Source organism: Leptothrix discophora (genome assembly GCF_030705305.1).
Taxonomy (GTDB): domain Bacteria; phylum Pseudomonadota; class Gammaproteobacteria; order Burkholderiales; family Burkholderiaceae_C; genus Sphaerotilus; species Sphaerotilus discophorus.
Genome location: NZ_JAUZEE010000004.1, coordinates 283,163 through 393,735, shown reverse-complemented (window position 1 = coordinate 393,735; position 110,573 = coordinate 283,163). Strand labels below are relative to the sequence as shown.

Annotated in this window: 54 protein-coding genes (1 of these 54 cut by a window edge); 34 read left to right on the top strand and 20 right to left on the bottom strand. The window is 68.8% G+C overall.

The window, feature by feature from the left end:
• Positions 1-297, bottom strand: a 297-nt coding sequence (locus Q8X39_RS10375) for a LysR family transcriptional regulator (protein WP_305749586.1), incomplete at its 3' end; no start/stop codon positions are given.
• Positions 298-418: 121 nt separating this feature from the next.
• Here Q8X39_RS10375 and Q8X39_RS10370 point away from each other — a divergent pair.
• Positions 419-1,729 (top strand): D-amino acid dehydrogenase, encoded by a 1,311-nt coding sequence (locus tag Q8X39_RS10370; RefSeq protein ID WP_305749585.1) that lies wholly within the window; start codon positions 419-421, stop codon positions 1,727-1,729.
• 320 nt (positions 1,730-2,049) lie between these two features.
• Here the strand turns inward: Q8X39_RS10370 and Q8X39_RS10365 are convergent, their stop codons facing one another.
• Positions 2,050-3,015, bottom strand: a complete 966-nt coding sequence (locus Q8X39_RS10365; protein ID WP_305749584.1) for a LysR family transcriptional regulator — start codon at positions 3,013-3,015, stop codon at positions 2,050-2,052.
• Between the two features lie 211 nt (positions 3,016-3,226).
• Here Q8X39_RS10365 and Q8X39_RS10360 point away from each other — a divergent pair, with 211 nt between their 5' ends.
• The gene (locus Q8X39_RS10360; RefSeq protein ID WP_305749583.1) at positions 3,227-4,747 is read left to right on the top strand and encodes a CoA-acylating methylmalonate-semialdehyde dehydrogenase; all 1,521 of its coding nucleotides are present in this window, start codon (positions 3,227-3,229) and stop codon (positions 4,745-4,747) included.
• Between the two features lie 176 nt (positions 4,748-4,923).
• On the opposite strand, the gene glk is transcribed toward Q8X39_RS10360, so the two are convergent.
• A complete protein-coding gene (gene glk / locus Q8X39_RS10355; protein WP_305749582.1) occupies positions 4,924-6,777 on the bottom strand; it encodes a glucokinase in 1,854 nt (617 codons plus the stop codon).
• A 243-nt stretch (positions 6,778-7,020) separates the two neighbouring features.
• Here glk and Q8X39_RS10350 point away from each other — a divergent pair, with 243 nt between their 5' ends.
• The 10 genes from Q8X39_RS10350 (at position 7,021) to Q8X39_RS10305 (ending at position 25,014) form a co-directional block, all read left to right on the top strand.
• A complete protein-coding gene (locus tag Q8X39_RS10350; protein ID WP_305749581.1) occupies positions 7,021-8,289 on the top strand; it encodes an ABC transporter substrate-binding protein in 1,269 nt (422 codons plus the stop codon).
• Positions 8,290-8,388: 99 nt separating this feature from the next.
• The gene (locus tag Q8X39_RS10345) at positions 8,389-9,303 is read left to right on the top strand and encodes a carbohydrate ABC transporter permease (protein WP_305749580.1); all 915 of its coding nucleotides are present in this window, start codon (positions 8,389-8,391) and stop codon (positions 9,301-9,303) included.
• The gene (locus Q8X39_RS10340) at positions 9,303-10,139 is read left to right on the top strand and encodes a carbohydrate ABC transporter permease (protein ID WP_305749579.1); all 837 of its coding nucleotides are present in this window, start codon (positions 9,303-9,305) and stop codon (positions 10,137-10,139) included. The genes Q8X39_RS10345 and Q8X39_RS10340 overlap by 1 nt, the downstream gene beginning before the upstream one ends.
• 81 nt (positions 10,140-10,220) lie before the next feature.
• The gene (locus Q8X39_RS10335) at positions 10,221-11,870 is read left to right on the top strand and encodes an alpha-glucosidase family protein (protein ID WP_305749578.1); all 1,650 of its coding nucleotides are present in this window, start codon (positions 10,221-10,223) and stop codon (positions 11,868-11,870) included.
• A 66-nt stretch (positions 11,871-11,936) separates the two neighbouring features.
• Complete coding sequence (locus Q8X39_RS10330) at positions 11,937-13,637, top strand: alpha-glucosidase family protein (RefSeq protein ID WP_305749577.1); 1,701 nt, start codon at positions 11,937-11,939, stop codon at positions 13,635-13,637.
• Between the two features lie 36 nt (positions 13,638-13,673).
• Positions 13,674-14,810: an ABC transporter ATP-binding protein gene (locus tag Q8X39_RS10325; RefSeq protein ID WP_305749576.1), complete on the top strand. Its 1,137-nt coding sequence runs from the start codon at positions 13,674-13,676 to the stop codon at positions 14,808-14,810.
• A 178-nt stretch (positions 14,811-14,988) separates the two neighbouring features.
• A complete protein-coding gene (locus tag Q8X39_RS10320; RefSeq protein ID WP_305749575.1) occupies positions 14,989-16,710 on the top strand; it encodes a glycoside hydrolase family 13 protein in 1,722 nt (573 codons plus the stop codon).
• Positions 16,711-16,779: 69 nt separating this feature from the next.
• Positions 16,780-18,786 carry an amylosucrase gene (locus Q8X39_RS10315; RefSeq protein ID WP_305749574.1) on the top strand — a complete coding sequence of 669 codons (2,007 nt, stop codon included), beginning with the start codon at positions 16,780-16,782 and terminating at the stop codon, positions 18,784-18,786.
• Positions 18,787-18,906: 120 nt separating this feature from the next.
• Entirely contained in the window at positions 18,907-21,105 is a 2,199-nt protein-coding gene (gene glgB, locus Q8X39_RS10310) for a 1,4-alpha-glucan branching protein GlgB (protein WP_305749573.1), read from the top strand.
• A 180-nt stretch (positions 21,106-21,285) separates the two neighbouring features.
• Positions 21,286-25,014, top strand: coding sequence for a glycoside hydrolase family 15 protein (locus tag Q8X39_RS10305; RefSeq protein WP_305749572.1), 3,729 nt, complete (start codon positions 21,286-21,288; stop codon positions 25,012-25,014).
• 36 nt (positions 25,015-25,050) lie between these two features.
• On the opposite strand, the gene Q8X39_RS10300 is transcribed toward Q8X39_RS10305, so the two are convergent.
• The 9 genes from Q8X39_RS10300 to Q8X39_RS10260 form a co-directional block, all read right to left on the bottom strand.
• Positions 25,051-25,365 carry a type II toxin-antitoxin system RelE/ParE family toxin gene (locus tag Q8X39_RS10300; RefSeq protein WP_305749571.1) on the bottom strand — a complete coding sequence of 105 codons (315 nt, stop codon included), beginning with the start codon at positions 25,363-25,365 and terminating at the stop codon, positions 25,051-25,053.
• Entirely contained in the window at positions 25,362-25,634 is a 273-nt protein-coding gene (locus Q8X39_RS10295; protein WP_305749570.1) for a YlcI/YnfO family protein, read from the bottom strand. Before Q8X39_RS10295 ends, Q8X39_RS10300 begins: the two co-directional genes overlap by 4 nt.
• Positions 25,635-25,669: 35 nt before the next feature.
• Positions 25,670-26,755 carry an oxidoreductase gene (locus Q8X39_RS10290; RefSeq protein WP_305749569.1) on the bottom strand — a complete coding sequence of 362 codons (1,086 nt, stop codon included), beginning with the start codon at positions 26,753-26,755 and terminating at the stop codon, positions 25,670-25,672.
• 138 nt (positions 26,756-26,893) lie between these two features.
• The gene (locus Q8X39_RS10285) at positions 26,894-27,652 is read right to left on the bottom strand and encodes a carbohydrate porin (protein WP_407067999.1); all 759 of its coding nucleotides are present in this window, start codon (positions 27,650-27,652) and stop codon (positions 26,894-26,896) included.
• Positions 27,652-28,050: a hypothetical protein gene (locus tag Q8X39_RS10280; protein WP_305749567.1), complete on the bottom strand. Its 399-nt coding sequence runs from the start codon at positions 28,048-28,050 to the stop codon at positions 27,652-27,654. Before Q8X39_RS10280 ends, Q8X39_RS10285 begins: the two co-directional genes overlap by 1 nt.
• A 236-nt stretch (positions 28,051-28,286) precedes the next feature.
• On the bottom strand, positions 28,287-29,090 hold the full coding sequence (gene iolB / locus Q8X39_RS10275) for a 5-deoxy-glucuronate isomerase (RefSeq protein ID WP_305749566.1): 804 nt from the start codon (positions 29,088-29,090) through the stop codon (positions 28,287-28,289).
• Between the two features lie 29 nt (positions 29,091-29,119).
• Entirely contained in the window at positions 29,120-30,049 is a 930-nt protein-coding gene (gene iolE, locus Q8X39_RS10270; RefSeq protein WP_305749565.1) for a myo-inosose-2 dehydratase, read from the bottom strand.
• 54 nt (positions 30,050-30,103) lie between these two features.
• Positions 30,104-31,993, bottom strand: coding sequence for a 3D-(3,5/4)-trihydroxycyclohexane-1,2-dione acylhydrolase (decyclizing) (iolD, locus tag Q8X39_RS10265; RefSeq protein WP_305749564.1), 1,890 nt, complete (start codon positions 31,991-31,993; stop codon positions 30,104-30,106).
• A 57-nt stretch (positions 31,994-32,050) separates the two neighbouring features.
• A complete protein-coding gene (locus tag Q8X39_RS10260) occupies positions 32,051-34,003 on the bottom strand; it encodes a bifunctional 5-dehydro-2-deoxygluconokinase/5-dehydro-2-deoxyphosphogluconate aldolase (RefSeq protein ID WP_305749563.1) in 1,953 nt (650 codons plus the stop codon).
• 351 nt (positions 34,004-34,354) lie between these two features.
• On the opposite strand from Q8X39_RS10260, the gene Q8X39_RS10255 reads away from it, so the two are divergent.
• The 3 genes from Q8X39_RS10255 (at position 34,355) to Q8X39_RS10245 (ending at position 38,021) form a co-directional block, all read left to right on the top strand.
• Entirely contained in the window at positions 34,355-35,281 is a 927-nt protein-coding gene (locus Q8X39_RS10255; RefSeq protein ID WP_305749562.1) for a sugar ABC transporter substrate-binding protein, read from the top strand.
• Positions 35,282-35,428: 147 nt separating this feature from the next.
• Entirely contained in the window at positions 35,429-36,943 is a 1,515-nt protein-coding gene (locus tag Q8X39_RS10250) for a sugar ABC transporter ATP-binding protein (RefSeq protein WP_305749561.1), read from the top strand.
• A gap of 52 nt (positions 36,944-36,995) precedes the next feature.
• Positions 36,996-38,021, top strand: coding sequence for an ABC transporter permease (locus Q8X39_RS10245; RefSeq protein ID WP_305749560.1), 1,026 nt, complete (start codon positions 36,996-36,998; stop codon positions 38,019-38,021).
• 142 nt (positions 38,022-38,163) lie between these two features.
• Here Q8X39_RS10245 and Q8X39_RS10240 read toward each other — a convergent pair whose 3' ends face one another.
• On the bottom strand, positions 38,164-39,240 hold the full coding sequence (locus tag Q8X39_RS10240) for a LacI family DNA-binding transcriptional regulator (protein ID WP_305749559.1): 1,077 nt from the start codon (positions 39,238-39,240) through the stop codon (positions 38,164-38,166).
• Between the two features lie 174 nt (positions 39,241-39,414).
• On the opposite strand from Q8X39_RS10240, the gene Q8X39_RS10235 reads away from it, so the two are divergent.
• From Q8X39_RS10235 to Q8X39_RS10225, 3 genes are all read left to right on the top strand, one after another.
• On the top strand, positions 39,415-40,506 hold the full coding sequence (locus tag Q8X39_RS10235) for a fatty acid desaturase family protein (RefSeq protein ID WP_305749558.1): 1,092 nt from the start codon (positions 39,415-39,417) through the stop codon (positions 40,504-40,506).
• Between the two features lie 42 nt (positions 40,507-40,548).
• A complete protein-coding gene (locus Q8X39_RS10230; protein ID WP_305749557.1) occupies positions 40,549-40,857 on the top strand; it encodes a MocE family 2Fe-2S type ferredoxin in 309 nt (102 codons plus the stop codon).
• 173 nt (positions 40,858-41,030) lie between these two features.
• Positions 41,031-41,780 carry a TerC family protein gene (locus Q8X39_RS10225; RefSeq protein WP_305749556.1) on the top strand — a complete coding sequence of 250 codons (750 nt, stop codon included), beginning with the start codon at positions 41,031-41,033 and terminating at the stop codon, positions 41,778-41,780.
• A gap of 9 nt (positions 41,781-41,789) precedes the next feature.
• Here Q8X39_RS10225 and Q8X39_RS10220 read toward each other — a convergent pair whose 3' ends face one another.
• The 4 genes from Q8X39_RS10220 to Q8X39_RS10205 form a co-directional block, all read right to left on the bottom strand.
• Positions 41,790-42,797, bottom strand: coding sequence for a xylose isomerase (locus tag Q8X39_RS10220; RefSeq protein WP_305749555.1), 1,008 nt, complete (start codon positions 42,795-42,797; stop codon positions 41,790-41,792).
• Between the two features lie 50 nt (positions 42,798-42,847).
• Entirely contained in the window at positions 42,848-43,696 is an 849-nt protein-coding gene (gene purU, locus Q8X39_RS10215) for a formyltetrahydrofolate deformylase (RefSeq protein WP_305749598.1), read from the bottom strand.
• Between the two features lie 139 nt (positions 43,697-43,835).
• Positions 43,836-44,636 (bottom strand): 3-methyl-2-oxobutanoate hydroxymethyltransferase, encoded by an 801-nt coding sequence (locus tag Q8X39_RS10210; protein WP_305749554.1) that lies wholly within the window; start codon positions 44,634-44,636, stop codon positions 43,836-43,838.
• 39 nt (positions 44,637-44,675) lie between these two features.
• Positions 44,676-45,920 carry an NAD(P)/FAD-dependent oxidoreductase gene (locus tag Q8X39_RS10205; protein WP_305749553.1) on the bottom strand — a complete coding sequence of 415 codons (1,245 nt, stop codon included), beginning with the start codon at positions 45,918-45,920 and terminating at the stop codon, positions 44,676-44,678.
• Positions 45,921-46,144: 224 nt separating this feature from the next.
• Between Q8X39_RS10205 and Q8X39_RS10200 the strand changes: the two genes are divergently transcribed.
• The gene (locus tag Q8X39_RS10200) at positions 46,145-47,035 is read left to right on the top strand and encodes a MurR/RpiR family transcriptional regulator (RefSeq protein WP_305749552.1); all 891 of its coding nucleotides are present in this window, start codon (positions 46,145-46,147) and stop codon (positions 47,033-47,035) included.
• A gap of 28 nt (positions 47,036-47,063) precedes the next feature.
• Here Q8X39_RS10200 and Q8X39_RS10195 read toward each other — a convergent pair whose 3' ends face one another.
• Both Q8X39_RS10195 and Q8X39_RS10190 read right to left on the bottom strand, forming a co-directional pair.
• Positions 47,064-48,209, bottom strand: a complete 1,146-nt coding sequence (locus tag Q8X39_RS10195; RefSeq protein ID WP_305749551.1) for a LacI family DNA-binding transcriptional regulator — start codon at positions 48,207-48,209, stop codon at positions 47,064-47,066.
• Between the two features lie 31 nt (positions 48,210-48,240).
• Positions 48,241-49,074, bottom strand: coding sequence for a TIM barrel protein (locus tag Q8X39_RS10190; protein WP_305749550.1), 834 nt, complete (start codon positions 49,072-49,074; stop codon positions 48,241-48,243).
• Positions 49,075-49,427: 353 nt separating this feature from the next.
• Between Q8X39_RS10190 and iolG the strand changes: the two genes are divergently transcribed.
• The 5 genes from iolG to Q8X39_RS10165 all read left to right on the top strand — a co-directional run bounded on the left by iolG (position 49,428) and on the right by Q8X39_RS10165 (position 56,623).
• Positions 49,428-50,423 (top strand): inositol 2-dehydrogenase, encoded by a 996-nt coding sequence (gene iolG, locus Q8X39_RS10185; protein ID WP_305749549.1) that lies wholly within the window; start codon positions 49,428-49,430, stop codon positions 50,421-50,423.
• Positions 50,424-50,450: 27 nt separating this feature from the next.
• Positions 50,451-51,494 carry a Gfo/Idh/MocA family oxidoreductase gene (locus Q8X39_RS10180; RefSeq protein WP_305749548.1) on the top strand — a complete coding sequence of 348 codons (1,044 nt, stop codon included), beginning with the start codon at positions 50,451-50,453 and terminating at the stop codon, positions 51,492-51,494.
• 268 nt (positions 51,495-51,762) lie between these two features.
• Positions 51,763-53,157: a hypothetical protein gene (locus Q8X39_RS10175; protein ID WP_305749547.1), complete on the top strand. Its 1,395-nt coding sequence runs from the start codon at positions 51,763-51,765 to the stop codon at positions 53,155-53,157.
• Between the two features lie 138 nt (positions 53,158-53,295).
• Positions 53,296-54,807: an EAL and HDOD domain-containing protein gene (locus Q8X39_RS10170; RefSeq protein ID WP_305749546.1), complete on the top strand. Its 1,512-nt coding sequence runs from the start codon at positions 53,296-53,298 to the stop codon at positions 54,805-54,807.
• A 229-nt stretch (positions 54,808-55,036) separates the two neighbouring features.
• Positions 55,037-56,623: a coiled-coil domain-containing protein gene (locus Q8X39_RS10165; RefSeq protein ID WP_305749545.1), complete on the top strand. Its 1,587-nt coding sequence runs from the start codon at positions 55,037-55,039 to the stop codon at positions 56,621-56,623.
• Between the two features lie 165 nt (positions 56,624-56,788).
• Here Q8X39_RS10165 and Q8X39_RS10160 read toward each other — a convergent pair whose 3' ends face one another.
• Positions 56,789-57,001, bottom strand: a complete 213-nt coding sequence (locus Q8X39_RS10160; RefSeq protein WP_305749544.1) for a hypothetical protein — start codon at positions 56,999-57,001, stop codon at positions 56,789-56,791.
• A gap of 51 nt (positions 57,002-57,052) precedes the next feature.
• Between Q8X39_RS10160 and Q8X39_RS10155 the strand changes: the two genes are divergently transcribed.
• From Q8X39_RS10155 to Q8X39_RS10110, 10 genes are all read left to right on the top strand, one after another.
• Positions 57,053-64,243, top strand: a complete 7,191-nt coding sequence (locus Q8X39_RS10155; RefSeq protein WP_305749543.1) for an Ig-like domain-containing protein — start codon at positions 57,053-57,055, stop codon at positions 64,241-64,243.
• A gap of 99 nt (positions 64,244-64,342) precedes the next feature.
• Positions 64,343-93,361 (top strand): Ig-like domain-containing protein, encoded by a 29,019-nt coding sequence (locus Q8X39_RS10150; RefSeq protein ID WP_305749542.1) that lies wholly within the window; start codon positions 64,343-64,345, stop codon positions 93,359-93,361.
• 258 nt (positions 93,362-93,619) lie between these two features.
• Entirely contained in the window at positions 93,620-101,413 is a 7,794-nt protein-coding gene (locus Q8X39_RS10145) for a putative Ig domain-containing protein (protein ID WP_305749541.1), read from the top strand.
• Positions 101,414-101,791: 378 nt separating this feature from the next.
• Positions 101,792-102,214 carry a hypothetical protein gene (locus tag Q8X39_RS10140; protein WP_305749540.1) on the top strand — a complete coding sequence of 141 codons (423 nt, stop codon included), beginning with the start codon at positions 101,792-101,794 and terminating at the stop codon, positions 102,212-102,214.
• A 10-nt stretch (positions 102,215-102,224) separates the two neighbouring features.
• Positions 102,225-102,860 carry a DUF2442 domain-containing protein gene (locus Q8X39_RS10135; protein WP_305749539.1) on the top strand — a complete coding sequence of 212 codons (636 nt, stop codon included), beginning with the start codon at positions 102,225-102,227 and terminating at the stop codon, positions 102,858-102,860.
• Positions 102,853-103,287, top strand: coding sequence for a hypothetical protein (locus tag Q8X39_RS10130; protein WP_305749538.1), 435 nt, complete (start codon positions 102,853-102,855; stop codon positions 103,285-103,287). The genes Q8X39_RS10135 and Q8X39_RS10130 overlap by 8 nt, the downstream gene beginning before the upstream one ends.
• A gap of 88 nt (positions 103,288-103,375) precedes the next feature.
• Positions 103,376-104,203 carry a vesicle formation protein gene (locus Q8X39_RS10125; protein WP_305749537.1) on the top strand — a complete coding sequence of 276 codons (828 nt, stop codon included), beginning with the start codon at positions 103,376-103,378 and terminating at the stop codon, positions 104,201-104,203.
• A gap of 226 nt (positions 104,204-104,429) precedes the next feature.
• The gene (locus tag Q8X39_RS10120) at positions 104,430-106,958 is read left to right on the top strand and encodes a hypothetical protein (RefSeq protein WP_305749536.1); all 2,529 of its coding nucleotides are present in this window, start codon (positions 104,430-104,432) and stop codon (positions 106,956-106,958) included.
• Positions 106,955-108,145: a hypothetical protein gene (locus Q8X39_RS10115; protein ID WP_305749535.1), complete on the top strand. Its 1,191-nt coding sequence runs from the start codon at positions 106,955-106,957 to the stop codon at positions 108,143-108,145. The genes Q8X39_RS10120 and Q8X39_RS10115 overlap by 4 nt, the downstream gene beginning before the upstream one ends.
• 179 nt (positions 108,146-108,324) lie before the next feature.
• Positions 108,325-110,573, top strand: partial view of a GspE/PulE family protein gene (locus Q8X39_RS10110; RefSeq protein ID WP_305749534.1) — the 5' portion only. The gene runs 718 nt beyond the window's last position; the window shows 2,249 of its 2,967 coding nt (coding positions 1-2,249); it begins with the start codon at positions 108,325-108,327; its stop codon lies beyond the right edge, outside the window.

The window sequence follows — 110,573 nt, the reverse complement described above, 5'->3', positions numbered from 1 at the left end:
TTGCCGCCTATCTCCAGACTTCTTGCTTCGCGCAAGAACCTGTTGACTCTTCACAGCTAGGTCAGCCTGCAGCGCCTGCACATGGCGGGCATGGCGCAGCAGCACCTGGCCGGAAGTGGTCAGCCGCAGCGGCCGCGAGCGCACCACCAGCGGCTGGCCGACGCGCGTTTCCAGCGCACGCAGGCGCTGAGAGACGGCACTCTGCGTGACCGCCAGCCGGCGCGCGGCGGCGTCGAAGCTGCCCTCATCGACCAGCGCGATCAGGGCATCCAGGGCGGCAGGGTCGAGGGGTTCCACGGCGCTTCTTTCATCAGGATGGCTAATGATTCGTGATGAATATTAATCGCGCTTCTCGAAACCGGGGGCCAGGTCCAAGATGCCGTCCATTCCGCAACACGCTTCCCGCAAGGAGTTCCTCATGCACGTGATCGTCCTGGGCGCCGGCATCATCGGCGTGAGCACCGCCTGGCACCTGATCGAGCGCGGCCACACCGTCACGATGGTGGACCGCCAGCCAGATGCCGCGCTCGAGACCTCCTTCGCCAACGGCGCGCAGATCTCGGTCAGCTTCTGCGAGCCCTGGGCCAGCGCCGATGCGCCGCTCAAGGTCGCGAAATGGCTGCTGCGCGACGACTCGCCGCTGCTGTTCCGTCCGCGCCTCGATCCGCACCAGTGGCGCTGGGGCCTGTCCTTCCTGACCCAGTGCAACGACGCCGCGTTCGAGCGCAACGTCGCCCAGCTGGTCGCGCTCGGGCGCTACAGCCACCAGGCGCTCAAGCAGGTCGTGGCCTCGACCGGCATCGAGTACCAGCGCCTGGAGCGCGGCATCCTGCACTTCTTCTCCTCGCAGGCCGACCTCGATGCCGGCGCGGCGGCGGCGGCCCTGATGCGTCGCCACGGCGTCGACCGCCAGGTGCTGGACCGGGCCGGCGTGCTGGCCGTCGAGCCGGCGCTGGCGGCCCACGGAGAGCGCATCTTCGGTGGCACCTACACCCGCAGCGACGAATCGGGCGACGCCCGCGTCTTCACCCAGGAACTGGCCCGCCGGGCCGTCGCCAAGGGCCTGCAGGCGCACTGGCGGCATGAGGTCCTGGGCCTGGAGCAGGGCCCCGGCGGCGCGGTGCAGGGCGTGCGGGTGCGTGACATGGACAGCGCCGAAGCCCGCACGCTGCGCGGCGACGCAGTGGTCGTCGCGATGGGTTCGTACAGCGCGCCGCTGCTGCGCCCGCTGGGCATCCACCTCAACATCTATCCGGCCAAGGGCTATTCGGCCACCTTCGCGCTGCGCGACCCGTCGCGGGCCAGCGTCGTCAGCCTGCTGGACGACAGCCGCAAGATCGCGATCTCGCGCCTGGGCGACCGGCTGCGCGTGGCCGGCACCGCCGAGCTGGCCGGCTACGACACCCGCCTGGACACGCCGACCGCCCGCACCCGCTGCGCGGCACTGAGCCGGCGCGTCGAGGAGCTGTTCCCCGGCGTCGTCGACACGAACGAGCCGTCCTACTGGACCGGCCTGCGCCCGAGCACGCCCGACAACATCCCGCTGATCGGCCGCACCCGCCTGCCGGGCCTGTGGGTCAACGCCGGCCACGGCACGCTGGGTTGGACCCATGGTGCCGGGTCCGGGCTGGCGCTGGCCGAGCTGATGAGCGGCCGCCAGCCTGAACTGGCCTTCCGCTTCCTGGGCCAGCCCGCAACCCAGCCGCGAGGCCGGATGGCCATGGCCTGAAGGCGATCGGTCAGGTGAACCGGTCCGTGACGCCTACGTGACGCACGCGCCACAACATGTGACAAATTCACCTTTTTGACTCCACCTTCGTGGGGATGCTGGTGGGGGGGTACCCCCCCTAAAGTGTGAAGCAGTTGCTGTCACACGGCCTTGGAGTTCCGGCGCCAGCGATCGAAGCGGTCACATCAAAACATCCACAGACTGCAGAGATCCGGACGTTCGGTACCGATTTCGTTCCCTTCAGAACGCTTGCAGGCCCACCCTCACCGGTGGGCCTGTTCTTTTTTGGGGCGCTCGAATCGACGGTGTCGCGGCCCGCGTCAGGGCTTGAAGCCGTCCTTCAGGCTCTGCCGCAGGAAGGCGACCAGCGCGTGCACCGCGCGGGGCACGTAGGGGCTGTAGGGCCGGATGGCGAACAGCGACTCGCCGAAGCTGCCGACCGGGCGCCAGTCCGGCAGCAGCGTCTGCAGCGTGCCGGCACGCAGGGCCGATTGCGCGCTGAAGTCCGGCAACAGGGCGATGCCCAGGCCGTCGATGGCGGCCTCGCGCAGCGCCTCGCTGTTGTTGGCGCTGAAGGGGCCGCGCACGGCCATGGTCAGGGGCGGGGTCGAGGCCGAGGCCTCGTCGGCGGATCCGGCCAGCGGCTGGAACTGCCAGGTCGGCGTCTCGCCCGGCCGGGCATAGGGCAGGCAGTCGTGCAGGCCGAGGTCGGCCGCCAGCTCGCGCGGATGTTCCGGCCGGCCACGCCGGGCCAGGTAGTCGGCGCTGGCGACCAGGCAGGAGCGGGTCTCGCACAGCGTCCAGGCGACATGGGTCTCGGGCGGCCGGGCGGTGTGGCGGATGGCGAGGTCGAAGCCCTCCTGCGCCAGCGAGACCAGCTGGTCGGTCAGCACCAGCTCGACGCGCACCTCCGGCACCTCGCGCAGGAAGCCCGCCAGGCGCGGCACGATCTGCTGGCGGCCCAGTGCCACCGGCGCGGTGACACGCAGCAGCCCGCGCGGTGCGGCGGCCAGGTCCTTCACATGCGCCAGCTCACGCTCGATCTGCGCATAGGCGTCGCGGGTGCTGTCGGCGAGCTGCTGGCCGGCCTCGGTCAGACGCACGCTGCGGGTGGTCCGGCGCACCAGCGGCACGCCCGCGGCGCGTTCCAGATCGGCGATGCGCTGGCTCATCGCGGCCTTGCTGACGCCCAGGCGCTGCGCCGCGGCCGTGTAGCTGCCCAGCGCGCCCAGCACGCCCAGCCAGTGGATGTGGGCCCAGAGCCCGTCGACGCGGCGTGCTTCCATGTTTCTTCCGATGGGCCTTCAGCTTGTGCATCACCCTGCATGGAAACCGGCTTTGTTCCTGATTTCCACGGGGGATTGTTTGCTCTCGTGAACAGTGTAGTCAGCCCGTGGACCTTTTTCCGGCCGCCTTGGCTGCCTAGACTGCGTCCATGCTCATCGCTTGAGCACCGCAGCCTGCGATGTCGCAGCCTGCCACCACCTGGAGACCGACATGGGCGCACCCGACGCATTCACTTCCACCACCGACGTGGGCCACTACATCAGCGGCAAGGTCGTGCCCGGCAGCAGCGGCCGTTCGCAGGGCGTTTACAACCCGGCCACCGGCCAGGTTGCCCGCCAGGTCGCGCTGGCCTCGGTCGATGAAGTGAACGCCGCCGTCGCGTCCGCCAAGGCGGCCTTCCCGGCCTGGTCGGCGATGCCCGCGATCCGCCGCGCCCGCATCATGGACAAGTTCCTCGCGCTGCTGAACCAGCACCGCGACACGCTCGCCGCGATCATCGTGGCCGAGCACGGCAAGGTCTTCACCGACGCCCAGGGCGAGGTCACCCGCGGCATCGAGATCGTCGAGTTCGCCTGCGGCATCCCGCAGCTGCTCAAGGGCGACTACACCGAGCAGGTCTCCACCGGCATCGACAACTGGACGATGCGCCAGGCGCTGGGCGTGGTCGCCGGCATCACGCCGTTCAACTTCCCCTGCATGGTGCCGTGCTGGATGTTCCCGGTGGCGATCGCCTGCGGCAACACCTTCGTGCTCAAGCCCAGCGAGCGCGATCCCTCGGCCGCGCTCTTCATGGCCGACCTGCTGACCCAGGCCGGCCTGCCCCACGGCGTGTTCAACGTCGTCCAGGGTGACAAGCTGGCGGTCGACACGCTGCTGACCCATGTCGACGTGAAGGCGCTGTCCTTCGTCGGCTCGACCCCGATCGCGCAGTACATCTACGAGACCGGCGCCCACCACGGCAAGCGCGTGCAGGCCCTGGGCGGCGCGAAGAACCACATGGTCGTGATGCCCGATGCCGACGTCGACCAGGTCGTCGACGCGCTGATCGGCGCGGCCTACGGCTCGGCCGGCGAGCGCTGCATGGCGATCTCGGTGGCGGTGCTGGTCGGCGACATCGCCGACCAGGTGGTCGAGCGCGTGGCCGAGCGTGCCCGCACGCTCAAGGTCAGGAACGGCATGGAGCTGGACGCCGAGATGGGCCCGATCGTCACGGCCCAGGCCAAGGAGCGGATCGAGAACTACATCGGCATCGGCGTCGAGGAAGGTGCCCAGCTGGTCGTCGACGGCCGCCACTTCAAGGTGCCCGGCTTCGAGGGTGGTTTCTTCACCGGCGGCACGCTGTTCGACCACGTCAAGCCGTCGATGCGCATCTACCAGGAAGAGATCTTCGGCCCGGTGCTGTCCTGCGTGCGCGTGGCCGACTTCGCCAGCGCGGTCGAGCTGGTCAATGCCCACGAGTACGGCAACGGCGTGGCCTGCTACACCAGCGACGGCAACGTGGCGCGCGAGTTCGCCCGCCACATCCAGGTGGGCATGGTGGGCATCAACGTGCCGATCCCGGTGCCGATGGCCTGGCACGGCTTCGGCGGCTGGAAGAAGAGCCTGTTCGGCGACATGCATGCCTACGGCGAAGAGGGCGTTCGCTTCTACACCAAGCAGAAGTCGATCATGCAGCGCTGGCCGGCGAGCATCGCCAAGGGCGCCGAATTCACGATGCCCACCGCCAAGTGATGTGAGCCCCTCGAACGGCGTATCCGCCGTTCGGTCCCCCGTGGGGACGCCGGCCGGCTTGGGGCGGCCCGGCGCTCGGCCGGCCGCTTCGTTCACGACCTGAAACCACGAAGGCCGCCGATGCGTCATGCATCGGCGGCCTTCGTTCTGGTTGGCTGGCCGATCGGCCCCGTGCGTCAGCGGCTGTGTGAACTGAGCGTCTCGTAGCGCTGGTCGTCCTGCTGCGCCAGCTGGCGGCCGATCAGCTCGCGGCGCTGCAGGGCGAGGTCCGACACCAGCACGTCGAGGATCACCGTCTGCATCAGCCGCGACACCATGGGCACCAGCGCCTGGCGGTCTTCCGGGTGGTCGACCGGCAGCACCACGTCGGCCAGCCGGGCCAGCTCGCTGCGCTGCGGGCACATCGCGATGACCCTGGCCGAGCCCCGCCGGGCCCGCGTCACGGCCTCGTTGATCGGCTCGATCGCACCCGAGTTGGAGATCACCAGCAAGACGTCATCGGCGCCCAGGAAGGCCGCCGTGATGCTCTGAAGCTGCGCATCCGTGCGGGCCACCGCCTGCAGGCCCAGGCGGCCGAACTTGTTCTGGGCCTCCTCGGCCACCAGCGCGGCGGTGCCCACGCCGTAGACCTCGATGCGGCGGGCCGTCGCCAGCAGCAGCACGGCCTGCTCGAAGGCCTGCGGGTGCAGACGGTCGCGCAGCGCGATCATGGCCGAGATGGAGTTGTTGAGGATGGTGGCCATGCGCTCGGCCGTCGGCGCCTCCGCGCTGACGCTGCGGTGCGTGACCTTGGTCGTGCCCGACAGGCCGGCACCCAGGCGCAGCTTGAAGTCGGACAGTCCCTTGAACCCCATCGAGCGGCAGAAGCGCAGCACGGTCGGCGTGCTGACACCGCAGCGATCGGCGATGCGCGCGATCGGGTCGCTCATCCAGGCGCGGGGTGCCGACAGCAGGTCGTTGGCGACCAGCCGCTCCGAGGTCGACAGCTTCTGCAGCGCCGCGCGCACGTCGTCGAGCAGCGGTTCGGCGCCGTGGTCGGCGGTCAGGTGGTCTTCCAGGAAGGCCGAAGCCCCACGCAATGCCGAGCGCGGCGCGACCACCACCCAGGTCGGGATGGCCTGCAGCCAGCGCGAGAAACGCCCCTTCTGCTCGAAGCGGGCCCGAAAGGCCGATTGTGCAAAGAAGGGCAGGATCTTCGGCACGATGCCGCCGCCGACGAAGATCCCGCCGGTGCTGCCCAGCGTCAGCGCAACGTTGCCGGCGACCGTGCCGAGCATGGCGCAGAACATCGCCAGCGCCTCGCGGGCGACCGGGCAGGGCGATTCGGCCAGTGCACGCGCCGACACCTCGGGCGCGCCGAGCTGCGCCGGCACGCTGCCGCCGGTGCGCGCGGCCAGCGTCTCGTAGATCAGTTCCAGGCCGCTGGCCGAGATCAGGCGCTCGCCCGAGGCATGGCCGTAACGCGCCTGTGCGGCGGCCACGACCAGCGCTTCCTGCGCGTCCTGCGGTGCATAGCTGGCATGGCCGCCTTCGCTGGCGAGCGTCACGTAGCGGTCCTGCACGGGAATCAGGGCCGACACGCCCAGGCCGCTGCCCGGGCCGATCACCCCCTGCACGCCACCGGGCGCCGGCTCCCCGCCACCGACCTGCACCTGCTCGGACGGCTCCAGCCGCGTCAGGCCCATGGCGAGCGCGCTGTAGTCGTTGATCGCCAGCAGCGTCTTCAGGCCCAGGGCGCGGCGCATCGCCTCGACCGAGAAGGACCACGGGTGGTTGGTGAGCTGCACATGGTCGCCCGCGATCGGGTTGGGCAGCGAGAAGGCCGCGTGGTGGACCGCCGGGTTGCCCTGGCGGGCGAGGAAGACGCGCACCGCGTCCTCCAGCGTCTCGTGCTCGGCGCAGGGCAGCACGTCGCTGGCGCTGTAGTCGTCCGGCGCGCGCTCCAGCGCGAAGCGCACGTTCGAGGCGCCAACGTCGGCCAGCAGGCGCAGACCGTCGGGGTAAACGACGGAAAGCTCATGGGGATTCATGCGGTCAGTGTAATGAAATTACGTTGTAACTCTCAAGCGGTGGAACGCGACTGGAAATCCAGGTTTGCCTGGATTCTGGAATCGCAATCGATTGCGGCTTGATGTTGTCTTGGACAATGAGAGGTGAACTGACGCCTGGATGACCTTCGAACTTCAGTGTTTACCCTGATTGGGGCAACGATGTAAGGAAATTACATTGGCGGCGTGGCGGCTTTTGCCACCCTTCCTTCGGAGACAACACCCATGTCGATCACCTACAAGCACATCGTTGCCGGGCTCTCCCTGGCCTTTGGCGGCCTGGCTGGCGCGCAAGCGGCCACCCTCACCATCTCTTGCGGCAACAACGCTGCCGACGTCGAGTTCTGCGGCAAGTTCGCGGAAGAGTGGGGCCAGAAGAACGGCCACACGGTCAAGATGTACACGCCGCCGGCCAGCACGACCGACAACCTGGCGCTGCTGCGCCAGCAGTTCGCGGCCAAGTCGTCCGACCTCGACGTCATCATGATCGACGTGGTCTGGCCGGGCGTCATCAAGGACCACCTGGTCGACCTGAAGAAGTACAGCAAGGGCGTCGAGAAGGATCACTTCCCGGCGATCGTGGCCAACAACACCGTGGACGGCAAGCTGCTGGGCATGCCCTGGTTCACCGACGCTGGCCTGCTGTTCTATCGCAAGGACCTGCTGGCCAAGCACGGCGTGAAGGTTCCCCAGACCTGGGAAGAACTGGCAGCCGGCGCCAAGAAGATCCAGGACGCCGAGCGCGCGGCCTCGCCGGACTTCCAGGGCTTCGTCTTCCAGGCCAAGGCCTATGAAGGCCTGACCTGCGATGCGCTCGAGTGGGTCGTCAGCTACGGCGGCGGCACCGTCATCGACGCCAAGGGCAACATCACCATCAACAACCCGCAGGCTGCCAAGGCGCTCGACGCCGCTGCCTCGTGGATCGGCACCATCGCCCCGAGCGGCGTGCTGAACTACGGCGAGGAAGACGCTCGCGGCGTGTGGCAGAACGGCAAGGCCGCCTTCATGCGCAACTGGCCGTACGCCTGGTCGCTGGGTCAGGCCGCCGACAGCCCGATCAAGGACAAGATCGGCGTCGCCGCGCTGCCCGCCGGCACCGGCCCGGGTGCCAAGAAGGCCGCCACGCTGGGTGGCTGGCAGCTGGCCGTCAACAAGTACTCGAAGAACGTCGACGCGGCTGCCGCGCTGGCCCTGTACATGTCCAGCGCCGAGATCCAGAAGAAGCGCGCGGTCGGTGGTTCCTACAACCCGACGATCCCGGCCCTGTACAAGGATGCCGACGTCGCCAAGGCCAACCCGTTCATGGTCGAGCTGCTGGACGTCTTCACCAACGCGGCTGCCCGTCCGGCCACCGCGACCGGCCTGAAGTACCCGGAAGTCTCGAACGCCTTCTGGGACGCGACCCACGACGTGCTGTCGAAGAAGACGACCGGTGCCGAGTCGGTCAAGAAGCTCGAAGCCAAGCTCAAGCAGATCAAGAAGGCCAAGTGGTGATCTGTTGAGTGACGCCGCGCCCCTCGGGGCGCAGCTCCGACGGGGCGCCTTCCTTCACCGGCAGCGCCCCGTTCCTGTCTTTGCAGTCGGGACATTCCCATGAAAAACCGCTCGCGCATCGCCTGGACCTTCCTGACCCCGATGCTGATCCTGATGGTGCTGGTGGCCGGCTGGCCGCTCGCGCGTTCGATCTGGTTCAGCTTCACGGACACGAACATCAACAACATCTCCGAGTTCAGCTACGTCGGCTTCGACAACTATTTCTCGGAGTACGGGCTGTTCGGTCTGTCGATCTTCTCGGCCGAGTTCTGGGAGACCGACTGGGGCATCTCGATCAAGAACACGTTCCAGTTCTCGATCGTCTCGGTGGTTCTGGAAACGCTGGCGGGCCTGGGCGTGGCCATGCTGCTGAACCAGGAGTTCAAGGGTCGCGCGCTGGTGCGCACCGCCGTGCTGGTGCCGTGGGCGATACCGACCATCGTGTCGGCCAAGATGTGGGGCTGGATCCTTCATGACCAGTTCGGGCTGATCAACCAGCTGCTGGTCGATTTCGGCTTCATCACGACCAAGATCGCGTTCACCGCCGATCCGGCCTACGCGCTGTGGACGGTCGTGGCGGTCGACGTCTGGAAGACCACGCCCTTCATGGCCCTGCTGTGCCTGGCGGCGCTGCAGACCCTGCCCAAGGACTGCTACGAGGCCGCCCGCGTCGACGGCGTGCATCCGTTGCGCCTGTTCTGGAAGGTGACGCTGCCGCTGATCAAGCATCCGCTGATGGTCGCGGTGATCTTCCGCCTGCTCGACGCGCTGCGCGTGTTCGACCTCATCTTCGTGCTGACGTCCAACAGCGGCAGCACCATCAGCATGTCGGGCTTCGTGCGCCGCGACATGGTCGACAACGGCAACCTGGGTTCCGGCTCGGCCGCGTCGACGTCGCTGACGCTGATCATCTTCCTGTCGGCGCTGCTGTTCATGCGTGCGGCCCGGGTGAAGCTCAACGAGGAGTCCAACTGATGAACAAGCGTCCTCTCTGGGGCTCGGTCGCGATCTACTTCTTCGCGTTCCTCGTGGTCGTGATCTCTGTCTACCCCTTCCTCTACACCGTCACGACGTCGTTGAAGACCGGCACGGCGCTGTTCAGCACCAGCCTGCTGCCGACCGAGCCGACGCTCTACAACTACATCGCGCTGTTCCAGGGCAAGCAGCCCTTCGGCACGCAGCTGGGCAACTCGATCATGGTGGCCACCATCACGGTGGTGATCTCCATGTTCATGGCCATCACGGCGGCCTATGCGCTGGGGCGCATCAACTTCAAGGGCAAGAGCGCGCTGCTGCTGGCGATCCTGGCGGTGTCGATGTTCCCGCAGGTGGCGGTGCTCTCGGGCATGTTCGAGCTGATGCAGTCGCTGGGCCTGTACAACCGCTCGATCGGCCTGGTCGTGCCCTACACGGTCTTCACGCTGCCCTTCACGGTCTGGATGCTGACCACCTTCATGCGGGGCCTGCCCAAGGAGCTGGAAGAGGCCGCGATCATGGACGGCTGCGGACCGATGCGGATCATCTTCGAGGTCTTCATGCCGCTGCTCGCGCCGGCGCTGGTCTCGACCGGCCTGCTCGCCTTCATCGGCGCGTGGAACGAGTTCCTGTTCGCGCTGACCTTCGTCACCGACGACTTCCGCCGCACGGTGCCGGTGGGCATCTCGATGATCTCGGGCGCGACCGCCTACGAGATCCCCTGGGGCTCGATCATGGCCGCCTCGGTCATCGTGACCGTGCCGCTGGTGATCCTGGTGCTGGTGTTCCAGCAGAAGATCGTGTCGGGCCTGACGGCTGGCGCGGTCAAGGGCTGAACGAAGGTCCATGCCCCGCCACGCAGCCCGGTCCCCGGGCCAGGCTGCGCGGGCGACGGCAAGTTTGAGGAAGTACCCGGCATGACCAAGGCGAGCAACAGTGGCTGGTGGCGCGGCGGCGTGATCTACCAGATCTACCCGCGCAGTTTCCAGGACAGCAACGGCGACGGCATCGGCGACCTGCCTGGCATCACGCGCCGGCTGGACCACATCGCCGCGCTCGGGGCGGACGGCATCTGGCTGTCGCCCTTCTTCAAGAGCCCGATGAAGGACTTCGGCTACGACATCAGCGACTACTGCGATGTCGACCCGATGTTCGGCACGCTGTCCGACTTCAAGGCGCTGGTGATGCGGGCCCACGCGCTGGGCCTGAAGGTGATGATCGACCAGGTGTATTCGCACACCAGCGACCAGCACCCGTGGTTCAAGGAAAGCCGCGCCAGCCGCGACAACGCCAAGGCCGACTGGTACGTCTGGGCCGATGCCCGCGACGACGGCAACCCGCCCAACAACTGGCTGAGCATCTTCGGCGGCAGCGCCTGGCAGTGGGACACCCGGCGTCGCCAGTACTTCCTGCACAACTTCCTCACCAGCCAGCCGGACCTGAACTTCCACAACCCGGAGGTCCAGCAGGCCGTGCTGGACTCGGTGAAGTTCTGGCTCGACTTCGGCGTCGACGGCTACCGGCTCGACGTCGTCAACTTCTACTTCCACGACCGCCAGCTGCGCAGCAACCCCGGCCGTGGCATGCCCGACGGCAGCGACCCGGCGGTCAGCCCGGTCAACCCGTATGCCTGGCAGTGGCACCACTTCGACAAGAGCCAGCCGGAGAACCTGGTCTTCCTGCAGCGCCTGCGCGCGCTGGTCGACCAGTACCCGGACACGACCATGGTCGGCGAGATCGGCGATGACGACGGCCTGGCCCGCGTCGCCGAATACACGGGCGGCGGCGACAAGCTGCACATGGCCTACTGCTTCGACCTGCTCGGCGAACCCCACGGCGCGACCTACCTGCACGGCGTCTTCACGCGCTTCAACCAGGTCGTGGGCAGCGGCTGGCCGTGCTGGGCCATCACCAACCACGACATCCCTCGCGTGGCCACGCGCTGGGGCGGCGCACACCCGCCGGCCGGCCTGCTGAAGGCCGCCGCCGCGCTGCAGCTGAGCCTGCGCGGCACGGCCTGCCTGTACCAGGGTGACGAACTCGGCCTGCCCGAGGCCGAGATCGCCTTCGAGGACCTGCAGGACCCCTACGGCATCGCGATGTGGCCCGACTACAAGGGCCGCGACGGCTGCCGCACGCCGATGGCCTGGGAGTCGGCCGCGCCCGACCTCGGCTTTGGTGCGGCGGGCAGCACGACCGCGCCGTGGTTGCCGGTGGCCGAGCCGCACCGCGCGCTCGCGGCCGACCGCCAGCGCGGCCAGTCCGGCTCGGTCTACGAGACCTACCGCGCGCTGCTGGCCTGGCGGCGCGGCGTGCCGGCGCTGATCCACGGCGACATGACGCTGCTGTCCGCCCATCCGCAGGTGCTGGCCTTCGTGCGCGAGCATGCCGGCGAGCGCGTGCTGTGCGCCTTCAACCTGTCCGACGCGGCCGTGAACTGGCGCGCCGATGCGGCCGCCGGCCCGATCGGCGCGGTCCTTGCTGACAGCGGTGTGCGCGGCGCGGCCGTGCAGGGCGACGCGGTCGCCTTCGAACCCTGGGGCGTGCTGTTCGCCCGGCTGGGCTGAGGCGGCGCACCCGCCACCACGTCCTGCCCGGCATCCCGCGCCCCGCAACCACCTGAACGAATCACCATGAGCAGTTCCAAGACCCCCGTGATCGCCAAGGCCCCCAACAACGCGTGGTGGCGCAGCGGCGTGATCTACCAGATCTACCCGCGCAGCTGGCAGGACAGCAACGGCGACGGCATCGGCGACCTGCCGGGCATCACGCGCCGCCTCGACCATGTGGCCAGGCTCGGCGCCGACGCGATCTGGCTGTCGCCGATCTTCACGAGCCCGATGAAGGACTTCGGCTACGACGTCAGCGACTACAACGACATCGACCCGATGTTCGGCACGCTGGCCGACTTCAAGGCGCTGGTGATGCGGGCCCACGCGCTGGGCCTGAAGGTCATCATCGACCAGGTCCTTTCGCACTGTTCGGACCAGCATCCGTGGTTCAAGGAAAGCCGCTCCAGCCGCGACAACGCCAAGGCCGACTGGTTCGTCTGGGCCGATGCGAAGGACGACGGCACGCCGCCCAACAACTGGCTCAGCGTCTTCGGCGGCAGCTCCTGGCAGTGGGACACCCGGCGCCGCCAGTACTACCTGCACAACTTCCTGGCCAGCCAGCCGGACCTGAACTTCCACAACCCGGCGGTCCAGGAGGCGCTGCTCGCCTCGGTCAAGTTCTGGCTCGACTTCGGCGTCGACGGCTACCGGCTGGACGCGATCAACTTCTGCTTCCACGACGCCGAGCTGCGCAGCAACCCCGGCCTCGGCGAGCCCGACGCATCCAACCCCACGGTCGCCTCGACCAACCCCTACGCCTGGCAGCAGCACGTCTACGACCGCAGCCGGCCGGACGCGCTGGGCTTCCTGCAGCGCATCCGTGCGCTGGTCGACCAGTACCCCGACACGACCATGGTCGGCGAGATCGGCGACGAGTCCGGCATGTTGATGGTGGCCCAGTACACCGCCGACTTCGACAAGCTGCACATGGGCTACTGCTTCGACCTGCTGGCACCCGACGGCAGCGCGACCTACGTGCGTGGCGTGATCGCCAAGTTCGAGGGCGTCGCGCCGACCGCCGACAAGGGCTGGGCCTGCTGGGCCCTGTCCAACCACGACTGCGTGCGCTTCGCCTCGCGCTGGAACACCGGCTTCGACGCCACGACCCAGGCCGCGATGGTGCGTGCGGCCGCCGCGCTGCAGCTGAGCCTGCGCGGCAGCGTCTGCATCTACCAGGGCGACGAGCTGGGCCTGCCCGAGGCCGACATCGCCTTCGAGGACCTGCAGGACCCCTACGGCATCACCATGTGGCCGGACTTCAAGGGCCGCGACGGCTGCCGCACCCCCTTCCCCTGGGAAGCGGCCGGCCAGGACCTGGGCTTCAGCCCGGCAGGTGCCACGGCCAAGCCCTGGCTGCCGGTCAGCCCGGCGCACCAGGCGCTGGCGGTCGACGTGCAGGAGGCCGATGCCGACTCGACGCTGCATGCCTATCGCCGCCTGCTGGCCTGGCGCAAGACCCAGCCGGCGCTGCTGCAGGGCTCGCTGGCGCTGATCGGCGACGACGCACAGGTGCTGGCCTTCGTGCGCGAGCACGCTGGCGAACGCCTGCTGTGCGCCTTCAACCTCAGCGCGAAGCCGGCTTCGTTCGCGCTCGATGCCACCACGGCCGTGGCCGAGGTCCTGTCCGGCAGCGGTGCGCGTGGCGCCTCGCTGCAGGGCTCGACCCTGGCCTTCGAGCCTTTTGGCGTGCTTTTCGCCCGACTGGCCTCCAAGGCTGGCTGACCTTCGCAACCTCTCGTCCAACCCACCACGCTCGCCATGTCACGCATCGACTTCAAGCAGATCTGCAAGCGTTATGCCCCCGGCCTGCCGCTGACCATCAACAACGCCAACCTCACCATCGAGAAGGGCGAGTTCTGCGTCTTCGTCGGGCCTTCGGGCTGCGGCAAGTCGACGCTGCTGCGCATGGTCGCAGGCCTGGAGGACATCACCTCCGGCGACCTGGCCATCGGCGGCCGCCGCGTCAACGACCTCGAACCGGCGCAGCGCGGCGTCGCGATGGTGTTCCAGAGCTATGCGCTCTACCCGCACATGACGGTGGCCGAGAACATGGCCTTCGGCCTGCGCGTGCTGGGCTCGGACAAGATCGCGATCGAGAAGAAGGTCAAGCGCGCGGCCGAGATCCTGCAGCTCACGCACCTGCTCGACCGCCTGCCCAAGCAGCTGTCGGGCGGCCAGCGCCAGCGCGTGGCCATCGGCCGCGCCATCGTCAAGGAGCCCGAGGTCTTCCTGTTCGACGAGCCGCTGTCCAACCTGGACGCCGCGCTGCGCGTGCAGACCCGCCTGGAGATCGCCAAGCTGCACCACGACATCGGCACGGCCAGCATGATCTACGTGACGCACGACCAGGTCGAGGCGATGACGCTGGCCGACAAGATCGTGCTGCTGCGTGCCGGCAAGTCGGTCGAGGAATCCGGCAGCGTGGCCCAGTTCGGCTCGCCGATGGACCTGTACCACCGGCCGCAGAACCTGTTCGTGGCCGAGTTCATCGGCAGCCCGAAGATGAACGTGCTGCCCGGCAAGCTGGTGCGTGCCGAGGCCGACCATGCGGTCGTCGAGGTTCACGGCGAGCAGGTCACCGCGGCGGTCGACGCCCGCGCCGCCAAGCCCGGTGACGTGATCTCGCTGGGCATCCGCCCCGAGCACCTGCTCACGGGCAACGAGGGCGCCGGTGCCGCGCTGCATGCCTCGGTGCGCCAGCTCGAGCGCCTGGGCGACTCGTCGATGCTGTACCTCGACATCGCCGCCGACGCGCCGATGGCGACGCTGCGGGTCGAGGGCCACTCCGGCGCACATGCCGGCGACCAGATCACGCTGCGCGTGCGGGCCGAGCATTGCCACCTGTTCGACTCGAACGGCCAGGCCTTCCGCCGCACCGTCGAACTGCCGGCCTGATCCAGCCTGATCCGGCCTGATCTGGCCTGATCTGGCCTGATCCGCGGCGGGCCGGCCGGCCCGCTGCGGACCCATCCCGCACAGCCGCCCTCCGGCGCAGACACACGGGCCACCCGTTCCCGTGCGTGTGCGCTCGCCTTCCCGTCATCGACTTCGACCGCAAGCAGGAGCCGCCGTCATGAAAACTCCCTGGTGGAAATCCAGCGTCGTCTACCAGATCTACCCGCGCAGCTTCTGCGACAGCAACGGTGACGGGATCGGCGACCTCAAGGGCATCACCTCCAAGCTCGACCACCTGCAGGCGCTCGGCGTCGACGTGGTCTGGCTGTCGCCGGTCTACCGTTCGCCGCAGGACGACAACGGCTACGACATCAGCGACTACCGCGACATCGCGCCCGAGTTCGGCACGCTGGCCGACTTCGACGAGATGCTCGCGGCCATGCACGCGCGCGGCATCAAGCTGGTGATGGACCTGGTGGTCAACCACAGCTCCGACGAACACGCCTGGTTCCAGCAGGCCCGCACGAGCCGCGACAACCCGTACCACGACCACTACATCTGGCGTGAGCCCCGCATCGGCGCCGATGGCCGGCCGGGCCAGCCGACAAACTGGGAAGCTGCTTTCAGCGGCTCGGTGTGGGAATGGAACGAGCCGACCGGCGAGTACTACCTGCACATGTTCAGCCGCAAGCAGCCCGACCTGAACTGGGAGAACCCGGCGCTGCGCCAGGAGGTCTATGCGCTGATGCGCTTCTGGCTCGACCGCGGCGTGGACGGCTTCCGCATGGACGTCATCAACATGATCTCCAAGCCCTGGCGCGAGGACGGCAGCCTGCCCGACGCGCCGGTGGTGCGCGAGGGCTTCCTGCAGCCGGGCTTTGCGCTGACCTGCAACGGCCCGCGCCTGCTGGAGTTTCTGCGCGAGATGCGCCACGAGGTGCTCGACCACTACGACACGCTGACCGTGGGCGAGGCGCCCATGGCCACGACCCGGCAGGGCCGCGAGATCTCCGACCCGGTCGACGGCGCGCTCAACATGCTGTTCCAGTTCGAGCACATGGACCTCGACAGCCAGCCGGGTGATCCGCGCGGCAAGTGGGCCCTGAAGACGCTCGACCTGCGCGACCTCAAGCGCACCATGGCGCGCTGGCAGGACGAGCTGCACGGCTGCGGCTGGAACAGCCTCTACCTGAGCAACCACGACCAGCCGCGGCCGGTCTCGCGTTTCGGCGACGACGGCGAGCACCGCGTGCGCTCGGCCCAGATGCTCGGCACCTGGCTGCACCTGCACCAGGGCACGCCCTATGTCTACCAGGGCGAGGAACTGGGCCTGGGCAACGTGCGCTTCCCGGGCATCGAGGACTACCAGGACATCGAGACCCGCAACATGTACCGGGTCGCGACCACCGAGCGTGGCGAGGATCCGGCCGAGCTGATGCGCGCCATCCATGCGAAGAGCCGCGACAACGCCCGCACGCCGATGCCGTGGACCGATGGCCCGAACGCCGGCTTCACCACCGGCACGCCCTGGCTCAAGCTCAACCCGACCTTCCCCGAGATCAACGCCGCGCAGGCGCTGGCCGACGAGGGCTCGGTCTTCCACTACTACCGCCGCCTGATCGCGCTGCGCAAGGCCCATCCGATCGTGGTCGACGGCCGCCACGACCTGCTGCTGGCCGAGCATCCGCAGGTCTACGCCTACACCCGCACGCTCGGCGCCGAGCGCTGGCTGGTGGTGTGCAACTTCAGCGCCGACAGCCCGGTCTTCGAGCTGCCGGCGGACATTCCCGCGTCGCGCTGGGAGACCGTCATCGCCAACATCGCCGAGCCGGCCGGCACGGACCTGCACGCGCTGCCGCTGCGGCCGTGGGAGGCCCGCGTCATCCGGCTGCTCGGCTGATTGCCAGACGGTTCCCAGGCTCCCCGCACGCACGCAACCCCGATCCCATCGATGAAGGAAGGACCCGCCGTGGCCAAGAACACCTCATCCGCCGCCCCCGCGCCAGCGGCCCCCACCCTCGCTGTACCCGCACCCGTTGCCCCCGCGCCGGTCGCCGGCGTGAGCGTGGCGACCTTCGCCCATCCCGACGCGCGGGTCCAGCGCGCCCATGCCGCCGTCGCCAGCGCCCATGCGCGCGACCCGCTGTGGCCCGGCTACGCGCGTCGCCTGCAGCAGCACCTGGGCACGCTGGTCGGCGAGCTGGCGCCGCTGTACGGTGACCGGCCCGACTTCGAGCCCTTCCTGACCCGGCTGCTGCAGACCTGCTGGAAGTCCTGGCATGCCCGTCCAGCCGACCTGCGCTCGCTCGACGAACGCCGCGAGGCCGAGCCCGACTGGTTCCAGTCGCACCGCATGGTCGGCGGCGTCTGCTATGCCGACCTGTACGGTGGCAACCTGCGCGGCATCGAGGCGCAGATCCCGTACTTCAAGTCGCTGGGGCTGACCTACCTGCACCTGATGCCGCCCTTCCTGTGCCCGGAGCCGCACAACGACGGCGGCTACGCGGTCAGCAGCTACCGCGACGTCAAGCCCAGCCTGGGCCACATCGACGACCTGCGCCGGCTGGCGCAGAAGCTGCGCGACGAGGGCATCTCGCTGGTGCTGGACTTCGTCTTCAACCACACCAGCGACGAGCATGAATGGGCCCGCGCGGCACTGGCCGGCGATGCCCGCCACAAGGCGTTCTTCTACATCTTCGAAGGCCGCGAGCAGCCCGACGCCTACGAGCGCACGCTGCGCGAGATCTTCCCCGACGAGCATCCCGGCGCCTTCAGCCCGCTGCCCGACAACCGCTGGGTCTGGACCACCTTCCACAGCTACCAGTGGGACCTGAACTACGCGAACCCGGACGTCTTCGACGCGATGGCCGGCGAGATGCTTTACATCGCCAACCTCGGCGTCGAGTTCCTGCGCATGGATGCGGTGGCCTTCATCTGGAAGCGCCTGGGCACGTCCTGCGAGAACCTGCCCGAGGCGCACCAGCTGCTGCGGGCCTACAACGCGGTGGCCCGCATCGCCGCGCCGGCCATGCTGTTCAAGAGCGAGGCCATCGTCCACCCGGACGACGTGGTGAAGTACATCGATCCGGCCGAGTGCCAGATCTCCTACAACCCGCTCCAGATGGCGCTGCTGTGGAACACGCTGGCCACGCGCGAGGTCAACATGCTGCAGAAGGCGCTGGCCGAGCGCCACCACCTGCCGCAGCACACCGCCTGGGTCAACTACGTGCGCAGCCACGACGACATCGGCTGGACCTTCGCCGACGAGGACGCGATCCAGCTGGGCATCCACGGCTTCGACCACCGCACCTTCCTGAACCGCTTCTACGTCAACCGCTTCCCCGGCAGCTTCGCGCGTGGCGTGCCCTTCCAGGACAACCCCACCACCGGCGACTGCCGCATCAGCGGCACGGCGGCCTCGCTGTGCGGGCTGGAGCAGGGCGACCCGCATGCGGTCGCGCGCATGCTGCTGCTCTACGGCGTGGCGCTGTCCTCGGGCGGCATCCCGCTGATCTACCTGGGCGACGAGTTCGGCGCGCTCAACGACATGGGCTATCTGCAGGACCCGGGCAAGGCCGGCGACAGCCGCTGGGTCCACCGGCCGGCGCGCGACGTGACGCGCTGGGAGCAGCGGCTCGATCCGGCCAGCGACGCCGGACGGATCTTCGCGGGCCTGTCGCACCTGATCCGGCTGCGCCAGCACCTGCCCTCGTTCGGCGGCGGGCGGCTGACGCCGTTCTGGTCGGGCAATCCGGCCGTGCTGGGCTACCTGCGCAGCGGGGAGGGCCAGTCCGGTGGCGGCAACATCCTCGTGCTGGCCAACTTCAGCGAGAAGGAACAGGTCGTCGCGGCGCGGGTGCTCTCGGGCATGCCGGGCGCGGCGGCCGACCTGATCGCGCAGAACGGCCATGACCTGCGCAGCGACCTGACGCTGGCGCCCTACCAGATGGTCTGGCTGGACTGCCGTCGCGGCTGAGTCCACGGCGCCGTCGCGGCGCCTGCACCGTCCCCACGCCGTACCCTCGCCGTACCCCTGTTCCACCGTTCCGAACCCATACTGCGCGCCCCCTCGCACATAACACCGCCGGAGACTGCCATGCTCGATGCCGCCACCCTTGCCGCCCTGATGCAGGGCGATCACGGTGACCCCTTCGCGGTGCTCGGCCTGCACCCGCTGGGTGCCGACCCGGCCACCGACGGCTGGGTGCTGCGCGTGCTGCTGCCCGGCGCCGCCGGCATCACCGCGCTGAAGCGCGACGGCGGCACGCCGATCGCCGAACTCCAGCGCATCCCGGACTCCGACGTGTTCGAGGCCACGCTGCCGGCCAGCGCCGAGCGGCTGGTCTACGTGCTCGACGTCGACTGGGGCACGCACCGCCACGTCATGGAGGACGCCTACCGTTTCGGCTCGCTGCTGGGCGACACCGACCTGTGGCTGCTGGCCGAGGGCACGCACCACCGGCCCTATGAGCAGCTGGGCGCGCACCCGACCGAGATCGGCGGCGTGGCCGGCACCCGCTTCGCGGTCTGGGCCCCGAGCGCGCGGCGCGTGTCCATCGTCGGCGCCTTCAACAACTGGGACGGCCGCCGCCACATGATGCGGCTGCGGCGCGAGTGCGGCGTCTGGGAGATCTTCGTGCCGCATGCCGGCCCGGGCGACCTCTACAAGATCGAGCTCAAGGGCGCGGACGGCCACCTGCACGTCAAGTCCGACCCGGTCGGCTTCCGCGCCGAGATGCGTCCGCAGACCGCCTCGATGATCCACGGCCTGCCGCCGAAGGTGCCGTCCAACCCGGCCCGCCGCGAGGCCAACTCGATGAAGGCGCCGATCTCGGTCTACGAGGTCCACCTCGGCTCCTGGCGCAGCAACGAGCGCGGCGAGTGGCTGACCTACCGCGAGATCGCCGACCAGCTGGTGCCCTACGCGCTCGACATGGGCTTCACCCACCTGGAGCTGCTGCCGGTGCACGAGCACCCGTTCGACGGCTCCTGGGGCTACCAGCCGACCGGCCTGTACGCGCCGACCTCGCGCTTCGGCTCGCCGGAGGACTTCCGCTACTTCGTCGCCAAGGCCCACGAGGCCGGCATCGGCGTGATCCTCGACTGGGTGCCCGGCCACTTCCCGACCGATGCCCACGGCCTGGGCAAGTTCGACGGCAGCCACCTCTATGAGCACGCCGATCCGCGCGAGGGCTTCCACCAGGACTGGCAGACGCTCATCTACAACTACGGCCGCACGGAGGTGCGCAACTTCCTCGTCGGCAACGCGCTGTACTGGCTGGAGCGCTTCGGCGTCGATGGCCTGCGCGTGGACGCGGTCGCCTCGATGCTCTACCGCGACTACAGCCGCAAGGACGGCGAGTGGATCCCGAACCGCTGGGGTGGCCGCGAGAACCTCGAAGCGATCGACTTCATGCGCCGCATGAACCACATCGTCGGCACCCAGCGCGAGGAAGCCATGACGGTGGCCGAGGAATCGACCGCCTTCCCCGGCGTCTCGCGCCCGCCCAGCCCGGACCTGCAGGCCGGCGGCCTGGGCTTCCACTTCAAGTGGAACATGGGCTGGATGAACGACACGCTGCGCTACATGCAGCAGGACCCGGTCCACCGCAAGTACCACCACGGCCAGATGACCTTCGGCCTGGTCTACGCCTTCAGCGAGAACTTCATGCTGCCGCTCTCGCATGACGAGGTGGTGCACGGCAAGGGCTCGATCCTGGCGCGCATGCCCGGCGACGAGTGGCAGCGCTTCGCCAACCTGCGCGCCTACTACGGCTTCATGTGGGGCCACCCCGGCAAGAAGCTGCTGTTCATGGGCTGCGAGTTCGGCCAGGGCACCGAATGGAACGCGAACACCGCGCTGCCGTGGCACATGCTCGACTATCCGATGCACCAGGGCGTGCAGCGCTGGGTGCGCGACCTCAACCGGGTCTACCGCCACCACGGTGCGCTGCACCAGCGCGACGTCAGCCCGGACGGCTTCCAGTGGCTCAGCCACGACGATGCCGAGAACTCGGTGCTGTCCTTCGTGCGCTGGGGCGACGACGGCACGCACGTCGTCGTGGTCTGCAACTTCACGCCGGTGGTGCGCGAGAACTACCGCATCGGCGTGCCGCAGGCCGGCAGCTACCGCGAGCTGATCAACAGCGACGCCCAGGTCTACGGCGGCAGCGGCGTGCAGAACCCCGTGCGCCAGACCGAGGCGACGGCGCTGCACGGCTGCGCCCAGTCGCTGTCGCTGACCATCCCGCCGCTGGCCACCGTGATGTTCGTGGTCGAGGCCCCGGCCGCCTGATCCCGGCTGCGATCCTGCCTTGGCCTGCCGGGCCCGGCGCTTGCATGCACCGGTTCGGCGAACGAACGACTCGCCGCCCCCGCAGGCGAGCGCCTGCTTGCGGTTTCGAAGCCCGCCTGTAACTGAGAGGATGCGAAACTCCCGCAGTGAGGGTTAACCCTTGATCAATGGGAGACATCCATGACGGCAAACACCCAGGCAGCCCGCCGCCCGGCCGGCGCCGAAGCCGACCGCCAGGCCTCCACGCACCCTTCGGTCACCGCGGTCCCGACCGCGACCCCGCCCACGGAGGCCGCCTCGGCCCTTCCCGCGTCCGCCGCCACCTCGGCCTTCGCGCCGCTCGACCTGATCGAGCCCGCACCGGCCGATGCCGCGCCGCCGGCCGACCCGCTCGCGGGCTGGGTCGAGCAGGCCCGCCAGATCATCCTGTCGCGCCAGGACCCGGTCACCGGCCTGCTGCCGGCCAGCACCGCCATCACGGTGCACGGCGACTACACCCATGCCTGGGTGCGCGACAACGTCTACAGCATCCTCGCGATCTGGGCCCTCGAACTGGCCCACCGCGAGCGCGATCCGGCCCTGTCGGCCGAGTTGCGCGAGCGGGTCGAGGCGCTGATGCGCGGCTTGCTCGCCGCGATGATCAAGCAGGCCCACAAGGTCGAGCGCTTCAAGCACAGCCAGCATCCGCTCGATGCCCTGCACGCGAAGTACGCCACCACCACCGGCGATCCGGTGGTCGGCGATGCCGAGTGGGGCCACCTGCAGATCGACGCCACCGCGATCTTCCTGCTGCAGCTCGCGCAGATGAGCGCCAGCGGCCTGTCCATCGTGCGTGAACCGCATGAGGTCGCCTTCGTGCAGAACCTCGTGCACTACCTGGCCCGCGCCCACCGCACGCCCGACTACGGCATCTGGGAGCGCGGCCACAAGCAGAACCAGGGCCGCGCCGAGATCAACGCCAGCTCGGTGGGCATGGCCAAGGCCGCGCTGGAGGCGATCGCCGACGCCGACCTGCTGCCCGGCCTGGCGCCGCGCATCCTCGTCCAGGGCGACGACATCGCGCATGCCCGCAGCACGCTGGCCGCGCTGCTGCCGCGCGAGTCCGAGAGCAAGGAGACCGACGCCGCGCTGCTGTCGGTGATCGGCTACCCGGCCTTCGCGGTCGACGACCCCGAGCTGATCGAGGCGACCCGCTCGCGCATCGTCGCCAAGCTGCAGGGCCGCTATGGCTGCAAGCGCTTCCTGCGCGACGGCCACCAGACCGTCGTCGAGGACCACAGCCGGCTGCACTACGAACAGGGCGAGCTGCAGCGCTTCCGCCGCATCGAGAGCGAGTGGCCGCTGTTCTTCACCTACCTGCTGATCGACGCCCGGCTGCGCGAGGACACGGCCCAGGCGGCCGACTACCGTGAGCGGCTCGACGCGCTGATGGTCGAGCGCGACGGCCAGCGCCTGCTGCCCGAGCTGTACGTCGTGCCGGCCGAACACATCGAGGCCGAACGCGAGTCCCCGCACAGCCAGGACCGCGTGCCCAACGACAACGTGCCGCTGGTCTGGGCCCAGAGCCTCTACCTGGTCGGCGCGCTGCTGCAGGAAGGCTGGGTCCGGCCGGAGCAGCTCGACCCGCTGAACCGGCAACGTGCGCTCGATGCATTGAAAGGATCGACGCCCGTCGCGGCGCTCGACGGCGAGGCGGCGGCCCAGGAGTCCTCCGCCCCGCCCGCCCCGCAGGCCACCGTCCAGCTGGCGCTGCTGGCCACCGATCCGCTGGTGCAGGCCCGGCTGGCCGTGCACGGCATCCAGGCCCAGACGCTGACCGAGGTCCGTCCGCTGGTCGAGGTCCGCTATGCCGACGAACTGGACGGCCTGCTGACCCACCTGGGCCGCTGGAACGACCTGGGCCTGAGCGGCCGGCCGCTGCAGCGCCTGGGCGCGCTGGCCACCAGCAAGGTCTACCGCCAGGGCGGGCGCACCACCGTCTTCCTGCCCTCGCTGTTCAACCGCCAGGGCTTCTACCTGGGCCTGGACAACGGCCTGCTGATCGACGAGATGCAGGCCGAGATCGCCTGGCTGGGCCGCCATGCGCGCCACCTGCCGTGGGCGGTCGATGCGCGGGTCGCCGCCGACGACGCCACGCCGTTGCGCGTGCTGCGCCGCGAGCGCCGGCCGACCCGTCCGCTGATGGTCGTGCTGATCACCCAGCCCATGCTGGACACGCGCGGCGCGGACAGCCTGCTGGCCTGGCTGCGCAACCTGCAGGGCCCGCCAGCGGACAGCGAGGCGGGTCGCGCCGCAGCGGGTGCGCTGAAGGTCGGCCCGCTGGCCGAGCTGCTGCCGCGCACGGCGGTCTGCACCGCCGACCACCTGCCGGCGCTGCCGGCCCAGCCGCGCTCGGCGCCCGACACCGGCGCCGTCGCCGCTGCCGTGCTGCACTGGGAAGAGGCGGCGACCCGGCCGCTCAGCCCTGCCCGCGCGGCCGCACTGGAGCGTGAGCACGACCCGTCCTTCCACCAGCGCCTGCTGGCCCGCAGCCGCAACCCCTACGAGCAGATCGAGGTGCTGTCGCTGCTGTCGCAGCGGTGGGGGCTGGACGCGCGTTCGTCGCTGGGCGGCACCGTGCGCGAGCTGGCCGAGGCGATCTATGCGCGCGCCGGTGCCGAACGCCGCTGGGGCGTGCTGCGCCGCGCGGCGGCGGTGCTCGACATCCAGGACGAGACGCTGGAGGACGCCGTCTCGCAGATCGTCGGCCGCGGCAAGCAGGTCTCGCTGGGTCGTGCCTACGACGTGCAGGCCATCATCGCGTCGCCGCTGGGCAATGCCGAGCTGTTCGAGCGGCTGCGCCGCTTCGGCGGCGACGATGCCCGCGCGCGGTTGCTGATCCAGGAACTCGTGCTGCTGCTGGGCACCATGATCAAGGCCGACCCCGGCCTGTTCAAGGGCACGCTGACGCTGCGGCCCTGGTACCTGCTGCTGCTGATCACCGGCCGGCTGGCGCTGGAACACGCGATCAGCCAGGCCGAGGCCTTCGACCACCTGCTCGACTGCAGCCCGCAGGCCCTGATGGCGCGGCTGCGCGAGGTCATCGCGCGCGAGCAGGAGATGGGCCGCGATCTCGTCCGGCTGCAGTCGCTGCAGGTCCACGAGACCGGCGACGGCGAGACCGCGCTGGTGGCGGTCGACTTCTCGGCCTCGCACGACCCGGCGCTGCCCGAGGACGTGCCCGGCTGGCTGGCCTGGCGCGAGCTGAGCGGCGTGCTCACCCGCGTGCCCGGCGACTTCCACGAGCGCATCTGGGCGCTGCTGCGGCAGGTCCCGGGGCTGGTCATCGGCGACCAGCTCGACGCCCGCAACCGGCTCGACAGCACGCTCGCGCGGGCCGACAGCACGCCGGGCGAACGCGGCTTCGCGCTGCAGGTGGAGGACCTGCTCGAAAAGATCCAGGCACCGGAATACCGCCAGCTCACGATCGAGGCGCTGCTCGCGCTCAGCGACATCTTCCGTGCCAACGCCGACCTGCGGCTGGGCAGCTGGCTGGTGATGGACGTGCTGATCGGCATCGCCGTGCGCCTGGGCTGGCAGGAACGCCGCATCGGTCACGTCGCCGCCGACTACAACGAGCACCGCGCCCAGGCCTGGACCGAGTTCTATGCCAACCCGCCCCACCGCGTCGCCAACCTCGTGATGGCGGCGGTGAGCTACCTGGTGGCGCAGGCGAGGGAGGAGGCGGCGGAGGCGGCGGCTGCTGCGGAGAAGTTGGCGGCGGAGAACACCGCGGCCGAGCCGGCGGCTGGCAGGGACGGGGACGCCATCGCGGCGGCTGACGGGTCCGAGGAGCCGACGGCCGTGTCGCCCCCGATCATGGATGGGCCGGCTGACGAGCCGGGACCGGCGGCGTTGACCGATCGATGAAGCACGCCCGTCGGTTCCACGACGGCGGTGTGCCGCTCAGTGGTAGTCCTGCTCCAGCTGGTGCCTGATCGCCAGGACGACCACCGTCGTCGGGCTGGCGATCTCGTAGAGCACCACATAGCCGCTGGCACCTGCCGGCACGATCAGCTCGCGACGCGTGGGGCTCTGACCGGCCTTGCGGAAGCTGAAGGGCGTCGAGGACAGCTGGTGCCTGTAGGTGGCCCGCACCGAGTCGATCGTGAGCTGCGCCTTCTCCAGGTCCTCCAGGGTCTCGACCCGGTCAAGCAGGAAGTCCAGCAAACGGATGAGGTCTTCTTCGGCAGCGTCGGTGATCCGGACGCTGAAGGTCATCTTTCGAGTTGCCTGCGTCTGGCATCGACCTTGGCCTGCAAGGCATCCAGCACCTCGTCGGCCGACTTGGAGCGGCCCGTGGCCAGGTACTGTTCCCAGGCCGCCTGTCCCCTGGCGTGGAAACGGGTCTGGACTTGCCGGAAGGCCAAGGCAGATCGGACCGCCGCCTCGACGAATTCGGACAGGGTCTCTCCCTCGCGCAAGGACGTGTCGAGTTCGGTTCGCAATTCCGGTTCGACCCGGACCTGAGGGATGACGGCCGTCTTCATGGGTCGCAGTGTATTGCGCATGCGTTACGCCGCCATCATGGAACGTCCAGCGTCCGCCCCTGCTCGGCACTTCTCATCGCCAGGTCCATCACCTGCATCGTCAGCAAGGCCGACTCGGGCGTGACCGGGTTGGGGGCGCCGTCGCGGATGGCGTCGCGGATGCCGGCGTAGTAGGCCGGGTAGTCGCCGCGCAGGCGGGGCAGGGCGACGGGGTCGCGCGGGGCGCGGGTGTTGGCGGGCTGCGGCAGGTGCGGCGCGGCGTCGCGCCAGTCCATCCAGCGCAGCGCGCGCGGGTCCTCGCCCCAGCCGGGTGCGCCGGGCGGCAGGTCGAGCTTGAGCTGGTCTTCCTGCACGTCCAGCCCTTCGGAGACCAGGCTGCCGAGCTGGCCGTGGACCTCGAAGCGCGGCGCGGGCAGGGCGGCCAGGCGGGTGCAGTGCAGCACCACGCGCCGGGCCGGCTGCGCGTAGCCCAGCGTCACCTGGGCCAGGTCGACCGCCTCGCTGCCGTCGCGCAGGATGGCCAGGTCGCCGGTCACCGTGTCGGGCGGGCCGAACAGGCACAGCGCCTGGTCGACCAGGTGCGGGCCGAGGTCATACCAGAGCCCGGAACCGGGCCCCGCCCGCTCGCGCCAACGGTCGCGCGGGATCGGGTCGTAGCGGTCGAAGCGCGAGACGACCTCGCGCACCTCGCCCAGCAGGCCGGCGGCGAGGTGGGCCTGCACGGTCAGGAAGTCGCCGTCCCAGCGCCGGTTGTGGAAGACCGAGAGCAGCTGGCCGCGCTCGCGCGCCAGCGTCACCAGGTCCTCGGCCTCGTCGAGCGTGACCGTGAAGGGCTTGTCGATCACCACGGCCTTGCCCGCCAGCAGCGCGGCGCGCGCCAGCGGGTGGTGGCTGTCGTTGGGCGTGGCGATGACGACCAGGTCGATGCCCTCGGCGGTCGCGGCGGCGACGTAATCGGGCTCGACCCGTACGCCCGGCCAGCGCGCCTGCAGCGCGGCCGGATCACCGGAGGAGGCGATCAGCGCCAGCCGCAGGCCCGGCGTCGCCGCGATCAGCGGCGCATGGAAGGTGCGGCCGACGTAGCCGTGGCCGATCAGCGCGACCTGCAAGGGGGTGTTCATGTCCGGGGCTGCTCCAGGCGAGGGACGCGATGTCGGCGCCACAAAGACCAAGGGCCGGCATAAGCCGGCCCTTGGGGTCTGATGGTGGGCGGTCAGGCCGCCCTCAGCCTGCCTGCATCGCTGCGGGCAGGCCGGTCATCAGAAGGTGTAGTTCACGCGCAGAGCAGCGCCCGACACGGTCTTCAGGCCCGACGAGCGGCTGGACGAAACGGCCGGGGTGATGGTCGCGCCGGTATTGAACAGCGGCAGGCTGTAGGCAGCGTAGACCGTGGTCTGCTTGACGTTGCCGGTCTTGTCGGAGATCAGCGCCACGCCGGCCGGGCCGAACACGCCAACCACGCCATACGACGAGCTCTTGGTGTCGGTGGTCTTGTTCTTGCCCGAAGCGGCGTTCAGGTTGACGGTGCCGCCAGCCAGGGGCAGGCCGACGGTGCCGCCGAAGCCTTCAAACTTTTCCTGTGCAGCAGCAGCGGAAGCAGTGATGGCACCAGTCGTGGGATCCAGCGAGAACACGCCGCCAGCCGTGGCGTTGGTCTGGCCGCTTTCGAAGCCGACCTTCACCGAAGCGGGACCAACGTTGAACGACACGGCCGGACGGATGCCCTTCACGGCGCCGTCAGCTTTCGACTCAACCACGCCCACTTCCAGGCTGGCGACGCCCAGGTTGGCCGTCAGGGCCAGGTGAGCAACGCTGCCAGCGGTACGACCGCGCAGCGAGTTGGCGCGGTAACCGACGGTGGCGGTGGGGTCGGCGAAGGCGACAGCGCTCTCGACGTAGACGTCCTTGCCAACCGGGAACAGGTCAGCAGCTTCGAAGCGGCCGAACTTGACGTCGAATGCGGAGGTGCCGATCTGGCCCCACATGTCGTCGGTGCCGGTCGTGCCGTCCTTCTTGATCAGCAGCGAGCAGCAACGAAGCCTGCATCACCACCGGCCTTGCCGCCGACATTGAATTCGACGCGGCCGCCTTGGCTGACGCCACGGCTTTGGTTGCCGAACTTGGTGTCCAGTTCCAGGTTGGCATCCATCGTGGCAGCAGCGAAAGCCGGGGCAGCGATGACGGCGGCCATGACGGCGCTCAGCTTGATGAAACGTTGCATTCGAGTTTCTCCTCTCGGGTTGCGAAAATTGGCCGCGAGCCGGCCGTGGGTGAACGGGGGTAAATCCAAGTTCGAGGTGAACTGTATCTGCGTGCGGCTTTTAGGCAATCGATTCGTTGCGTGGAAGCCACTTTGCAAACTGGATGTCATTCTGGGGTGCACCAGTTTCTTTCCCGAAACCAGTGCGTGTTGCACCGCAATATTTCAGCGGGTTACTTTGCATGCACATGATTTGTGCGCCGCATCGTCAAGAGGGATCCAGGAGGGCTCCAAGCGGGATTTCCCCAGGCGCTGCGGCGCCAGCGTCACGGACTAGGCCGTGAGCAGAAAAAAGGACGCAAACGGTTGCGTCCCGTCAAGCGTTGCGCTTGGGTGTAAACCCCGGTCCTCTCGATGTCGCGGTTACGCGACGGTACCGGCGATGGCCCGATTCAGGGGGTCTTCAACATCCACTCGTGGGCCGGGTCATTCTTGAAATGCCACAGCCGGCCGGGGCCGGCCATGACGTTCAAGTAATAGAGGTCGTAACCGTGCGGTGCCACGCATGGGTGATAACCCTTGGGAACCATGACCACGTCGTGGTCCTCGACCGCGCAGGACTCGTCGATGCTGCGGTCGTCGGTGTAGACGCGCTGGAAGGCGAAGCCTTGCGGCGGGTTGATCCGGTGGTAATACGTCTCTTCGAGCAGGGTTTCCTCGGGGGGCACGTCGCGGTCGTGCTTGTGCGGCGGGTAGCTGCTGGAATTGCCACCCGGCGTGATGACCTCGACGACCAGCAGGTGGTCGGCCGACGGGTCGTCCTGCGGCAGGATGTCGCAGACGTGGCGCGTGTTGCTGCCCTGGCCGCGCGAACTGAGCCGCATGGCGCGGCCGTCGATGCGCTTGACCGGGTGGCCGGCGCCCTCGCCCTTGTACGGCGCGGTGCACAGCGCGACCTCGGCGGTACGGCTGGCGACGATCTTGACCGACGCGCCGCCCGGCACGTAGATCGCGTCCGGCGGGCCGTCGAACACGCTGTCGCGCTGGCCGAGGCCCGCATGCAGGGTGCCGTCGACGCGCACGTCGACCGTCCCGGTCAGCACGACGACGCACAGCTCGCGCGTGCCGGTGGCCAGCCGCTCGGTGTCGCCGGCGGCCAGCCGCAGCGCCTTGAAGCCGACGTGTTTCCAGCCGGCCGAGGCCGGGGTGACTTCACAGATCTCGCGGCCCGGACGGGCCTTGACGAGCAGGGACATGGCGTTTCCTCCGGGACGGCTGGGGTGGCTCAGGCGGCGAGCCGGTCGACGATGGCCTTGAGCGTGCGGTAGCCCTTCTGGGCGTACGCATAGCTCGGCGCGACGGCCGGGTCCTGTTCGGCCTCGACCACCAGCCAGCCTTCGTAGCCGGCCGCATGCAGCGTCGACAGCACGGCGTCGAAGTCGATCACGCCGTCGCCGGGCACGGTGAAGGTGCCGTTGATGACGCCGGTCAGGAAGCTCCAGCCGTCGTTGCGGGCCTGGCCGATGACGGGCGGGCGCACGTCCTTGCAGTGGACGTGCACGACGCGCGCGAGGTGCTTCTTGAGCAGCGCGACCGGGTCGGCGGCGCCGCCGTACCAGGCATGGCCGGTGTCGAACAGCAGGAAGACCTTGGCCGGATCGGTCAGCGCCATCAGCTGGTCGATGTCGGCCGGCGACTCGACGTAGGCGCCCATGTGGTGGTGGTAGGCCAGGCGGATGCCGTAGGTCTTGAGCAGGTGCTCGCCGAAGGCGTTCAGCCGCTCGGCATAGGCCTGCCACAGCGCGGCGCTGGCGAAGCGCGGGCGCTTGCCCACGGGGGTGTCGATCTGGCCCTGGATGGTGCCGGCGCACTCGCCGTAGACCACCACGTTGCAGCCGTTGTGTTGCAGCTTGGCCATGTGGGCGGCGCAGCGCCCGATCTCGGCGGCGACCGCCTCCTCGTTGCTCTGGCCGGGCGCGACCTCGGCCAGGAAGCCGGAATACCAGCCCGAGACGCAGGCCACGCCGAACTCGTCGAGCTTGGCCTTCAGGGCGGGGCCTTCCTTGGGGAACTTGTTGCCCAGTTCGAAGCCGACGTAGCCGATCTCGGCGCCTTCGCGCAGCGCGGTCTCCAGCGGGGTCTCGCCGCCCAGCGAGGGCAGGTCGTCGTTCATCCAGGAAATGGGGTTGATGCCGATGCGGACGTTCCAGCTCATGTCGGTGCTCAGTCTTGAAGGAGGGGGTGAAGTGTCGGGGAAGGTGAAAACCGTTCAGAGCCGCTGGCCCTGCTTGCCGTCGACGTAGCGGCCATGGGCGGCGTCGACGTCCGGGCGGCTCGAGACCTCGGGGATCGCGACCTCCCACCAGCAGCCGCCGGGCGAGGTGCGGTGGTGGGTGGTGTCGATCACGATGACCTGGGTCTTGCTGGCGGCGCGGGCCCGGACCATGGCCGCCTTCAGCTCGGCGACGCTGCCCACATGGACCGCGTCCGCGCCCATCGAGCGGGCGTGCATCGCGAAGTCCAGCGTGCTGCGCTCGCCGGCCTCGGCGGTGCAGTCGTCGAGCATGTTGTTGAAGCCGGGCACGCCCGAGGCGCGCTGCAGGCGCTCGATGCAGCCGTAGCCGCGGTTGTCGAGCACGACCACGATCAGCTTGCGGCCCAGCAGCACCGAGCTGGCCAGCTCGGAGTTCATCATCATGTAGGAGCCGTCGCCGACCATCACGATGACCTCGCGCTCGGGCGCGCCGATCTTGGCGCCCAGGCCGCCGGCGATCTCGTAGCCCATGCACGAGTAGCCGTATTCCATGTGGTAGCCGCCCGGTGCGCGGGCCCGCCAGAGCTTGTGCAGCTCGGCCGGCAGCGTGCCGGCGGCGCAGACCACGATGTCCTTCGTGCCGCTGTCGCCGCCCGCGTCATCGAGCGAGTCGCGCACCGCGCCGATCACCTCGGCGTCGTAGGGCAGCACGCCGGGCTGCGGCGCGGCGGTGGTGATCTGCTGGATCCAGGCCTGGCCGGCGGCGGCCTGCTCGCGTGCCTGCGCGGTCCAGCCGGCATCGGCCGACCAGCCGGCGCCGTCGGACAGGCCGGCGCTCAGGGCCTGCAGGCCGAGGCGGGCATCGGCGACCAGGCTGGCGCCGCTCCACTTGCCGGCGTCGTAGGGCTGCACGTTCAGGCTCAGCAGCCGGGCCTGCGCGAACAGCGCATGCGAGCCGGTGGTGAAGTCCTGCAGCCGGGTGCCGACCGCCAGCACGACGTCGGCCTGGCGGGCCATCCCGTTGGCGACCTGCACGCCGTCGACGCCGATCGCGCCGAGGTTGAGCGGGTGGTCCCAGGCCAGCGCGCTCTTGCCGCCGTGCGACTCAACCACCGGCACGCCGTGCGTGTCGGCGAAGGCGCGCAGCGCGTCCCAGGCCTGGCTGTAGAGCACGCCGCCGCCGGCCACGATCAGCGGCCGGCGCGAGGTCTTCAGCAGCGCGATGGCGCGCGCCAGCTCACCGGCATCGGCCGGCGGGCGACGCCAGCGGATCACCTCGGGCTGGAGGAAGCTCTCGGGGCAGTCGAAGGCCTCGGCCTGCACGTCCTGCGGCAGGGCCAGGCAGACGGGGCCGCAGTTGGCCGGGTCGGTCATGACCTGGATGGCGCGCGGCAGCGCGGTCAGGATCTGCTCGGGCCGGGTGATGCGGTCGAAGTAGCGCGTGACCGGGCGGAAGCAGTCGTTGGCGCTCAGGTCGCCCTGGCCGAAGGACTCGATCTGCTGCAGCACCGGGTCCGGCGCTCGGGTGGCGAAGGTGTCGCCCGGCAGCAGCAGCATCGAGATGCGGTTGACGTGCGCCACGGCCGCCGCGGTGACCAGGTTGGTCGCGCCCGGGCCGATCGAGGTGCTGACCGCCAGGATGCGCTGGCGGAAGTTGGCCTTGGCATAGGCCACGGCGGCCAGCGCCATGCCCTGCTCGTTGTGGGCCCGCCAGGTCGGCAGCACCGCACGCTGCTCGTACAGGGCCTCGCCCAGGCCGGCGACGTTGCCGTGGCCGAAGATGGCGAAGGCACCACCGCAATAGGGCTGGATCTCGGTGCGGCCGTCGGCCGTCGTGACCTCGACGCGCAGCGCGGCGAGGTGGCGCACCAGCGCCTGCGACATCGTGAGTCGGATCGTCTTCATGGTTCGTGCCTCAAGGGGACAGGGCAGGAGTCGGTCGGATGGGGTCGGGCGAGCGGCTCAGGCCGCTGCGCGCGCTGCGCCGCGCCGGGCCTGCCAGGCCTCGATCAGCACGGCGAAGTTGCGGCCCACCTGCTGCTGGAAGGCGGCGTCGTCGATCTCGCCGCGCAGCCACTTCAGCGACGGCTCGACCCACAGCGTGCGGCCGACCATGAAGCCCTTGACGATCGGGTTGGTGGCCTGCGCGAAGCTGTCGGCCAGGAACTGCAACGGCTGGTTCAGGCCCAGGATCACGGCGCCGCGGCAGTGCGGATCGCGCTCGGCCACCAGGGCTTCCAGGGCGGCCCAGCCAGCCGGCTGCATCGGCGCGAGCTTCCACCACTCGGGCTTGACGCCCAGGTTGTAGAAGCGCTTGACCGCGCGCAGCACGGCCTCGTCCTCGCTGCCGGCCGGCGTCATCGCCCTGGGCGGGATGACCTCCAGCAGCAGCTCGTTGCCGCTCTCGCGGGTGGCTTCCCACAGCTCCAGCACGGTCTGTTCCTGGGCCAGGCGCAGCGCGTAGGCATCGTCCGGGTGGTAGTGGACCAGGCACTTCACGACCTGCTCGGTCGGCCAGTGGATCAGCGCGCTGCCGATCGAGCGGGTGCCGTCGAAGCGCAGCGGGCGCGAGCCCGGCAGCTCGACCGGCCGGCCGACCCACCAGCCGCGGCCGGTGGCGCTGGCCAGCGCGTCGCGGCCGTAGTCGCCGCCGTCGATCAGCACGCCCATGTGGCCTTGCAGCTGGTGGCTGCGCTCGACCTGCTCGGCCGCGCCGACCAGCAGCGCCTTCAGGCGCGGGATGCGCGACTCGTCCGCGCCGGCCTCGCGGGCCAGGTCGAAGAACTGGCTGCGGTGGTCGAAGGCCATCACGCACAGCTCGTCCCAGTGCGGCCGGGCGGCGCTGACGCGGTGCAGGTGGGCGAGGTCCTGGTCGGCGTCGACCTTCGGGTTGCGGCTGCCGCCGAACCAGTGGGTCAGCTCGGCCGGCGTGGGCATCGCGGCCGAGCAGGCATGGCGCGAGACCACGATCGCGCCGCAGGCGTTGGCCATCTGCGTCGCGCCGGTCCAGTCCTTGCCCTGCAGCAGGCCGGTCATCAGGCCGGACAGGAAGGCGTCGCCGGCGCCCAGCACGTTGAGCACCTCGACGCGCTCGCCCTTGTAGGTCGGCGCATCGTCGATCGCGGCCGGGATCGCGCCCTCGATGACGCAGCAGCCCAGCGCGCCACGCTTGACCACCAGCGTGGCGGCGGACACGTCGCGCACCGCGCGCAGCGAGGCCATCAGGTCGTCGCTGACGCCGCCGGCGATCAGGAACTCCTCCTCGGTGCCGACCAGCAGGTCGAAGTGGCCGAGCATCTGCTGCAGCTGCAGCGTCACGTTCGCATCGGCCACGTAGCGGTTCTCGCCGGCGCCGCGCGCGGTCAGGCCCCACAGCACCGGGCGGTAGTCGATGTCGAGCACGCGCACGACGCCGTGGCGGCGCGCGGCGGTCAGCGCGGCGGTGGCGGCGCGGCGCGTCGTCGGCGTCGACAGGTGGGTGCCGGTCAAGGCCAGCGCACGGCACTGGGCGATGAAGGCCTCGTCGATCAGCGCGGCGTCCACCGCCATGTCGGCGCAGTTCTCGCGGACGAACAGCAGCGGGAAGGTGTCGCGGTCCTTCAGGCCCAGCAGCACCAGCGCGGTCAGGCGCTCCGGGTCGGTCTGCAACTGGCTGACGTCGCAGCCTTCCTGTTCCAGCGTCTCGCGCAGGAAGCGGCCCATCTGCTCGTTGCCGACGCGGGAAATCATGGCGCTCTTCAGGCCCAGCCGCGCCACGCCGAAGGCCAGGTTGCCCGACGAGCCGCCCAGGTACATCTGCAGGCTGCGCGCGTCTTCGAGCCGGCTGCCGAACTGCTGGGCGTAGAGGTCGACCGCGACACGGCCCAGGCAGGCGAGGTCGATGCGGCGACCGGAAGGGAAGGTGAAGGCACTCATGGTGTCGCTTTCTGACGCGTGCGCCCCAGGCGGGGCTCCATCGGACGGGGCTGCGGGAGGGGAAACCTCGGGTGGACGAGGCGATGGGCGCCGAGTCTAGAACAAGAGAAATGAACTTCGCTAGGGGTAACTCCTCAGAAATTCATTTCCAAAATTGCAGGGTGCCGGACTACAGTGGCGCCGTGCTGAGACGCTGATCCCCGTCAGTGCAGCAGCCAGAACGCGGTGGCGCCCATGGGGGGCGGCACCGAAATCGCGGCGGTGCCAGCCGGTGCCGCCGTGGTGCTCAACCCGGGTGTCGACCCGTCCACACGTCCGACCCCGCCCGTTCCGAACCGAGGAGACCTGACCATGAAGAAGATCCTGCTTGCTGTCGCCGTTGCCGGCACCCTGGCCACCCCGCTGGCCCACGCCCAGAAGGTCGGCCTGGCCATGGCCCAGCTGGACACGTTCCTGACCATCCTGAAGAACGGCACGCTCGAAGCCGGCAAGAAGGCGGGCGCGACCGTGCAGGTCGAGGACGCCGGCAACGACGTGGGCAAGCAACTCAGCCAGATCCAGAACCTGATCGCGCAGAAGGTCGACGCCATCATCGTCAACCCGGTCGACACCGACGCGACCCCGAAGATCACCAAGATGGTCTCCGACGCCAAGATCCCGCTGGTCTACGTCAACCGCAAGCCGGTCGACTTCGACAAGCTGCCGGCCGGCGTGGCCTTCGTGGCCTCCGACGAGAAGGTCTCGGGCACGCTGCAGACCCAGGAAGTCTGCCGCCTGCTCAAGGGCAAGGGCAACGTGCTGGTGCTGATGGGCGAGCTGTCCAACGAGGCGGCCCGCACCCGCACCAAGGACATCGAGGAAGTCGTCGCGACCAAGGAATGCTCGGGCATCAAGATCGCCGACAAGCGTGAAGGCAAGTGGGACCGCACCCAGGGCCAGGACATCACGACCAACTGGCTGTCCTCGGGCGTGCAGTTCGACGCCATCATCGCCAACAACGACGAGATGGCCCTGGGCGCCATCAACGCGCTGAAGGCCGCCAAGAAGTGGACGCCGAACTCGATCGTCGCCGGCATCGACGCGACGCCCGACGCGCTGGCCTCGATGAAGGCGGGCGACCTGAAGGTCACGGTGTTCCAGAACGCCGCCGGCCAGGGTTCGGGTGCGGTCGACGCCGCCCTGAAGCTGATCAAGAAGCAGAAGGTCGAGCGCTTCGTCAACGTGCCCTTCGAGCTGGTCACCCCGGCCAACCTGAGCAAGTACACCGGCAAGAACTGATCGGGATCGGACCTCCGGTCCGAGCCATCCATCGATCGTCTTTCCGATTGAGGACCGCAGCGCATCCGTCCGGGTGCCTGCGGTCCGGGGCGTTGCCCGATCGCGTGATCGGGTGACGCCGCCATCGTCGTACGCGAGGTCGCAAGCATGTCCCCCAACGCCCCTGCCGCCGCCACCGAGCCGCCGCTGCTCGAGATCGCCGGCGTGCGCAAGGCCTTTCCCGGCGTCGTCGCCCTGGACGACGTGCGCTTCAAGCTGCGTGCCGGCACCGTGCATGCCCTGATGGGCGAGAACGGCGCGGGCAAGTCGACGCTGATGAAGATCATCGCCGGCGTCTATATCCCCGATCAGGGCGAGCTGCGCGTCAAGGGCCGTGCCCTGACGCTGAGTGGCCCGCTCGATGCGCTCAACAACGGCATCGCCATGATCCATCAGGAACTCAACCTGATGCCCTACATGACGGTGGCCGAGAACATCTGGATCCGCCGCGAGCCGAAGAACCGGCTTGGCTTCGTCGACCATGCCGAGCTGCGTCGCCGCACGCAGGCGCTGTTCGACCGGCTGGTGATCGACATCGATCCCGAGGCCGAGGTCCGCTCGCTGTCCATCGCCAGCCGCCAGATGGTGGAGATCGCCAAGGCCGTGTCCTTCGACTCGGACGTGCTGATCATGGACGAGCCCACCTCGGCGCTGACCGACAAGGAAGTCGCCCACCTGTTCCGCATCATCAAGCAGCTGCGGGCACAGGGCAAAGGCATCGTCTACATCACCCACAAGATGAACGAGCTGTTCGAGATCGCCGACGAGGTGTCGGTGTTCCGCGATGGCAAGTACATCGACACCCGCCTGTCCACCGAGGTCACGCGCGACGACATCATCAAGATGATGGTCGGCCGCGAGGTCACGCAGATGTTCCCGAAGGAGACCGTGCCGATCGGCGAGGTCGTCCTGTCGGTGCGCAACCTCGGCGTCAACGGCATCTTCAGCGGCGTCAGCTTCGACCTGCGCGCCGGCGAGATCCTCGGCCTGGCGGGCCTGGTCGGCTCGGGCCGCTCGAACGTGGCCGAGGCGCTGTTCGGCGTCGTGCCGGCCACCGAGGGCGAGATCCGCATCGACGATCAGCCCGTCGTGATCGGCAGTCCGGCCCAGGCCATGCGCCACGGCATGGCCTTCCTGACCGAGGACCGCAAGGACACCGGCTGCTTCCTGCTGCTCGACATCCTGGCCAACATGGACACGGCGGTGCTGAGCCAGCGCTACGTCAAGTTCGGCTTCGTGCAGGAAGGCCAGCTCAAGCGCGACTGCGAGGCCATGAGCGCCAAGCTGCGCGTGAAGACGCCCAACCTGGCCGAGGTGATCCAGAACCTGTCGGGCGGCAACCAGCAGAAGGTGCTGATCGGCCGCTGGCTGCTGACGAACCCGAAGATCCTGATCCTCGACGAGCCGACCCGCGGCATCGACGTCGGGGCCAAGGCCGAGATCCACAGGCTGGTCTCGCAGCTGGCCGGCCAGGGCGTCGCGGTGCTGATGATCTCCTCGGAGATGCCCGAGGTGCTCGGCATGAGCGACCGCGTCATGGTCATGCACGAAGGCCACATGACCGGCATCGTCGACCGGGCCGAGGCCGACCAGGTCCGCATCATGGAACTGGCCTCGTCGTGAACGCGCCGGTCCCGACCCCCCTTACCCAGACCCAGACCCAGCAGGTATCACCATGAGTCTCCTGAATTCGACCGTGGGCGCGCAGTCCATGACCTTCAAGCCGGCGCGCCGCAAGGTGCCGCCCGAACTCGGCATCCTTCTCGTGCTGGTCGGCATCAGCCTGTTCTTCGAGGCGCTGGGCTGGTGGATCAACGGCCAGAGCTTCCTGATGAACCCGGAGCGGCTGCAGATCATCATCCTGCAGATGGCGGTCATCGGCATCATCGCGGTGGGCGTCAACCTGGTGATCATCACCAGCGGCATCGACCTGTCCTCGGGCTCGGTGGTGGCCGCCTCGGCGGTGGTTGCGGCCAGCCTGGCGCAGGTCTCGGACTTCCCCCGCGCGGTCTTCCCGCAGCTGACCGACCTGCCGGCGATCTACCCGATCCTGGCCGGCGTCGCGGCCGGCCTGGTGATCGGCGTGATCAACGGCTCGCTGATCGCCTACACCGCCATCCCGCCGTTCATCGCCACGCTGGGCACGATGGTGGCCGCGCGCGGCTTCGCCAAGTGGTTCACCGGCGGCATGCCGGTGTCGATGCTGACCGACGACTTCGCCTGGATCGGCTCGGGCGTCGTGCCGGTCTTCATCTTCCTGACCCTCGCGGCGATCTTCCACGTCGTGCTGCGCTACACCCGCTTCGGCAAGTTCACCTACGCCATCGGCGCGAACCGCCAGGCCGCGCTGGTCTCGGGCATCAACGTCAACCGCCACCTGATCTGGATCTACGCCATCGCCGGCCTGCTCAGCGGCATCGCCGGCAGCGTGACGGCGGCCCGCGCGATCTCCGGCCAGTCGGGCATGGGCGTGATGTACGAGCTGGACGCCATCGCGGCGGTCGTCATCGGCGGCACCTCGCTGTCGGGCGGCCTGGGCCGCATCACCGGCACCGTGATCGGCGTGCTGATCCTGGGCGTGATGACCTCGGGCTTCACCTTCATCCGCATCGACGCGTACTACCAGGAGATGGTCAAGGGCGCCATCATCGTGGCCGCCGTGGTGGCCGACCAGTACCGCCAGCGCAAGCGCCGCAGCTGATCGGACCTCCGCGGTCGAAGGGCATCCAGCAGTTTTCCCAGGGGAACGGACGAGGTCTGGCCGCGGCAACGCGGCGGGCTCCCACCGTGTCGGGGCAGGTCTCGCGCATCGCGCGCAGCCTGCCCCTTTTTTCATGGCGGGATCACAGGTTCTCCGCCACGTACAGATCGGCCGGCAGGCTCATCTGCACCGCCAGGGGATGGTTCGCGGCGGCGGGCGTGCCGCGCCGGTCGATGGCCGCGTGCATCGCCGCGACGACGGTGCGGGCGATGCGCGGGGTGGGCGTGCCCAGCACCAGGTCGACCAGGCCGTCGACCAGGCCGGCGCGGTGCTCGGGCGTCAGCTCGTTGCAGACCGTGACGATGTGCGGCCGCGGCGCCGTGGCGCCCGGCGGGCGCAGGCTGGCCTCCTCGCGCAGCGCCCGGATCATGCCGGCCACCCCGCCACCGGCCGCATACAGGCCGACCAGGCCGGGCTCGCGCCGCAGCAGGTCCAGCGTGGCCTCGTAGGCCATCTGGTCGTCCTCCAGGTTGACGAGGGTGTCGAGCACGCGGAACTGCGGCGCGTGCTCGCGCAGGTAGGCCCGGAAGCTCATCTCGCAGGCCTCCTGCCCCAGGTAGCGGTAGCTGCCGACGAAGACCGCCACCGGCCCCGGTGCGCGCGCCAGCCGGCTGATGGTCCAGGCGGCAGTGCGCCCGCTCTTGCGGCCGTCCACGCCGACGTAGCCGGCCCGCTCGGGCACGCTCAGGTCCGACAGCAGCGTCCAGCAGGGCCGGCCCTCGGCATGCAGCGTCCGGACCGCCTCGGTCACGTGCGGATGCTCGATCGCCACCAGCGCCAGCGCGTCGACCTCGCGGCCGACCGCCAGGATGCGCCGCGCGATCTCGCCCGGCTCCAGCGCGTCGATGTACTCGATGACCGAGACCGCGCGCGGCTGCCCCGGCGCAGCCACCGCCGCGTTCAGGTCGTCGGCGAAGGCCCGGTAGAAGGCGGCATGGCGCTTCTGCAGGCAGAAGCCCAGCGAACGCAGCTCGGTGTGCTCGCGCAGACGTTCGCGCATCAGCCGCGCGCCGTGGTGGCCGAGCCGCTCGGCCGCCTCGATGACCCGCAGCGCGGTCGCCTCCTTGACCGGCAGTCGGCTGTTGAGCACCCGGTCGACCGTGGCGCTGCTGACGCCCGCGGCGGCGGCGACGTCGTTGAGCGTGGCGCGTCCCGTCATCGGCGTGTTCTCCTGAATGATGGAAATGCAATGATGCGATGCGTCATGGATGATGCCTTCTGATGGGAAATGATGGAATCCACTGGCGGTCCGCCGGCGGTCTCCCTACGATCGCCTCGTCGCCTGGAAATTCATTTCCAACTGACGTGCGACACGAAACAAGGACCCCAAGACATGAGCGCATCCACCGCCACCCTGACGGCCCCGGCCGCCATCCGCAGCCCGCAGCCGACGCTGTCCGACTACGCCCTGATCGGCGGGGCCGGCGAGCGCGCGCAAGCCGCCGGCCTGGTCAACGCCGACTGGTACCGCTGCGAGGTGCCGCGCGCGCTGATGAAGGAGCTGATGAAGCGCAGCGACGGCCCGGCCATCCGCGACACGCTGCTGTGGTTCGGCGTCATCGCCGCAGCCGGCGTGGCCATGGCGCTGAGCTGGGGCACGGCCTGGTTCGCGCTCGCCTTTTTCGTCTACGCGACGCTGTACTGCGGTCCGGCCGACTCGCGCTGGCACGAGTCCAGCCACGGCACGCCCTTCAAGACCCGCTGGATGAGCGATGCGCTCTACCAGGTCGCCAGCTTCATGGTGCTGCGCCGCCCGACCCGCTGGCGCTGGAGTCATGCCCGCCACCACACCGACACCCTGGTGACCGGCCGCGATCCGGAGATCGCGGTGCCGGTGCCGACCGACCTGGCCTCGACCGTCCTCAACCTGTTCCAGCTGCGCAGCGGCCCGCGCGAGCTGGCCCGTGTCGTCGCCAATGCATTCGGCCAGCTCGACGCGGAGGAGAAGACCTTCGTGCCCGAGATGGAATGGCCGAAGATGGTCCGCGAGGCCCGCGCCTGGCTGCTGGTCTACGCCGTGGTGGTCCTCGCGGCCGTGCTGCTGCAAAGCTGGCTGCCGCTGTTCTTCATCGGCCTGCCGTCCTTTGCCGGTGCCTGGCTGTTCAACTTCTTCGGCTTCACCCAGCATGCCGGCCTGCCGGAGAACGTGACCGACCACCGCCGCAACTGCCGCACGGTCCACATGAACCCGGTGTTCCGTTTCCTCTACTGGAACATGAACTACCACGTCGAACACCACATGTTCCCGATGGTCCCGTACCACGCGCTGCCCCGCCTGCATGCGGCGATCCAGGCCGACTGCCCGCCCGCCTACACCGGCACCTGGCAGGCCTACCGCGAGATCATTCCGGCCGTGCTGCGCCAGCGCCGCGAGCCGGGCCACTTCGTGCAGCGCCCGATCCCGGCGCCGGCGGTCCGCGCCTGATCCGGTCCTGAACCTCGCAAGCCCCGAACAAGGAGACACGACATGAGCACCTGGGTGAACGTCTGCGCGCTGGACGACCTCGACGACGAGGACGTCATGCGCTTCGACCACGGCGGCAAGACCTACGCCGTCTACCGCTACGACGGCCAGGTCTACGCCAGCGACGGCCTGTGCACGCACGAGCAGGTCCACCTCTGCGACGGCCTGGTCATGGAGCACGTGATCGAGTGCCCGAAGCACAACGGCCGCTTCGACATCCGCGACGGCCGCGCGCTGGGCGCGCCGGTGTGCGTCAACCTCAAGACCTGGCCGGCGCGCATCGCCGACGGCCGGATCCAGATCGAGGTCTGAGCGCGGGACGTCAGAATCGGTGGGAACTTTCCGCTCGGACGCAGGTTCACACGGCGTCTGACGGAAACGCGGGCCGGTGCTTCAGGGCACCGGCCCTTTGACGTTTGCGTGTCACCACGTCACGACGTTTCCACGCTTCCACGTTCAACCACACCACGCCCCGAGGGATACCCATGTTCGACTGGCTCGCCGACCCCAATGCCTGGATCGCGCTCGCGACGCTGACCGCGCTCGAGATCGTGCTCGGCATCGACAACATCATCTTCATCTCGATCCTGGTCGGCCGGCTGCCCGAGGCCCAGCGCGACCGCGCCCGGCGCCTTGGCCTGGCGCTGGCGATGGGCTCGCGCATCGCGCTGCTGCTGTCGCTGGCCTGGATCATGCGGCTGACCGCGCCGCTGCTGACCGTGATGGGCAACGAGATTTCCGGGCGCGACCTGATCCTGGTGGGCGGCGGCCTGTTCCTGCTGTGGAAGAGCGTGCACGAGATCCACGGCTCGCTCGAAGGCGGTCACGAGGAGAACCAGGGCTCCGGCGCGGTCAAGGCCACCTTCGCCGGCGTGCTGGTGCAGATCGCGATCATCGACATCGTGTTCTCGCTCGACTCGGTCATCACCGCCGTCGGCCTGGCCGACCAGATCATGGTGATGGTGCTGGCCATCCTGATCTCGGTGGGCGTGATGATGTTCGCCGCCAAGCCGATCGGCGAGTTCGTCGACCGCCACCCGACCATCAAGATGCTGGCCCTGTCCTTCCTGGTGCTGGTCGGCGTCACGCTGATCGCCGAAGGCTTCGACACCCACGTGCCCAAGGGCTACATCTACTTCGCGATGGCCTTCTCGGTGATCGTCGAGATGATCAACATCCGACTGCGCAGCCGCATGGCCCCGAAGCCGGTGGTGCTGCACAAGGACGCGCCCTGAACGTCGGGCTCAGTCCGTGAGCCCGCGCTGCGCCCACACCCGCCGCAGCCATGCGGCGCAGGCGAGGTTGTTGTCCCAGATCGGGTAGCGCCCGCCGCCGCCGTAGTCGGCGAAGGGAATGAACTCGCAGCTGATCTGCTGCGGCGCGCGGTCCGGGTGGTCGCGCATCCAGTCGAGCAGCGCGATCACCGCATCCTTCCAGGGTTGCAGCGCTTCCTCACGCCAGTCGGCATGGAACGTGCCGGGCGGCGGCTGGACGAAGGGGTACTGGATCGCGCGGCCGGGCAGGTCGCGCTGGCGATTCATGGCCGCGTTGTGCGCGATGCCCGGCGCGACGCTGCGGGCGTGCGCATGGGCCACCCAGCCTTCGCGCAGCCACATCGCGTAGAGCGCCTGGTCGCTGTCGGGTGACAGCAGCGCACGGGCGCCGTCGGGCTGGTCGGCCAGGCCGCTGGCGGCCAGCTCGGCGGCATGGCCGATCTTGAAGATCAGGTGCGAGTGGTCCAGCGTCAGGCGCAGCGGCACGTTCTGGCGCGCCAGCAGGTCGGCCACGCGCTCGACCCGGCGGAAGTCCTCGTTCCACATGTCGACGTGGACCTCCAGCGTCGGCAGGCAGCCGACCGGGCCGCCGTGATCGAGCGCCTCGCAGTAGAAGTCGACGACCTGCGCATCGGTGATCGGCCGCCCGCCGAAGTGGCGCGCGAACAGCTGCATGTTGAACAGCCTCGCGCCGAGCCGCCCGCCGGTGGCCAGGCCCCAGCGCATGCGGGCCTCGTCGCGGCCGGCACAGAAGATGCCGCCGAACACGCCGATGGGCAGGCCGTGGCGCTCGACCAGGTCGAACCAGGGCGTGAAGTCCTCGCTCGGGTCGATGTTCTTCTCGACATAGTCGAAGGCCCCGCTGTGACGCACCCAGGCGTAGCGCGTGGCCGGCTGTGGCGTGCGGATGCCGTCGTGCAGCAGCACGCCGTCGATGTTGATGCCCACCCGCAGCGGCGCGGCAACGCGGCTGGCCACTGGCTCAGTCGATGAGCCTGTGGCGACGGCGTCGGTCAGGCTCGCCGCGCTCACTTGAAGATGACGGTCTTGTGCCCATTGAGCAGCACGCGGTGTTCGCTGTGCCACTTGACGGCGCGCGCCAGCACCTGGCTTTCGGTGTCGCGGCCGATCGAGGTCAGGTCATCGACCGTCAGGCTGTGGTCCACGCGGGCCACGTCCTGCTCGATGATCGGGCCCTCGTCGAGGTCGGCCGTCACGTAGTGGGCGGTCGCGCCGATCAGCTTCACGCCGCGGTCCAGCGCCTGGTAGTAGGGCCGCGCGCCCTTGAAGCTGGGCAGGAAGCTGTGGTGGATGTTGATGGCCTTGCCGCTCAGCGCACGGCACATCGGGTCGCTCAGGACCTGCATGTAGCGCGCCAGCACGACCAGCTCGGCGCCTTCGTTGCGGATGATGTCGAGCTGGCGGGCCTCCGCATCGGCCTTGCTCGCCGCCGTCACCGCGATGTGGTGGAAGGGGATGTTGTAGCTGGCCGCGAGCTGGTAGAAGTCGCGGTGGTTGGAGACGATCGCGCGGATGTCGATCGGCAGCAGGCCGCTCTTGAAGCGGAACAGCAGGTCGTTGAGGCAGTGACCGTGCTGGCTCACCAGGATGACGGTCGACATCTTCGTGTCGGCCCGCTTCAGCTCGGTGCTCATGCGCCATTGCGCGGCCAGCTCGGCCAGCGCGTTCTCCAGCCCGGCCTGCGTGGTCTGCTCGCAGGCGAACTGCACGCGCATGAAGAACAGGCCCGTCTGCGCGTCGTTGAACTGCGCCGCCTCGGTGATGTTGCCGCCCAGCGTGAACAGCAGACCGGCCACGCCGTGCACGATGCCAGGCTGGTCGGGGCAGGAAAGCGTGAGGATGTAGGTCGGGCTCATGGTCGTGCTGATGGTCGTGCTGATGGTCGTGCTCATGGTCGGGCTGGCGTGGGAAGGACAAGGCTGCGCCCCGCCCGCCGCGTGATGCGGCCGGCCAGGCGGGCGGATGCGAAGGGAAGGTCGCCGCAGGCGCGCGGGATCAGGCCCGGTCGAGCGCGTCGGCGAACTGCGCCAGCACGTCCGGCGCGACGCTGACCTCGTGGCGCTTCTCGGGGTAGGCGCCGCCGGCCACGTCGGCCTGGTATTCCTGGAAGGCGGCGACACGCTCGGCCTGCAGGCGGTCGTATTCCGCCGCGAAGTTGCGGTACTGCCTGGCGTGGCGCGGCACATGGCCGCGGTTGAAGCCCAGCACGTCGCTGGCGAACAGGTATTGCGCGTCGCAGCCGGCGCCCGCGCCCATCGAGATCAGCAGCAGCTTCGTGCGCCGCGAGATCAGCGCGGCGACCTCGGCCGGCACGACCTCGATCTCGGCGGCGAAGGCGCCGGCTTCCTCCAGCGCCTGGACCTGCCGGTAGACGAGCATCGCGCTGTCCAGCGTCTTGCCGACCGCCTTGAAGCCGCCGGTCCAGGTGGCCTGCGACGGGATCAGGCCGCTGTGGCCGCACACGGGGATGCCCTCGTCGCGCAGCCGGCGCACGATGCCCATGCTGGCGGCGCAGTAGACCGCGTCACCGCCGGCTCGCATCGCCGCGAAGGCCGCGCGCAGGTAGTCCTCGGCGGTGATGAAGTCGCCATATTCCAAGCCGGGGATGGCGAAGATCGTCGGCGCGGCTTCGCGGAAGGCCGGGCCCAGCAGGGCCGGCGGGACCGACACCAGGTCGATGCCGGCCTGCTGCGCGGCGGCGGCCTCGTCCAGCGTCTCGACCCGCAGCATGCTCAGCTGGCGCTGGCCCTTGAGGGCCAGCAGGTCGGCGATGGTCGGGCGTTGGGGCTTCTTCATGGGGCGTCCAGTCAGAGGTGGGATCGGCAGGGGCGGTGCTCAGGCCGACAGCAGGCTCTTGAGCTTGACGGCAGGGTCGGCCAGCGTCTGGGCGTTGCTGCGCACGCCGCGTTCGACCAGCGTGCGGGCGAGCTTCAGTTCCTTGGCCACGGCCGAGGTCGGGCCGCAGCCGCTGACGCCGACGATGCGGCCGTCGGCATCGAGGTAGAGGTTCAGTTCCGCATCGGCATCGGCCAGCGGTCGCTGCACCGTGGTGACGCCCAGCGCCGGCTCGCCGCTGACCTGCAGCTGCCAGTCGAACTGGTCGGACCAGAACCAGGCGGTGCTGGCATGGGTCTCGTCGCCGCCGAGCATGTTGAGCGCCGCGACACGGGCCTGGGTCTCGGCGTTGTGCCAGGTTTCCTGGCGGATCGGCAGGCCCGACAGCGGGCTCGGGAACTCGGCCACGTCGCCGGCCGCGTAGACACCGGCGGCGGACGTCGCCAGGCGGCGATCGACCACGATGCCTCGATCGGTGCGCAGCCCGGCCGCACGCGCCAGCTCGGTCGCCGGCTCGATGCCGATGCCGACCACGACGGCATCGGCCTGCAGCGGTTCGCCCGCGGTCAGGTGAACGGTCAGGCCATCGCCCTGGGCCTCGAAGGCCCGCGGCACGACGCCCAGGCGCACGTCCACGCCGTGGCGACGGTGCAGCGCGAGCACGCGCTCGGCCACGCTGGCCGGCACGGCCCGGCCCATCAGGCGCGGCGCGCCTTCGAGCAGGGTGACGCGGCAGCCCATGGCCAGCGCCGAGGCCGCCACCTCCAGGCCGATGAAGCCGCCGCCGACCAGCACGACATGTGCGCCGGGCCGCAGGCGCGGCGCCAGCGCGACCGCGTCGGTCTGGGTCCGCAGCGCCTGCACGGCGGGATGGTCGGCACCGGGGATGGACAGCGCGCGGGCATGGCCGCCGGTGGCCAGCAGCAGGGCGCGGTAGGCGAGGCTGCGGCCGTCGGACAGGCTCACCTGGCGCGCCATCGGATGGATCGCGCTGACCGTGCCGGTCCAGTGCGTGATGCGGGCGGCGTCGCAGGCTTCGGGCGTCAGGATGGCCGTCTGCGCCAGCGTCTGCGCGCCGGTCAGCACGCCCTTGGACAGAGGCGGGCGTTCATAGGGCAGGGCGGGCTCGGCCCCGATCAGCACGATCTCGCCGGTCCAGCCGGCCTCGCGCAGATGCTGGGCGGTCCGGCCACCGACATGGCCGGCGCCGACGATCACCATGGCGGCTTCCTGGGAGTTGTGCATGAGGCGCTCGCGTGCGGATGTGAGGTGGGAACGGAAGGCCCGGACGGCGGTCCGGCTGGCGATCGATTCTAGGAATCGACCCTCTGCATTGCAAACAGATTTCTATTTGCGAGACTAGGGGAAAACTCGGTTCTATGCCGACAGGATCCTGAAAACCCGCTTCGTACAATCGTGTGACAACCGTTCCCGGCCGACCCGGCCGAGCCACCACAGGGCCGCCTTCCATGACGCCTGACATCGCTCCGCAGAAGCTCACCGTCGACCAGCTCCTCAAGCGCATCTCCGAGGAATACGAGAGCCTGAGCAAGCAGCTCAAGCTGATCGCCCGGCATGTCGAGCAGCACCGCGACCACCTCGGGCTCGAGGGCATCCAGGAAGTTGCCGCGCAGTGCGGCGTGCAGCCTTCGGCGGTCGTGCGCTTCGCCAAGCATTTCGGCTTCAGCGGCTACACCGAGCTGCAGCGCATCTTCCGCGACGGCCTGAGCCAGCAGATCGCGCCGAGCCGCAACTACAAGGCCCGCATCCGCGAGGTGATCGACTCCGGCGCGGGCAGCCTGTCGGCGGTCGAGATCGCGCACGAGTTCCTCGGCGGCAGCATCGCCGGCATGCAGGAGCTTCAGCACGACCTGAGCGGCCCGGCCTTCAAGCTCGCGGTCGACCTGCTGGCCGAGACCGACGTGATCTGGATCTGCGGCTCGCGGCGCAGCTTCTCGGTCGCCGTCTACCTCGACTACGCGCTGCAGCACACCGACAAGCGGATCATGCTGGTCAGCGCGATGGGCAGCATGCACGAGGGCCAGACCCGCTCGGTGCGGGCCGGCGACGTGATCATCGCGATCTCCTTCGCGCCCTATGCCGAGGAGACGGTCACGGTGGCCCAGCAGGCGGTGCAGCGTGGCGCCAAGCTGATCGCGATCACCGACAGCCGCATGAGCCCGCTGGCCCGCGAGGCCCAGGTCGCGCTGGTGGTGCAGGACAACTCGACCTTCGGCTTCCGTTCGCTGACCAGCACGATGGGCCTGGCGCAGAGCCTGTTCATCGCCCTGGCCTACCGGCTCGAACTGCCGTACCGGCCGACCACCCTGTCCGGCGCGGTGCGCGACACGGCCACCTGAGCCGCACGCCAGCGCCGGGCGGCGCGGCTCAGCGGACGATCTTCTCGAGCGGTGCATGCAGCGGTCCGTCCAGGTAGGGCGGCAGTTCACGCAGGTTCTCGGCGCAGAACAGCCGGAAGTCGTTCGGCTCGTCGCGCGGCGCGTCATCGACGTAGCCGCTGGCATGCAGCAGGTGGTGCAGGCCGGCGACGATCTGGCCGTCCGGGTCCTGGTCGATGGCGAGGTCCAGCAGGTCCTCGCGCAGCCAGCGGCGGTGGTCGTCGCTCAACTCGTGGCCGATCCAGGTGACGCGGCGCGGCAGCAGGCCACGCGCCTGTTGCAGCGCCCGCGCGATGCCGGAGCTGCCCGCGCCGCTGTGATAGATCGCCACCAGCGGCAGGCCGTCGCGGCGGCTGGCCTGCAGTGCCTGCTGCACCGCCAGCTGGTTGCGGTCGGCATCGTCCAGGCACTCGACCGGCTCGGCCAGCGTCAGGTGCGGGTGGCGCCCGGCCAGCACCTGCCGGCAGCCCTCGATGCGTTCGGCATGCGCGCGGTAACTCAGGCGATGGGTCAGCAGCAGGACATGGCCCGGGCCGGCGCTGGCCGGCGTCATGCGACCGATGAAGTGGCCGGCGGTGCGGCCGGCGCGCAGGTTGTCGATGCCGACGTAGCGCAGGCCGTCGATCTCGCCCGGCGCGCCGATCGCGCTCATGAGCGTCACCACCGGGATGCCGCGCTCGCGCTGGGCCCGCAGGGCCTCGCGCACCGCGGCGCTGTCGTGCAGCGCGACCATCAGGCCGTCGCGTCGGTGGCGAGGCTGGCCGATGGCCTGCAGCAGCGCCGCCTCGTCGGCCGCGTCGACCCGGTGGCGGTGGATCACGATGCGCGTGTCCAGCATCTGCGCGCTGCGCTGCAAGGCCAGTTCCAGGCGGCCGAAGTAGGGCGTCGGGCTGGCCGCGAGGATCACGTCATAGCGGGTCAGGCCATGGCGCGGATCGGGCAGCACGCGCGGCACGCCCAGTTGCTTGGCTGCGGCGACGACACGGGCGCGGGTCTCGGACGAGACGCTGCCGCGCTCGTTGAGCACGCGGTTGACGGTCGAGATGCTGACGCCGGCAGCGGCGGCGATCTCGATGAATCGGGCAGAGCGCTTGCGACGGACCATCGCCGGATGATGCGACGTCGTGGCGCTCATGGTCGTCGCTCCGCTGCGTCCGGCCCTCGCGTCAGGCCGGCTGAGCGGTCGCCACCGAGGCGTCCAGCCAGGCCATGCTGGCGGCCAGTTCCGCCTCGATCGAGGCCGAGGCCGCGACCGATTCCGCGAAGGGCTCGAAGGACACGTAGCCCGCGTAGCCGGCGTCCAGCAGGCGGCGGATCTGTGCCGGGTTGCCCAGCCGGTCGGCCGAGCCGACGAGCACGCGGTGGCCGTCGCGCATGTCGGGCACGGTCACGGCCGAGTCCTCGACGCCGGAGATGTGGATCAGGCCGGTCCACTGCGGGAAGAACAGGCCTTCGCCGGCGAGGTGGTGGTGGAAGGTGTCGTGGACCAGGCGGAAGGTCGCGTCGGCGCCGATCTCCTCGAAGGCGCGCACGGCCTGCGACTTGCGGCGCACGGCGCATTCCTCGAAGCCCAGCGGCTCGACCAGGCCGACGATGCCGTGGTCGGCCAGGATGGGCTTGAGCGACTTCAGCGCATGCACCAGCGCGGCATGGCGCTCGTCGGCCGAGCGCCGGTCGGCGCGGCTGTTGGTGGGGCAGAGCACCAGCGCCTCGGCGCCGCAGTCGCGGGCGTAGCGGGCCAGCTCGATGGCTTCGGCCTCGCGCTCGGCGGTGAACTGCTCGAAGCGCTGCAGCGCGTTGATCGAGCGGATCACCAGGCCGTGGTCACGGGCGATGGCGCCGATCGTGGCGGCCGGCGTGCCGTCGGTGATCTCGACACCGCCCAGGTCGTTGCGGATCTCGATGGCCTGCACGCCCAGCCGGCGGGTCATGGCGGCATAGGCCTCGAAGGCCATGCGCGGGGCGGACATGCGGTTCAGGCAGAAGCGGAGGGCGGACATGCGGTGTCTCCAGGGTCGTGACGACGGGTTGGCAAAAGCGGCCACGCACGGTGGCTGGCATGGCGCCGACTCTAGGGTGCGGCCACGGCCTTGTCCGGCACGGCCTTGACCTTTTTTGCTCAAGCGAAGGCGATGCTTGTCGCCGTCGACGGCACGATCTTCGTGTTTTCCCTAGGTGATGCGCCGTCAGGCTGCGATGAAACTGAGTTCACTGATCTGGAATATCAGAAAAAAAATTCCAAAACGATGGGTCGGCTCGCTATAGTCCGATCCGCGTTCCGGGTGGCCTCCCCACCGCCCGTGAACCCCGCCTTCCGTCCTGCCTGCACACCCGCCCCCGTCGAGGAGACCCCATGAAGAACGTCGCCGTCTTTGGCGCTGGCCGCATCGGCCGCATCCACGCCACCAACCTGGCTTCGCTGCCTGGCGTGAAGCTCCAGTCCATCTGTGACCCGATGGGCGACAGCGCCGCGCAGCTCGCGCAGCAGCTCGGCGCGCAGGTCTCGACCATCGAGGCGGTGCTGGCCGACCCGTCCATCGACGCGGTGGCGATCACCTCGCCGACGTCGACCCATTCGGACCTGATCAACCGCGCGGCCGCCGCCGGCAAGCACATCTTCTGCGAGAAGCCGGTCGACCTGTCGGTGCCGCGCGCCATCGCCTGCGGCGAGGCCGTCAAGGCCGCCGGCGTGGCCTGCATGATCGGCTTCCAGCGCCGCTTCGACCCGACCTTCAACGAGGCCCGCACCCGCATGGACCGCGGCGAGATCGGCAATCCCGAGATGCTGATCATCACCAGCCGCGACCCGGGCGCCCCGCCGGCCGAATACATCAAGGCCTCCGGTGGCATCTTCCGCGACATGCTGATCCACGACCTGGACGTGTTCCGCTGGATCCTCTGCGCCGACGGCGACGAGGCCGACTGGCTGAGTGCCTCCGGCTCGGTGCTGACCGACCCGGCCATCGCCGGCCTGGGCGACTACGACAGCACCGCCGTGACGATCCGCACGAAGAAGGGCCGTCTCTGCCAGATCAACACCAGCCGCCGTGCCGCCTACGGCTACGACCAGCGCTTCGAGGTGCTGGGATCGGCCGGCATGCTCCAGTGCGGCAACCACACGCCCAGCCAGGTCGTGCAGTGGGATGCCCAGGGCGTGCGTGCCGACAAGCCCGAGGCCTTCTTCCTGCAGCGCTATGCCGCCGCCTACAAGGCCGAGATCGCCCACTTCTTCGACTGCCTGCAGACCGGCGCGCCCTTCCGCACCACGGTGGCCGACGGCGTGAAGGCGCAGATCCTGGCCGACGCGGCGACCGAGAGCGCCAACAGCGGCCAGCCGATCCAGCTCTGATTCCAACCACCTGAAGAGACCGCTGACATGACGACATCGAACGCCCCCATCACCGGCCACCTGCGCGTGGGCATCGCCGGCCTCGGCCGGCTCGGCCGCCGCCATGCCGAGGCGCTGGCCTTCACGACCCGTCATGTCCAGCTGGTCTCGGCCTGCAGCCCGGTCGAGGCCGAACGCGAGCACGCGCGGACCTCGCTGGGCGTGCAGCGCGTGCATGCCGACTTCGACGCCTTCCTGGCCGACCCGGACATCGACGCGGTCGTGCTGGTCACGCCGACGTCGCTGCATGCCGACCAGACCATCGCCGCGCTGAAGGCCGGCAAGCACGTCTTCGTCGAGAAGCCGCTGGCGCTGAACGTGCCGGACTGCGAACGCGTGCTGGCCGTGGCCGAGCAGCATCCCGGCCAGGTCGCGATGGTCGGCTTCGTGCGCCGCTTCGACGCCAGCTACCAGAACGCCCAGGCCGCGATCGCCGCCGGCGAGATCGGTCGACCCTTTCTCGTGCGCTCGCAGACCTGCGACCAGAACGACCCGGACGGCTTCTTCGTGCGCTTCGCGCCGACGTCGGGCGGCATCTACATGGACTGCAGCGTTCACGACATCGACCTGGCGCGCTGGATGCTCGGCCGGCCCAAGGCACTGCGCGCCTTCGCCAGCGGCACCATCGCGATGCATCCCGGCCTGGCCGAATGCGGCGACGTCGACAACGGCCTGGCCATCGTCGAGTTCGAGGGCGGCGCCCGCGCGGTCTTCTATGCCTCGCGCACCTTCGCCCATGGCCACGAGACCACCACCGAGATCATCGGCACGGCCGGCAAGCTCATGGTCGGCGAACACGCCGCGCTGGACCGCGTGATCCGCAGCGATGCGCGCGGTGTCGGCCATGCCGTGCTGCCCGATTTCCATGCCCGCTTCGAGGGTGCCTTCACCCGCGAGATCAACGCCTTCGTGGCCGCCTGCCGCGGCGTGGCACCGCTGGACCTGACGCTGTCGGACGCGATGGAAGCCACCCGCATCGGCCTGGCGATCACGCGTTCGCTGCACAGCGGGCAGGTCGAAACGATCGCCTGATCCGGCGGGCGGACGGGTCCGCCAGGCCTGCTTTGGCAGGGCCTACAAAAAGCTGTAGGCGGGTGACACACAACCGTCGCAATAGGTAGTGGGCGGTCCGGGGGGCGCTCAGCACACTGCATTCACTGTCGTTTCATGCCGGTTTCATGCCGGTGGCGACGAGGAGCTGAATGCGATGCGACCCGACGTCCCCTCTCCCTGCACGACCCCGCAACGCCCGAGCGAAAGCCTGGACATTGCGGCCTCCGTACCGTGCGCAGCGCACGCGTTGCCGGTCCTGCCGGCGGCTCCAGCGCAGGGCGAGTTCGATGCGGCGCTGCTGCCTGAACCGGCCACCTTGCCGCCGGCCGCGGGCGTGAACCCCGGTGCGACGGCGGCATCCCCGAACCACTCGCCAGTGGCCATCCAGATGCCGCACGTGTCGGTCCGGACGGTCAAGGTGGTCAACAGCCTGGGCCACGAGGTGGCGCTGCACGTGCTGCCGCTGGCCCGCGAGACCCTCTTGCCGCCGACCCCGGCGGCCTGGATCACGGGGCTGTGCGACCTGGTCTTCTCGGTCGGCCTGCGCAACCTCTGCGAAGGCCATCCCTTCTTCATCGACGTCTCCGAGGAACTGCTGGCCGGACCGCTGGTCGAGCTGCTCGACCCGTCCTGGGCGATCGTCCAGCTTCCGGCCCAGGTGCGGCCCACACCGTCTCTGCTGGACCGTCTCGATGACCTGCGTGCGCGCGGCTTCACCTTCTCGCTGCCCTGCATCGGCCAGCCTTCGGCGCGGGTCCTGGCACTGATCGACCACGTCCAGTGGATCCAGATCGACATCGCCGCCAGCGACCGTTCGGCCCTGCTGGCGCTCTGGCCCGACATCGCCGACCGGCGCGTCTACCTGCGTGGCATCGACCGGCTCGACGCCTTCCGCGAATACCGCGCGCTGGGCGTGCATGCCTATTCCGGCACGCTGCTGTCGCGTCCGGCCAGCACCTCGCGCGAGCAACTGCCGCCGTGCAGCCTGCTTCGTATCGACCAGCTGCGCAACCTGTTGGCGACGGATGCAACGGACGCCGACCTGGCCGAGCTGGCCGCACAGGATCCGGCGCTGGTGCTGCGCCTGATGATCCTGGCCTGCGACGGCCTGAACGGCCGCGCCCACCGCCCCGACTCCATCCTCGACCTGGTCCGCGTTCTGCGTGGACGCTTCCTGTCGAACTGGCTGGACGGGCTGGCGCTCGAAGCGCGCCTGCGCATCGTGAGGTCGCCAGCGGGTTGGGCTGAGGGTGCCATGCACCTGTCGTGCTTCATGCAATTGCTGGCCGAACGGCTGGCACCGGCCTATCCCGACCTGCACCGGCAAGCCGCGCTGCTCGGCCTGGTGGCGCATTTCCGCCTGACCCTGCCCGAGCGCATGGCTGGCGGCACGGCCATGCCGCTGATGAGTCACGCCCTCGAGGACGCCTGGATCCGCCGCCAGTGCCTGCTGGGCGCGGTGCTCGACATCGGCCAGCGGCTGATGTCCGGTGGCGAGCAAGCCGCACCGGCCACCGCCATCGCCGACCTCTTCGAGGAAGTCGGCCAGTGGGTCGTCGACCGCGAGATCACCTTGCCGGCCGCCTCGGCGGGGATCGACCCACGGTCGGCGGCGACGCGTCGCCGAGCCGAACGGCGCTGACGCGCGCATCGCCGCTCCGCTCATCGCCGCTCCGCTCGCCGCGAGCCGCTTGTCCTGACTTCCGGCCCGCTGCTCATCCCGACCAGCGCGGCCGGGTCCTCCACCGCATCTCTCACCGGCTCATCGCAGTCGACCCCCATGGCCCACACCTTGCCGATGCCCACCCGCCCGTTCGACTTCGAGCGCACCGTGCCCCTGCGCATCGTCCAACCGGTCGACACGCCCGCAGCGGCTGCGGACCGCGCGCCGGAACTCGCGCGTCAACCCGAGCCGCGCCAGGTCGGCCTGCAGGTGATCGCGGACCGCGATGGCCTCGCCTTGGGTCATGAGCTGCTGTTTCGTGGCGGTGACCACGACGACGCGCGCGGCATCACCTCCGGTCTGCAGGCGACCTGCGAGGTGCTCGCCACCGCGGTGCTGGACCTGGGTCTGCCCCGGCGTGCGCGCGGCCTGACCTGGTTCGTCAACGTCGACCTGGCCACGCTGATGGGCCCGGTCGTCGAGGCGGTCTCGCCGGACTGGGCGGTCATCGAGCTGCTCGAGACCATCGTCGCCACGCCCGAGGTCATCGCGCGGGTCCGCGATCTGCATCAGCGCGGCTACCGTTTCGCGTTGGACGACATCGATTCGCCGCTGGATACGCGCTGGACGCTGATCGAGTGGGTCGAGTTCATCAAGATCGACTGGCGCCTGACCGCCCCGGCGAACTTGCCGGCCATGCTCACGCTGGCCCGATGGCATGGCGTCAAGCTGATCGCCGAGAAGCTCGAGACCCAGGCCGACATCGACGCCGCCAAGGCGCTGGGCTTCGACCTGATGCAGGGCCATGGCATCGCACGTCCCTCGGTCGTCAAGGCGCCCTGCCTGCCGGCGTGCTCGCGCCAGGTCATCCGGCGACTGCAACTCCTGATTCAGCACGGCGCGTCGAACGAGTCGATCGCGATCGCCCTGGCGGCCGATCCAGCGACCGCATTGCGGGTCTGGCAGTTGGCCGGCATGTCCGACCACCGGCTCTCGCCGATGGACGCGCCCAACTGCCTGGCCGACCTGATCCGCATGCTGCCGCGTCACCAGTTGCAGGCCTGGCTCGCGGTGCTGACGCTGACCGACACCGGCCTGGCCGATCGGCCATGGACCTATGTCGGCCTGGTCAACGCCCGCCTGATGGCCTTGCTGGCGCGACGCGTCGCGCCGACCCAGGTCGCGCTGTCCGACGAGGCCTACATGCTGGGCCTGCTGGACCACATCCGGACCACCCTGGGCATCGCCTACCGCGATCCGGACCACGGCGTGCGCGCCGGTGCCCGCATCGAACAGGCGGCGCGTCAACGCAGCGGCCTGCTGGGTGCCCTGCTGGCGTTCGTCCAGGGCCATGTCAGGCAGCCCTCCGGCTGGCTGCCGGGACCGTTGGCCGCGATGCCGGGGCTGGCCCTGTCGCTGCAGGCGATCTTCGGGGAAGCCCATCGCTGGGCCAGTGAGAGGGTCCGTTCCGACCCCATTCTGGACGCCGACGGGCCCCCTTCGAAGGGTCGGCCGGTGTCACCGACCCCGGGGTCCGGTACCCCCACGACGTTCAACCCGTCGGTCGTCGTGCCGCGTCGCTCACGGGACTTTTGGGTGGTGCTTCCTCGACGGCAGCACCCGCAATGAAAGTCATCGGGCCCGACCCCCAGACCAGGCCGTCACTGCCTCATCTGAGTAGGTCCGACATCAGGAATGGCCGATTGCTGTAGTTGTTGCAGTTCCGGTCGTTTCAGAAACTCGTGCTCATGCCTGTGACCGGATGTCCGTGCGCCACGTGACTTCCGGTCAACACGCCGGGCCCTGCCCGCATCCGCGTCCCATCTGTCCCTGCGGGGGCGCCCAACAAGGAGCATTCATGAGTCTTCCCAGAACGTCGACGTCGATTCCGGCGAGTGGCGGAATCGAGCGTCCCTGGTCGCTCGTGGCCTGCGTTGCCGTCACGGTGGCCTACCTGATCGGCATGGTCTGGTTGTTCGATCGCATCGTTGCCTTGGTCAACGGATCGGCGAACCCGGCCTTTGCCATCTTCATCCTTGTGATGACGTGCCTCGGTCAGGGGCTTGCCATCGTCCATGCGGTGCGACTGGCTGCGGACAGCAAGGCCATGCGTGATCTGCGGGGCGCCATGGTCGACAAGGCGGGGTCACCGTTCGATATCCAGCGCACGGCTCTGGGCCATGCGCTCGCCAGATCGGGCATCGGCCGTGATGTCCTGCAGCTCTTCGGGGTGCTGCGCGCCGAACGCTCCCGTGGGGATGGCCTCGATGCCGAGATCCTGAGCACCAAGGTGCACGAGTTCGAACTGGCCGTCGGACGCCGCACGCTGGTGCCTGGTCACATCGCCAGCACGCTGATCGGCCTGGGCCTGTTCGGAACCTTCCTCGGCCTGATCGTCACGCTCAAGGAAGTGGCCAGCCTGATCGGCCTGTTCTCCGGCGTCGGCAATGCCGATTCGGCCGACACGATGTCGCGCTTCTTCCTGCAGATGAGCGGACCGTTGGGCGGGATGGGTGAGGCGTTCGTCGCTTCGCTGTTCGGTCTCGGTGGCTCCATGGTCAACAGCTTGCAGATGTTGACGTTGCGCAGGCTGCAGGCCGAGACCGTGGCCACGGCAGAGAAGACGTTCCTGCAGGTGGCGGAACTCCTCCACGGGCGTCCCGCTCGCCAGGACGGCGGCGGCAACGGCGTCGTCGACACGCGTCTGGCCCGCTTGCAGCTCGAAGAGATCTCCGGCCTGCGCAGTGACCTCTCCCGCCAGACCGAGGCCATCCTCGTGGCGGCCTCGAAGATGCGTCTGGCCAGTGACGCGATGCAGGCGATGTCGGCGCTGGCCGAGAAGCGCCTTGGCTCCGACGAGACCCGCGCGCACATCGAGAAGGTCGCCTCCGTTGTGGCGCAGCGGCTCGAGACCATGGCCCGCAAGTTCGACGACCTGCAGCTGTCGCAGAACCAGGTCGCCGCCGCGATCCAGTCCGGATCCGGAACGCTTGCGGACATCGCGATGCAGGCCAAGTTCATCGCCGACCACAACAACTCCGCCGTGCGCGAGCTGGTCAGCGTGCGCGATGCCATCGGCGAGTCGGCAGATCAGTCGCGCCAACATCTGACGAAGACCCACGCCGAGCTCCGTGCGGCCATGCACCAGGATCTGGCGGCGCTGCTCGCCGGCGTGGGCGAGACCTCGCGCGAGCTTCGCGAGCAGACCATGCTGATCGGCGGACTCGGCGCCAACACGCTGGAGACCAACTTGACGCTTCATGCACTGGATGGCCGCTTGCGCGAGCTGGCCGAACGCATCCAGCCGCAGCTCGTGGAAATGATCGCCCGGCTCGAGGCCTCCAGCCAGAACGACACCCTCGCCGCGCGCTACGAGCTGTCCGGCTTGAACCGCAAGCTCGATGACCTCAGTGAAGAGCTGCTGCGCCAGCAGCGGGTCGATTGAGTCAGCCCCCGAGTCTCCCCAGGCATTCCTGACGACCTCGTCGTGAATGGAGGCCGCAGGCCTCTTGGACCGGAGCTGCGGCTTCCGACGGTTCGCCTGCGTCCCCACCGAATCCATGCGATGCCACTTGCCATGGTGTCCTCACCCTGATTGCCGTCACCCATGTCATCCAAGAAGCCGAATGCGTTTTCCGTTGCAGCCGATCCGGTCGTCCAGAACGATGGAATGGCTCGCCGTCTGCTGGCGCGGTTGCGGACGCGACGAGAGGGCGATGTGGATCCGGTGGATGTCAGGCAGCCCGCCGAGCATGCGCTTCCGGTGGTCGATGCCGTGGTCGCGGATGAGGTCGCGGATCTGGTCGATCCCAAGGCCGGTCATGGGTCCGACCGTGAGGCTCGCCTCGGCGGCGAGGACGATGGAACCGCAGCGATGCCCGACGGCATCGCCGACGAAACCGCCGGCCCTGCACCGACCCTCGGCGCTGCCACGTCGGCGCTGAAGGTCGAACTGGCGCAGGCACCGGCCGCAGCCGAACTCGGCACGCCAGGCAGCGTCGGGGAGGACCTGCTGCGGCAGGCCTTGCCACCGGCGGCACCGCGCCCTGCGCCGCGACCGCCCGCGACACCGGCTGGCGGCGACGCGGGTGGCAGCGCGGGTGGCGACGATGCGGCCTGGTACGAGAGCACGCCGTTGCTGCTCGGGGCTGCTGCGGTGGGTGTGCTGGCCTTGGCGTCCGGCGCGAAGTCTCCTGCGCCCGCCCCTGCACCCGCGCCGACGTCGCCGGACTACCTCACCTTCCGCGTCCTGCCCATGGCGGGCGAGATGACCGGCTTGCGGGTCGTGGTCGTCGATGCCGACGGGCAGCGGCAGGTCATCGATCCGGCCAACGTGCTCGTGGCCAACCCGCTCACGGGCGAGCTCAAGGTGACGGTCACCCAGTTCGGCAAGCTGGCCGCCGGCGCACGACTCAAGATCGAGCTGCACGACGACAACGGCAGCGCCGCGAACTTCGACGACGAGACCAACCCGGTCTCGGGCTACGACACCGACCTCGGCGCGACGGTGCTGTCAGCCTGGATCAGCAAGGCGCCCGTCGCTTCCAACGAACTGGCCCATGTCAGCGGCTCGACGATGTCGCTCGCGGTCACGCCGCTGACCACCGTGGCGTCACGCCACATCGACGGCTTGTTGGTCTCCCATCCGGAACTGTTCGCCGATGCCGCCAAGGCCGACGAGACCATCGCCGCGATCCATCAGTCGGTTGCCGCGCTGTTCTCCTCGCTGGGCAGCTTCCCCTTGGTCCAGAACGCGCAGCCCAAGCCCGTCAACGCCGACTGGACCGCGTCACCGGATGCCTACGGCAAGGCACTGGCCGTGCTCTCGAAGATGGCGACCTGGCAAGAGACGACCGGTCTCGACGGCGTGATCGACTACCTCGCGCGGCACCTTCAGGATGATGCGACCGTTGGCCGCGGGGTGACGCTCGATGCAGCCGCCAGCCTGTTGCTGCAGACGGTCAGCAACGCGTACTTCGCCGACGCCGACGTGTCAGCCGCCATCCAGGCCAACCTGGCCAGTGTCAGCCTGCGCCGCCGCAACAATGCCAGCTCGACCATCGGCGAGCAGGTCGATGCCGCCGGGGTGATCGCCTACACCAGCCTGACCGACGGCCTGACCGTGGCCATCACCCCGGCGAAGGGTGCGCGTGCCGGCGACAACTACACGCTGCGCTTCCATCCCGATGGCACGTCCGGCAGTGCGCGGGACTACACGGTGAACTACACGTTGCCGTCGGACTACGACGCGGCGTCGACCACCTTGCCCCTGCTCTTCAAGGTGCCCGTCTTCCGGGACAACCTCGCCGGCCAGGAAGAGGCGCCGCTTGTCGAGTTCGCGCCCGACGTCAACGGCCGCACGCTGCTGAGTCCGGACCGGGCGCCCGCCGAGATCAGCCGGTTCAAGCTCACCATCGAACCCGGTCCCGGCATGAAGCCCGACTTCGTGCTGCCTGCGGTGGACCTGGCGATCGACCACGCGCCGGTGGCCATCGTCAGCGCTCCCGAGACGGCCGGCGCGACGCGATACCACGTCGGCGAGACCATCCTCGTGAAGGTCGTGTTGCCGAGCAAGGTGGCGTGGAACGTCACCACCAACGGCGTCGACGACGTGCGCACCTATGCGCCCAAGCTCAGGTTCCAGGTCGGCACCAAGACCGTCGAGGCGATCCTGGTCGATCCGGTCGCCGCCAACGGCGGCAACGAGCTGGTGTTCGGTTACCTGGTCACCAAGGCATCCGAACTGGAGGGCGAGATTTCCGTCGGCCGTTCGGCGTTGGTCACGAGCGGTGGCAGCACCTCCATCCGCGACGTGTCCGGGGGCTTGCTGACCCGGGCCTTCAGCCTGTTGGTCGACACGACGCTGGATGCCACGGGCCAGGGCGTCGACGCCCTGGCGCCGGTCGCGCCGTCGCTGACCCTGCAGGCAGCCTCCAACACCGGTGCCATCGGCGACAACATCACCGGCAAGGATGTGCTGGTCTTCGACGTGGCGGGTGAAGCCCTCTCGCGGGTGGTGCTTGCCGACGCATTGGGTGCGGCGGTTGGCAGCGTCGTGCTCGACGAGAACGGCCGCGGGGTCCTGACCACGCGCGCGCTGGCGAACACCAATGCGCTGGGCACGGTCCACACACTGACGGCGACCGCCTTCGACGATGCCGGCAATGAAAGCGTCCCATCGCCCGGCATCTCCATGCTGGTCGACACCCGTGCGCCGGCCCAGCCATCGGCGCGCGTGCTGGAACTCGACGACACCGGCATCAGCGCCGGCGATGGCATCACGCGCCAGACGGTGCCCACGGTGCGCATCGTCGGCGAGGCGGGCGCGCAGGTGGTCGTCTTCGTCGACACGAACGGCGACGGCCGGCTCGATCCCGGCGAGTTCGTCCAGGGTCGCGGCCAGCTGAAGCGACTGGGCACAGGCGTGACCGTGCCGGGCCTGGTCCTGACGTCCGACCAGGGCTACCTGGATCTGGCCTTGACGACGCCCGACCGCCCGCTGGCCGACGGCACCTACGCGCTGACGGCGGTGACCACCGATGCCGCCGGCAATGACAGCCCGGCCTTCAACATGCAGCCTCTGCAGGTGATCAGCCAGATCGTGGCCGCGCCCGTGCTGACGATCGCCACGACCGCTCCCGAGAGCGGCTACCTGACGGTCGGGAGCAAGGTCCGCATCACCGCGACCTTCGAGCGTGCGGTCCATGTCGAGGCTGCCACCGACCCCCAGGCCGTCGGACCGCACGTGTCGCTGCGGCTGAACGCCACGACCGTCGTGTCGGCTCTCCTGGTCTCAGGTTCGGGCACCCGCGAGCTGACCTTCGAATACACCGTCGGCCGACAGGACAACAGCCCTGGACTGTCCATCGATGCGTCTGCCCTGTCGCTCGGCGCGGCCCGCCTGACCGACGTGGCTGGCAACGACGCCGGCCTCGCCACGCAGGCCGTGGCTGCTTCTGCGGCTGCGCCGCTGCGCATCGACACGCTGGCGCCGGTCTCGGTGGTCTCCGCCGTGCTGGACGCGGGATCCGACACCGGCAAGGTCGGTGATGGCAAGACCGGCGAGAACACGCCGAACTTTGCCGTGGAGGGCGAGGGCGGCGCGACCGTCGTCCTGTTCAACGATGAGCAGGAGTCCGACACCTTGTCAGGCAACGTCGAGCTGGGCCGGGTGGTCCTGGGCGACGTGGGTGCCGCCTCGGCGCGTGGCGTGCTGTCGCTCAATGCCGGCCAGGTGCTTGCCGACGGCACCTACAAGAATCTGAAGGTCGTCCAGATCGACGCGGCCGGCAATGTCAGTCCCACCAAGCGGGTGCGTGGCTCGAGCGAGGTGCCGGAGCTGGTCATCTCCACCGACCGGCCCGGTCAGCTGACCGACCTCGAGTTCGATGAGGCGATGGACCGCCTCAGCGTCGCCGGTGCAGGCCTTGCGCCTCGGGACTACTACACCTACATCGCCACGCCGACCTTCAACTTCAAGGGTGGCGAGAACAACAACACCGCCATCCTGTTCCGGGACGTCAACGGCAACGGCAGGCTGGACCGTGGCGTCGACGTCGAACTGGGTCGCTCGACCATCTCCACCAACTACCGGTCGGTCAGCGTCGCCGCCGTGAATGCGCTGTCCGAAGGTGTCTACGAGAACCTTCGGGTGGTCCAGGAGAGCTCGTCCGGTGTCCTGGCCGACGAGGCCTCGGCGCTGGCCCGGTCTGTGCGCATCAGCCCGAACGAGCCCGGTCCGCTGGGCATTTCCCTCAAGGCCGACCAGACCTACGGCAACGCCAGCCAGATCCACTTCGACTTGACGGCATCCAGCCATGTCCCCGGTGCCCGCGTCGTGGTCTTCGACGATCGCAACCTCAATGGCCAGCTCGACGATGGCGACGTTCGCCTGGGCAGCGCGGCCGGCGACCTGCCCGCGGTCGTCGCGAACCGGCCGGTCTTGAGCCTGGCGGCACCGACCGAGGGCAGCTATGCCCACCTGATGGCCTATCAGGTCTACGCCGGCAAGAGCGGTGCGGCCAGTGCCGTCGGTGGCGTGCCCAACGGCGGCATCACGCTGGATCGCACCGGCCCCGGCCTGACCATTTCCTCGGACGTGTTTGTCCTCAATCCGGGTGCCGAGACCCGCTTGCTGCTGACCTTTGACGAGGAGCCCCGGACGGGCACGTTCACGCTGGACCTCCTCAAGCGAACCGACGACCGCGTCCACGCCAAGCTGGGCGAGCTGTCCGCCATCGTGCCGGTGCAACTGGACAACCGCACCGTCTGGCAGGCCAGCGTGACACTGACCGCCGACGCGACCGGCATCACGAACTTCACCCTCGACGCGCCAGCCGGTGCCTATGTGGACCGTTACGGCAACGCCAGCCAGGCGAGTCACTTTGAACTGTCCGGTGTCTCCGACGTCACCCCGCCGGTGGTGTCTATCACGAGCGATGCCACCAAGGTCGGACTGGCCGGTCGCGAGGCGTCGACCCAGGCGCTGCTGACCTTCAGGATGTCGGAGCCGGTGACCGACTTCACCCTGGCCGACATCGCTGTTTATGGCGGCGCGGCCGTTGGCTCTCTTTCTGACCTGCGTCCGGTGGACGGCGGCGGCCTCGCCTGGACCGCCGTGTTCACGCCGGCCAGCAGCACCTTGGCCGAGGCCCGCATCACGGTGCGCAATGGCGCCGTGTTCGACACGTTGGGAGGCAATGCCAACGCGGCCGCATCGATCCGCCTGAGTGTCGACACGGCGGCTGCGCCGGTGCTCGTCGCGCCCGATGCCTGGGCCGATGCCGGGCCTGTGCTGCGTGTGCTGGAAGACACCCGTCTGCCGCTGCGCGCCACCGCCGCCAACAGCGGCCCGACCGCCCTGTCGGTGCGCGATGCCGACCTTCCTGGCAGCGACAGCGCCTTCGATCGCGTCGAGCTGAGCGTGGGCCGCGGCCTGCTGAAGGCGGACCTTTCCGGCGGTGCCCACGCCATTGGCAACGACAGCGCCACCTTGACCCTGACCGGCACGACCGCACAGGTGAATGCGGCGCTGGCGACCCTCAGCTACATCGGCACGTCCCATGCCAGCGGCGAAGACCGGCTGGTGGTCACGGCCCGGGACCTGACCGGCAAGACCGACCGCAGGGAATGGGTCCTCGCCGTCGACGCCGTCAACGACGCGCCGGTGCTGACCGTGCCCGCCAATGGCGCCAGCACGTATGTCGCCGGACGTTCTGAAATTCTCACCGGCATCCGGGTCGACGACGTCGACAGCGCATCGCTGCGCACCGTCGTCAGCGTTGGCCACGGCACGCTGACGGCAACGAAAGGCAGCGGCCAGGCAGAACTCGCGGGCCTTGACAGCGCCGAGCTGACGATGTCCGGGGCGCTGGTCGACATCCAGGCCGCGCTGGCGACCCTGCACTACACCGCCGACGGGGACTACCACGCGCTCAACCCCGGCGACACCAGCGACACCGTGCGGATCGTCACCACCGACCTCGAGGGCCTGACGATCAGTCGTTCCTACACCGTCGGGGTCACGCCGCGGCCGGTGGTGGCGCCGGAGATCCAGCTCTCGCAGGCCCTGGTCGAGGGCGGCATCTCGACCCTGGAGGATGTCGTCACCAGCCCGCTGGGCACCGGCCAGATCACCCTGTCCGACGCTGATCCGGACGGCAGCGCCAGTGCCCTCGCCAGCCTGAGCCTGTCGGTCGGACGCGGCACCCTGACGGTGCGGCATGCCGGCAGCACGCTCAGCGGTTCCGCGCTGACCTTGACGGGCAATGCCCAGACGCTGCACGAATCGCTCGCGACCCTGACCTATGCCGACCTGGTGCAGGCCCACGGCGACGGTGAGCTGACGCTGGTCGCCCGTGATGCCGATGGCCACGAGTCCAAGGCCACCGTGGCACTTCATGTGGCCAGCGTCGGCGATGCGCCCGTCATCGGCTTGCCCGCCGCGCCGAACGGCCTGGAGACCGGCAAGACCAGCTCGCTGACGGGCATCCGGGTCAGCGACGTCGACGTCGGTGTCGGGGCGCTGCGTGGCGTGACGGTGTCGGTGCAGCACGGCGCACTGAAGGTCACGCTGCCGACCGCCGCCTCGCCGGAGGACGTGCTGCCCGTCGTCACCGGCCAGGGAGGCAGCAGCCTGTCCTTTGCCGGCACGCAGGCACAGATGCAGTCGCTGCTGGACACACTGACGTACACGCCCGACGACGGCGTGCTCCCGCGGCCCGAGGCGCAGATGGGCCGTGACGTGTTGACCGTCACCGCCACCGATGGAGACGACACGACGCCCGATCCGAGTCGTGAGCTGGCGCTGTCGGTGCTGGTGCCGAACAAGCCCGCCACAGGCGACATCGGCGTGCAGGGCATGGCCCGTGTCGGCAACAACCTGACCATCAGCAACACGCTGGCCGACCCGGACGGCATCGCCGGCGGACAGGCCGGCATGGCCTACACCTGGCTGCGCGACGGCGTGCCGATCGGTCCGGCCGCCGTCGGTCGCACCTACGAGGTGACGGATGCCGACCTGCATCACGCCCTCGCCGTGGGTGTGCGGTTCACCGACCTGCGCGGCGAGGTGACCCAGCGCACGTCGGTCGCCACGGCGCCGGTCGAGTCCGATCTGGCGCTGGGGCTGGCCGCAGCGATCGAGTACGCCAACAACACCCGAACGCCGGCCTCGAGCGCCCAGCTGATCCTGTCGCGGCATGGCGACGGGTACGAAGACTACGTACTGGACGTCAACCGGGACGGCGCCATCGGCGCAGAGGACCGCACCGCGTACATCAGCAGCCTGAGCGTCAACAGCATGCTGACGCTGGCCGATGGTCGCAGCGCGCGCCTGCTCTCGTCCGACGACTGGGCCGCTGTCACCGGGGTACCGGCCGACTGGCCTCTTCCCGGTGCCGACGGCGCCGGCTACTGGACCTCGACCCCCGGTGATGAGGGCACGCACCTTGTCCACCTCGGCGCCCACACGCTGACGACCCCGCACCCGGTCGTCGACAGCGGGGGCATGACGTCGCCCGAGTCGTACTTCAACGTCTTCCGCGTGGAGCAGGCGGTCCTCTGACCGGTCCGCCACCGTCCATGCCAACTCCGATCCGATCGAGGCCTGCGCCCGCACGTCGCCAGATCGCCATCCAGTGACCACGATTCCAGGGAAAAAGACATGAGCAACACCACCGCTGTCCAGATCGCCGAAGCCTCCCAGCTCTTCAAGACGCTTTCGATCAAGAACATCCGCGACATCCGGGCCATGGACGTCGATCTGCTGATCGTCATGGCCGACGGTTCACGGATCATCGTCAGCGGCGGTGCCGTACTGGCGCTCACCCAGCCCGACTGGCCGATGGGTTTCGCCGACGGCACGGTGACGCTCGCCCAGCTGTTCCAGAAGATCGAGGACATCAACCTGTCGCCCGAGGCCAACCTGACGGCCTCGTCGCAGGAGATCACCCGCTACAACAACAACAACGCCAAGGTCCGGAAGCCGTCAGGCGCGGCGGAAGAGGATGCGCCTGCCAAGTCCGACCCGATCGACAAGGCTGGCAAGACCGACAAGCACGAGCCTGTGGCCGAACCCCTGCGCGAGGCGCCCAAGGAATCCGCACCGGTCCAGGGCGTGCTCGACAACGGCAGCACGACCCAGCGCCATGTTTCGGACACGGAGGTCAACAGCGACAAGTCGGACAGCTGGAACTGGACCTGGCCCACGCTGGCCGGCGTGTTCGGCGGCCTGCTGGCCCTGCGGAACAAGACCGGCAGCAACGACAACCCGTCCGAGTCAACGGCTTCGACCACGCGCCTGTCGGGCTACGTCGCGCTGGGCAAGATGACCCAGGCCGAGGTGCTGGTCTATGACGAGAACGGCCGACTGCTCAACAAGGACGGCAAGGCCGTCGCCCTCAACGATGCCGATGGCAGCTACGACGTCGAGCTGGGCACGCCCTACAAGGGCCTCGTCACCGTGGTCGTGCGCGATGCCAACGCCGGTGGCAACTACTACGACGAAGCCACGGGCGTGTACACCGACCTCGACGCCGACCTGCGTGCCGTCCTGGTGGTGGGTGGCGGCGCACAGACGACCCACGTCACCGCGCTGACCGAACTTGCCGCGCGCAAGGCCGGGCTGGCGGTCGGCGAGACCTCCGCGCGCGAACTGATCTCCCGACTCGGGCGCGACGGCGCCATCGCCGAGGTCCGCAAGGCCAACACGGCGGTCGCCGACCTGTTCGAGGTGCCAGACCTCCTCACCAGCAAACCGGTCACCGTCAACGAGGGCAGCGAGACCAATGCCCAGTTCGGCGAGCTGTCGCAGCGCGACCAGAACCATGGCATGTCCCTGGCCCTGATCTCGGCCCTGCAGGACGCTTCGGGCAAGGCCAATGCCGGCGACACGCTGACGCTGCTGGACTCGGTGCTGAACTACAGCGACCGTCCCGGCTTCGAGACCACCCTGATCTGGAAGGCATCCGAAGGCGCCGAGATGGACGCCAGCCAGGTCCAGGACCTGATCTACGAAGGTGCGCCGCGCGTGCCCTTCGTGGCGAACCAGGCCTACGCATCGCTGAAGGACTACATCGAGGACAACCAGATCGCCATGCGCAAGCCGACGGTGCTGGCGCGTGGCGTGGACCAGAACGTCACGCTGGACCGTGACGACCTGACCAACGGTGCGCTGACGGTGCAGGGCTCGATCGGCGCCAGGGCCGACCTCAAGCTGACGGCGGGCGACATCACCCTGACCCTGAGCGCCGACGTGGTCGACGTGGGGGGGGCGATCGGTGGTCAGGCGACCTTCAAGCTCAGCGATGAGCAGCTCGTCGAACTGGGCAACCAGCATGCCGCCATCAGCGTGTCGGTCACCACCACCGACCGGGCGGGCAACAAGCGCACCGCCACCGCCTTTGCCCAGCTGGAGGAAGCGGTCGCGGTGATGATCGACACCGTGCCGCCTGCGGCGCGGGTCACCGGCCTGGCCCTGGAGGCCGGCGGCGACAGCCACTATGCCGCGCGGCCCAGCGGCCATGCCGAAGGCCAGGAAGCGGCCTACGGCACCGTCGACGACGGCATCACCAACATCAACGTCCAGAACGTACGGATCACCCTGAACGACCGGGCACTTGGGCAGACCGACCGGATCGAGTTCTCGACCGATGCCGGCCAGACCTGGTTCCGTCCGAACGACCTGAAGGACATCAGCGCCGCCGATGCCCCGCGCACCGTCTGGCAAGCCGTGGGCGTTCGCTTCGCCGAAGGCGAGAACGCCCTGCTGGCTCGCGTGGTGCAGATCAAGAACGATCCGCGCTACGGCAGCGACGGCATCGGCAACTACAGCGCGATCTACACGACCCCGCAGCCGCTCGCGACGATCGACACCCAGACGCCCCGCGAAGCCCACTTCGTCATCGATGGCGATGACGGCATCGACTTCACCGACAACGTCACCGTGATCACGGGTCGCTCGATCCAGCTGGTGGGCAACATGCCGGATGCCCTGGTCCGCTACCGCGTCGACACCGGCACCGGATTCGGCGCGTGGCGTGATGCGCCCACCGACAACCGGCTCGTGCTGCTGGGCGACTCCGTCGACGGCAACGGCAAGCTGGTGGTCGAGACCCACCAGGTCGATTTGGCCGGCAACGTCTCCGAGACCCTGACGCGCACCTTCATCGTCGACACCTCGGGCGTGATCCAGCATGCGCTCGCGCTGGTGCGTGCGGTGGATGGCGCCGCCGAACTGGCCGCCATTGCGGCCGCCCGTGCCAGCCTGTCGGCCAACACCGCCCGCGACAAGGTCGCCTTCTCCAGCCTGGGCATCGTCGGCGTAACCGACGACAACCTGCGCGCGGTCATCCGCGGCATCTCGACCCAGACCGACGAGACCCGGGTCGACACCAAGGCTGGCTTGCAGCAGGTGGTCGACGAGGCCGTCGTTGCCGCCACCCAGGCGCTGACGCGCATCAGCAACTATGCCGGCCAGACCGAACCGGCCGACGCAGTGCCGACGCTGGATGACTTCGTCACGCTGGGCATCGACGGCGTCACGGCCGACAACCTGCCGCTGGTGAAGACCATCTTCGCGAAGCTGCCGGCCGAGGCATCCGACACCATCGGCGAGGTCACGGCGGCCGTGGCCGCCTTGCAGGCCGTGCAGGGACTGGCTGACGGCCGTTCCAACACCGACCTTGCGGCGCTGCCGAAGGCGGCGCAGTACGCGCCGCTCGGCATCACGGTCGACGAGACCGAAGCCCGCCTGCTGGGCTCGGTGCTGGACGCCCGGAATCCGTCCGATGTCGACAACCTGGACAAGATCCAGGCCATGGCGGACGTGGTCCGGCGACTGATCGCCGTGGCCGATGACCGGGGCGCCGAGATCAAGCCCCTCAGCGCTGCCGACTTTGAGCTGCTGGGCATCGCGGGCGTCGATGGCAGCGACGAGAACGACGGAAACGGCAACCTGAGCGCGGTCATCGCCGCGATCGCGGCCAAGTCGCCCGGCGAGGTCGACACCTTGTCCGAGGTCCGTGGGGTGGTCAACGACCTGATCGGTGACCTCAAGGTCATCATCGACTACGCCACCGACAGCACGCTCAACTCGCCGCCGTCGCTGGGCAACTACGCCCAGGGCGGCCTGGCCCCCCTGGTCGCCAACCGCACCGAACTGGATGCGGTGAACTCGGCTGTCGACGCGCTGTCGCCGACCGACGTGGGCACCTGGAACAAGGTGCGAAAGATCGCCGAGGCCTACAACCGGGTGCTCGACCTCGTCGGTGCCGACCTCGGCATCGCGACCGACCCGCCCACCGCTGCGGACTACGCCCGCATCGGCATGACCCTGTTCGAGACCGCCTTCCCCGACAGCGATCCCGAGGGCGATGGCACCTTCGCGCCCAGCCCGCTGAAGGAACATGCTGCGACCCTGCTCAACAGCCGCATCACCCAGCTGACCAGCGGTGCAGTCGACAGCGTGAACGAGCTGCTGGCCCTGGCCGACGTGCCGGCCCGCGTCATGCAGCAGGCAGCCGGCCTGCCGGTGACCCCAGCGCTCTCGGCCGACGATCTGGCCAGTCTTGGCCTGACCGGCGTGAACGCCGACAACCTGGCCGTCGTGCTCAGCGGAATTGCCGGCAGCGCCGACACCGGCGAGGACGCCGACACCCCCGCCGCATTGCAGAAGCTGGCCGACGAGGCCAAGGCCGCACAGATCGTCATCAGCACGTACGCTCAGAGCAACGACCCGAAGGATGCCCCTGGGCTGGAGCACTACCAGGCCCTGGGCATCACCGCCGTCACCGATCGGGTCATGGCCGACGCGGTGAACTCAGCCCTGGCCACGCTGGCGGTCGAAGGCCTCGACGCCGACAGTCCTGCCGAGGTCCAGGCCATCGCCCAGGCTTACCGGGCCGTGCTGGCGCATGCCAATGGCGCGGCGATCGATGCCGACCCGTCTGACGATCCCAGCGCCGACCAGTACGGCCTGCTGGGCGTCGACGTGACGGCCAATGTCGGCGTCGCTGCGCTGCTCAACGACGCTGTTGGTGTCCGCGAGCGAGCCGACGTCAATACCGCGGGCGAACTGGTCAGCCTGGCCGCACACGCCACGGCGGTCACCGAGGCGGCGCTGGGCCGGCTTGACGCGCTGGGCGTCGATGCACCTGCGGGCCTGAAGACGGCTCTGGAAGCCCTCGGTGTCACCAGGCTGGAAGACGACACCCTCGCCGCCGTGCTCTCGGCCCTCGTGGCCAGCCCGGACAGCCTCAGCGTGGCCAGCGACCTCGCGGCGCTGCAGACGCTCGCCGACAACGCCCGGATCGCGCAGCAGGCGATCTGGGACTACGCCGATCTCACCCCGCCGCCGGCGCCCAAGGACGGCCCGTCCGTCGAGGACTACGCGGCCATCGGCATCACCGACCTGACGGCAGAGCTGCGCCTGGCGCTCAACGCGGTGCTGGCCACCGATGCCATCGATCGCGCCGACATCGTCAAGCCTGCGGACCTCCAGGCCATGGCCGATGCCTATGCGGCCGTGCTGGCCGAAGCCAATGGCGCCACGCCGGACGCGGATCCGCTCGACAACCCCGGCGCCGACGACTACGCCGTCCTGGGCATCGACCGCGTCATCCCTGCCGATACCGACCTCGGCAAGTCGGCGCTCAAGCTGATCAACAGCGTCATCGGTTCGCTGACCAGCGATGGGGTCGACACCCCCGATGAACTGCAAGGACATGCGGGTCGGGTGGCGGCCGTCATGAAGCTTGCGGCTGGCACGGTCGATCCGGCCGCCCCGCCGATCAGCGCTGAGGAACTGCGTGCGCTGGGCCTGAGCGACGTCACCGTCGACAACGCCGCAGCCGTGCGCGCGGCCATCGCTGTTTCCGCCGACGACGGCTCGGACATTTCGACCCTCAGCGACCTGAAGAGACTGACCGCCGACGCGATCGCCGCGCGAGCCAAGATCATGGCCTACGCCGCCAACCCGACGCCCACTGGGGCGCCGGATGCCGACACCTATCTGGCCGTGGGCCTGCTCGGTGCGGACGGCAATCGACTGGGCGACGTGGCGGTCGACAGCCTCAACAGCGTGCTGGCACGGCCTGCGGTGGACGAGTTCGACGTGTCGACGCCCGAACAGCTGCAGCAGATCCTCGACGCGCTGGCGGCGGTGCGTGCCGCTGCCGACGGCCTGGTGCCGTCCGACGGCAAGCTCAGCACCGAAGCCGCTGCGCTCGATGCGGCCACCTGGGCCCTGCTGGGCCTGACCGGCCTGGAAGGCACGGGCGCCGGCGCGGCCGCCCGCCTGCAGGCCTTCGATGCGGTCATCGATGCCCTGAACCTGCCGGCCGACCGTGCCATCGATGCCGCCAGCCTGCAAAGGGCCCTGGATGCCCTGGTCAAGATCCAGGCCCTGGCCGACGGCACGCCCACCCCCGGCGGCGTGCCGGTCGCGTCGCAGCTGGCGGCCGCCGACCTGGTCGCGCTGGGCCTCGTCAACGGCAGTGCGGCGATCGCCCGTGCCATGAGCGACTCCATGGACCGGCAGCACTTCGCCGATGTCGACAGCACCGCCGCACTGCAGACCCTGCTGGACGCCTGGCATGCGGTGCTGGCCGAGGCCAACGAGCCCGTCGTCTCGGTCGGCCTGCCGACCGATGCCGACAAGACGCCGGATGCCGACCGTGACGCCAACCCGACGGCGGCCCACTACCGCGCCATCGGCGTGAGCCTGCGAGGCGTCACCGACGTCGACACGCCGGATGCCGACACGCTCGCGCTGATGAACGACGTGCTGCGCCGCAAGAATCCGGATCAGGTCGACAGCGTGTCCGAGCTCGACGCGCTGGCCGCTGCGGTCGACCGCGTCATGGTCCAGGTCGGGCGCGACCTGCCGCCCGGCACCACCGACCTGACGGTCTCGACCGAGGAAGCGCGGGACTGGGCCGTCGCCTTCGCGGCCCTGGGCGTGTCCGGCCTCGACGTCGGCCACACCACCGAGTTCCCGGACGACCCGGGCAACGTCGGCCAGATCCTGGCGGCATTGGCCAATCAGGACGACGACGGTCACACGGTGCAGACGGTCGGCGCGGTCCAGAAGCTGATGGACGACATCCTGCGTGACTTGCGGATCATCAAGAACTACGCCGATGGCAAGCTCGATCCCGACACCGGCGTGCTCATCGTGCCCACCAAGGCCACCTACGACAGCGTGGGCATCAAGGGCCTCACCGTCGACAACGTGCCCGCCATCAATGCCGCACTGGCCACCGATCGCGTGACCGGCAACGAGGCCGCCACCCGCAGCCTGGTGCAGGGCATCGTCAATGCCTATGTCGGCATCCTGGCCGAGGCCAACGGCACCGACGTTGACGCGACACCTCTGGCCGACCCGACGCTGGTCACCTACCTGCGCATCGGCGTGAACCCGGCGCCGCTGCTGCAGGCGGACGGCATCAGTCCCCGCACCGACGTGCTGGCGCTGCTCAACGACAGCCTCGGCGCGCAGACCGCCTCGACCGTGGGCACGCCGGCCCAGATCGACGCCCTGGCGGCCACGGCGGCCGAGATCGTTCGCCTGGCCACGCCCGGTGCGGCCGTCGGCACCAGCCTGACCCTCGCCGCGCTGACGTCGTTCGGTCTGGGCAACTTCAACGAGTCGACGCCGGCCCGCGCGGCCGCCGCGCTCAACGGCCTGGTCGATGCCGTGCGCAAGACCGGGGCGCCCGACAAGGTCAACAGCCTCGGTGAGCTGCAGGACATCGTCGATGGCTTCCGGGTGCTCCAGGACCACGCCGAGGGCGTGGCGGGTGCCCCCACGCCCGTCGCGGCCGACTACGCCAAGGTGGGCGCGCCGCTGACCGACAGCCGGCCGGCCGCCTTGTCGCTGCTCAACGACGCGGTCGCCCGCGTCGATGCCGGCAAGGTCGACAGCGTTCACGAGGTCGCCACGCTGGTCAGCGTGGTCGAGCGACTCATGGCTACCGCACGCGGCGCGGACGTGGTCCCCGAACTGGGGATCGATGACCTGAAGCTCACCCTGGGCCTGAGCGACATCAACTCCGTCAGCCTGCCGGCCCTGCTCAACCGCATCAAGGCCTCGCCAGACAGCGGCAGCGACATCGAGAACCTGGCCGAGCTGCAGGCGCTCGCGACTCAGGCAGCCACCGCCATGCGGCGCATCCGCACCTATGCGGATGACGCGAGTGCGGCCTATCTGCCTTCGCTCTCGGACTACGCCGACATTGGCGTGGCCATCCCTGGCCCCCTGGTCGGTGACGAGAACACCGCTTCGCAGGCCGATTACCTCAACGCGGTGAACAACGCGCTCGCCTCGGCGGTCATCGACAGTGGCGACGCCGGCACGCCGGCCCAGGTCGAGGCCATCGTCCATGCCGCCCAGCGCGTGCTGGACGCCGCCGATGGCGAAGCCAACACCGATCCCGATCTGCTGCCCAGCCGCGCAGACTTCGAGGCCCTCGGTCTGTCGAAGGTCGACCTGGACGCCGCAGGCCCTGGTGGCCTGACGCTTCTGCAGGGTGCCATCGATGCAGCCCTGCCTCAGCAGGTCGACAGTCCGGACGAGATCAAGAGCCTGCTCGACCTGATCAAGCTGGTCGCCCTCGAAGCGGCCGGCAAGCCGCAGACCGACCCGGCCCTGACCGTCGGCGTGCTCGAGACGCTGGGCGTCAACTTCACAGGCCTGGACACGGCCAACAACTGGCCCGCGATGCTGGCGGCCATCCAGGCCAGTCCGGACAGCGGCAGCGGCATCGACACGCTGGACAAGCTGCAGACGCTGGTCAGCGACGCGGACACGGCCATGAACGTGATCCGCACCTACGCCGGCGCGACCGACGTCAACCGCGTGACGCGTCCCGAGATCGCGACCTACCAGGCCATCGGCCTGGTCCGCACCGACACGACGAACCCCGATCCCGCCCAGCACACCGTCACCCCGCTGGTGACGGAGGCCAACGTGGGCGCGATCAACGCCGCGCTCGCCACCGGCACCATCGGCGCCGCCCAGGCGGACACGCCAGCCCAGGTCCGCCTCATCGTCGAGGCCTACCAGAGCATCCTCGACGAGGCCAACGGCACGGCCCCCGATGCCGATCCGCGCGACAACCCGACGCAGGCCGAGTACAGCCGCATCGGCGTGCAGGTCAACAAGCTGACCACCGGTCTGCCCGCAAGCGGTCCCCAGGCCGGCAAGGCCGATCCCAACGTGCTGAGCCTGCTCAACAGCGTCATCGGCAACGTGGACGACCCGGCGGTTGCCCGGCCTTCCGACATCGACCGGCTGGGTGCGCTGGTCAACAAGGTCATGGCGCAGGCCGGCATCCTCAACAACGACACCACCACCGCGCCCTTCGTCACCATCGCCGAACTGGATGGGCTGGGTGTGCGCGACGTCAACGGCAACACCCTGGGCTCGCTGGAAGCCACCAAGCCCGGCGCGGTGCAGGCCGCGCTCTACGCCATCCGGGTCAGCAAGGACGATGGCAGCGAGGTCAACACCCTGCCGCTGCTGAATGCCAAGGTGGCCGACGCCATCGCGGCCTACGAGCGCATCGTCGCCTACGCCGAGACCGGCGCGGGCAACCAGCCGACGCTGGCCGACTACGCGGCGCTGGGCCTGGTCGTGCCTGAGGCCCTCAAATCCGAGCCGGAGGCCGCCAACATGCTCGGTGCGGTCCTGCGCACCGATGTGGTCCAGGGCGAACAGGTCAACTCGCCCAACGAGGTCCAGGCCATCCTCGACGCCTACGGCCGCGTGCTGCAGGCCGCCGACGGCAACCCGGACAACACCGGGCCGACGGTGCTGCCGAGCAAGGACGACCTGCTCGCCCTGGGTGTCCGGCTCGGCACCAGCGCCACCAATGCCAGCGCCTTGCGTCTGTTGCAGTCGGCCATCGACGCCCAGCCTGCCGACCACGTCAACGTGTCGAGCCCGACCAAGCTCGGGGAACTCGACACCATCGGCCAGAACCTGCTCGCCTTGGCCAACAAGCCTGGCCAGCCGCTGCCGGCTGCCGATGCCCTGCCGATCAGCAAGGCCCAGTTGCAGCAGCTGGGCCTGAGCCTCGCGTCGACGGTCACGAATGCCGGTGTCGCCGCCGGTCTCGCGGCCGTGCAGGCCCGGACCCGGCTGGATCAGGTCGACACCGTCTCCGAGCTTCAGACCTTGTTCAATGCCGCCATCACGGCCCAGGACAAGATCTCGGCCTACGCCGCCAACCCGGATCCGGACAAGGCCCCGACGGCAGCCGACTACGCCGCGATCGGCATGGTCAACAGCGCCGGCCAGCCCACCGTCACCGATGCCAACCTGGCCGCGATCAACAGTGCGCTGGTCACGCCGGCCATCGGTGCCGAGCGGGCTGACTCGCCCGCCGAGATCGCCGCCATCGTCGGCGCCTACAACGCCATCCTGGCCGGCACCACCACCTCCGGCACATCGCCGACGCAGGAACAGTACGACGCCATCGGCGTCGAGGGCGTCACCCCCACCAACCTGGGCCTGCTCAATGCTGCGCTGAAGGCCATCGGCCTCGACGCCGCCAAGGACGCCGCGGCGCTGCAGGCCGCCGTTGTCGCGGCCGACAAGGTCATCGCGGCTGCCGACGGACCGAGCGGATCGATCACGCCCGCCGCCCAACTGCCCACAGCCGCCGATTTCGAGGCCCTGGGCGTGGCCCTGGGCGGGTCCAGCGTCGCGAACGACCCGGACGGCAGCGGCGCTGCGCTGCTTGGCGCCGTGATCGACAAGAAGCCGCTGTTGGCCGTGTCGACGCCGGACCAGCTCGACGTCCTGGCCGGCCTGGTCAACAAGGTCATGGACACCGCAGCGGGCAAGCCTGTCTCTCCGCCGCTGAGTGCCGACGACCTGAAGAGCCTGGGCGTGGACATCACGGGCAAGTCGCCGGCCCAGCAGGCCGCGATCCTCGCGGCCATCGCCACCAGTGCCGACGACGGCAGCGACGTCGCGTCGCTGGCGGACCTCGGCGCCCTGGCCGACAAGGCCGTGGCCGCGCTGGCCAAGATCACGCGCTACGCCCAGGACCAGCGCCCGGCCGACGAGCCGAGCGTTGCCGACTACCTCGCCATGGGCGTCGCAGGCGTCACCGATGACCAGCCCGCCAGCGGTGAAACGCCTGCCGTGCCGGGCAGCCGTGCCGCCGTCAACGCGGCGCTCGCCAGCGCCAAGGTGACCGGATCCGAAGCGGACACCCAGCTGGAGGTCCAGGCCATCGCCAGCACCTACGCCAAGGTGCTGGCCCTGGCCGACGGCAGTCGCAGCCACGCGGTCGATCCGCTGGTGGCGCCGACGTCCGCCGACCTGGCGGCTCTGCCCAGTGCGCTGGAGATCGAGCGCCTGGGGAGCACCGCCCCGACCGATGCCCACACGCTGCTGTTGCTGCGCACGGCCATCGACGCGACCAGCCGTGACCGCGTCGACACGCCAGCCGACATCGACCTGATTGCCGACTCCGCCGCCCGGATGCTCGCGCTGGCCACCGGCGGCACGCCCACCATCGTCCTGGATGATTTCATTCGCCTGGGCGTCAGTGCGCTGGACGATGAGAACCTGCTCGCCGCCATCGAGGCCGTGCGGGCCAAGAGCAGCGCCCTGTCCGTCAACACGAGTGCCCGGCTGCAGGCCGTGGTCGACGAGGTGCTCGCCGACCTGAAGGTCATCAAGGACTATGCCAACGACAACCGCCAGGCCCTGCCGACCGACCAGAACTACATCCGTGCCGGTGTCAACGGCATGGGGACCGCTGGCGCGCCCAGCGTTGACATCCTCAATGCCGCCGTCGATGCCCTGACCAGTGTGGACGTCGACAACCGGACCAAGCTGCAGGGCGTCTTCGATGCCTACCGCCATGTGCTGGCCGTCGCCGACGGCACGCCAGGCAATGCAGCCTCACCGGTCAGCGCGGAAGAGCTCAAGCGCATCGGCGTCGACCCGACCAAGGTGCCGGATGCCACCAAGCCCGGTGGCGCCGCCGCGCTGGGCCTGCTGCAAGGCGCGCTCGATGCCCAGCCCGCCAGCCACGTGACGGTCGATACGCCTGCCAAGATTGGCGAACTCGCCACGCTGGCCACCAAGGTCGTTGCGGCCGCCAACGGCAGCAGCACCAGTCTGCCGACCCAAGCCGAACTGGAAAAGCTCGGCCTCACCGGCCTGACGTCCGCCACCCTTGCTGCCGTTCAGGCCGCCATCCGCGCCAATCCGCTGGACGGCGTCAACAGCCTCGCGGACCTGCAGACCATCGCCGACACCGTCGAAGCCATCCACCAGATGACCGACGGCAACCCCGGCACCAACCCCGCCAGCTTGCCCACCGCAGCCGACTACGCAGCACTGGGCGTTGCCGGCATCGTCGATGCCGCCGCCAACAACGACCTGCTGAACGCCGTCGTCGCCGGCAAGCCCTATGCCTCGGTCGACAGCCCGACCGACCTGAAGGGACTCAGCGACATCGTCAACAAGGTCATCGACCTCGCCAACGACGTCCAACCGGCGCCCCAGATCACCGCCACTGAGTTCGACAAGATCGGCGTCACCGGGGTCACGCCTGCCAGCCTGCCCGCGCTGCTGGCCGCCATTGCCGCCGCCACGCCCGAAAAGGTCAGCGACCTCGCGGCATTGCAGGCCATCGCCGTCGCCGCCGAGCGGGCCCAGATCAAGATCGAAACCTACGCGGCCCATGCGGCGCTCACGCCTGTCACCGCGGACGCCCCGACCGTGGCCGACTTCGAGGCCGCGGGCGTGACCGACGTGCGCGACGCCGCTGCGGACGGACGCCCGGCCAACCTGGACGCCATCCGCGCCGCGCTGTCGACCCAGGCGGCCGACGGCACCGACCGCATCCCCAGCGACCTGGCCCGTCTGCCGTCCGACCTGCAGGCCCTGGTCGACAGCTACGGCCGGCTGCTGGCCCTGGCCGATGGCGCACCGAACGCCATGGCCACCGAGGCCCCCTCTGCCGGCAAGCCCGTGGCGCAGGACTACGCCAACGTGGGGGCTCGCATCGGCGCGGCCGCCACCGACGCGGCCAACCTTAGCCTGCTCAATGGCGTCATCGATGCCAAGTCCGTCGCCGACATCGCCACCCCGGCCGCGATCGATGCGCTGGCGATCACCGTCAACCACGTGCTGGCCTATGCCCGTGGCCAGGACGCCACCGCACCGACCGTCGAGGAACTCGCGAGCCTGGGCATCGACCTGGCTGCGCTCGACGCCGCGAAGTCGCAGCTGCCCGCCGTGCTGGCCGCACTGGCGGCCGTGCCGGATGCCGACGCCTCGTCCATCGCCACGCCCGACGGACTGCAGGCCCTGATCGACCGCGCCATCGACGCGCAGGACAAGATCAGCCTCTATGCCGCAACCCAGCCGGCACCGGTCGAGCCTGATGCCATCCCGTCCGCCGACGACTACGCCGCCATCGGTGCCGCACTGCCCGCCATCCCTGGCGTGCAGCCTGCCCAGGTCCTGGCGATGGTCAATGCGGCGCTGGCCACCGAGCGTGTCGACGCGGCCCAGGTCGCGACGCCGGCTCTGGTGGGCGACATCGAGGCCGCCGTCGCCAAGGTCCTGGCCGCAGCCGACGGTCCCGAGGGCAAGACCACCCCAGCCGCCGACCTGCCCACCCAGGCCGACTACGCCGCGCTGGGCCTGCCGGCCGGCACGACCGACCTGCTCGGCAAGGACACGCCCAACCTCGGCCTGCTCAACCAGCTGGTCGACGGGACCACGACCGGACAGGTCAATACGCCCGCGACGCTCGGTGCGCTGGCCGACAAGGTCAACACCCTGATGGGCGTGGCGGCGACGCCGCCTGGCACCGCCCCGACCGACGCGCAATTGCGCGCCCTGTCGGCCGCCGACCTGGCCGCGCTCGGGCTGCCGGCTTCCCTCACCACCGCCCAGGTCGCTGCCGTGCTCAACGCGGTCGCCGCCAAGGACCCGGCCGATATCGCCTCGCTGGACGCCCTCCAGGCGGTGGCGGACGGCGCACTCGCCGCGCTGAACTGGATCGCCCAGTTCGCCGAGACCAATGCCGACGACCCCGCCCACCCGCTGACCGTCGCCGACTTCGAGGCGCTGGGCATCATCGGCGTGCGCGACACCGCCGCTGGCAGTGGCTCGCCGGCCACCCTGGCCGCCGTCAAGGACGCACTGGCGGGCAGCGCCATCCGACGCACCGAGGCCGACAGCCCACAGGAGGCGCAGGCCATCGTCGATGCCTACGCCCGCATCCTCAAGGCCGCCGACGGCCGCGCCGGCAATGCCGACGATGAGGGTGCAGCCGGCCTGCCGACCCAGCAGGACTTCGACCGCATTGGCGCCGACATCGGCACCCTGAGTACGGCCGATGGAATGACCGTGGCCCAATCGGCCAATGCCGTCGACCTGCTTGGCAGCCTGGTCGATGCCGTCCCGACCGGCCGCGTCGACACCCTGGTCGACATCAGGACCCTGGCCGAACTCACGCGCAAGATCGTCGAGAACGCGCTCGGCAACACCCATCCCGACTACGCGCTGACGCCGGCCGACTTCACCGGCCTGGGCATCAACGGCGTCACCGCCGGTCCGGACGGCAACCTGGCCGAGGTCATTGCCGCGATTGCCGAACACGCTGCGAAGGATCCGACCCGGTCGCTGGACAACCTCGACACGCTGGCCGAACTCGCCGATGCGGTGGCCACCGTCACCAACATCCCGACGCTGGAGACGGTCGCCAGCGACGACGTCATCAACCACGATGAGGCCACCGCCCTGGGTGGCGTGGTGCTCAAGGGCACCGTGGCCCGCGACAGCACCGTGCAGCTGACCCTGCCCGGCATCACGCTGCCGATCGACATCCCCTCCGTGCCGGCCGAGATCGGCGCGACCTGGTCCACCAGCCTGAGCGCCGCGCAGCTCGCCGCCATGGGTGCAGGCGTGGTCGGCACCGAGGGTGCCAAGACCCTGACGCTCACCGCCACGCGCAACGGCGTGACGTCCAAGCCGGTCCAGTACACCGTCACGATCGACACCCTGGTCGGCACACCCAGCCTGCGCCTGAACAGCGACACCGGTCGCCTGACCGACGACGAGATCACCCGCGACAAGACCGTTCTGGTCGAGGGCCTGGAGCCCGGTGGCACTTGGCGCTACAGCGTCAACGGTGGCGCCTCCTGGAGCGGCGATCAGGTCACCGGCGAGGGCACGACCGGCAGTTTCAGCATCAGCCCGGATGCGGCGCTTGTGCCCGGCAAGGTCCTGGTCTATCAGGTCGACGCCGCCTTGAACCGGAGCGACTCGGCCGGCAACACCGTCACCTGGACCATCGACACGAAGGCGCCCGAACAGCCCGTGTTCACGCTGGCGAATGCCGTGCTGCAAGGTGCCACGGCGACCGAGGCCGGCACCGATCTCGGCACGCTCGCGGCCGAACGCGACAGCCGGGTCGTCATCACCTTCACCAACAGCGCCAACCCGGCGGACGTGAAGACCGTGGTGCGCGACTTCTACGTGGCCACGGCCAGCGCCGCGACCCTGGCACTCAGCACGCAGGAGCAGAACGACCTGGGCGACGGCACCATCGTCGTCAAGGCCGTTGCCACCGACACGGCCGGCAACGAAAGCGAAGCCGGCCAGACCAGCTTCGTGCTGGATCGCTTGGCACCCCGGCCGGCTCAGGTTGCGGACAACCGCGACGCCGTCATCACCCGAGAGACCGTCACCTACACCGTCACCTTCGACGAGTCCCTCGTCGGCAGCATCGGGCCGTCCAACTTCCAGGCCGTGCACAGCGACAGCGACCTGAGCGTCACCGGCACCGTCGAATCGGCCGAGTACGTGGCGGGCAGCGACCAGAAGAAGGTCACGGTCGTCGTGAAGCCGAACGCCAACCTGGCCGATGACGTCCTGCGCCTGCGCCTGATCGGCACCGGCCTGACCGACGCCGCCGGCAACGCCGTGCTCAACGCCGACCTCGGCGCCGCCGGCCTGAACGCCAGCGCCAGCAGCAACGGCGCCCAGCGGATCGACACCTTGGCGCCGACGGTCACCGGCGTCACGGACAGCGTCACCACGACGCCCGACGTGACCGCCACGGCCTTCACCTTCCGCGTCACCTTCAGCGAGCCGCTGAACGCCAAGCCCACCCCCGCCAACTTCACCGTCAGCAACGGCGGCACCGTGACGTACGTCGCCGAGGCCGACGCACTTGCACCCAACACCTACATCGTCAGCGTCAACCCGCCCGCCAGCACGGCCAACGCCCTGCTCAACCTGGGCCTCGTGGCGGGCAGCCTGACCGACGCGGTCGGCAACCCCCTGCTCAGCGTCACCGACCTGGGCAGCCTGGGCGGCGTGCAGGCCATCGACACCGTCGCACCAACGATCACGGCCTTCGCACCCACCGATGGCAGCACGAAGGAACTTCCGCCGGTTGGCTCCATCACGCTGACGTTCAGCGAGGCGGTCGTGGCCGGCAGCGGCGACATCGTGCTGACGCCCGACACCCTTGACGCCGCGACGGGCAAGGTTGTGCAGACCATCGCCGTCGGTTCGTCGGCGGTCGTCATCTCCGGCAACACCGTCACCATCACCCCGACCGTCCCGCTGGCCAAGCTGACCCACTACACGCTGACCCTGGCCAGCGGCGTGCTGCGCGACCCGGCTGGCAACGACCACGCGGGCCTGAGCGCCTCGGGTCCGACCGTCTACGACTTCACCACCACCGACTCGAACATGACGCTCGAGAAGCTGGCCGGTGACGATGTCGTCAACGCCAACGAGAACAGTGCGACGGCCGGGCTCACCGTGTCCGGCCACATCGTCGGTTCGACGGCACAGATGGCGGCCTACAGCTCGGCCTCGTTCCAGGCCAAGCTGACCGCCGCAGGCCACCCGGATGTCACGGTCACCGGCATCGAGTACGTTCCCAGCACGGGCTCCTGGACCGGCAACATCGCCCGCAACACGCTCGTCGACGGGGTCACCTACACCCTGGAAGCCGAGGCAAAGGCCACCACCACCAGCGGCGGCATCAACAAGGATGCGCTGAGCACGGCCCAGGCCAGCATCAAGGTCGACACCTCGGTCGCACTGCCGACGATCGGCCTGAAGACCGACAGCGTCGGCCCGCTGCTGCTGACGACCACCGGCGCGATCGATGGCGTCACGAACGATCCGATCGTGCAACTCAGCGGCCTGGAACCCGGCGCGTCCTGGCAGGTCCGCATCAACGGCGGCAGCGCGGGTGCGCCCAACGCCAGCGGCGTCCTGACGTCGGGCCTCTGGGCCACGCTGGATGCAAGCGCCACCACGGCCACCTTCTCCCTGCCGGCGGGGACCTACGGCGTCGGCAAGGTCGAGTTCCGGCAGCGTGACGCCGCCGGCAACAACGGCGGGTTCAACAGCAACACGATCATCTGGACCATCGACCCCGACAGGCCCACGTCGGCCACGCTGGCCCTGCCGCCGGCCATCGTCGGCGGTGCCACGGCCGCAGAAACCGAGGCAACCGCCGGCGTCCTGACCGTGCGCGCCAGCGAGGCCGACCTGGCCGTCAGCGTCCACCTGGTCAACCACGACCATCCGACCCAGACCCTGGACCTCCCGGACTTCCTGTCGACCGGTCGCGACCAGGCCCTGCGACTCACCGCCGAACAACGCACGGCGCTGGGCGAGGGCACCATCGACGTCAGCGTCGTCACGACCGACAAGGCCGGCAACGCCAGCCCGGCCGGTGAGGCGTCCTTCAAGCTGGACACCGTCGCGCCGACGGTCCTGTCGGCAGCCAAGAACATCTCGGACCTGCTGACGCGCAGCGAGGTGGTCTTTGCCGTCACCTTCAGCGAGGCACTGAACGCCGATCCAGTCGCCGCCAACTTCAGCGCCACGCATGGCACGGTCACCGGCGTCACGCGCGACACCGGCACGAACATCTACCGCGTCACCGTCCAACCCGATCCGGGATTGGACGGAACCGACGACCGGTCCGACGTGACACTGACCGTCGTGGCCGGCACCCTGACCGACGTCGCCGGCAACCCGCTGGCGCCGAGCACGCCGCTGACCAGCGTGGTCCAGCGCATCGACAACGTGGCACCGGCCATCCTCTCGGTGACCGACAACGTCACGACCCTGCCGGACATCGCCCGCGGCGACTTCCGGTTCACCGTCGAGCTGTCCGAAGCCGTGGCGGTTGCGCTCACGCCGGCGAACTTCACCGCCACGGACGCGACCGTCACCGACGTGGTGGCCGTCGACGGCACCCATTGGAACGTCTTCGTCCGGCCGAACGCCGGGCTGGACCCCCGCAACGTGGTGCTCGGCTTCGTGGCCAACGGCGCCGCCGATGCGACCGGCAACACGATGCTTGACGTGTCGAGCCTGCAGTCCCTGGGTGGCCTGCAGGTCGTCGACAACGTGGCGCCGACGGTGAACAGCTTCAGCCCGGTGGACAAGAGCGAGAACTCGGGCGTGGCCGACGAGCTGCCGCCGGTGGGCTCGGTGGTCATCACCTTCAACGAGAACGTGGCCAAGGGCACGGGCAGCATCACCTTCACGCCGGCAGCCGGCAGCAAGGTCATCGACGCCGAAGGTGCGATCACCACAGAAGACGTGCCCACCGTGACGGTGGACGTGAGCACCGCGCAGGTGGTGGTGAGCGGCAACAAGGTGACGATCACGCCGACGGCGGGCTTTGCCAAACTCACGAACTACACGGCCAGCATCCCTGCGGGCGCCATCACCGACGTGGCGGGCAACGCCTACACGGGCACCGTCGAGTACGACTTCAAGACCACCAACACCAACGTCCTCATCGACGGGGTGACCAGCGACAACGTCGTCAACGCGGCCGAGAACACGGCGGGCTTTGCCATCAGCGGCTCCATCGCGGGCAACAGCGGTGTCAAGAGCAGCTACAACGCAGGCAGCTTCAAGGTCACGCTCACCAGCGCGGGCTTGCCCGAAGTGACGGCCGCCGTCAGCAGCTACGACAGCACCACCGGCATCTGGACTGGCTCCGTGGCCAGCGGCAAGCTGCAGGACGGCAAGACCTACACGGTCAACGTCGAGGCCACGGCGATTGCGGGCGGCTCCATCACGGTGGGCAACAAGTCCAATGCGACCAAGTCCTTCACCGCCGACTTGTTGGCGGCTGCGCCCAACATCGCGCTGACCACCGACAGCAGCAACGCCAGCTTGGGTGGCACCGGCACGGCCGGCGACGGCCTCACCAACAGCGGTGCCATCAAGGCACCGACCAACGTGGAGCCCGGTGCCACGCTGGAATACCAGGTCACCAAGGACGGCTCGGTCATCCAAAGCTGGGCCACGGGCTACACCGCCCCGGCCGCAGACGCCACCAAAGACGGCGCGTACAAGGTCGAAGCGCGCCAGAAGGACGTGGCGGGCAACACCAGCGGCATCACCACGGTCGACTTCACGCTCGACAGCACCAAGCCGGGCCTGACCAACGCCAGGCTCACGACCGACAGCACCAACGACATGGCGCTGGGCGGCGGTGGCTCGACCTCGGACTTCCTGACCAACGTGTCGGCCATCACGGCCCCCTCGGGCACCGGCCTGGAAGCCGGCGCGGTGGTCGAGTACAGCATCAAGAAGGGCGCCACGGGCACCTTCGGTGCCTGGACCACGACCTACACCCCACCCACGGTGGACGATGTGTACGAAGTCAAAGTGCGCCAGACCGACAAGGCGGGCAACGTGGGCCCCGAGCAGACCATCACCTTCACGCTGGACACGACCGCTCCCGCAGCGCCCGATGCGCGCTTGACCACCGACAGCAGCAACGCGGCGTTCAGCGGTTCGGACACGGACAAGATCACCAAGAACGGCGCGGTCACCGGGCCGACCGCTGCCACGCTCGAATCGGGCGCCCTGGTGGAATACCAGGTCAAGAAGGACGCAGGCACCTACACGGCGTGGAGCAACGCCTACCCGACACCGGCCGCATCGGGTGCCGATGGGGTGTACACGGTCAAGGTGCGCCAGACCGACAAGGCTGGCAACGTGGGCTCTGAGCAGACCGTCACCTACACGCTGGACACCACGGCGGCCATGGTGGAGAGCATCACGCTGTCCGGTGCCACGGGTGCGCAGAACAACTTCCTCAACGCCGGCGATGTGCTCACCGCCACCGTCAAGCTCACGGAGGAGGTGTCCGTCACCGGGTCGCCCACCCTGAACCTGCTCATCGCTCCCGGCACCAGCCCCGTGTCGGCCACCTTCAAGAGCCTGGGTGCCGACCTCAAGACCCTCACCTTCGAGTACACGGTGAAGACCGGCCAGCTGGACACCAGCGGCGTCAGCATCCCCGCCAACGCGCTGGTGCTGGGCACTGCGGACATTCAGGACAAGGCCGGCAACTCGGTGACCGGCATCTCCATGACCTCTGCTGCGGTCACAGACCACGCCACCTACATGGTCGATGCCGTGGCACCCACCGTCGACGCCAGCATCTTGCGGGCGGAAGACAACTTGGCCACGGGCAACCCTTGGCGCGCAGGTGCCAACTCGCTCTCTGTCATCCAGGGTGGGGTCGGGTATGGCAACTTTGCCGGTGCGGTGGTGAACTTCACCACCACCAACACGTTCAGCGCGAGTGGCTGGTTCAAGGACAGCGGCGCCTACAACAGCAACAACGTGTACTTGGCGGTGAGCTCCGGCATCACAGGGCCCAACCCGACCGGCGGCAACACGATGGCCTATGTCACCCTGGCCACGAGCGGTGTTGCTGGCGACACGAATCTCTACCTCAGCCTCCAGTCGCCCGGTGGTGGCACAACGGTGACCACCCGCATCCTGCCCGACACCGACTGGCACAACGTGGCGCTCACAGGGGTGACGGTCGGTACTTCAACGACCTGGAATTTCTACTATGACGGCATCCTGGTCGCCAGCACCATCGGCTACCGAAACTTCGGTACTGCCGCGAGCACCTACGCACTGACGCTCGGAACCGGCGTCAACCCCAACTTGGGCACCGGTTTCGGCGGCAACATTGCCGAAGTAGCGGCCTGGAACAAGGTGCTCACGCCAGCCGAGCTGGTGGCCGACCCGCTGCTCACGCGCAAGGCCGAGCAAGTGGTCTACGCACCGCTCAACGAAGCCGCAGGCTCGACCACCTTCACCAACGTCGCAACCGATGGTGCGGGCGGCACGGGTGGCTACGTGCGCTCTGGTGGCAACTTCTTCGACAAGACCGGCTTCCGCGCCGCAGACGAAACCATCAATGCCGATGGCTTGACCAACGACACCACGCCCACCCTCAAGGGGCAGCTGAACGCGGACTTGGCCACCAACGACGAAGTCGTCGTCTACAAGGACGGCACCCGACTCGGTGTGGCCACGGTCAGCGGCAGGGATTGGAGCTACACACTCACCGCAGGGCAGGCCTTGACGGAGGGCAAAGCCACGTTCAAGGCACGCTTGGAAGACAAGGCGGGCAACGTGGCCAGCAGCTACTCGTCCGACTTCAGCATCACCGTGGACACGACCGCGCCCGCCGTGGCGGGTGCGGCGATCACGGCCACGCCCGTGGTCATCGCCTCGGCAACCGGCATCCAGAGCAACACGCTCAACGCGGGTGACGTGGTCACCATCACCGTCAAGTTCTCGGAAAAGGTCTGGGTCACCGGCACGCCACAACTGGGCCTGACGGTAGGCACCGACACCACGCCCAAGGCCAACTACGCCAGCGGCAGTGGCACCGACACCCTGAGCTTCGCCTACACCATTCTGGCGGGCCAGAACGATGTCACCGGCATCGGCATCGCGGCCAACGGCTTGACGCTCAACGGCGGTCGCATCGTCGACGCGGTGGGGCAGGTGGCCACCTTCAACCTGGCCCATGCCTTGGTGGCCGACAACGCCAGCTACATGGTGGACACCACCGCGCCGGCCGCGCCCAACATCGGCTTGACCCTTGACACCGACAACGCCTCAGCAGGCGGTGGCGGCACCAATGGTGACCGCTACACCAGCGACGCCCGTTTGAGCTTCCCCACCTCAGGCAGCACGATCGAGTCGGGTGCACTGGTCCAGTACAAGGTCAGCCGCAAGTCCAGCAGCACGGCCACCACCTACGACACGCTTGTCAGCGACTGGAGCGACAGCTACAGCGCCCCCGGCAGCGACGGCGACTACCAGGTCGAGGTGCGCCAGTACGATGCGGCAGGCAACCTCAACACGGCCAGCCAACTCGTCACCTTCACGCTGGACGCCACCAAGCCGCTGGCACCCACGATCTCGGTGATCGACGATGCCTTGCCGGTCACGGCGACCTACACCACCAGTGGCGTCACCAGCAACGACACCACCCCCACCGTGCGCATCAGCCTGTCGGGCACCAACGCCGTGGTGGACGACGCCCTGCAGCTGTACAACGGCACCACGGCATTGGGCGCGGCGGTCAAGCTGACGGCGGCCCACTTCACGGACGGTTTTGTGGACATCACACCGTCCGCATTGCCCACCACCGCCGGCACCGACCACGGCTTCAATGCCCGCATCACCGACAAGGCGGGCAACCAGAGCGACGTGGCGACCAGCAACTTCCAGTACCGGTTGGACACCACCGCGCCTGGCGCGACCCTCGTGGCCGAGACGCTCACCAACAACAGCGACAACGCCCAGGTCACCAGCACCGAAGCCGGCACCGCCTACCTGGTGCGCACCGACATGACCGGCTTCACGAGCGCAGCGGCCATCGAGGCCCTGGCAGCAGACGCCACCACTGGCACCGGTGGCCAGGTCTGGGCCAAGACCACCGTGGCGGCGGCCACGGCCACCTCGCTGAGCACCACCGGCCTGGCCGCTGGCACCTACAAGCTCTACACCGTCGATGCGGCGGGCAACCTGAGCACAGGCAGCACCAACAGCGTCACCGTTACCCGTGGCTACACGCTGCACGGCGACTACAACGGCGTGTCCGTAGAGGGCTGGAACCTGATTGCGCCCTACACCACGGTTTCCGGGGTGAAGACCTACTACTACCTGGACATCAGTGGCGATGGCACCAGCGCCGGCACCGACACGACCACCTTTGCGACATCACTCAACAAGCTCTTCAACAGCACCAGCACGGCAACCACAGCGGCGCTCGTCTCGGACAGCAACCGCAGCAACACGGTCATCTTGCCGAACTTCAAGTTGTCGCTGCCGACCGGCCCGCTGAACGGCGCAAGTGCGGTCGCACTGGTCAACAACAGCACGGCCAACACGACCGACACCGCTGCGCTCTGGGATGAGCTCAACGGCACGACGGGTGCGAACGTCGTGCCAACAGGCTGGCGTAGCGGCTCAATCTATTACGCCGCCGCGTCCTTCAGCGGGTCCTACTCGACTTGGTCGAACATCAACTTCATCGGTGGTACGACGTATGGTGCCTATGACACCTGGAATCAGAACGTATTCCTCCAGCTCGAAGTCCTGAAACCGGCCATCAGCATGCCCGCGGCGAACGACAAGGGCCCCAGCAACAGCGACGGCATCACCAACGTCAGCACCGATGTGCTGTCCGTCACCAACCTGGTGTCCGGCGACACCTGGTGGTTCAGCACCGACAACGGCGCCAACTGGACTTCCAAGGGCACCGTGGCAGCGGGCGTCACCACCGGCACCATCAGCCTGTCCGACGCCGCCACCACCGCCAACGGGACCAAGTACGCTTCGGGCTCGGTGCAGGTCGTGCTGACCAAGCCTGAGCCAGCAGGTTCGTCCACCGTGACAACCGCAGGCACCAAGCTGACAGCGGCAGCCTTGGCCGCGTTGAAGCAGGACGGCGAGATTGGCAAGAGCACGATGGACTACACCATCGACGCCAGCGTGCCCACCGTGACCACACGCCTGGCCACGGTGCAAGACAACGTGGACAGCTACACCTGGACGCAGCCGGCCACGGCCCTGCGCATCGGCAGCACGGCCGGTGCGGCCAATGCCAACAAGGCCAGCGTGTCGGCCTCTGTCAGCGGCGACTACACGATCGAGCTGTGGTTCAAGGCCGATGCGCCGGCCGCAGGCGGCGGGGTCACGCAGCAGATCTTCGGCACAGGTCCGGTCGAGATGGTTCTCACCGCCGCTGGCAACCTGCAAGGCCTCTCCAGCACCACCGCCACCTACGGTGTCGTGTCGGCTGGCTGGCATCACCTCGCCGTGTCGCAGTCGGCCGTGAACACCGGCACCGCCCTCAACCCGGTCTACGCCTACACGGTCTTCCTGGACGGCGTGCAGCAGACGGGCAGCCTGTCGCTCAATACGGCCCCGTCCGCTGCGGCCACCATGAACGTGACCTTGGGCAACTCGCCCTATGCCGCTCGCGCCTGGGGCCTCAACGGCTTGATTGGGCCGGTGCAGATCTGGGACAACGCCCGCGCCCGCACCGATGTGCTGGCCGACATGCGCAACCTGGGCCTGAGCGACGGCAACCTCAAGGGCCATTGGCTCATGGACGAGGCCAGCGGCACCACACTGGCCAACCAGGTCAGCGGTGGCAGCGCAGGCAGCATCAACGCCGGGGCCGCCACGGTCTCGCTGGGGGCCGCAGCGGGCCGCAGCTTCAACAGCAACGACCCCACGCCCACGCTCACCGGCAGCGTGAGTGCCGCGCTCGGTGCCAACGAGGTGCTGGCCATCTATGACGGCACCGTCGAAGTCGGCACGGCGACGGTCAACACCGACCTCAGCTGGAACTTCACGCCCACCACGGCTCTGAGTGCTGCCACACACACATTCACGGCCCGCGTGCGTGAAACCGCTGGCAACCTGGCGGCGGCCAGCGGCAGCGTCGCCGTCGTGGTGGACACCACCGCGCCCACCGCAGACGCCACCAAGCCGTCCGACATTGGCTTGGCCGTCAGCGGCAGCAGCGGTGCCTCTACCGACACCTCCGCCACAGGGAATGGCGCCACCAGCCTCGAAGCCACCACGCGCCTGATCGACATCACGACCGAAGCCGGCGCGTTGATGACGGTCACACTCTCGCGCACGGGCGGCGGCACCGTCACCAAGACCGTCGTCGGCAACGGATTGACCGTTGTGGGCATTGCCCTGACCACGGCCGACGTGGCCACGCTGGGCGACGGCGTCATCACTGTCAATGCGGTCGCCACCGATGCGTCTGGCAACACCGTCAGCGCGGCGCCCACCAGCTTCAAGCTCGACACCAAGGCGCCCACGCTGAGCATCACCGACACCACGAGCGCAACCGCCTCGGGTGCTGTGACCTACACCTTCGACTTCGGCGAAAGCGTCACCGGCTTCGATGCCGCCGACATCACGCTGACCAACGGCACCAAGGGCACGTTCGGCGCGGTCGCAGGGTCAAACAACGCCAAGTACACCTTGGTGGTCAACCTGCCCTCGGGCACCGAAGGCACCGACCTTGGCGTGAGCGTGGCAAGCGGCACCGGCATCGGCGTGGCGGATGCTTCTGGCAACAGCTTCATCGCCGGCGCAACCGCAGCGGCGCAGGCCTGGGACACGAAGGCGCCCACCATCAGCAGCTTCACCTCGACCACGGCCGACGGCAGCTACAAGGTGGGCACAACCATCAACATCACGGCCACCGCCAGCGAGGCCCTGGCCTCGGGTGCGAGCATCACCGCCACCCTGAACTCGGGCGGCACGGTGACCTTGACCCGTGATTTGACCGACGCCACCAAGCTGACCGGCACCTACACCGTGCTGGCTGGTCAGAACAGCACCGACCTCGACGTGAGCAGCTTCACGGTCGCCTCAGGCACCAACGATGCTGTGGGTAACGTCATGACGTCCGGCCTGCCCACGGCCACGGCGAACACCCTTGCCGGCGCCAAGGCTCTCGTGGTGGACACCCAGGCGCCCACGGTGGTATCCGTCACCGACAACGTGTCGGACACGTGGACCGGAAGCGACTTTGTCTTCACGGTGACCTTCAGCGAAAAGGTGGAGGGCACCTTGGGGACCGGCCACTTCACGGCCAGCAGCGGCAGCGTCACGGGCGTCACCGCCAAGGGCCTGAACGCTTCGGGCCAGGATGTCTACGAGGTGAGCGTAAGCCCGCCCACCGCGACCGCCACCGGCAGCATGTTCTTGACGCTGAATGGTCTGGCCGGCGGCGTGCAGCTCCAGGACGCACTCGGCAACAACGTGGCCGCCAGCACCAGCCTTGCCACACTCGACACGCAGTCCATTGACACCGTGGGGCCCGTCGCCACGGCCAGCCTGACCCGTGCCAAGGACGATGTGGCGGAGTTCCTCTGGACCGTCGCGGCGACGCAGGCCACACGCATTGCTGCGTCGACGATTGCGAGCACGTCGACCAACCACGTCACGGTGACCGGAACGGTGGGCGGCAGCATGACCTTTGAGGGCTGGTTCAAGGCCGATGCGCCCACGTCGACGAACAACCAAGACTTGTTCATGCTCACCATACCCACCTCGGCAACGCCAGCAGGTGACAAGTACGTGGAGCTGTTCCTGCAAGCCGGCAGCCTTGTCACTTGGAACAGCGTCACGTACGCCAAGACCATGGGGTCCTTCAACTCGAGTGCCTGGACACACTACGCCATGACCACCGATGGCGCGGGCACCTGGCAGCTGTTTGTGAATGGGGTGCTCATGAACACCGTCACGGGTGCGCAAACAGTGCCAGCCGCGGCGAACGTCACGCTCAAGTTGGGCAACCACTTGACTGCAGGACAGAGCTTGAACGGGTTGGTGGGCAACGTCCAGATCTGGGACAGCCAGCGCACCGCGTCCGAGATCGCGCAGGACATGACGACCGTCATCAGCACCGACACGAACCTGAAAGGCTCGTGGTTGATGGATGGCTCGACCACCAACCTGGTGACGGGCGGTGCCGTCGCGACCCGAGGGAGCGGTGTGACCGAAGCGGCCATCAACCGCAGCTATGTCAGCAACGACGGCACGCAGACCGTGGAAGGCAGCATCTCGAGCACGGTTGACGCCACCTACAAGGTGGTGGTGTTCGATGGCGCAGTGCGCCTGGGCGAGGCCGTGGTCTCGGGCACCAGCTGGAGCTTCAACACCCCAACGCTGGCCGAGGGTGACCACACCCTCACCGCCCGCTTGTCCGACAGGGCCGGCAACATGTCAGCGGCAAGCCTCAGCTACGCCGTCAACATCGACACCAAAGCCCCGGCCGTCGACCTGGATGATTCGGTGGACACGGTGCAAGCCAGCTACAGCTTCACCGCCATTGATCCGCTGAACATCACCATCGCACCCAAGATGGCGCTGCCTGCCGAGACCGACATTGCCAAGATCACGCTGGTTGTGGGGGGCAAAGCCAGCACCGACGTGTTGAGCCTGGGTGCCACTGCCCTGACACTCGACACCACCGCACAGTCGGGCAGCAATGCCACCATCGGCACGACCGGTGTGGACTGGGCTTACAACGGCAGCATGCTCACCTTCACCAAGAACGGTGGCGGCAACTTCACGGCTGCCCAGGTGCAGCTGATTGAAAAGGCGCTGACCTTCTCCACATCTGAAACGACGCCCTCAAGTGCGCCCACGTTTGCGTTCACCCATGTGGACGCGACCGGCAACGCCAGTGCGAGCGCCACGATCAATGTGACGGTGTCTCCGCAGCCGTACATCACGTTGTTCAGCGACACCACCGAAGCCTCGGTGGGGCGGATCGGCAGCACCGAGAGCGACGGCGTGACCGCTGCGGGTCTGCTGGCCGTCCGAGGGCTGGGCACCAGCTGGCAATACAGCCTGAACAACGGCATCAACTGGGAGAGCGTCACCGACACCGACGGAACCAAGGCCAGCACCTTGTGGACCGGCGTCAGTGCTGATGCGACGGCCGCGCGCATCTATCTGGCCGAAGGAACCTACACCGCAGCCAATGTGCTGGTGCGCCAAGACGCTGCAAGCACCACCAACTACGGCCTGCGCCGTTTCACGCCCACCAACTTGGAGGTGGACTGGTTCACCAAGGCCACCGAGCAAACCGGAATCCGCGTCAATGGGGTGCGGAGCACCGACGCAGGCCGAACCACAGCCATATCGGGTGACGCAGCAGGCGATGGAACCTTGGTCAACGGCGCCACAGGCACCGGCAAAGGAGAAACGCTGACCTTGGCGCACCTGGGCCTGGAGCAGGGCAAGCAGTCGGGCGTCGAGAGCCCGGCCAGCGTCACCTTGACCTTCAGCAACCTGAGCAACGTCAAAGTCTTCAAGACCAGCGGAGGCGTTTCCAGCGAGACCACGAGCGTCACCATGAAGGACGTGATCGACGGCATCGTCAAGCTCGAATACAGCCAGGCCGACAGCAGCTTCACCACCAGTGGGGCGTTTGCACGGGCCGACTACACCGTCAGCGAGACCGGCTGGAACAGTGCCGTCAACTACAGCCGCAGCCTGGCATTCATCTTCACGAACAGCAACGCGCTGATCTATGGTGATGCGTCCGGTAACGGGGCGCGCGGACACACCGCCTACACCGCAACCGGTGGCGTCGTCGCCGAGGCCGGTGCTGCGGGGCTGGACAGCCTTCTCGGTGGCTCTGGCAATGACGTGGTGATGGGTGACGGCTCCGGCGGGGGCGGGTCGTACGGCTTAGGTGCGGTAGCTCCACGGGCCGGTGGCAGTGCGGGTGGAGCGGCCGACGTGATCTACGGTGGGGCTGGAAATGACCTGCTCTTTGGTGACGGCTATTCAGGGAGTACCGTCGCTGTTTTCGGTTCCGGATCACCCGGGGCAGAAGGTGGTTTGGGTGGCGGCGGTTCCGGTGGCTCCTACAACAACTTGACCGCGGCGACCGCTGCGCCAATCTCTACCCCTGTGGGTGGTGGTGGCGCCGGTGGCGCTGCCCCGGGATCCACAGCGGGTGTGGGCTCGGGCGGTGCAGCCACTGTGGGCAACACCAGTGCGGGTATGGCGGGGGTTTCCTTCACAACCACAGATGCTCAAGTCGGCGGCGGCGGCGGCGGCGTCCGGAACGGTGGACTCAATCAGAACGCCGCTGTGATTGAGGACACCGGAGCGACCGTGAATGGTTGGGTGTTCAACAACACCACCGTGACGGGTTACAACAGCCATTCCCAGATAACCGTGGTGTATGACGGATTGCTGGGCCGCATGAAGTCCAACCTGACCATCACCAGCCAGACCCCCGGTGTGGGCCTTGACACCATTTGCGGTGGTGCGGGCAACGACTGGATCGCCGGTGGCAACGGTTCAGACGCCATTTACGGCGGCACGGGCAACGACGTCATGTGGGGCGTGGGCGGCGCCGTCAGCGGTGCCAACAACGATGTCTTCTATTGGCAGCGCGGTGATGCAGGCACAAGCGCGTCTGACCAGATCCGGGACTTCACGCCATGGACGGGCGCGACCGGCATGACGATTGACCTCAGAGGCCTGCTGGAGAACCACGTCAATGGCAGCACGCTGAACCTGAAGGACTGGATCACCAGCATCACGTTTGGCGCCGCCAGCAGCACGACGGCGGCAACGATCAACACCAGCATGGGCAGCGTGTTCGGTGACTCGACGCTTCCGACGACGACGGCGGCCACCCAGATGGTGATCGACGTGGACGGCGCGGGCGCTGGCACCGTCACGCAGACCCTCTACTTCCGCAACTGGAGTGCGGGCACGGCCAACCCGGACACGTGGGTCGCCAATGCCTGGCTGGTGGTTTGAACATGAGTGCCCGATGCGCCAGGCGCCCTTGGCGCCGTGTTGATCCGCCGGAGTCCCTGATCCTCACCCGCCTCGGGTGAGGCCTTTGGCGGGGTCCTGTCGAACGACGGACCCCGCCTTTTCTTCGACCTGTTTCCCCGCCCCCTGGATCGCCTCGACACCTGTGCCGTGGGCGCGTTCGTGTGTCCCCTTTGGGCGCGCGAGGTGAGGTTGCCGGGTTCCTTATCAGCCATTCATCGATCTCCCACCCATACAGCCATGAAGACCACTTCCCTTTCGCTTTCCGAGATCACCAAGGCCACCGTTCGCGTGACGGCTACTTCGTTCGGTGACGTCCAGGCAGCGACCTGGCGAGGGCAGGAATTGCTGTTGCAGATCAAGGGGGGCGACGTGCTGGTGCTCCAGGGCGCCAACATCAAGCGGCTCGCCGCGCCGGACTTCTTCCTCGTGTTTGACGATGCCAGCGTGCCGCTGGCGAGCTTCGCGCCCGGCTTGCCGCAACCCGTCACGATGACGGCGCCGCATGTGCCGCCGTTTGAAGCGCGCTTGCAGGTGCCGGTCGGCCGCTTGCCCGGTGGCATCGAGGCTGCGGCCGGATCGACCGCCAAGGGCCGCAAGAAGGGCAGGGCGGCGGACGACCAGCCGAACGACGAGGCCTGGGCCGACCAGGCGCTGGTCGCGCTCGCACAGGCCGCCGCAGACATGGCCAGCCGGGCGGCGTCAGCACCGCAGCCGGCCCCGTCGCTTGCCATGTCGCCTGTCACGTCGGATGCAACGTCGGAGGCGTCCGGCAAGCCGGCCGGTGCCGATGTCGCCACCCAGGGCCCGGCCAGCTTGGCCGAGGCCCTGAGCGGCGAGACCGCGAACGCCGCGGTCACCTCGCCGTCCACGACCGGCGTGGTCCAACAGGCCCACCAGGGCACCGTTCCCGCCGCGCCGGAGCCGTCGACCACCGGCTTCCCGTGGGGCTGGCCGGCCGCCGTCCTCGCTGCCGGTGCGGTGGCTGTGTCCCGAGGCCACAACAGCAGCCCTTCCGCCGAGTCCGCCTCGGTCGGGACAGTCGCTGGCGTCATCACCTTCGGCCCGGTGATCGCAGGCAACAACCTTCGGGTCCAGGTTCGTGATGCCCAGGGCCTGCTGCTCGGTGAAGCGGCTGCCCAGCCCGATGGACGGTACGTGGTCCAGCTCACCGAGAAGCCCGTCTCATCGTGGGTCCGGGTGGACGTGGTGGGTGTGGCCGATGCGACGCCCGACTTCATCGGTGAGGACAAGACGCTCACCGAGTTCGTGGGCACCGTCCGTGCGGTGGCGACCTTCGTCGACGGCGGACAGACGACGGTCAACGTCACGCATGCCACCGACCTGCTGGCACGCCAGCTGGCCGCCACGCTCGACGTCGACACCCCAGCGCAGCAACTGCGCGATGCCAGCGCCGCCTTTGCCAGGAAGCTCGGCGTCGGTGACGGCACCACGCCGCTGGAGCACATCGCCCCCGCCGCCACGGTGACGGTCGGCCCGGACGGCAAGGCCGCCGATGCCCCGTCGCCCGATCTCTATGGGCAGTTGCTCAAGGCGATGTTCGAGCTGGTCAAGGCTGCGCAGGCGACCGCCGCGGACAAGGCGCAAGCCGCTGACCTCCTGCTGGACCAGGTGAGCAAGAGCAACAACAACGACCTCGGCCAGGTGGTGCTGGCGGCCAAGGTGGCCAACCATGTCATGCATCCCGCGCCCGAGTTCGCCCCCACCGTGTCGGACTATCAGGCCGCCGGCATTCATGCCGCCAGCCGGGACAACCTGGCTGCGCTCAACGAAGCGGCCACCCAGGCAGTGAAGAACGGCCGGCCCCTGGTTGACGCCGTGACGAGGGATGCGTTGGCCAACGCCAATGCCGCGCCCACGGCGGTGACGCTGACCAGCGCACTCACCGGCAGCCAGATCGCCGAGAACACGCCCGTCACGACGCGTCTGAAAGTGGCCGACATCGCGGTGACCGACGACGGTCTGGGCAGCAACACCTTCACGCTCGATGGCACGGACAAGGACAGCTTCGAGGTGGTGGGCAACGCGCTGTACCTCAAGGCCGGCACGGTGCTGGACTACGAGGCCAAGTCCAGCTACGCCGTGACCGTGAAGGCACAGGACAGCAGCGTGGCCGGCAGCACGCCTGTGAGCGCCAACTACACGTTGGGCGTGACCGACGTGGCCGACACCACGCCCGCCCCCTCAACCAATGCCGCGCCGACGGCTGTGACGCTGACCAGCGCACTCACCGGCAGCCAGATCGCCGAGAACACGCCGATCACGACGCGTCTGAAAGTGGCCAACATCGCGGTGACCGACGACGGCCTGGGCAGCAACACCTTCACGCTCGACGGTGCGGATCAGGCCAGCTTCGAGCTGGACGGCAATTCGCTCTACCTCAAGGCCGGCACGGTGTTGGACTACGAGACCAAGACCAGCTACGCCGTGACCGTGAAGGCGCAAGACAGCACCGTGGCCGGCAGCACGCCTGTGAGTGCCAGCTACACACTGAGCATCACCGATGTGGCCGACACCACACCCGCCCCCTCAACCAATGCCGCGCCGACGGCGGTGACGCTGACCAGCGCAATTGCCGGCAGCAAGATCGCCGAGAACACGCCCGTCACGACGCGTCTGAAAGTGGCCGACATCGCGGTGACCGACGATGGCCTGGGCAGCAACACCTTCACGCTCGACGGTGCGGACAAGGCCAGCTTCGAGCTGGACGGCAATGCGCTCTACCTCAAGTCCGGCACGGTGCTGGACTACGAGACCCAGCGCGCCTACGTCGTGACCGTGAAGGCACAAGACAGCACCGTGGCCGGCAGCACGCATGTGAGCGCCAGCTACACGCTGAGCGTGACCGACGTGGACGACACCACACCCGTCCCCACGCCCAACGCGGCGCCCACTGCTGTCACGCTGACCAGCGCACTCACCGGCAGCCACATCGCCGAGAACACGCCCGTCACCACGCGCCTGAAGGTGGCCGACATCGCCGTGACCGACGATGGCCTGGGCAGCAACACCTTGACGCTCGACGGTGCGGACAAAGCCAGCTTCGAGCTGGACGGTAATGCGCTCTACCTCAAGGCCGGCACGGTGCTCGACTACGAGACCCAGCGCGCCTACGCCGTGACCGTGAAGGCGCAAGACAGCACCGTGGCCGGCAGCACGCCCGTGAGTGCCAGCTACATGCTGAGCGTGACCGACGTGGACGACACCACGCCCGTCCCCACACCCAATGCCGCGCCCACGGCGGTGACGCTGACCGGCGCAATTGCAGAAAGCAAGATCGCCGAGAACACGCCCGTCACGACGCGCCTGAAGGTCGCCGACATCGCCGTGACCGACGACGGCCTGGGCAGCAACACGTTCACGCTCGACGGCACGGACAAAGCCAGCTTCGAGCTGGACGGCAATGCGCTCTACCTCAAGTCCGGCACGGTGTTGGACTACGAGACCAAGACCAGCTACGCCGTGACCGTGAAGGCACAAGACAGCAGCGTGTCGGGCAGCACGCATGTGAGCGCCAGCTACACGCTGAGCGTGACCGACGTGGACGACACCACACCCGTCCCCACACCCAACGCGGCGCCCACTGCTGTCACGCTGACCAGCGCAATTGCAGAAAGCAAGATCGCCGAGAACACGCCCGTCACCGCGCGCCTGAAGGTCGCCGACATCGCGGTCACCGACGACGGTCAAGGCAGCAACACCTTCACGCTCGACGGCACGGACAACGCCAGCTTCGAGCTGGACGGCAACGCGCTGTACCTCAAGGCCGGCACAGTGCTCGACTACGAGACCAAGACCAGCTACGCCGTGACCGTGAAGGCACAAGACAGCAGCGTGTCGGGCAGCACGCATGTGAGCGCCAGCTACACGCTGAGCGTCACCGACATGGACGACACCACGCCCGTCCCCACTCCCAACGCGGCGCCCACGGCAGTGACGCTGACCAGCGCAATTGCAGAAAGCAAGATCGCCGAGAACACGCCGATCACGACGCGCCTGAAAGTGGCCGACATCGCCGTGACCGATGACGGCCAAGGCAGCAACACCTTCACGCTCGACGGCGCGGACAAGACCAACTTCGACCTGGACGGCAACGCGCTCTACCTCAAGGCCGGCACGGTGTTGGACTACGAGACCAAGACCAGCTACGCCGTGACCGTGAAGGCGCAAGACAGCACCGTGGCCGGCAGCACGCCCGTGAGTGCCAGCTACACGCTGAGCGTCACCGATGTGGACGACACCACACCCGCCCCCTCAACCAATGCCGCGCCGACGGCGGTGACACTGACCAGCGCAATTGCAGAAAGCAAGATCGCCGAGAACACGCCCGTCACGACGCGTCTGAAAGTGGCCGACATCGCGGTGACCGACGATGGCCTGGGCAGCAACTCCTTCACGCTCGACGGTGCGGACCAGGCCAGCTTCGAGCTGGACGGCAATTCGCTCTACCTCAAGGCCGGCACGGTGCTCGACTACGAGACCAAGACCAGCTACGCCGTGACCGTGAAGGCACAGGACAGCAGTGTGTCGGGCAGCACGCCTGTGAGCGCCAACTACACGTTGGGCGTGACCGACGTGGCCGACACCACGCCCGCCCCCTCAGCCAACGCAGCGCCCACTGCCGTGACGCTCATCAGCGCACTCACCGGCAGCCAGATCGCCGAGAACACGCCCGTCACGACGCGTCTGAAAGTGGCCGACATCGCGGTGACCGACGACGGCCAAGGCAGCAACACCTTCACGCTCGACGGTGCGGACAAGGCCAGCTTCGAGCTGGACGGCAATTCGCTCTACCTCAAGGCCGGCACGGTGTTGGACTACGAGACCAAGACCAGCTACGCCGTGACCGTGAAGGCGCAAGACAGCACCGTGGCCGGCAGCACGCCTGTGAGTGCCAGCTACACACTGAGCATCACCGATGTGGCCGACACCACACCCGCCCCCTCAACCAATGCCGCGCCGACGGCGGTGACGCTGACCAGCGCAATTGCCGGCAGCAAGATCGCCGAGAACACACCCATCACGACGCGCCTGAAGGTCGCCGACATCGCCGTGACCGACGATGGCCAGGGCAGCAACACCTTCACGCTCGAAGGTGCGGACCAGGCCAGCTTCGAGCTGGACGGCAATTCGCTCTACCTCAAGGCCGGCACGGTGTTGGACTACGAGACCAAGACCGGCTACGCCGTGACCGTGAAGGCACAAGACAGCAGTGTCGCCGGCAGCACGCCTGTGAGCGCCACCTACACGCTGGGCGTGACCGATTTCAACGAGACCCCGCCCACCATCGACAGCGCTTTCTCGACGCCCGCGCTGAGCAGCACGAACCTGGCTCTAAACGCGGATTGGAAAATCGGCACGGCGCTGAGCCTGTCGCAAGTGAACTTCGGCACGCTCAAGGTGGTGGCCAGGGGCATCTCATCGCTTCCAAGCGTGAGTCCGTCGACCGCCGAGATGAGCTTGGTTCAAGAAGGCGATGTGGTCGGCAACGCCGACGGCAGCAAGTCGGTCTGGTTGATTGCACACGGCGGCAAGTCTTTGGGCGTGAAGCTGACCTTCAGCCAGCAAGCCGATGGCCTGCATGCGCGGGTGGAAGAGAGCAAGGTGGTCAATGGCTGGGACCCGGTCATGCAAGCGAACATGTCGCTGTATGACATTGTGGGCAGCCTGTTGTTGCCGGCCGGACAAACGGTCAAAGGCCATCTGGATGCCGCCTTGGTCGCGGGTGCGCAAGTGCAGGTGTTTGACGGTGCCACGCCGCTGGGCTATGCCACCGTGGCCGCTGACGGCGTGAGCTGGCGCTTTGAAGACAGCCGCAGCACCGTCAACACCGCCGCCTATACCGCCAAGGTGGTGTTGGGCAGCGTGTCGGGTGCCAGCAGCAACGTGGTGGAGGTGGTGTACAACCATGCGCCCATGACCAGCGGTGTGGTCGCGCCCATCAGCGCGACCAAGGGGCAGGCCATCACGGCCATCGACGTGGCCAGCAAGTTCACCGACAGCGACCCGGGCGACACCCTGACCTATGCGGTCACGGCGGGCAACTTGCCAGAGGGCCTGGTGCTGGGGGCAGACGGCCAGATCACGGGCACGCCCACGCTGGTCACCAGCACGGCGGAGCACATCACCGTCACGGCCACCGACCATCGGGGCCTGAGCGCGACGCAAAGCTTTGATGTGTCGGTGAGCGACGTCTCAACGACGTCGATCGACACGAGTGTGCCCACTTGGATCACCGCATCGGCTTACCGAGTTGAAGCGCCCCAGGCGGTCACGCTGGACAACCCGGGCAGCTATGCCCAGGGCATGGCTAGCCTGATCAGCAACGATGTGGGCAGTGCGGGGATGCCGGCGCCCGCGTCGATGGCGTCCTGGCTGGGCATGAACAGCGACCGCACGCAGCGCCTGACGGGTGCCAGCATGACCGCGCCACTGCAACTGAGCTACGCCTTCCAGGACCAGGTTGCCTTGTTCAGGGACACGAGCGACGTCGAGCATGTCACCCAGGACGGCATGTCCTACACCGACACCGAGAAGGCTTACGTTCGCCAGGTGTTCAACCACTTTGCCGAGGTGAGCAAGGTGGTGTTCACGGAGAACACATCGCAGGTCTACCTCGGCGCGGATCTGCGGCTGTTCAAGGGCACGGGTGATCACCTGGGCGTGGACCGTTCGGTCATGGGCTTCGCCACGCAGCCGACGGCAGTGGATTCAAAGGTTGACGATGCGTATGGGAACCTCTTCCTGGTCACCGATGCCAGCGCGTACCCATCAGCAGAGACGGCTTTCCGAAGCGAGTACGGCAGTGAAAACACCACCGTCACGCATGAACTGGGACATGCGATGGGCCTGGACCATCCGTTCCAAGAGTCCGACTTGAGTGGCAAGTTCTGGTATGGCGACGGCACGAACACCACGCTCAACCGCGTGGGCAACGAGACCGGAGGCGGCTACGACAACCCGCAGACCGATGCGCCGCAGGAAACGGTGATGACCTACCTGCAGGCCTTCAACAAGGTCACGCTCCGTGGCCAGCCTGCCTTGCTGGAGAGCCAGGGCTACACGCCCTGGAAGCTGGGTGTGTACGACATGGCGGCCTTGCAGCACCTCTACGGCGCCAACATGACCACCCAGACAGGCAACGACACCTACCGCTACGACAGCGACACGCCGGTGTTCGACACCCTCTGGGATGCCCAGGGGGTGGACACCCTGCAGCAGCTGGGCAGCCGCGACGCCATCATCGATCTGCGTGGGGGCGAGCACATGAGCCGCATGGGCCTGATGACGGGGGCGAGCTATACGTTCTCGGAGAGCGCCTGGGAGGCGTCGAAGCTCGAAGGAATGCGCGCGGCGATCGGCAGACTTGGCATCTCGCTCGATCAGGCCAGGGTCTCCAACGTGCGGTTCGTCTACACCGACGCAACGACAGGTGACGAGGTTGATGTGACCTCGCGTGGCCACGTGGTCAGCAAGTCGGAGAGCGGTGACACGCGCTGGACCTGGTACGACGACCCGACGCTTCCGGCGGGTGTGATGCTCCAGATCAAGGGGGACTTCGAGTTCTTCTTCGAGGGAAGCTACGTATTGGGCCAACCAGATTTCGTCTGCGGACAGGTGCCCAGCGGCGGCGTACCCGACGCCAGCATGGCCTACAACGTGGGCATCGCGTTTGGCGTGGTCATCGAGAACGCTGTGGGTGGCGGCGGTGATGACGAGATCTGGGGCAACCTGGCCGCCAACACGATCGCCACGGGCGGCGGCAAGGACGTCGTGAAGTACGACAAGGCGGCCCACATCGACGGTGACACGATCCTCGACTTCTCGACCGACGATCGGCTGGACCTGTCACAGCTCGGGATCGCGCCGGCGGACCTGCACTGGGAGCCGTCGACTCACCTGCTGTCGCGCGTGACGAGTGAGCCCGACCTGGCCTGGTCCCTGACCGTGCGAGGCACGTTTGATCCTGCCGCGCAGGTGACGACGCAGGCGACGATGCAGGTGATGGGCTGAGGGTCTCCCACGCGGTCGATCGGCGGCAGAGGCCCGTGAGCGACCCCGGCTCCGGCCGGTGCTTGAGGCGCGCTCACGGGCTTTGGGGCTCTGGGGCCCTGGGGCCCTGGCCCTCGCGGGTCGACCGATGTGTCGATCACCCGCAGAAGTCTGTAGACACCCTTCGGATTCCTACCCAAATCAGCCATTGAATGGGTGCTTGAAGTCAAAGAGACTTTGACCTGATCGTTCCTTTCGTATCCCGGAGATGCCTTTATCCATCGGCACTTCCGTTGATCGCTGGTTATCGGTCGCACCGAATTCTTCATCGCTTCCTGCGGCCCCAACCCGCTTTCAGGGCTGGGTCGACGCAACGCGCGAGCACCACTGGAGTCGGCCATGCATCACCTGAAAACGTCGGTCCGCAAGGTCAGCCTCTCTCGGGCGCCTGAGTTGATGTCGATCGTTGTCCAGCGACTCCACCACACCGAGCTGGCGATGCTGGCCGAGGATGCCTTCGATGACCTTGAGCGGCGCTACTGCACGCCCGAACACGGGGCGCTGCCAGGTCAGCGGATCTTCGGATGCCGCGCACTGGCCATCCACGGCAAGGACTTCGTGGTTCTGCGACGCGGTGGCCTGCTCTTCAAGTTGCCGCAGGACATGCGCCTGCAGATCAGCGAACGGCAGGATGCCGAACTGTGGGACCCGCTCGATACCGGTCGACCCTTCCGTGAATGGATCTTCCTGTCGGTCAGCCACGTCGGTGACTACCGGCGTTTCGGTGACCTCGCGCTGGCCCATGTGGCCGGCACGCGCTGACGGTTCGGCCATGCAGGACGTGACGCAACGTGGCTCATCGATGGAGCCTGACGTGCAAGCCGAGCGGACGTCGATGCGGGCAGTCGCCACGGCATCGCAGCATGGGGTCATCGACGGCGCTGCAGGCGCGGCGCGCAAGCCACTGAGGGCAGAGTTCGCCTGCTACATGAGCGGGGGGCGCATCCACATCGGGCTCGACAACCGCTGCGCCTTCGTGTTCCCGGTTGATCGCATCGAGCGTTTCGCACAGGCGCACTCGGTCGACCTGCGCTGCATTCGACTGCTCGATGGCGGTGCCCTGCTGCATTGGCCACGCCTGGGCGTCCGCCTGACGCTGGCGTCCTTGATGGGTGGCGAGTTCGGCTCGACCGAGTGGATGCGCCGCCTGCGGGCCTCGTCCACCGAACCCATGCCCGTCGCCGGTCGCAGTGCGCGCAAGGCGAGAGCCAGCCACGGTCGAACCGGTGGATCGGAATCTGCAGATCCAGCGGCGTCCAACGGGTTGGACCTTGCGCCGAGAGGCGCCCCACCACCCCCTACCCGGTACCTGGAAACGCCCGCAGAGGTGAGCCATGACAAGACCGGAGAGGTGCCCGAAGAAGCACCACATCAGACGAACCACCCACAGGAGAGATCCCATGCCTGAAGCCCAGATCGTGCACACCGATCCGCTCCACCTCGACGTCTCGCGGCCGCTGCTCGGTCTCCGCACGGCCTTGCCCGAAGGGGTCCGGGACGCACCACCCGACGTGACGGCGATGCCGCCGGCCAAGGCGCTGCGCAAGAAGGCCGAGAAGCTGGTGCTGCCCGATGTCGAGCCGAGCAGCCGCGAATGGATGGCCGAGATCGGCCGTCGAGGCGGCCTGGTCACGTCGCCCGCCAAGGCTGTGGCGGCGCGCCTGAACGGCATGAAGGGCGGTCGGCCACGCAAGAGCGACGCGCCGGCGGCCCGCGCCACCACGCTCGAGGTGGTCACGATCTCGGCAGGCCACAGCCTGCGTCCCCTGTCTGCGGGCAGCCTGCCGCAGCCGATGCCGCACCAGGGCATCGCCGACTTCATGCCTTCGAAGTGACGCCTGGCCTTCCGGCCGAACGTCTGCCTGGCCAGCGCATCGAAGCTCGCGCTGGCCGCCTGACCCAGAACACGAGAAAGAACCCGTCATGGCAACTGCAACCACCACCGCCGACGGCCAGGAAGAACAGAACTTCTGGCCGGGCTACGTCGACACGCTGGTCAACATGGTCATGTTCCTGATCCTGCTGATCGTGATCCTGTCGATGGCCGTGATCTTCTTCTCGGCCAGGGCCCGCTTCGATGCGATGAAGTCGCAGACGGGCATCGAGACCCCTGAGCCGGTGTTGCCCACGCCTGATCCGCTGCTCTTCCCGCGCGAGAAGGAGTCCCTGCCGGGCACGCAGGACAGGCAGCCAAAGCGACCGACCATCGAGGACCTGCTCAAGCAGGTCGATGAACTCAAGCAGAAGCTCTTCCTGGCCGAACAGAAATACAAGCCGGTGCTCAACCCGCCGCAGGCCAAGGAGGAGCGGGAGGTCAAGGATGCCAAGGGCGTCCAGACCCTGGAAGGCACGCAGGACAAGCCGACCGTTGAAGGGCGGGGCGTGCAGGAGTTCTCCTTGCGTCCAACCTCGGTGCTGGTGCGCTTCCGACCTGGCGCGCTGGACCTGAGCGCGGACGAGGCCGCCCGGCTGTCGGACATCTTCACCAGGCACTTCGATTTCGCGCCTGACAAGGGCCAGCGATTCCTGCTGACCGCCGAGGCAGCCGAGGGCCTGAGCGAATCCGCCCGCATGGCCTACTACCGCGTCGCCGCCGTGCGCAACCGCCTGATGGGCGTGACCGGTGTGCCGCGCGACCGGCTGATGCAGCGCATCCAGTCGGTCCCGACCGCCGACGTCAAGGGCACCGAGGCACTGGAAGTGCGCATCACGCTCGTGCCGGCGACGACCGAGGCTGCGGCCAGTCGCTGAACCCCGCAGCATCGAAGGCAAGGCCCGCTTCGGCGGGCCTTTGTCGTGGTCAGGTGAGATGCGCGCCGGTTCCGTCTGCAGCGCAGGCTCATCGATTGAGCCTGTCGATGCCTCGCTTTCCTGGTCAATGTGGACGATGACTCTGCAAGTTTGAGTCATTGAAGCCTGTCTCTCGAACAGCGAACGTCGCGGCCACCTTCACGGACGTCGACGGAGAACCTTGCACATGAACACATCGATCTGGCATCGAACGCCCATCTGGCGGGCGGTCTGCACGACCGCACTGGCCATCGGCCTGTCGGCCTGTGGTGGCGGCAACGACAGCAAGTCCCCGGACACGACCACCCAGCCCGGCAAGGTCAGCCTGACCGGCGTGGTCTCGAAGGGCGTGATGGTGGGCGCCGACGTGAAGGCCTACGCCGTCAAGGCCGATGGCAGCGTGGACCGCAGCACCGCACTGGCCAGCGTACTGTCCACGGCGGGCGGTGCCTACACACTGCCCGCTTTCGAGCTCGCGTCCGGCACCCCGGTGGTGGTCGAGGTGAGCGTGAACGCGAGCACCACGCACGTCGACGAGCTTCAGGGCAACACGACCTTGCCCACGGGCATGACGCTGCGCGCGGCGGTCGTGCCGAACGTGGTCGGCAACCAGATCACGCCGCGCCGGGTCAGCCTGACGCCCTTCACCGAGATGGCGGTGAAGGCGGCCGAGAAGTCGTCCGCGAAGCTGAGCACCACCAACATCGCCCAGGCCAACTCGACGATGCAGCAGCTGCTGGGCTTCGACCCGGTGGGCACCGAGATCAAGCCATTGGCCACCAACTTGTCGGTCGAGGAGCAGGCCTACCAGGTGGTGCTCACGGCGACCTCGCAGCTGGCCCGGGACGAGGCCCTGGGATGCTCCGACACCCAAGCAGGCGCTCGCATCCAGTGCGTGGTCGAGCGACTGACCGAATCGACCCGGCTCGACACGGTCGAACTGACCGATGTCGGCAACGTCGACGTGACGGCCGCATTCCGGGCGGCCGTGACGACCACGGTCGGCTCGACGCCCTTCAAGGAAGCCGAGGTCACGCTGACCACCGTCGACACCTTGCTCAACAAGCTCGATTGCGCCTTGACCGATACCTGCGCGGCGGTGGCCCCGTCGACGGTGGCGCCGATCGCCGCTGCCAAGGCGATGTTCGCCGGGCTGCGCACCGACATGAGCGGCCTGTTCACGCGGGGTGGCGTGGCCGGCACGGGCGAGCTGAACCTGCAGGCGCAGAAGTTCCAGGCGGCCGCTCGCGCGGTCCAGCAGCCGGTCAATCTGGCCTCGCGTGACCTGCAGGCCCTGCAACTCGGCATCCGGCTCTACCAGGACTACCACGCCGGCACAACGACCTCGAATTCGCGCAACGCGGGGGTTGGCGATGTCATCGGCATCGAGACGCTGGAGGCACCCGGCAGGCCCAGCACCTGGCACGGAACGACGTCCTATCCGGCGGTGGGTTGCACCTTGTATGAGGATGACAAGACCAGCATCCCTGCCACGTCGAAGGCAACCGCGCGGTTCGTGGGCTGTCGCGCGACCTACTGGGTTCACGTCACCCGCACCTTCAACCAGCCTGCCGGACCTGCCGGCACGATGAAGGCCGAGGAAGCACGCCACGGCTTCACGCTGACGCCACCGGCTGCCGACGGCGAACCGTTCACCTACGCGGCCAGCGCATCGCGTCGCACCCGCGTCTGGACCGGCTGCACCGACGTGTTCCTCACCGCGACAAGCTGTCAGTCGTTGGAAGACGTGAAGGCACTCCGGGTGAACTTCCCCACCAACGCCGACAACACGGCGACGGGTTTCCAAGGCTCCGTGCAGGTGGCGACCGTCAACGCCTTGACGCTCGCAGGCGAGCTGCCGGGCGCCTTCACGGAGGATGGCACTTCACTTCTGAACCATCACCACCGCTGGGACATCCAGGCCGTCGCGTCCAGCGTTCAGCCCGTGCTCGACATCGTCGGCCAGGTCGATGTGTTCAATGACGCTTCGCAGGTTGTCGCCGGCACGCTGTTGCTGGAGCCGGGGACGCGCCTGAATGGTCTGGCCGTGTCGGCCACGGGCTCGAAGCCAACGACCGGCCAGGATGCGAAGGTGGGCTTGGGCAGCGGCAACCTCAACGTGTCTTGGGCCACGCCGACCGCGCGGCTGTCAGGCAACCTCACGGGCAGCACGCCGGTGTGGGATCGTTCGGGCACCCGGCATGTGGTGCAGAACACGCTGTTCAGCGGTGTTCTGAGCAGCCGCAGCGATGCCAGTGCCAGCTGGACCGAGGTCATCACCGGCAAGTTCGAGGCCAACGCCAGCGGCTATGCCGACCATGATGCAAGCCAGCCGTTGACGGCGGCCAACACCTACCAGCAGACGATGGCCTTTGGAGGGCTGGTGCAGGCATCGGCGCGGCCGACGCTGCGGCTCGTTCTGACGGGCAGCAAGCCGGCCCACCTGCGCGAGCCCACGGTGATCACCGGATCGGTGCGGACGGAGCAGGCCGGTGTCGCCCGGCAGGTGTTGCAGATCTCGGCGGCACGTGGCAGCGACCAGCGCCTGCGGGTGACCTTGAGCGAGGCGACCTCCGGGCTGTCGATGCGGGTGGTGACCGGCGAAGGCCAGTCGCAGCTGCTGCACGACCAGTCCCTGATCGGCACGCTGGACCATGCGAATGGCCGGATGACCTACGTCAACGGCGACTTCGAGTCGCTCGACATCGGCCTGTGATCCGGTGGGCCTGTGGCCTGTCGCTGGCTTGGACGCCGCTGGTCCTGCTGGCGGCGTCGACCGATGGAGAGCCCGTTCCCATCGGGCTTTCCGTCGTCCTGTCAAGCGATCACCATGCCGACGCGCTGAGCCTGCGGCAACTGGGCGATCGGCATCCGGACCTGTCGGTGCTCGATCCACGGCCCGGCCGGAATCTGGCCTGGATCGACGACGAGGCGCGGTTGTCCTTCACCCGCGCCGCGTGGCAATGGAGCGTGCTGGCGCGGTCGCGTTCGACCTTGAGGGTCGACGCCGGCACGCTGAGACTGGCCGCCGACGTGGCCACCGACGCGCCGGGTGATGCGACAGGACAGCATTGGCGCGTCGATGCGCAGTGGCAGGGATGGATTGGTCGAGGCCTGGCACTCGCCCGGTCGGACGTCTGGTCCGACCCCACGGTTCCTGTCGCGGACCGGCCGGAACTGCGCTGGCGACTTGAAGGTCAGTGGCTGCAGCTGACCCGCTGGCGCGATCGGCGGCTGCTAGGCGATGCGCGCCGATCCGGCGCGGCCGAGGCAGGGGGCGGTGTCCGTGGCTACCGGTTCACGGTCGACAGCGAGCGCCACGACAGCACCCTCGCGCTGCCTTTCCAGCCCCCGGTGACCGCCTTTGGGCAGGCCTTGCTGCTGCAGATGGACGCCAGCTGGCGCCGGCCCACCGGAACCGAGCTGTCGCTGTCGCTGCGTGACCTGGGCTGGTTGAGCTGGCGCGGGCTGGCGCATGAGACGGCCCGGGCATCGACCGACACCCGCAGCGTGGACGTGGACGGCCAGGCCTCGCTGTTGCCGTTGCTGCAGGGGCATCAGGCGCGGGTTGACCGACGGTCGCGCGCGGAGCCTGCCGCGCGCCTCACCGTGCTGTGGGCCTTGCCCGGCGTTCCTGCGCCAGCACCCCGTCCGGGCGTGGACCTGCGCGTCCTGCCGGGCGGCGTCCGGCTGCCCAGCCTGGTGCTGGCCAGCGCACCGGACTTGACCTGGACCTGGCGACTCGAAGGCGGCTGGCACGAACGCCGCCTGGGCGCGGCGATCCAGGCAGGTCCCCTGCTGCAGCTGGCCGGTGCCCGCCTCGGCATCGCCTTCGGCACCGACCGCCCCGGTGCGGGCGCCCGTTCCAGGCGCGTGGGGCTGATGGGGGGCTGGGAGCGTTGAGGCGGCCGGTGCCCGTGGCGTGACCGCCGATGGGTGCGCACCCAGGGGACTCCGGCCAACCGTGCCGAGTGAACCGCCTTCCGCCCGCTATTTCGTGTTTGGGGTGTTGCCGGGTTGCCTAGGATGACATCGCCCCTCCGTGTGTCTTCGGATGGGCAGTGCTGTTCACGAGGCCTGTCATGTCCCCACCGTCCCACGTCGCCGCTGCTGCTGGAACCCCGGCCGTCATCTCCGCTGGATCGCCCACCTCCGGCGGGGTCGGCGCCTCGGGCGCCGCATCCAGCTGGACCCCCTACGCCTGGCCGACGCCGCCGCTGGCGGCCTATCCGCAGCCCACGCCGTCGCTGGAGCCGGAACCTTGCGAGATCGAGTCGCGGGGTGGCCAGCTGATGATGGGCCTGCTGGTCGAGTTCGACGTCGACGAGGGCCAGGCCCGCGTGCTGCTGCCGCCGGACAAGCTGCCGGTGGCGCTGCGCTTCAGCCAGATCCGCCGGATCACGCTCAAGCGCAGCCTGGCGCCCCTGAGCGCGGCGATGGTGGCCGATGCCAGCGGCGACGCGATCGGGCAGGTGCTGGGCCATCGGCGCAGCCTGACCTACACGATGCACCTTCAGGACGGCGGGCGGCTGAGCGGTCGCACCGTCGGCCATCTCGACACGCCGGCCGGCCTGTTCCTGTTCGCGCCGGTCGACGCGCTGGGCTCGGTCCAGCGCATCTTCGTGCCACGCGCGATGCTGACGCAGCACAGCATCGGCGAGCCGCTCGGCCAGATGCTGGTCGAGCAGATGGCCACCACCTCCGACGAGCTGGAGCAGGCGCTGGCCGAACAGCAGGCGCAGCGCAACCGCAAGCTCGGCGAGCAGCTCATCGCCCGTCAGCTGGTGACGCCCGAACAGCTGCTGGCCGCGCTCGACACGCAGGCCCGCATGCCCACGGTGCGGCTGGGCGAGGCGCTGGTCCAGCTCAGCTTCATCACCGAGGCGCAGCTGCAGCAGGCGCTCGACCAGCAGCGGGCTGAACGGGCCCAGCCGCTGGGCGAGCTGCTGGTGCAACGCGGCGTCGTCGACGTGCAGCACCTGCGGGTCGCGCTGGCGCGCAAGCTGGGCTATCCGGTGGTCGACGTCGACCGCTTCCCGGTCGAACCCAGCGTGGCGGCGTTGCTGCCGCTGGCCGATGCCCGCCGGCTGCAGGTCCTGCCGCTGATGCGGCGCGGCGGCCGTCTGGTCGTGGCCATGACCGACACCAGCCGCCACGACCTGGTGACCGAGCTGGAACGCCTGACGCAGGCCCACATCGCGCCGACGCTGGCGGGCAGCGGTTCGTTGCGCAACGCGATCGAGCGGGCCTACGGGGGCGCTGGCGATGGCATCCACTTCGACCTGGACGACCGCGATCGCGCCAACGCGGAGATCGTCAAGCGCAACCTGCCGGCGGCGGTCACACGCGCGACGCGCCAGCGTCCGCCAGCCGATCGCGCGCTGACCGCGCCGATGGGGCTGGGCAGTGCCTCCCCGGTCCAGTCGCCGGGCCGCGCGCCGGCACGGTCGGGCCGGGCCGCCGTGACGGCGGCGGCGCCGGTTGAGGCAGCGCCGGAACGCACGATCGACGCCGGCATCGCGGTGCCGGACCTGGATCTGTCGTTCAACGACCCGGTGTTCAACGACCCGACGGCATCGGCCACCGCTGTGCCGACGGTCCCGCCTGTCGATGCGGTGATCGACCTGGCGGCCAGCCCGGCCGCCGACCCGGCCGCCGATCCGGTCGCCGAAGTGATCTCCGAACCGGTGCTCGCGCCGGGTCCGGATGCGAACGCCAGGAGCGCCGATCCGGTCGAAGCCACCACCCGGCCGACCGATCCGGCCGAGCTGTCGCAGCGGGCCCGTGCCGCCGCCGCGCGGCATGAGAGCCCCCTGCTGCAGTCCCTGTCCAACATCGTGCTGGACGCGCTGGCGCGCGGGGCCAGCAGTGTCCAGATCGAGGCCATGGGCACCGACGACAAGCTGCAGGTGCGCCTGCGCCGCCACGGTCGCCTGGAGGCCCACAGCGAGCTGCCGGCGACCTGGCGCGGACCGCTGCTGGCGCGCATCAAGGCGCTGGCCGATCTCGACATCAGCGACACCCGCAAGCCGCAGGAGGGCCGGCTGTCCTTCGCGCGGCTGGTGCCACAGCACGCCATCGACCTGCGCGTGCTGACGCTGCCGACACACGACGGGCTGGAGGACGTCGTGCTGGGCCTGCCGGCGCGGCTCAAGCCCTTTGCGCTGGAGGCCATCGGCCTGCCGACCGACGACCTGGCGCGGCTGCGCCAGTTGCTGGACCGGCCGGCCGGGCTGATCCTGTGTGCCGGCCCGGCGCGCTCGGGCCGCACCACCACGCTGCACGCGATGCTGGCGCACCTGAACCGGCCGGAACGCCGCATCTGGACGCT

Excerpts from the sequence above, each read along its gene's own strand:
- Q8X39_RS10195 (WP_305749551.1), bottom strand. The coding sequence starts at position 48,209 with ATGAGCGCCACGACGTCGCATCATCCGGCGATGGTCCGTCGCAAGCGC.
- Q8X39_RS10130 (WP_305749538.1), top strand. The coding sequence starts at position 102,853 with ATGCCTGAAGCCCAGATCGTGCACACCGATCCGCTCCACCTCGACGTC.
- Q8X39_RS10330 (WP_305749577.1), top strand. The coding sequence starts at position 11,937 with ATGAGCAGTTCCAAGACCCCCGTGATCGCCAAGGCCCCCAACAACGCG.
- Q8X39_RS10125 (WP_305749537.1), top strand. The coding sequence starts at position 103,376 with ATGGCAACTGCAACCACCACCGCCGACGGCCAGGAAGAACAGAACTTC.
- Q8X39_RS10170 (WP_305749546.1), top strand. The coding sequence starts at position 53,296 with ATGGCCCACACCTTGCCGATGCCCACCCGCCCGTTCGACTTCGAGCGC.
- Q8X39_RS10120 (WP_305749536.1), top strand. The coding sequence starts at position 104,430 with ATGAACACATCGATCTGGCATCGAACGCCCATCTGGCGGGCGGTCTGC.
- Q8X39_RS10245 (WP_305749560.1), top strand. The coding sequence starts at position 36,996 with ATGAGTCTCCTGAATTCGACCGTGGGCGCGCAGTCCATGACCTTCAAG.
- Q8X39_RS10320 (WP_305749575.1), top strand. The coding sequence starts at position 14,989 with ATGAAAACTCCCTGGTGGAAATCCAGCGTCGTCTACCAGATCTACCCG.
- Q8X39_RS10240 (WP_305749559.1), bottom strand. The coding sequence starts at position 39,240 with ATGACGGGACGCGCCACGCTCAACGACGTCGCCGCCGCCGCGGGCGTC.
- Q8X39_RS10230 (WP_305749557.1), top strand. The coding sequence starts at position 40,549 with ATGAGCACCTGGGTGAACGTCTGCGCGCTGGACGACCTCGACGACGAG.
- Q8X39_RS10160 (WP_305749544.1), bottom strand. The coding sequence starts at position 57,001 with ATGACCGGCCTTGGGATCGACCAGATCCGCGACCTCATCCGCGACCAC.
- glk (WP_305749582.1), bottom strand. The coding sequence starts at position 6,777 with ATGAATCCCCATGAGCTTTCCGTCGTTTACCCCGACGGTCTGCGCCTG.
- Q8X39_RS10350 (WP_305749581.1), top strand. The coding sequence starts at position 7,021 with ATGTCGATCACCTACAAGCACATCGTTGCCGGGCTCTCCCTGGCCTTT.
- Q8X39_RS10235 (WP_305749558.1), top strand. The coding sequence starts at position 39,415 with ATGAGCGCATCCACCGCCACCCTGACGGCCCCGGCCGCCATCCGCAGC.
- Q8X39_RS10360 (WP_305749583.1), top strand. The coding sequence starts at position 3,227 with ATGGGCGCACCCGACGCATTCACTTCCACCACCGACGTGGGCCACTAC.
- iolB (WP_305749566.1), bottom strand. The coding sequence starts at position 29,090 with ATGTCCCTGCTCGTCAAGGCCCGTCCGGGCCGCGAGATCTGTGAAGTC.
- Q8X39_RS10345 (WP_305749580.1), top strand. The coding sequence starts at position 8,389 with ATGAAAAACCGCTCGCGCATCGCCTGGACCTTCCTGACCCCGATGCTG.
- Q8X39_RS10305 (WP_305749572.1), top strand. The coding sequence starts at position 21,286 with ATGACGGCAAACACCCAGGCAGCCCGCCGCCCGGCCGGCGCCGAAGCC.
- Q8X39_RS10370 (WP_305749585.1), top strand. The coding sequence starts at position 419 with ATGCACGTGATCGTCCTGGGCGCCGGCATCATCGGCGTGAGCACCGCC.
- Q8X39_RS10150 (WP_305749542.1), top strand. The coding sequence starts at position 64,343 with ATGAGCAACACCACCGCTGTCCAGATCGCCGAAGCCTCCCAGCTCTTC.
- Q8X39_RS10155 (WP_305749543.1), top strand. The coding sequence starts at position 57,053 with ATGCCCGACGGCATCGCCGACGAAACCGCCGGCCCTGCACCGACCCTC.
- Q8X39_RS10135 (WP_305749539.1), top strand. The coding sequence starts at position 102,225 with ATGCAGGACGTGACGCAACGTGGCTCATCGATGGAGCCTGACGTGCAA.
- Q8X39_RS10340 (WP_305749579.1), top strand. The coding sequence starts at position 9,303 with ATGAACAAGCGTCCTCTCTGGGGCTCGGTCGCGATCTACTTCTTCGCG.
- Q8X39_RS10180 (WP_305749548.1), top strand. The coding sequence starts at position 50,451 with ATGACGACATCGAACGCCCCCATCACCGGCCACCTGCGCGTGGGCATC.
- Q8X39_RS10250 (WP_305749561.1), top strand. The coding sequence starts at position 35,429 with ATGTCCCCCAACGCCCCTGCCGCCGCCACCGAGCCGCCGCTGCTCGAG.
- iolE (WP_305749565.1), bottom strand. The coding sequence starts at position 30,049 with ATGAGCTGGAACGTCCGCATCGGCATCAACCCCATTTCCTGGATGAAC.
- Q8X39_RS10210 (WP_305749554.1), bottom strand. The coding sequence starts at position 44,636 with ATGAAGAAGCCCCAACGCCCGACCATCGCCGACCTGCTGGCCCTCAAG.
- Q8X39_RS10255 (WP_305749562.1), top strand. The coding sequence starts at position 34,355 with ATGAAGAAGATCCTGCTTGCTGTCGCCGTTGCCGGCACCCTGGCCACC.
- Q8X39_RS10145 (WP_305749541.1), top strand. The coding sequence starts at position 93,620 with ATGAAGACCACTTCCCTTTCGCTTTCCGAGATCACCAAGGCCACCGTT.
- Q8X39_RS10335 (WP_305749578.1), top strand. The coding sequence starts at position 10,221 with ATGACCAAGGCGAGCAACAGTGGCTGGTGGCGCGGCGGCGTGATCTAC.
- Q8X39_RS10225 (WP_305749556.1), top strand. The coding sequence starts at position 41,031 with ATGTTCGACTGGCTCGCCGACCCCAATGCCTGGATCGCGCTCGCGACG.
- glgB (WP_305749573.1), top strand. The coding sequence starts at position 18,907 with ATGCTCGATGCCGCCACCCTTGCCGCCCTGATGCAGGGCGATCACGGT.
- Q8X39_RS10260 (WP_305749563.1), bottom strand. The coding sequence starts at position 34,003 with ATGAGTGCCTTCACCTTCCCTTCCGGTCGCCGCATCGACCTCGCCTGC.
- Q8X39_RS10365 (WP_305749584.1), bottom strand. The coding sequence starts at position 3,015 with ATGGAAGCACGCCGCGTCGACGGGCTCTGGGCCCACATCCACTGGCTG.
- Q8X39_RS10325 (WP_305749576.1), top strand. The coding sequence starts at position 13,674 with ATGTCACGCATCGACTTCAAGCAGATCTGCAAGCGTTATGCCCCCGGC.
- Q8X39_RS10140 (WP_305749540.1), top strand. The coding sequence starts at position 101,792 with ATGCATCACCTGAAAACGTCGGTCCGCAAGGTCAGCCTCTCTCGGGCG.
- Q8X39_RS10190 (WP_305749550.1), bottom strand. The coding sequence starts at position 49,074 with ATGTCCGCCCTCCGCTTCTGCCTGAACCGCATGTCCGCCCCGCGCATG.
- Q8X39_RS10300 (WP_305749571.1), bottom strand. The coding sequence starts at position 25,365 with ATGACCTTCAGCGTCCGGATCACCGACGCTGCCGAAGAAGACCTCATC.
- iolG (WP_305749549.1), top strand. The coding sequence starts at position 49,428 with ATGAAGAACGTCGCCGTCTTTGGCGCTGGCCGCATCGGCCGCATCCAC.
- Q8X39_RS10165 (WP_305749545.1), top strand. The coding sequence starts at position 55,037 with ATGAGTCTTCCCAGAACGTCGACGTCGATTCCGGCGAGTGGCGGAATC.
- iolD (WP_305749564.1), bottom strand. The coding sequence starts at position 31,993 with ATGAAGACGATCCGACTCACGATGTCGCAGGCGCTGGTGCGCCACCTC.
- Q8X39_RS10295 (WP_305749570.1), bottom strand. The coding sequence starts at position 25,634 with ATGAAGACGGCCGTCATCCCTCAGGTCCGGGTCGAACCGGAATTGCGA.
- Q8X39_RS10290 (WP_305749569.1), bottom strand. The coding sequence starts at position 26,755 with ATGAACACCCCCTTGCAGGTCGCGCTGATCGGCCACGGCTACGTCGGC.
- Q8X39_RS10200 (WP_305749552.1), top strand. The coding sequence starts at position 46,145 with ATGACGCCTGACATCGCTCCGCAGAAGCTCACCGTCGACCAGCTCCTC.
- Q8X39_RS10205 (WP_305749553.1), bottom strand. The coding sequence starts at position 45,920 with ATGCACAACTCCCAGGAAGCCGCCATGGTGATCGTCGGCGCCGGCCAT.
- purU (WP_305749598.1), bottom strand. The coding sequence starts at position 43,696 with ATGAGCCCGACCTACATCCTCACGCTTTCCTGCCCCGACCAGCCTGGC.